The organism is Cedecea colo, from assembly GCF_011808225.1.
Lineage (GTDB): Bacteria > Pseudomonadota > Gammaproteobacteria > Enterobacterales > Enterobacteriaceae > Dryocola > Dryocola colo.
This window is the reverse complement of record NZ_SOYS01000008.1, coordinates 57672-171393: the sequence shown is the minus strand read 5'-3', so window position 1 is coordinate 171393 and position 113722 is coordinate 57672. Positions and strand designations below refer to the sequence as shown.

Annotated in this window: 110 protein-coding genes, 5 tRNA genes, 1 other RNA gene and 1 pseudogene (2 of these 117 only partly in view); 53 read left to right on the top strand and 64 right to left on the bottom strand. The window is 53.9% G+C overall.

Annotation, left to right across the window (positions count from 1 at the left end; translation table 11 throughout):
• Both mgrA and E2L00_RS16560 read left to right on the top strand, forming a co-directional pair.
• A protein-coding gene (gene mgrA, locus E2L00_RS16565; RefSeq protein ID WP_167613577.1) for an L-glyceraldehyde 3-phosphate reductase crosses the window boundary here: on the top strand, positions 1 to 142 show its final stretch. Its footprint begins 848 nt before the window's first position; 142 of the gene's 990 nt are visible here — the last part of the coding sequence; the start codon falls outside the window, past its left edge; its stop codon occupies positions 140 to 142.
• A gap of 152 nt (positions 143 to 294) precedes the next feature.
• Positions 295 to 603 carry a DUF2502 domain-containing protein gene (locus tag E2L00_RS16560; RefSeq protein ID WP_167613575.1) on the top strand — a complete coding sequence of 103 codons (309 nt, stop codon included), beginning with the start codon at positions 295 to 297 and terminating at the stop codon, positions 601 to 603.
• Positions 604 to 640: 37 nt separating this feature from the next.
• Here E2L00_RS16560 and E2L00_RS16555 read toward each other — a convergent pair whose 3' ends face one another.
• A complete protein-coding gene (locus tag E2L00_RS16555) occupies positions 641 to 1879 on the bottom strand; it encodes an Nramp family divalent metal transporter (protein WP_167613574.1) in 1239 nt (412 codons plus the stop codon).
• A 355-nt stretch (positions 1880 to 2234) separates the two neighbouring features.
• Between E2L00_RS16555 and E2L00_RS16550 the strand changes: the two genes are divergently transcribed.
• Complete coding sequence (locus E2L00_RS16550; RefSeq protein WP_167613572.1) at positions 2235 to 3422, top strand: NupC/NupG family nucleoside CNT transporter; 1188 nt, start codon at positions 2235 to 2237, stop codon at positions 3420 to 3422.
• Between the two features lie 46 nt (positions 3423 to 3468).
• Here the strand turns inward: E2L00_RS16550 and E2L00_RS16545 are convergent, their stop codons facing one another.
• The 4 genes from E2L00_RS16545 to E2L00_RS16530 form a co-directional block, all read right to left on the bottom strand.
• Positions 3469 to 5088: a diguanylate cyclase gene (locus E2L00_RS16545; protein WP_167613570.1), complete on the bottom strand. Its 1620-nt coding sequence runs from the start codon at positions 5086 to 5088 to the stop codon at positions 3469 to 3471.
• A gap of 21 nt (positions 5089 to 5109) precedes the next feature.
• On the bottom strand, positions 5110 to 7305 hold the full coding sequence (locus E2L00_RS16540) for an EAL domain-containing protein (protein ID WP_167613564.1): 2196 nt from the start codon (positions 7303 to 7305) through the stop codon (positions 5110 to 5112).
• Between the two features lie 280 nt (positions 7306 to 7585).
• Positions 7586 to 7661 (bottom strand) — tRNA-Ala (locus E2L00_RS16535).
• Positions 7662 to 7708: 47 nt separating this feature from the next.
• Positions 7709 to 7784: transfer RNA gene (locus E2L00_RS16530), tRNA-Ala, on the bottom strand.
• 223 nt (positions 7785 to 8007) lie between these two features.
• Between E2L00_RS16530 and E2L00_RS16525 the strand changes: the two genes are divergently transcribed.
• Positions 8008 to 8358: a YfeC-like transcriptional regulator gene (locus E2L00_RS16525; RefSeq protein ID WP_167613562.1), complete on the top strand. Its 351-nt coding sequence runs from the start codon at positions 8008 to 8010 to the stop codon at positions 8356 to 8358.
• A 52-nt stretch (positions 8359 to 8410) separates the two neighbouring features.
• On the opposite strand, the gene gltX is transcribed toward E2L00_RS16525, so the two are convergent.
• Complete coding sequence (gene gltX / locus E2L00_RS16520; RefSeq protein ID WP_167613560.1) at positions 8411 to 9823, bottom strand: glutamate--tRNA ligase; 1413 nt, start codon at positions 9821 to 9823, stop codon at positions 8411 to 8413.
• Positions 9824 to 10083: 260 nt separating this feature from the next.
• Between gltX and E2L00_RS16515 the strand changes: the two genes are divergently transcribed.
• The 5 genes from E2L00_RS16515 to E2L00_RS16495 all read left to right on the top strand — a co-directional run bounded on the left by E2L00_RS16515 (position 10084) and on the right by E2L00_RS16495 (position 11052).
• Positions 10084 to 10159: transfer RNA gene (locus E2L00_RS16515), tRNA-Val, on the top strand.
• Between the two features lie 46 nt (positions 10160 to 10205).
• Positions 10206 to 10281, top strand: a tRNA-Val gene (locus tag E2L00_RS16510).
• A 3-nt stretch (positions 10282 to 10284) separates the two neighbouring features.
• Positions 10285 to 10360 (top strand) — tRNA-Lys (locus E2L00_RS16505).
• Between the two features lie 31 nt (positions 10361 to 10391).
• Positions 10392 to 10507, top strand: a non-coding RNA gene (locus tag E2L00_RS16500) — RtT sRNA.
• 191 nt (positions 10508 to 10698) lie between these two features.
• On the top strand, positions 10699 to 11052 hold the full coding sequence (locus E2L00_RS16495) for a FlxA-like family protein (RefSeq protein WP_167613558.1): 354 nt from the start codon (positions 10699 to 10701) through the stop codon (positions 11050 to 11052).
• A gap of 101 nt (positions 11053 to 11153) precedes the next feature.
• Here E2L00_RS16495 and E2L00_RS16490 read toward each other — a convergent pair whose 3' ends face one another.
• From E2L00_RS16490 to zipA, 3 genes are all read right to left on the bottom strand, one after another.
• Complete coding sequence (locus E2L00_RS16490) at positions 11154 to 11369, bottom strand: putative quorum-sensing-regulated virulence factor (protein ID WP_167613556.1); 216 nt, start codon at positions 11367 to 11369, stop codon at positions 11154 to 11156.
• Position 11370: 1 nt separating this feature from the next.
• Complete coding sequence (gene ligA / locus E2L00_RS16485) at positions 11371 to 13389, bottom strand: NAD-dependent DNA ligase LigA (RefSeq protein ID WP_167613554.1); 2019 nt, start codon at positions 13387 to 13389, stop codon at positions 11371 to 11373.
• A gap of 65 nt (positions 13390 to 13454) precedes the next feature.
• On the bottom strand, positions 13455 to 14423 hold the full coding sequence (gene zipA, locus E2L00_RS16480) for a cell division protein ZipA (RefSeq protein ID WP_201279458.1): 969 nt from the start codon (positions 14421 to 14423) through the stop codon (positions 13455 to 13457).
• A gap of 230 nt (positions 14424 to 14653) precedes the next feature.
• On the opposite strand from zipA, the gene cysZ reads away from it, so the two are divergent.
• From cysZ to crr, 5 genes are all read left to right on the top strand, one after another.
• The gene (cysZ, locus tag E2L00_RS16475; protein WP_167613550.1) at positions 14654 to 15415 is read left to right on the top strand and encodes a sulfate transporter CysZ; all 762 of its coding nucleotides are present in this window, start codon (positions 14654 to 14656) and stop codon (positions 15413 to 15415) included.
• Positions 15416 to 15566: 151 nt separating this feature from the next.
• The gene (gene cysK, locus E2L00_RS16470; protein WP_167613548.1) at positions 15567 to 16538 is read left to right on the top strand and encodes a cysteine synthase A; all 972 of its coding nucleotides are present in this window, start codon (positions 15567 to 15569) and stop codon (positions 16536 to 16538) included.
• Positions 16539 to 16925: 387 nt separating this feature from the next.
• Positions 16926 to 17183 carry a phosphocarrier protein Hpr gene (ptsH, locus tag E2L00_RS16465; RefSeq protein ID WP_167613546.1) on the top strand — a complete coding sequence of 86 codons (258 nt, stop codon included), beginning with the start codon at positions 16926 to 16928 and terminating at the stop codon, positions 17181 to 17183.
• 44 nt (positions 17184 to 17227) lie between these two features.
• Positions 17228 to 18955 carry a phosphoenolpyruvate-protein phosphotransferase PtsI gene (ptsI, locus tag E2L00_RS16460; RefSeq protein ID WP_167613544.1) on the top strand — a complete coding sequence of 576 codons (1728 nt, stop codon included), beginning with the start codon at positions 17228 to 17230 and terminating at the stop codon, positions 18953 to 18955.
• 40 nt (positions 18956 to 18995) lie between these two features.
• Positions 18996 to 19505, top strand: coding sequence for a PTS glucose transporter subunit IIA (gene crr, locus E2L00_RS16455; protein WP_121266075.1), 510 nt, complete (start codon positions 18996 to 18998; stop codon positions 19503 to 19505).
• A 66-nt stretch (positions 19506 to 19571) separates the two neighbouring features.
• Here crr and cysM read toward each other — a convergent pair whose 3' ends face one another.
• The 9 genes from cysM to E2L00_RS16410 form a co-directional block, all read right to left on the bottom strand.
• A complete protein-coding gene (cysM, locus tag E2L00_RS16450; RefSeq protein ID WP_167613542.1) occupies positions 19572 to 20483 on the bottom strand; it encodes a cysteine synthase CysM in 912 nt (303 codons plus the stop codon).
• A 207-nt stretch (positions 20484 to 20690) separates the two neighbouring features.
• The gene (gene cysA, locus E2L00_RS16445; protein ID WP_167613540.1) at positions 20691 to 21776 is read right to left on the bottom strand and encodes a sulfate/thiosulfate ABC transporter ATP-binding protein CysA; all 1086 of its coding nucleotides are present in this window, start codon (positions 21774 to 21776) and stop codon (positions 20691 to 20693) included.
• Positions 21766 to 22641 carry a sulfate/thiosulfate ABC transporter permease CysW gene (gene cysW, locus E2L00_RS16440; protein WP_167613538.1) on the bottom strand — a complete coding sequence of 292 codons (876 nt, stop codon included), beginning with the start codon at positions 22639 to 22641 and terminating at the stop codon, positions 21766 to 21768. The genes cysA and cysW overlap by 11 nt, the downstream gene beginning before the upstream one ends.
• Complete coding sequence (gene cysT / locus E2L00_RS16435; protein ID WP_167613536.1) at positions 22641 to 23474, bottom strand: sulfate/thiosulfate ABC transporter permease CysT; 834 nt, start codon at positions 23472 to 23474, stop codon at positions 22641 to 22643. Before cysT ends, cysW begins: the two co-directional genes overlap by 1 nt.
• Entirely contained in the window at positions 23474 to 24490 is a 1017-nt protein-coding gene (locus E2L00_RS16430; RefSeq protein ID WP_167613534.1) for a sulfate ABC transporter substrate-binding protein, read from the bottom strand. Before E2L00_RS16430 ends, cysT begins: the two co-directional genes overlap by 1 nt.
• 216 nt (positions 24491 to 24706) lie before the next feature.
• A complete protein-coding gene (locus E2L00_RS16425; RefSeq protein ID WP_167613532.1) occupies positions 24707 to 25606 on the bottom strand; it encodes a Dyp-type peroxidase in 900 nt (299 codons plus the stop codon).
• Positions 25607 to 25710: 104 nt separating this feature from the next.
• Positions 25711 to 26286 carry an RpoE-regulated lipoprotein gene (locus E2L00_RS16420; RefSeq protein WP_167613530.1) on the bottom strand — a complete coding sequence of 192 codons (576 nt, stop codon included), beginning with the start codon at positions 26284 to 26286 and terminating at the stop codon, positions 25711 to 25713.
• Positions 26287 to 26350: 64 nt separating this feature from the next.
• Positions 26351 to 26797 carry a DUF2919 domain-containing protein gene (locus E2L00_RS16415; protein ID WP_167613528.1) on the bottom strand — a complete coding sequence of 149 codons (447 nt, stop codon included), beginning with the start codon at positions 26795 to 26797 and terminating at the stop codon, positions 26351 to 26353.
• Positions 26797 to 27222 carry a GNAT family acetyltransferase gene (locus E2L00_RS16410; protein ID WP_167613526.1) on the bottom strand — a complete coding sequence of 142 codons (426 nt, stop codon included), beginning with the start codon at positions 27220 to 27222 and terminating at the stop codon, positions 26797 to 26799. Before E2L00_RS16410 ends, E2L00_RS16415 begins: the two co-directional genes overlap by 1 nt.
• Before the next feature lie 215 nt (positions 27223 to 27437).
• Here E2L00_RS16410 and amiA point away from each other — a divergent pair, with 215 nt between their 5' ends.
• The 18 genes from amiA to E2L00_RS16320 all read left to right on the top strand — a co-directional run bounded on the left by amiA (position 27438) and on the right by E2L00_RS16320 (position 42513).
• The gene (amiA, locus tag E2L00_RS16405; protein ID WP_167613524.1) at positions 27438 to 28310 is read left to right on the top strand and encodes an N-acetylmuramoyl-L-alanine amidase AmiA; all 873 of its coding nucleotides are present in this window, start codon (positions 27438 to 27440) and stop codon (positions 28308 to 28310) included.
• Positions 28311 to 28314: 4 nt separating this feature from the next.
• The gene (hemF, locus tag E2L00_RS16400) at positions 28315 to 29220 is read left to right on the top strand and encodes an oxygen-dependent coproporphyrinogen oxidase (RefSeq protein ID WP_167613522.1); all 906 of its coding nucleotides are present in this window, start codon (positions 28315 to 28317) and stop codon (positions 29218 to 29220) included.
• 123 nt (positions 29221 to 29343) lie between these two features.
• Positions 29344 to 29910, top strand: a complete 567-nt coding sequence (locus tag E2L00_RS16395; RefSeq protein ID WP_167613520.1) for a TetR/AcrR family transcriptional regulator — start codon at positions 29344 to 29346, stop codon at positions 29908 to 29910.
• 33 nt (positions 29911 to 29943) lie between these two features.
• A complete protein-coding gene (locus tag E2L00_RS16390) occupies positions 29944 to 30735 on the top strand; it encodes a winged helix-turn-helix domain-containing protein (RefSeq protein ID WP_167613518.1) in 792 nt (263 codons plus the stop codon).
• Positions 30732 to 31250, top strand: a complete 519-nt coding sequence (locus E2L00_RS16385; protein ID WP_167613516.1) for a FidL-like protein — start codon at positions 30732 to 30734, stop codon at positions 31248 to 31250. The genes E2L00_RS16390 and E2L00_RS16385 overlap by 4 nt, the downstream gene beginning before the upstream one ends.
• Positions 31251 to 31639: 389 nt before the next feature.
• Positions 31640 to 31918 carry a BMC domain-containing protein gene (locus E2L00_RS16380; RefSeq protein WP_167613514.1) on the top strand — a complete coding sequence of 93 codons (279 nt, stop codon included), beginning with the start codon at positions 31640 to 31642 and terminating at the stop codon, positions 31916 to 31918.
• A gap of 16 nt (positions 31919 to 31934) precedes the next feature.
• A complete protein-coding gene (locus E2L00_RS16375) occupies positions 31935 to 32219 on the top strand; it encodes a BMC domain-containing protein (RefSeq protein WP_167613512.1) in 285 nt (94 codons plus the stop codon).
• An 11-nt stretch (positions 32220 to 32230) separates the two neighbouring features.
• Positions 32231 to 32509, top strand: coding sequence for a BMC domain-containing protein (locus E2L00_RS16370; RefSeq protein WP_006821085.1), 279 nt, complete (start codon positions 32231 to 32233; stop codon positions 32507 to 32509).
• Between the two features lie 53 nt (positions 32510 to 32562).
• Positions 32563 to 34143 carry an acetaldehyde dehydrogenase (acetylating) gene (locus E2L00_RS16365; RefSeq protein WP_167613510.1) on the top strand — a complete coding sequence of 527 codons (1581 nt, stop codon included), beginning with the start codon at positions 32563 to 32565 and terminating at the stop codon, positions 34141 to 34143.
• A 26-nt stretch (positions 34144 to 34169) separates the two neighbouring features.
• The gene (locus E2L00_RS16360) at positions 34170 to 34427 is read left to right on the top strand and encodes a EutN/CcmL family microcompartment protein (protein WP_167613508.1); all 258 of its coding nucleotides are present in this window, start codon (positions 34170 to 34172) and stop codon (positions 34425 to 34427) included.
• A gap of 15 nt (positions 34428 to 34442) precedes the next feature.
• A complete protein-coding gene (locus E2L00_RS16355) occupies positions 34443 to 35606 on the top strand; it encodes a 1-propanol dehydrogenase PduQ (protein WP_167613506.1) in 1164 nt (387 codons plus the stop codon).
• Between the two features lie 21 nt (positions 35607 to 35627).
• Positions 35628 to 39017 (top strand): choline trimethylamine-lyase, encoded by a 3390-nt coding sequence (gene cutC, locus E2L00_RS16350; RefSeq protein WP_167613504.1) that lies wholly within the window; start codon positions 35628 to 35630, stop codon positions 39015 to 39017.
• A 57-nt stretch (positions 39018 to 39074) separates the two neighbouring features.
• Entirely contained in the window at positions 39075 to 40019 is a 945-nt protein-coding gene (gene cutD / locus E2L00_RS16345) for a choline TMA-lyase-activating enzyme (protein ID WP_201279467.1), read from the top strand.
• A 12-nt stretch (positions 40020 to 40031) separates the two neighbouring features.
• Positions 40032 to 40439 carry a BMC domain-containing protein gene (locus E2L00_RS16340; protein ID WP_167613500.1) on the top strand — a complete coding sequence of 136 codons (408 nt, stop codon included), beginning with the start codon at positions 40032 to 40034 and terminating at the stop codon, positions 40437 to 40439.
• Positions 40436 to 41056, top strand: a complete 621-nt coding sequence (locus tag E2L00_RS16335) for a phosphate propanoyltransferase (RefSeq protein WP_167613498.1) — start codon at positions 40436 to 40438, stop codon at positions 41054 to 41056. The genes E2L00_RS16340 and E2L00_RS16335 overlap by 4 nt, the downstream gene beginning before the upstream one ends.
• Positions 41057 to 41068: 12 nt before the next feature.
• Positions 41069 to 41737, top strand: a complete 669-nt coding sequence (locus E2L00_RS16330) for a hypothetical protein (RefSeq protein ID WP_167613496.1) — start codon at positions 41069 to 41071, stop codon at positions 41735 to 41737.
• An 18-nt stretch (positions 41738 to 41755) separates the two neighbouring features.
• Complete coding sequence (locus tag E2L00_RS16325; RefSeq protein WP_167613494.1) at positions 41756 to 42166, top strand: DMT family transporter; 411 nt, start codon at positions 41756 to 41758, stop codon at positions 42164 to 42166.
• A gap of 17 nt (positions 42167 to 42183) precedes the next feature.
• A complete protein-coding gene (locus E2L00_RS16320; RefSeq protein ID WP_167613492.1) occupies positions 42184 to 42513 on the top strand; it encodes a DMT family transporter in 330 nt (109 codons plus the stop codon).
• Positions 42514 to 42724: 211 nt separating this feature from the next.
• Here E2L00_RS16320 and maeB read toward each other — a convergent pair whose 3' ends face one another.
• Positions 42725 to 45004: an NADP-dependent oxaloacetate-decarboxylating malate dehydrogenase gene (gene maeB, locus E2L00_RS16315; RefSeq protein ID WP_167613490.1), complete on the bottom strand. Its 2280-nt coding sequence runs from the start codon at positions 45002 to 45004 to the stop codon at positions 42725 to 42727.
• 261 nt (positions 45005 to 45265) lie between these two features.
• Here maeB and tal point away from each other — a divergent pair, with 261 nt between their 5' ends.
• Positions 45266 to 46216 (top strand): transaldolase, encoded by a 951-nt coding sequence (tal, locus tag E2L00_RS16310; RefSeq protein ID WP_167613488.1) that lies wholly within the window; start codon positions 45266 to 45268, stop codon positions 46214 to 46216.
• A gap of 19 nt (positions 46217 to 46235) precedes the next feature.
• On the top strand, positions 46236 to 48239 hold the full coding sequence (gene tkt, locus E2L00_RS16305; protein WP_167613486.1) for a transketolase: 2004 nt from the start codon (positions 46236 to 46238) through the stop codon (positions 48237 to 48239).
• A 96-nt stretch (positions 48240 to 48335) separates the two neighbouring features.
• Here tkt and E2L00_RS16300 read toward each other — a convergent pair whose 3' ends face one another.
• The 9 genes from E2L00_RS16300 to napF all read right to left on the bottom strand — a co-directional run bounded on the left by E2L00_RS16300 (position 48336) and on the right by napF (position 56049).
• Entirely contained in the window at positions 48336 to 49379 is a 1044-nt protein-coding gene (locus E2L00_RS16300; RefSeq protein ID WP_167613484.1) for a DUF1176 domain-containing protein, read from the bottom strand.
• Positions 49380 to 49526: 147 nt separating this feature from the next.
• The gene (nudK, locus tag E2L00_RS16295; protein WP_167613482.1) at positions 49527 to 50102 is read right to left on the bottom strand and encodes a GDP-mannose pyrophosphatase NudK; all 576 of its coding nucleotides are present in this window, start codon (positions 50100 to 50102) and stop codon (positions 49527 to 49529) included.
• 112 nt (positions 50103 to 50214) lie between these two features.
• Positions 50215 to 50817, bottom strand: coding sequence for a cytochrome c-type protein NapC (gene napC / locus E2L00_RS16290; RefSeq protein WP_167613480.1), 603 nt, complete (start codon positions 50815 to 50817; stop codon positions 50215 to 50217).
• 8 nt (positions 50818 to 50825) lie between these two features.
• Positions 50826 to 51275 (bottom strand): nitrate reductase cytochrome c-type subunit, encoded by a 450-nt coding sequence (gene napB / locus E2L00_RS16285; RefSeq protein WP_167613478.1) that lies wholly within the window; start codon positions 51273 to 51275, stop codon positions 50826 to 50828.
• Positions 51272 to 52135 (bottom strand): quinol dehydrogenase ferredoxin subunit NapH, encoded by an 864-nt coding sequence (gene napH, locus E2L00_RS16280; RefSeq protein WP_167613476.1) that lies wholly within the window; start codon positions 52133 to 52135, stop codon positions 51272 to 51274. Before napH ends, napB begins: the two co-directional genes overlap by 4 nt.
• On the bottom strand, positions 52122 to 52817 hold the full coding sequence (gene napG / locus E2L00_RS16275) for a ferredoxin-type protein NapG (RefSeq protein ID WP_167613474.1): 696 nt from the start codon (positions 52815 to 52817) through the stop codon (positions 52122 to 52124). Before napG ends, napH begins: the two co-directional genes overlap by 14 nt.
• A 4-nt stretch (positions 52818 to 52821) precedes the next feature.
• On the bottom strand, positions 52822 to 55308 hold the full coding sequence (gene napA / locus E2L00_RS16270) for a nitrate reductase catalytic subunit NapA (protein ID WP_167613472.1): 2487 nt from the start codon (positions 55306 to 55308) through the stop codon (positions 52822 to 52824).
• Entirely contained in the window at positions 55305 to 55571 is a 267-nt protein-coding gene (napD, locus tag E2L00_RS16265; RefSeq protein WP_420808861.1) for a chaperone NapD, read from the bottom strand. Before napD ends, napA begins: the two co-directional genes overlap by 4 nt.
• Positions 55558 to 56049, bottom strand: a complete 492-nt coding sequence (napF, locus tag E2L00_RS16260) for a ferredoxin-type protein NapF (protein WP_167613468.1) — start codon at positions 56047 to 56049, stop codon at positions 55558 to 55560. The genes napD and napF overlap by 14 nt, the downstream gene beginning before the upstream one ends.
• A 386-nt stretch (positions 56050 to 56435) precedes the next feature.
• On the opposite strand from napF, the gene narQ reads away from it, so the two are divergent.
• The 3 genes from narQ (at position 56436) to acrD (ending at position 62059) form a co-directional block, all read left to right on the top strand.
• Positions 56436 to 58157 carry a nitrate/nitrite two-component system sensor histidine kinase NarQ gene (gene narQ / locus E2L00_RS16255; RefSeq protein WP_167613466.1) on the top strand — a complete coding sequence of 574 codons (1722 nt, stop codon included), beginning with the start codon at positions 56436 to 56438 and terminating at the stop codon, positions 58155 to 58157.
• On the top strand, positions 58150 to 58794 hold the full coding sequence (narP, locus tag E2L00_RS16250) for a nitrate/nitrite response regulator protein NarP (protein ID WP_167613464.1): 645 nt from the start codon (positions 58150 to 58152) through the stop codon (positions 58792 to 58794). Before narQ ends, narP begins: the two co-directional genes overlap by 8 nt.
• Positions 58795 to 58942: 148 nt before the next feature.
• Positions 58943 to 62059: a multidrug efflux RND transporter permease AcrD gene (gene acrD, locus E2L00_RS16245; protein WP_167613462.1), complete on the top strand. Its 3117-nt coding sequence runs from the start codon at positions 58943 to 58945 to the stop codon at positions 62057 to 62059.
• Between the two features lie 106 nt (positions 62060 to 62165).
• On the opposite strand, the gene ypfM is transcribed toward acrD, so the two are convergent.
• The gene (ypfM, locus tag E2L00_RS16240) at positions 62166 to 62225 is read right to left on the bottom strand and encodes a protein YpfM (protein ID WP_087867655.1); all 60 of its coding nucleotides are present in this window, start codon (positions 62223 to 62225) and stop codon (positions 62166 to 62168) included.
• 526 nt (positions 62226 to 62751) lie between these two features.
• Between ypfM and E2L00_RS16235 the strand changes: the two genes are divergently transcribed.
• The 3 genes from E2L00_RS16235 to E2L00_RS16225 all read left to right on the top strand — a co-directional run bounded on the left by E2L00_RS16235 (position 62752) and on the right by E2L00_RS16225 (position 64565).
• The gene (locus E2L00_RS16235; protein ID WP_167613460.1) at positions 62752 to 63108 is read left to right on the top strand and encodes an ArsC family reductase; all 357 of its coding nucleotides are present in this window, start codon (positions 62752 to 62754) and stop codon (positions 63106 to 63108) included.
• 4 nt (positions 63109 to 63112) lie between these two features.
• Positions 63113 to 64240 (top strand): succinyl-diaminopimelate desuccinylase, encoded by a 1128-nt coding sequence (gene dapE / locus E2L00_RS16230; RefSeq protein ID WP_167613458.1) that lies wholly within the window; start codon positions 63113 to 63115, stop codon positions 64238 to 64240.
• 133 nt (positions 64241 to 64373) lie between these two features.
• Positions 64374 to 64565 (top strand): YpfN family protein, encoded by a 192-nt coding sequence (locus E2L00_RS16225; protein WP_167613456.1) that lies wholly within the window; start codon positions 64374 to 64376, stop codon positions 64563 to 64565.
• A gap of 39 nt (positions 64566 to 64604) precedes the next feature.
• On the opposite strand, the gene ypfH is transcribed toward E2L00_RS16225, so the two are convergent.
• The 6 genes from ypfH to dapA all read right to left on the bottom strand — a co-directional run bounded on the left by ypfH (position 64605) and on the right by dapA (position 71244).
• On the bottom strand, positions 64605 to 65303 hold the full coding sequence (gene ypfH / locus E2L00_RS16220) for an esterase (RefSeq protein ID WP_167613454.1): 699 nt from the start codon (positions 65301 to 65303) through the stop codon (positions 64605 to 64607).
• 9 nt (positions 65304 to 65312) lie between these two features.
• Entirely contained in the window at positions 65313 to 67325 is a 2013-nt protein-coding gene (locus E2L00_RS16215; RefSeq protein ID WP_167613452.1) for a tRNA(Met) cytidine acetyltransferase TmcA, read from the bottom strand.
• A 37-nt stretch (positions 67326 to 67362) separates the two neighbouring features.
• Positions 67363 to 68232: a KPN_02809 family neutral zinc metallopeptidase gene (gene ypfJ / locus E2L00_RS16210; protein WP_167613450.1), complete on the bottom strand. Its 870-nt coding sequence runs from the start codon at positions 68230 to 68232 to the stop codon at positions 67363 to 67365.
• Between the two features lie 263 nt (positions 68233 to 68495).
• Positions 68496 to 69209, bottom strand: a complete 714-nt coding sequence (gene purC / locus E2L00_RS16205) for a phosphoribosylaminoimidazolesuccinocarboxamide synthase (RefSeq protein WP_167613448.1) — start codon at positions 69207 to 69209, stop codon at positions 68496 to 68498.
• Positions 69210 to 69314: 105 nt separating this feature from the next.
• Complete coding sequence (bamC, locus tag E2L00_RS16200; RefSeq protein WP_167613446.1) at positions 69315 to 70349, bottom strand: outer membrane protein assembly factor BamC; 1035 nt, start codon at positions 70347 to 70349, stop codon at positions 69315 to 69317.
• Between the two features lie 16 nt (positions 70350 to 70365).
• Positions 70366 to 71244 carry a 4-hydroxy-tetrahydrodipicolinate synthase gene (dapA, locus tag E2L00_RS16195; RefSeq protein WP_167613444.1) on the bottom strand — a complete coding sequence of 293 codons (879 nt, stop codon included), beginning with the start codon at positions 71242 to 71244 and terminating at the stop codon, positions 70366 to 70368.
• A gap of 145 nt (positions 71245 to 71389) precedes the next feature.
• On the opposite strand from dapA, the gene E2L00_RS16190 reads away from it, so the two are divergent.
• Together E2L00_RS16190 and bcp are read left to right on the top strand one after the other, a co-directional pair.
• On the top strand, positions 71390 to 71944 hold the full coding sequence (locus E2L00_RS16190) for a glycine cleavage system transcriptional repressor (protein WP_201279457.1): 555 nt from the start codon (positions 71390 to 71392) through the stop codon (positions 71942 to 71944).
• 15 nt (positions 71945 to 71959) lie between these two features.
• Positions 71960 to 72430, top strand: a complete 471-nt coding sequence (gene bcp, locus E2L00_RS16185; protein ID WP_167613440.1) for a thioredoxin-dependent thiol peroxidase — start codon at positions 71960 to 71962, stop codon at positions 72428 to 72430.
• Between the two features lie 99 nt (positions 72431 to 72529).
• On the opposite strand, the gene E2L00_RS16180 is transcribed toward bcp, so the two are convergent.
• Positions 72530 to 73600 (bottom strand): AI-2E family transporter, encoded by a 1071-nt coding sequence (locus E2L00_RS16180; RefSeq protein ID WP_167613438.1) that lies wholly within the window; start codon positions 73598 to 73600, stop codon positions 72530 to 72532.
• Positions 73601 to 73822: 222 nt separating this feature from the next.
• On the opposite strand from E2L00_RS16180, the gene bepA reads away from it, so the two are divergent.
• On the top strand, positions 73823 to 75286 hold the full coding sequence (gene bepA, locus E2L00_RS16175; RefSeq protein ID WP_167613436.1) for a beta-barrel assembly-enhancing protease: 1464 nt from the start codon (positions 73823 to 73825) through the stop codon (positions 75284 to 75286).
• Positions 75287 to 75297: 11 nt separating this feature from the next.
• Positions 75298 to 75654, top strand: a complete 357-nt coding sequence (gene arsC, locus E2L00_RS16170; protein ID WP_167613434.1) for an arsenate reductase (glutaredoxin) — start codon at positions 75298 to 75300, stop codon at positions 75652 to 75654.
• A gap of 90 nt (positions 75655 to 75744) precedes the next feature.
• Here the strand turns inward: arsC and E2L00_RS16165 are convergent, their stop codons facing one another.
• From E2L00_RS16165 to upp, 3 genes are all read right to left on the bottom strand, one after another.
• On the bottom strand, positions 75745 to 76446 hold the full coding sequence (locus tag E2L00_RS16165) for a DnaA inactivator Hda (protein ID WP_236127769.1): 702 nt from the start codon (positions 76444 to 76446) through the stop codon (positions 75745 to 75747).
• A gap of 99 nt (positions 76447 to 76545) precedes the next feature.
• Positions 76546 to 77832, bottom strand: a complete 1287-nt coding sequence (gene uraA / locus E2L00_RS16160) for a uracil permease (protein WP_167613431.1) — start codon at positions 77830 to 77832, stop codon at positions 76546 to 76548.
• 83 nt (positions 77833 to 77915) lie between these two features.
• Complete coding sequence (upp, locus tag E2L00_RS16155) at positions 77916 to 78542, bottom strand: uracil phosphoribosyltransferase (RefSeq protein WP_167613429.1); 627 nt, start codon at positions 78540 to 78542, stop codon at positions 77916 to 77918.
• Positions 78543 to 78914: 372 nt separating this feature from the next.
• Between upp and purM the strand changes: the two genes are divergently transcribed.
• The 4 genes from purM (at position 78915) to ppx (ending at position 84319) form a co-directional block, all read left to right on the top strand.
• Positions 78915 to 79952: a phosphoribosylformylglycinamidine cyclo-ligase gene (gene purM, locus E2L00_RS16150; RefSeq protein ID WP_167613427.1), complete on the top strand. Its 1038-nt coding sequence runs from the start codon at positions 78915 to 78917 to the stop codon at positions 79950 to 79952.
• On the top strand, positions 79952 to 80593 hold the full coding sequence (purN, locus tag E2L00_RS16145) for a phosphoribosylglycinamide formyltransferase (protein WP_167613648.1): 642 nt from the start codon (positions 79952 to 79954) through the stop codon (positions 80591 to 80593). Before purM ends, purN begins: the two co-directional genes overlap by 1 nt.
• Before the next feature lie 119 nt (positions 80594 to 80712).
• Positions 80713 to 82773: a polyphosphate kinase 1 gene (gene ppk1, locus E2L00_RS16140; RefSeq protein ID WP_167613425.1), complete on the top strand. Its 2061-nt coding sequence runs from the start codon at positions 80713 to 80715 to the stop codon at positions 82771 to 82773.
• Positions 82774 to 82777: 4 nt separating this feature from the next.
• Positions 82778 to 84319 carry an exopolyphosphatase gene (gene ppx, locus E2L00_RS16135; protein WP_167613423.1) on the top strand — a complete coding sequence of 514 codons (1542 nt, stop codon included), beginning with the start codon at positions 82778 to 82780 and terminating at the stop codon, positions 84317 to 84319.
• Between the two features lie 38 nt (positions 84320 to 84357).
• On the opposite strand, the gene E2L00_RS16130 is transcribed toward ppx, so the two are convergent.
• Positions 84358 to 86592: a sensor domain-containing phosphodiesterase gene (locus E2L00_RS16130; protein WP_167613421.1), complete on the bottom strand. Its 2235-nt coding sequence runs from the start codon at positions 86590 to 86592 to the stop codon at positions 84358 to 84360.
• 351 nt (positions 86593 to 86943) lie between these two features.
• Here E2L00_RS16130 and E2L00_RS16125 point away from each other — a divergent pair, with 351 nt between their 5' ends.
• Positions 86944 to 87135 carry a DUF2633 family protein gene (locus E2L00_RS16125; protein WP_167613419.1) on the top strand — a complete coding sequence of 64 codons (192 nt, stop codon included), beginning with the start codon at positions 86944 to 86946 and terminating at the stop codon, positions 87133 to 87135.
• Between the two features lie 131 nt (positions 87136 to 87266).
• On the opposite strand, the gene guaA is transcribed toward E2L00_RS16125, so the two are convergent.
• On the bottom strand, positions 87267 to 88844 hold the full coding sequence (gene guaA / locus E2L00_RS16120) for a glutamine-hydrolyzing GMP synthase (RefSeq protein WP_167613417.1): 1578 nt from the start codon (positions 88842 to 88844) through the stop codon (positions 87267 to 87269).
• Between the two features lie 66 nt (positions 88845 to 88910).
• On the bottom strand, positions 88911 to 90377 hold the full coding sequence (gene guaB / locus E2L00_RS16115) for an IMP dehydrogenase (RefSeq protein ID WP_167613415.1): 1467 nt from the start codon (positions 90375 to 90377) through the stop codon (positions 88911 to 88913).
• Between the two features lie 169 nt (positions 90378 to 90546).
• On the opposite strand from guaB, the gene xseA reads away from it, so the two are divergent.
• Positions 90547 to 91929: an exodeoxyribonuclease VII large subunit gene (xseA, locus tag E2L00_RS16110; RefSeq protein ID WP_167613413.1), complete on the top strand. Its 1383-nt coding sequence runs from the start codon at positions 90547 to 90549 to the stop codon at positions 91927 to 91929.
• A gap of 3 nt (positions 91930 to 91932) precedes the next feature.
• Here xseA and E2L00_RS16105 read toward each other — a convergent pair whose 3' ends face one another.
• From E2L00_RS16105 to E2L00_RS16060, 10 genes are all read right to left on the bottom strand, one after another.
• Positions 91933 to 92154 (bottom strand): zinc ribbon domain-containing protein, encoded by a 222-nt coding sequence (locus E2L00_RS16105; protein WP_167613411.1) that lies wholly within the window; start codon positions 92152 to 92154, stop codon positions 91933 to 91935.
• 385 nt (positions 92155 to 92539) lie between these two features.
• The gene (gene der / locus E2L00_RS16100; protein WP_167613409.1) at positions 92540 to 94042 is read right to left on the bottom strand and encodes a ribosome biogenesis GTPase Der; all 1503 of its coding nucleotides are present in this window, start codon (positions 94040 to 94042) and stop codon (positions 92540 to 92542) included.
• Positions 94043 to 94164: 122 nt separating this feature from the next.
• Complete coding sequence (gene bamB / locus E2L00_RS16095; RefSeq protein ID WP_167613407.1) at positions 94165 to 95346, bottom strand: outer membrane protein assembly factor BamB; 1182 nt, start codon at positions 95344 to 95346, stop codon at positions 94165 to 94167.
• A gap of 10 nt (positions 95347 to 95356) precedes the next feature.
• Positions 95357 to 95977, bottom strand: coding sequence for a tetratricopeptide repeat protein (locus tag E2L00_RS16090; RefSeq protein ID WP_167613405.1), 621 nt, complete (start codon positions 95975 to 95977; stop codon positions 95357 to 95359).
• Between the two features lie 35 nt (positions 95978 to 96012).
• A complete protein-coding gene (hisS, locus tag E2L00_RS16085; RefSeq protein ID WP_167613403.1) occupies positions 96013 to 97287 on the bottom strand; it encodes a histidine--tRNA ligase in 1275 nt (424 codons plus the stop codon).
• Positions 97288 to 97404: 117 nt separating this feature from the next.
• Positions 97405 to 98526 (bottom strand): flavodoxin-dependent (E)-4-hydroxy-3-methylbut-2-enyl-diphosphate synthase, encoded by a 1122-nt coding sequence (gene ispG, locus E2L00_RS16080; RefSeq protein WP_167613401.1) that lies wholly within the window; start codon positions 98524 to 98526, stop codon positions 97405 to 97407.
• Between the two features lie 37 nt (positions 98527 to 98563).
• The gene (gene rodZ, locus E2L00_RS16075) at positions 98564 to 99547 is read right to left on the bottom strand and encodes a cytoskeleton protein RodZ (protein ID WP_167613399.1); all 984 of its coding nucleotides are present in this window, start codon (positions 99545 to 99547) and stop codon (positions 98564 to 98566) included.
• Between the two features lie 435 nt (positions 99548 to 99982).
• Positions 99983 to 101149 (bottom strand): dual-specificity RNA methyltransferase RlmN, encoded by a 1167-nt coding sequence (gene rlmN / locus E2L00_RS16070; RefSeq protein ID WP_167613397.1) that lies wholly within the window; start codon positions 101147 to 101149, stop codon positions 99983 to 99985.
• A gap of 176 nt (positions 101150 to 101325) precedes the next feature.
• A complete protein-coding gene (gene ndk, locus E2L00_RS16065; RefSeq protein ID WP_167613395.1) occupies positions 101326 to 101757 on the bottom strand; it encodes a nucleoside-diphosphate kinase in 432 nt (143 codons plus the stop codon).
• 166 nt (positions 101758 to 101923) lie between these two features.
• Positions 101924 to 102178: a hypothetical protein gene (locus E2L00_RS16060; RefSeq protein ID WP_167613393.1), complete on the bottom strand. Its 255-nt coding sequence runs from the start codon at positions 102176 to 102178 to the stop codon at positions 101924 to 101926.
• Between the two features lie 206 nt (positions 102179 to 102384).
• Between E2L00_RS16060 and sseA the strand changes: the two genes are divergently transcribed.
• Together sseA and E2L00_RS16050 are read left to right on the top strand one after the other, a co-directional pair.
• Positions 102385 to 103233: a 3-mercaptopyruvate sulfurtransferase gene (gene sseA / locus E2L00_RS16055; protein WP_167613391.1), complete on the top strand. Its 849-nt coding sequence runs from the start codon at positions 102385 to 102387 to the stop codon at positions 103231 to 103233.
• A 127-nt stretch (positions 103234 to 103360) separates the two neighbouring features.
• A pseudogene (locus E2L00_RS16050) lies at positions 103361 to 103456 on the top strand (MurR/RpiR family transcriptional regulator); the annotation flags it as partial.
• 33 nt (positions 103457 to 103489) lie between these two features.
• Here E2L00_RS16050 and sseB read toward each other — a convergent pair.
• From sseB to trmJ, 11 genes are all read right to left on the bottom strand, one after another.
• Entirely contained in the window at positions 103490 to 104266 is a 777-nt protein-coding gene (sseB, locus tag E2L00_RS16045; protein WP_167613389.1) for an enhanced serine sensitivity protein SseB, read from the bottom strand.
• A gap of 62 nt (positions 104267 to 104328) precedes the next feature.
• Complete coding sequence (gene pepB / locus E2L00_RS16040; RefSeq protein ID WP_167613387.1) at positions 104329 to 105615, bottom strand: aminopeptidase PepB; 1287 nt, start codon at positions 105613 to 105615, stop codon at positions 104329 to 104331.
• Positions 105616 to 105688: 73 nt separating this feature from the next.
• Positions 105689 to 105889 (bottom strand): Fe-S cluster assembly protein IscX, encoded by a 201-nt coding sequence (iscX, locus tag E2L00_RS16035; RefSeq protein WP_167613385.1) that lies wholly within the window; start codon positions 105887 to 105889, stop codon positions 105689 to 105691.
• Between the two features lie 12 nt (positions 105890 to 105901).
• The gene (fdx, locus tag E2L00_RS16030; RefSeq protein WP_034459208.1) at positions 105902 to 106237 is read right to left on the bottom strand and encodes an ISC system 2Fe-2S type ferredoxin; all 336 of its coding nucleotides are present in this window, start codon (positions 106235 to 106237) and stop codon (positions 105902 to 105904) included.
• A 1-nt stretch (position 106238) separates the two neighbouring features.
• Complete coding sequence (gene hscA / locus E2L00_RS16025) at positions 106239 to 108089, bottom strand: Fe-S protein assembly chaperone HscA (RefSeq protein WP_167613383.1); 1851 nt, start codon at positions 108087 to 108089, stop codon at positions 106239 to 106241.
• A 13-nt stretch (positions 108090 to 108102) separates the two neighbouring features.
• Positions 108103 to 108618, bottom strand: a complete 516-nt coding sequence (gene hscB / locus E2L00_RS16020) for a co-chaperone HscB (protein WP_167613381.1) — start codon at positions 108616 to 108618, stop codon at positions 108103 to 108105.
• 62 nt (positions 108619 to 108680) lie between these two features.
• A complete protein-coding gene (iscA, locus tag E2L00_RS16015) occupies positions 108681 to 109004 on the bottom strand; it encodes an iron-sulfur cluster assembly protein IscA (RefSeq protein WP_121265959.1) in 324 nt (107 codons plus the stop codon).
• Between the two features lie 20 nt (positions 109005 to 109024).
• Positions 109025 to 109411 carry a Fe-S cluster assembly scaffold IscU gene (iscU, locus tag E2L00_RS16010; protein ID WP_167613379.1) on the bottom strand — a complete coding sequence of 129 codons (387 nt, stop codon included), beginning with the start codon at positions 109409 to 109411 and terminating at the stop codon, positions 109025 to 109027.
• Between the two features lie 30 nt (positions 109412 to 109441).
• Positions 109442 to 110656: a cysteine desulfurase gene (gene iscS, locus E2L00_RS16005; RefSeq protein ID WP_167613377.1), complete on the bottom strand. Its 1215-nt coding sequence runs from the start codon at positions 110654 to 110656 to the stop codon at positions 109442 to 109444.
• A gap of 118 nt (positions 110657 to 110774) precedes the next feature.
• Positions 110775 to 111263: a Fe-S cluster assembly transcriptional regulator IscR gene (iscR, locus tag E2L00_RS16000; protein WP_167613375.1), complete on the bottom strand. Its 489-nt coding sequence runs from the start codon at positions 111261 to 111263 to the stop codon at positions 110775 to 110777.
• Between the two features lie 130 nt (positions 111264 to 111393).
• Entirely contained in the window at positions 111394 to 112128 is a 735-nt protein-coding gene (trmJ, locus tag E2L00_RS15995) for a tRNA (cytosine(32)/uridine(32)-2'-O)-methyltransferase TrmJ (protein WP_167613373.1), read from the bottom strand.
• A gap of 120 nt (positions 112129 to 112248) precedes the next feature.
• Here trmJ and suhB point away from each other — a divergent pair, with 120 nt between their 5' ends.
• Positions 112249 to 113052, top strand: coding sequence for an inositol-1-monophosphatase (gene suhB, locus E2L00_RS15990; RefSeq protein ID WP_167613371.1), 804 nt, complete (start codon positions 112249 to 112251; stop codon positions 113050 to 113052).
• A gap of 34 nt (positions 113053 to 113086) precedes the next feature.
• On the opposite strand, the gene E2L00_RS15985 is transcribed toward suhB, so the two are convergent.
• Positions 113087 to 113722, bottom strand: the 3' portion of a protein-coding gene (locus E2L00_RS15985; protein WP_167613369.1) for a nickel/cobalt transporter. It continues 348 nt past the right edge of the window; 636 of the gene's 984 nt are visible here — the last part of the coding sequence; its start codon lies off the right edge, out of view; its stop codon occupies positions 113087 to 113089.

The window sequence follows — 113722 nt, the reverse complement described above, 5'->3', positions numbered from 1 at the left end:
CTGGGTACTTCGCGACGACAAGATCACTTCAGTGCTCATTGGCGCAAGCAAAATCAGCCAGATAGACGATGCGGTGGGCATGCTGGCAAACCGTCGCTTCAGCGCTGCTGAACAGGCGGAGATAGAGGCCGTTTTAGCGTAACCGCTTAACCCGAACATGGTTATTAGCGGCTAATTTGGCAAAACGTGCTCTCGCCAACGGTTTAAGAGTTATGCCAATGAAACACTTGCTTACCAACGCTTAATATTGCGTTAACAGGCCGCCATGCGGCTACCGTGGGTTAAGGAGAGAGTATGTTCAGGTCACTGATTCTTGCGATTGCATTACTGGCGTCTGTCCCGCTGGTCGCGAATGCGGGCGAAATCACCCTGTTACCGTCGGTAAAGCTAAGTATTGGCGATCGGGATTATCGCGGTAACTACTGGGACGGGCGCGGCTGGCGCGACCGTGGCTACTGGCATCGGAATTATGAATGGCGTGACCGCGGCTGGCACCGTCATCGTGGCTGGGACCGCGGACGCAGCAGCTACGAAAAGGGCTATCGCGAAGGCTGGAACGATCGCGACGACCATCGCGGCCGTGGTCACCGACATCACCACTAAGCAAATTTCTGACCTCTCCCGCCCGGGAGAGGTTTTTTTACAGTCCCGCTACCGTGCCAAAGATCAGCCACAGATTCAGCCCCACCACCAGCGCCACAATCGCCCAGCCAAGCTGCCTGACCAGTCTGGTATTCACCAGCTCGCCCATAAGTTTTTTATCGCTGGTGAAAATCAGCAGCGGCACCAGCGCCAGCGCAATACCAAAGCTGAGCAATACCTGACTCATTACCAGAATGCGGGTTGGGTCGAGCCCCATCAGGATCACAATAAAAGAGGGGGCCATGGTGATTGAGCGGCGCACCCAGAGCGGAATGTAGAAGCGCACGAAACCCTGCATCACCACCTGTCCGGCCAGCGTGCCGACAACGGTGGATGAAAGACCGGCCGCGACCAGGCTCAGCCCGAATATCGTGGCCGCCGCATGGCTAAGCAAAGGCTCAAGGGTTAGATATGCCTGGTCCAGATCGGCAACGCCGGTGTTTCCTGAGAAATGGAACGCCGCGGCGGCGGTCGCCATCATCGCCAGGTTGACAAACCCTGCAATGGTCATGGCAATGGACACATCCCATTTTGTGGCGGAATAACGCTCCGCGCGGTTGCCGTCGTGCATATTCTGGGTCAGCGATGAATGCAAATAGATGACATGCGGCATAATGGTCGCGCCGAGCACCCCAGCGGCGAGAAAAACGGCTTCGCTGGTTGGCAGAGCCGGGATCAGCATCCCTTTCCCTAACTCAACAAAATCGGGCTGCGAGAAAAATAGTTCAACGATATAGGCTGCGGCCACGAACAGTAAAAGCCCGCCGATCGCTTTCTCAAGCGGTTTTTGACCGCGGCGTTGCAGCATGAGAATCAGGAAGGTGGCGATACCCGTGAGCACCGCTCCCTGTAGCAGAGAAACTCCCAGGATCAGCTTAAAACCGATAGCCGCACCGATAAACTCGGCGAGATCCGTCGCCATCGCGATGATTTCCGCCTGTATCCAGTACAGCCAGACGACCGGGCGTGAATAGCGGTCGCGAATATGTTCGGCAAGATTTTTGCCCGTGGCGATACCCAGTTTTGCGGAGAGTATCTGAATCAACATCGCCATCAGGTTCGCCCAGACGACCACCCACAGCAGCTTATAGCCGAAACTGGCTCCGGCCTGGATATTGGTGGCGAAGTTGCCCGGATCGATGTAGCCAATGGCGGCGATAAACGCCGGCCCCATTAGCGCCAGCCGCAACTTTCGTGCCGTTCGTCCACTGCGATTATCAACACGACTGTTTGTCATCGTCTGCCTCTGAAGTATAGCCTTTGCTATGTTTCATGTTAGCAAAATGAGAATGATTATCAAGATCGTTAATGAAACTTATCTGGATTTCTCTGATAGCTGAAAACAATAGCGGGAAGGCGAATGCCTGGCTGCTCGTTAACGAAACGGGCAACGGCAATCCTGGATGTTATGAATTATGTGCGCTGACGCAACTTTTAGCTTCTTTACTTAACATAGCAGAATTGTATGGTTGATCACTAATTTTGCTATCCGTCACATGTCATCACAATAGTGTGCGATTGCTCTCGTTTTCTTATTGCTTGTTTCATAGAATGTGCAACGAAATTAAACCTGCCTCATATTTGGAGCAAATATGTCCCGCGTTCTGCACTTTGTTTTAGCGCTTGCAGTGGTTGCGCTGCTTGCTTTGCTGGTGAGTCCTAACCGCAAGCAAATCCGTATTCGCTTTGTTATTCAATTATTGATAATTGAGATGTTGCTTGCATGGTTCTTCCTGAACTCTGAGATTGGCCTCGGCTTCGTGCGCGGTTTCTCAGAAATGTTCGAAAAGCTGCTGGCATTCGCTAATGAAGGGACAAACTTTGTATTCGGTAAGATGAATGACGAAGGACTCGCCTTCTTCTTCCTGAAAGTTCTCTGCCCTATTGTCTTTATCTCTGCTCTGATTGGCATTTTGCAGCACATCCGCGTGCTGCCGATCGTCATCCGCTTTATCGGTACCCTGCTGTCGAAAGTGAACGGTATGGGCAAGCTGGAATCCTTTAACGCCGTAAGCTCGCTGATTCTGGGACAGTCAGAAAACTTTATCGCCTATAAAGATATTCTCGGCAAGATGTCGCGCAACCGCATGTACACCATGGCTGCAACGGCTATGTCTACCGTGTCCATGTCGATTGTCGGTGCTTACATGACCATGCTCGATCCGAAATATGTTGTGGCGGCGCTGGTACTGAACATGTTCAGCACCTTTATCGTGCTGTCGCTGATTAACCCGTATCGCGTTGATGAAAGCGAAGAAAATCTGCAAATGTCTAATTTGCACGAAGGTCAGAGCTTCTTCGAAATGCTGGGTGAATACATTCTGGCAGGCTTTAAAGTTGCGATTATCGTCGCAGCGATGCTGATTGGTTTCATTGCCTTGATTTCTGCACTGAACGCCCTGTTCGCGGCGGTGTTCGGTATCTCCTTCCAGGGCATTCTGGGCTATATCTTCTATCCGATAGCATGGGTGATGGGCGTGCCCGCTCACGAAGCGCTGCAGGTTGGCAGTATTATGGCAACCAAGCTGGTATCTAACGAGTTCGTGGCGATGATGGATCTGCAGAAGCTTGCGCACAGCATGTCTCCGCGTGCTGAAGGCATCCTTTCCGTGTTCCTGGTGTCCTTTGCTAACTTCTCTTCTATCGGGATTATTGCCGGGGCGATTAAGGGCCTGAATGAAGAACAGGGTAACGTGGTTTCTCGCTTCGGCCTGAAACTGGTTTACGGCTCTACGCTTGTGAGCATCCTGTCTGCGTCTATCGCAGCGCTGTTCCTGTAAAAGTTACTCTTCAGGGAAAAACCGGCGCCTGTATGCGCCGGTTTTTTTATGCCTGCGTTTCTTCGCCGTCCGCGCAAACCTGGTTTCGCCCGCGCAACTTCGCCCGATACAGCCTCTCGTCAGCTAACGACTGGATTTGTTCCAGCGAGTAATGTGGATGTTCGCTGTGCGCTGCCACCCCGAGGGATGCGGTAATAGTTAATACGCTGCCATTGCTTAAGGCCAGCGGCGAGAACTCAAGCTGCTTTTTAATGCGGACAGCAACGGCAATGCCAGCTTCAAGGTGCGTATCCGGTAAATAAACGCAAAACTCTTCGCCACCCAGACGGCCCAGCACATCTTTGCTGCGAATCGCCTGCTGAATATATTGCGTGGCGTGAACCAGCACGCTGTCGCCTGCCTGGTGCCCGAAGCTATCGTTGACTTTTTTAAAGCGGTCGAGGTCGATTTGTATCAGCGTGTAGTCTTTGTAGCGCGGGCTGAGCTGGGCCGTTTTTTCAAAAAAACCACGACGGTTCCGGGCGCTGGTAAGCGGATCGTGATAAGCATGCCAGTGCATTTCACGCTGTAGCGTCCCCATATTACGCACCAGACGACAGATCATCCGGTGTGAAGCCCAAAGTAAAAGCACGAAGATTACCCACATCATCACCAGCAAGGCGCTGAAGTGGCCAAAATCCTCATGCAGGCCCTGGCGCAAAGTCTGGGTAGAGATCAATACGCTTTGTGTACCCGGGATCATGCCAAACGTGACATAAACGTGCCAGAAACGCAGCGTGCCTTGCGCTGAAGCTGCAAGCTTTTTGCTAATCAACGCCAACTGGGCCGCCGTAAGCTTGACGTGATTTAATTCACCCGCTGCGGCCGTTAACGGATGCAACCGGCCATCAAAAAGCTGGTAGGCGCTTTGCGTCTGGCCCGACAGGGAGTCGTTAAGCAGCGTTGTTATGTTCTCGCCGGTGATGGCTATTCCCAATAGCCCAATCCACTCTCCGTGAAAATCTATCGGCACCGCGCTATTTATCAACGTATGCTGAGCGCGGGCGATATTCTGGCGAGTCCAGAACGGCTGGCGCTGCGGGTTCAGCAAAGGCGAAGCCAGAATAAAAATGCCCTCTTTGCTGCGTGGATGGTAACTGCGAACCAGTAGCGAATTGATTTCAGGTGAGAGAGAAGCAATATATTTCCCCTGACGGGAAATATAGTAGATATCCGCAGGCAGGTTCTTTGCGTCACCGGCTAGCGGAAAAAAATCCTGGATTTTGCGCAGCGCGTGCAGCTCATATTTGGCTGGCGAGGCTATATTGGGGCTAAATCCGGCTTTAAGAGGCAAAGGCAGTTCACTGCCCCATAAAGGCGCAGAGCCTTGTTGATCGATAATCTCCGAAAACGCCCTTACGCTGCCGGGAAAAAGCGGGTCGTCCATCGCGTCGATAAAAATACGCTGCAGATAGCGCAGGCTATCCATTGTATATTTTGCTCTGCTTTCCAGGCGAGCCACGACGCTTTCAAGGTGGCTTAACTGGCTGGTGCGATAACCCTGATTAAATAATTTCCCCTGCTGCCAGAACAGAAAAGTGGTCAGCAGAAAAACAAAAATAAAGCATAAATGAATAACGCGAAGCGTTTTTTCCAGCGGTAAATGAAAGCGATTCGCTAATGCCATGTTAGTAGCGCCGTCTTACGGTTATACAGGGAAATGACGGGCTGTCAGCGGCTCGGGTTCGCCGGTCAGATAACCCTGCACATACTGCACGCCCAGCTTGAGCAGAAGGACCCGCTGTTCTTCGGTTTCCACAAACTCGGCCACCACGGCTAGCTGCTTAGCACAGGCTAAATCGCAAATAGACTTCACGATTAAGGCATCAAGAGAATCAGAAGCGATGCCCCTGACAAAACAACCGTCGATTTTAATGATATCGGCCTGAAGACGTTTCAGACGCTCGTAGTTAGCATAGCCTGTACCGAAATCATCAATCGCAATTTTGAAGCCGTATTCACGCAGCAGGTTAATATTCTGCATGGATATTTCTGAATTCGAAAATGCCTGCTCCTCCGTGACTTCAATAATAACTGCGCTGGCTGGCACCTGTTTATTGTTAAACAACGTTACGATCTGCTGGGCTATCTCTTTTTGCATCAGGGTGAAGGGCATCAGGTTGACAGAGAACAGCGGCTGCTGCTGTTCGCCGCCCTGCTCGTGCAGGAAAGCCACCAGCTTGCTCATCACTAACATATCGAAACGCACGTTCAGGTTAAATTCAGCAATAATCGGAATGAATTTGTCGGGCGTTATCATTTCTCCGTGAAAAAATAACCTGCTCAAAATTTCGCGGTAGCCTTCTCCATTTTTATCCACGATCGGCTGGGCGAAGAGCTGCAGCGATGCATCATCATTCAGGGCGTGTTTTACCTTCTGTAACAGCAACACCCGCTCGGTGGTTTGATCCGCTACGGCTTCAAGCCGGGCGTTAAGGCTCAGCACCCGGTGAACAGAACAGGCCTGCTCGGCAAGATAGCTCAGCTGCCCCAGCGTGCGATAAAGCTCATGGGAGTTCCCGTCCATCACGCTATAAGAAGCGCCTGGCTCTATCTCCAGCTTGCTGTTATGCCATACGATCTTTTTGCTATTGAGCAAATCGACAATATGCTTCAGGCGCGCTTCGGTTTCCGGCCCCCGGAGGAAAATAAGCAGCTCGCAGCCGGGAAGCTGGAATATTTGTTCTCCTTCATCTAACCACGGTTTTAGCAGTCGGGTGATTTCACGCTTGCAGTGTACCCGCATCATCAGGCCGTAGTGGCGGCTCAGAAACTCCAGATTAGCCAGGCGTAAACAGCATAGCGAACCGGAAGGAAAGCGCCTTACCTGTTGTTCCAGCGCGCGTAAGTTTGGCAGCTGTGTCAGCGGGTCGGTCATAGCCTGCTGGCGCCAGAGACGTTTCATCCATTCATTTTTATGAAAGATAATGGACATATACAGCATGCAGACAGTAAATGAGATAAATACCGAAAGGATAAACGACAGGGCAAATTCGCTATTTATCCCCTGCATAAAACCCTCGTTGTAGGTCAGCAACAGCCAAGTCGAAGCGCCCCACAGCAAAGCGATTAATCTCGGACCGATATGGCGAATCCCCAGGGTAAACAGCACGAAGATAACGGGCACCAGATAACCGGCGATCGGCGTCGATTTGTATGAACAACACAGCAGTACCAGAAAAGCGACCCATACGCTGCCCCAGCTAAGCGTATACAAATAGCGCTCCGTCGACAGATAGCGCATCACGCAGCGGCGCCAGAAAGCACGCGCGAAATACGGATTCAGGACCATGCGTATTGGGTAGTAAAACAGTATGGTAAAGATTAGCGAGGCGGCTATCAGACTTTGCAGATCGACCACCAGATACATTAGCGAACTTTCACCGAAGAAAGGCGCCAGCGTCGGGGGATAACTAATGTATCGACCCGCAAGCAACATAAGCAATTTAATGCCAAATGGCGTAAAGAATCCTAACCAGAATATCCTCACGCCGATGCCGTTATTTGACAAATCAAAGCGCCAGCGTGAACCCAGATAATAATGCGTGATAACACAGGATAATAACAAGGGGAACAACAGACAGAATATAAACACGGCTAAAGGCAGCACGGGCAAATCAATGCTTATCCAAAAGACAATTGATATACCAGCAATTAAGGGTAAAGCCGCCGCCCTGCCAAATAGTAAAAGCAGTGAAATCATCAGGCTAAGCGGCAAATATGCCAAATAAATTTTGCTGTTATCCAGGAGCGTTGTTGGGGAAATATAGCGGGCGAATGGCGTAAGCAATAAACATAACACCAATGCAGTAATAGATTTCTTAACCAATTTGTGAAAACTCATAAGCACAGGTGTTAATATTATGTATTTGCGGCCCTAATTAAGGCAGCCAGAATACGTTTATTCAGAGCGCAAATCAAGTTTATATGCTTTGAGGAAATTAGCCTGCACGAATTAATACATTTTAATAAATATACATTTCTTTATATATTCAGTTTGAAAAAGAGCGTTATTTATTTGCTGCAAATTTGCACAGTATCAGCAGGCTTACGCCGCTGTATTGCTGGTTTTTGGGGAACCGGAATGCAAAAAACCCCCGCCAACAGGCGAGGGTTTTGTATTTTGGTGGAGCTAAGCGGGATCGAACCGCTGACCTCTTGCATGCCATGCAAGCGCTCTCCCAGCTGAGCTATAGCCCCACGACCGGGCTTTTGGTTCTACGATGCAAATCTTGCTGGAGAAGATTTGGTGGAGCTAAGCGGGATCGAACCGCTGACCTCTTGCATGCCATGCAAGCGCTCTCCCAGCTGAGCTATAGCCCCGAACCGTAGAAACCTTGTCGTGTTGACGGGCGGCATCATATGAAACCCGCCAGATTGTGTCAACGGCAAATTCTTTTTCTGCGGTCGATCGCCGAAAAAGCAAACAACTCATACAGATCCTGATTGCATCTCGTCCTGCTGTAGTTAATTCTGTCACAGTTTCATGTAAAACGATCGCATAAAATGAACCCCTAATAACTTCTTTTGTATTAAGGAAACCACCGTGCTCAAGGAACGAATGACGCCTGAAGAACTGGCGACGCTTACCGGGTATAGTCGGCAAACCATCAACAAATGGGTGCGCAAAGAGAACTGGACAACGACACAGAAACCCGGCGTGCAGGGCGGAAAAGCCAGGTTAATTCATATCGATGAACGCGTTCAGGAATTCATCAACAGCGCGAAGCGAGCCGCTGACAAACCATCCAACTATTCGGCGAACGTTTCTACACTGGAAGCTTTGCTGCTCCATTCGTTAAAGCAGATGTCGGAAAGTGAACAGCAAAAAATGTCGGCGCTGATTTTACGGGAAGGCATTGCGGGAGTGCTAAAACGTCTGGGTATTCGCGATTAGAGCATAAAAAAACCGGCGACGATGCACCGGTTTTGTAGCGTACTTAACTTGATTACTGGCTTTCGCGTTCAGCGATAAAACCTAAAGCTTTATTAATCCTTGCCACAGAACGCTGTTTGCCAATCGCATGAACCGTCACATCCAGCGCGGGTGACTGCCCGGCTCCTGTTACAGCAACGCGTAATGGCATGCCTACTTTCCCCATTCCGACTTCCAGCTCATCCGCCGTTGCCTGAATAGCCTGATGCACATTTTCCGCGGACCAGTCTTGCAGGGCTGCAAGCTTATCGCGCACCACTTCCAGCGGCTGGCGGGCAACCGGACGCAGATGTTTCTTCGCGGCGTCCGCATCGAACTCGCTGAAATCTTCATAGAAGTAGCGGCAGGTTTCCGCCATCTCTTTCAGCGTTTTACAGCGCTCGCCCAGCAGTTTCACCAGATCGGCCAGCTGCGGGCCATTGCGGGTATCAATGTTCTGCTGCTCAATGTGCCATTGCAGCTGCGTCGCAACGTATTCCGGCGCCAGATGGTTAATATAGTGATGGTTCAGCCACTGCAGTTTTTCCGTATTAAACGCGCTGGCAGATTTACTGACGGTATTTAAAGAGAACAGCTTGATCATCTCTTCACGGGTGAAGATCTCCTGATCGCCATGCGCCCAGCCCAGACGCACCAGATAGTTCAGCAGCGCTTCCGGCAGATAACCATCATCACGATACTGCATTACGCTTACCGCGCCGTGGCGTTTGGATAATTTTTTGCCGTCATCGCCGTTGATCATCGATACGTGTGCGTACACCGGCACGGGCGCGTTCAGCGCTTTCAGGATATTAATCTGGCGCGGGGTATTGTTGATATGGTCTTCCCCGCGAATAACATGGGTGATTTCCATATCCCAGTCGTCCACCACCACGCAGAAGTTATAGGTTGGCGAACCATCGGTACGACGAATAATCAGGTCATCGAGTTCCTGGTTGCTGAATTCGATTGGGCCGCGGATCTGGTCGTCAAAAATGACTGAGCCTTCCTGCGGGTTAGCAAAACGGACAACGCATGGCTCATCGGCTGCGTGATGTTCGTGACCGTGACGGCAGCGGCCGTCGTAACGCGGCTTCTCGCCCTTCTCCATTTGTTCTTCACGCAGCGCATCAAGACGCTCTTTGGAGCAGTAGCATTTATACGCCGTGCCCGCTTCCAGCATCTCATCAATCACGCTGTTATAGCGGTCAAAGCGTTTGGTCTGATAGTACGGGCCTTCATCCCACGCCAGGCTCAGCCAGTTCATCCCGTCCATAATGGCTTCGATGGCTTCCGGGGTTGAGCGTTCGAGATCGGTATCTTCAATACGCAGCACGAACTCGCCGCCTTGGTTACGGGCAAAAAGCCAGGAATAGAGAGCAGTACGAGCGCCACCGACGTGCAGATAGCCTGTTGGGCTTGGCGCAAAGCGAGTTTTGATTTTCATTGAACGGCCTTAATTACGCAAAAGTACCGGGAAATCGGTAAATGCCAGGGAAGATAAAGTGGGCAACATTCTACCACTGTGGGCTGATTCCTCAATGTTGATGCTTTTACTTCACCGCAAACCGCTTATTTCGGTGATAAATCAAGCGCCAATGAACAAATCACGATCGCATTGACTAATTTTAAGACGAACAAACAAAATCTTTAGAAAAGGCGTTGACTCATTTTCAACTCTCCCTATAATGCGACTCCACACAGCGGGGGTGATTAGCTCAGTTGGTAGAGCATCTCCTTTACACGGAGGGGGTCGGCGGTTCGAGCCCGTCATCACCCACCATTCATTAGTGAGTGTGCTCCGCAGTGTAGCAAGAGAATATAGCGTTGGGTGATTAGCTCAGTTGGTAGAGCACCTCCTTTACACGGAGGGGGTCGGCGGTTCGAGCCCGTCATCACCCACCATTCGGGTCGTTAGCTCAGTTGGTAGAGCAGTTGACTTTTAATCAATTGGTCGCAGGTTCGAATCCTGCACGACCCACCAATGTAGAAAGGCGCCCTAAAGGCGCCTTTTTGCTATGTCCGATTCGGGCTGGATTTGAACCTGCCGCAGGTTCGAGTCAAGACAGCGTCGTCTGCGACGACCCGTAAGGGTGAGGCCAGTGGCCGAATAATCCTGCACGACCCACCAAATTCAGACAAAAGCGCCTAACGGGCGCTTTTGTCGTTTTTGCAGCGCAATATCAAATCGTGGCACAACTCACCCGTATTGCAGAAAGGCGCCCTGAGGGCGCCTTTCTGCTGTGTCCGATTCTATCCTCTCCCTAACATTTATCCTGAGCGTGCCGATAACCTCTTAACCATTCCCATCAAGGCGTTACCATGACCTCCATTAACAGCACAGCTTTGCAGGGCGGCGCCCTTGCAACCACCGTCACAGGCAATACTTCCAGCGGTTCAGATAACAGTACGGCATCGCAAATCAACCTTATCCTGCAACAGATAACCAAATTGACCGGACAGCTCAAAGACATCGCCAGTAGCGGCGGATCAGCCGAGGAAAAGCAAAAGCAGCAGGAACTCATCCAGGCGCAAATCACTATGCTACAGGCGCAAATAGCCCAGCTACAGCATAAGCAGGCTGAAGATGCACAGCAAAAGCAGGAACAAAACCAGATAAAAGCTGAAGGTGTGAATTACCCTTCAGAGAGTAATCAGATTGATATTCTTATTTAACGGTCATGCATTGAACCGGCAGACAGAACGTTGCCCCGGCTTTTCTTCTTCCGTAACTGACCGGCATGGAGAAAGCGGCAATGTGCCGCCACGGTTAAATGTCAGGCTCTTTTGAGGGGCTTTACCAGCCCCTCCAGCCCTTCGGTTTTAATCAATAAAGTGAGCTTCATCAGCTCGCCAAGATGGCCCTGGGGAAACTCATCTTTTCGCGCAAACCACAGGAAATACTCCTCCGGCACGTCAATGAGCACGCGTCCTTTATACTTGCCAAAAGGCATTTCCGTATTGGCTATCTCGATAAGCTGCTCTTTATCCACATTACTCACCCAGTAAGCGAATCATCTCCGCTTCATCAATGACGTCAATCCCCAACTCCTGCGCTTTAGCAAGCTTGGAGCCTGCGGCCTCACCGGCAATGACCAGATCCGTTTTCTTCGACACGCTGCCTGCAACTTTAGCACCCAAAGCGACCAGCCGTGCTTTGGCATCGTCTCGCGATAAAACGCTAAGCGAACCGGTCAACACAACGGTTTTTCCCGCGAACGGGCTGTCGATCTCTTCGGCTTTGATAATCACCGGTGCAGGCCAGTGCACGCCCACTTCCTCGGTAAGCTGGCGAATAACTTCGCGGTTGCTCTCTTCTTCGAAGAAATTGAAGACGTGCGTCGCCACGACAATGCCGACGTCCGGCACTTTTTGCAGCTCATCGATAGAAGCGGCAGACAGGGCGTCCAGCGTTCCAAAATAAGCGGCTAAGCCAGCGGCGGTTGCTTCCCCTACTTCGCGGATCCCTAATGCATACAGGAAGCGTGCAAAGGTCGTTTCTTTAGACTTCGCAAGCGCATCGACAACGTTTTGCGCAGACTTCGGCCCCATGCGATCCAGGCCGGTGAGCTTGCCCGCAGTCAGGCGGAACAGGTCAGCCGGAGTATGGACATACTCCTTCTCGACCAGCTGGTCGATAATCTTATCGCCCATGCCGTCTACATCCAGCGCCCGACGAGAGACAAAGTGCTTCAGGGATTCTTTACGCTGGGCACCGCAAATCAGGCCGCCGGTGCAACGAGCCACCGCCTCGCCTTCTACACGCTCAACGTCCGACCCACAAACCGGACAGTGTGTCGGGAAAATAACTTCTTTCGATTCAGCCGGTCGTTCAGACTCCACCACGCTGACAACCTGCGGAATTACGTCGCCGGCACGGCGGATCACCACGCGGTCGCCGATTCTCAGGCCCAAACGTTCAATTTCATCGGCGTTATGCAACGTGGCGTTGCTGACCAGAACACCCGCCACCTGCACGGGCTCAAGACGCGCCACCGGCGTAATGGCGCCGGTACGTCCCACCTGAAACTCAACGTCGCGAACAAAGGTCATTTGCTCCTGAGCCGGGAATTTAAATGCCACGGCCCAACGTGGGGCACGGGCCACAAATCCTAACGTTTCCTGTAAGGTAAGAGAATCCACCTTGATGACAACGCCGTCGATATCAAACCCAAGCGCGGGGCGGTCGGCTTCAACCTGATGGTAAAACGCCAGCACTTCCTCCGGCGTACTGCACAGGCGGATACGGTCGCTTACCGGCAATCCCCAGGCTTTAAACAGTTGCAGACGTGCCATATGGCTGGCTGGCAGTTCACCGCCTTCCAGCAGGCCCACGCCGTAGCAGAAGAAGGTCAGCGGACGTTTTGCCGTGATGCGCGGATCAAGCTGGCGCAGCGATCCTGCGGCCGCGTTACGCGGATTGGCGAAAATTTTGCCGCCCGTGCGACGAGCTTCTTCGTTAATTTTCTCGAAGCCCGCCTGCGGCAGAAATACTTCGCCACGTATTTCAACGCGACGTGGAATATGCTCCCCGTGCAGCTTCAGCGGAATAGCGCGAATGGTGCGCACGTTAGCCGAGATATTTTCACCCGTAGTGCCGTCGCCGCGCGTTGCAGCGCGAGTCAGCACGCCGTCTTCATACAGCAGGCTTACGGCAAGGCCGTCGAGTTTCAGTTCGCAGCAAAAAGTCAGCGCGTCGGTGTTCTTTAGTCTGTCCTGCACGCGTTTATTAAAGGCGAGGTAGCTCGCTTCATCAAAAACGTTATCCAGCGAAAGCATCGGCACTTCATGACGTACCTGAGTAAACGCGCTCAGCGGAGCCGCACCTACGCGCTGCGTCGGAGAATCTGGCGTGATTAATTCAGGGTGAGCTTCTTCTAAGGCGCGCAGTTCACGCATCAGGCGATCGTATTCAGCATCCGGAATTTCTGGGTTATCAAGCACATGATAAAGGTATTCATGATGGCGAAGCGTGGTTCGCAGTTCAGTGAGTTGTTGTTCGATTGAGTCCATATTGCACCATCAATAGAAAAAACCCCCGGCATGCGGGGGTTTAGGGAAGAGTGTCCGGCAGGTTATCAGGCGTTTGCCTCAACGACCTCGCGGATCCGATCCTGATACTCGCGCATCTTCTGCGGCGTCATCATGCGGCGCTGGTCATCAAGCACCACGCCGCCGACTTCATCGGCAATATGCTGAGCGGATTGTAGCATCAGCTTGAAGTTTTGATGCGGATCGCCATACGAAGGTACCTGCATGAAGATTGTCACGCCGGGCGTGGCAAAGTTCCCCATGGTTTCCGGATCGAACGAACCGGGCTTAACCATATTCGCAAGGCTAAAGAGCACGGGACCGCTGCCGTCAGGGCTGAGATGGCGATGGAAAATATTCATCTCGCCAAAGATAAAACCAGCCTGTTGAATGCTGTTGAGCAGCACGTCGCCGTTAATCATGCTGCCGGCATGCGCAGAAACGTTCATTACGATGACCGTTTCTTTTAGCGCGTGTGGAGCAGGAGCGGGCGCAGGCTCTTCCACCCTATTTTCTTCCACAACGGGCTCAGGCGCTGGCTCATAAGCTGGCTGCACCATTGCCGGTTCAGGCTCCGGCTGCCTTACCGGTGCTGGCTGGTGAACTGGCTCCATCGGCTGCGCAAAAGCAGGCTGTACCGGCACTTCCTGACGCGGCGCTTCCGGCACTGCTGGCTTCAGCGGCGGCACGGGGCGACGCGGCTCGGCCGAGGCGTAAGGCGGTTCATATTGATGCTGAGGCGCTTGCGGCTGACGAGGCGTTTCCGGCTCGCGAGTCACAGGTTCCTGCGCAGGCGTTACCCTACGCACGCGCACTTCACCTACCCCTTCATCTTCCTCATCGTCGGCTTCTTCTTCTGGTTCGTAGTCGTCACGCTTTGACTTCATGCGTTTCAACGGACGATCGCGGAAAACGGAAGAACGCTCCTTACGGCTGGTCCAGAGGCCGTGAACCAGTAAGGCGATTATGGCGATCGCGCCAACAATGATTAATATCAGACGCAAATCCTGCATCATTATATTCTCTGTTGTTCTAACACCTTGCCAACGCGGCAAACATTTACTCACTAAGAGTATTTGCCCATCCGCTCAAGTGCAAGTACGCACACGGTTTTCTCAGCATAAAGATGTTACGAAATAGACTTTCCGCTGTTTTTTCGACCATTTCTTAACGAGTTTTTCTTCTGGGCCTCGGTTATGATAAGCGCGCCTGTCATTGCACTGACGTAAAAGGAGTCTTCCAGGCTATGGCCTCATCTTCAGCATGTGCCTCTAAAAGCGGCATTTACTATTTTTCTCAGGGCTGGAAACTGGTGCGTGAGCCAGGTATCAAGCGCTATGTCATTTTACCTTTGCTGGTCAATATTCTGTTGATGGGCGGCGCGTTCTGGTGGCTATTTACCCGCCTTGATAGCTGGATCCCAACAATGCTTTCCCACGTGCCGGACTGGTTACAGTGGCTGAGCTATCTGATTTGGCCGCTGGCCGTTATCTCTTTGCTGCTGGTCTTCGGTTATTTCTTCTCGACCTTTGCCAACTGGATTGCCGCGCCGTTTAACGGGCTGCTGGCTGAACAGCTTGAGGCCCGGCTGACGGGAGCCACTCCGCCAGATACCGGTGTGTTGGGCGTCCTGAAAGACGTGCCGCGTATCATGAAGAGAGAATGGCAAAAATTCGCCTGGTATTTGCCGCGCGCGATTGTGCTGTTGATTTTGTACTTTATCCCCGGCATCGGCCAGACGGTTGCTCCGGTATTGTGGTTCCTGTTTAGCGCCTGGATGTTGGCTATTCAGTACTGCGATTACCCGTTTGATAACCATAAAGTGCCGTTTCGCGAGATGCGCATCGCGCTGCGGGAAAAGAAAGCGATCAACATGCAGTTCGGCTCACTGGTCAGCCTTTTTACCCTCATCCCCTTCCTGAATCTTTTTATCATGCCGGTCGCAGTCTGCGGTGCAACGGCGATGTGGGTTGACTGCTACCGCCCTAAGCACGCCGTGTGGAAGTAGCTTTCGGGAGCGGCTTATGTCGCTCCTTATTCCTTCTTGCTTTTCCTTATTTCCCTTCTACATATAGATATACGATTTCTTTACTTCCCCATAACTCACGAGCAGGTATGCTGGTGAGGTTTCCCAAATTTCATACAGTTAAGGACGGGCTATGAGCAAGATCTATGAAGACAATTCTCTGACAATCGGTCATACGCCGCTGGTTCGACTGAACCGCATCGGTAACGGACGCATCCTGGCGAAGGTCGAGTCCCGCAACCCAAGCTTCAGCGTTAAATGCCGTATCGGTGCCAATATGATTTGGGATGCCGAAAAACGTGGCGTGCTGAAACCTGGCATTGAGCTGGTTGAACCGACCAGCGGTAACACCGGTATCGCACTGGCCTACGTTGCCGCAGCGCGCGGCTACAAGCTAACGCTGACCATGCCTGAAACCATGAGCATCGAACGCCGTAAATTGCTTAAGGCGCTCGGCGCTAATCTGGTGCTGACCGAAGGCGCTAAAGGCATGAAGGGCTCCATTCAGAAAGCGGAAGAAATCGTCGCCAGCGATCCGGCGAAATATCTGCTGCTGCAACAGTTCAGCAACCCGGCCAACCCTGAAATTCATGAAAAAACCACCGGCCCGGAAATCTGGGAAGACACCGATGGTGAAGTTGATGTGTTTATCTCAGGCGTGGGTACCGGCGGTACGCTGACCGGCGTTAGCCGTTACATTAAAAATACCAAGGGTAAAACCGACCTGATTACCGTGGCGGTTGAACCTACGGATTCTCCGGTCATCGCTCAGGCGCTGGCGGGTGAAGAACTCAAGCCAGGCCCGCATAAAATTCAGGGTATCGGCGCCGGCTTTATTCCCGGCAACCTCGATCTGAAGCTTATCGACAAGGTTGTTGCCATCACTAATGACGAAGCGATCTCGACCGCCCGCCGTCTGATGGAAGAAGAAGGTATTTTAGCCGGTATTTCTTCAGGCGCCGCCGTTGCCGCTGCGTTAAAGCTTCAGGAAGATGAAGCCTTTACCAATAAAAATATTGTGGTTATCCTTCCCTCTTCCGGTGAACGTTATCTCAGTACGGCGTTGTTTACGGAGCTCTTTACAGAAAAAGAACTGCAACAGTGATGCCAGGTTGCTAAAACTGATGAAAAAAGCGCCCAAACGGGTGCTTTTTTGTGGTCTCCGTCAAAGTTTTGCCCACTTCAGCATTGCTTCACCCTGTCAGGTCTGGTATTTAACCAACACATTATTTTGATGCGCGAAATTAATCACCGTGCGACTCTGGCAAGCTGAATCGATTTTACGATTTGGTTTAAGCCAGCACTTCACGGCATAATGGTTAAAGCCGAGCGAAACGCGAATTGCCGGGCAAACGCTGCGGCGTCTTTCGTGCTTCTTAAAGCATTCTGTGTCGCATACAGTTAACGCCGACGCTAACTATACAGGCTAAAGTTAAGTCACCAGGCTAGACTTTAGTTCCACAACACTAAACCTATAAGTTGGGGAAATACAATGTTCCAGCAAGAAGTTACCATTACCGCTCCGAACGGTCTGCACACCCGCCCTGCTGCTCAGTTTGTTAAAGAAGCAAAAAGCTTTGTCTCTGAGATCACTGTGACTTCCAACGGCAAAAGCGCCAGCGCAAAAAGCCTGTTTAAACTGCAAACTCTGGGCCTGACCCAGGGCACCGTTGTAACCATCTCCGCTGAAGGCGAAGACGATCAGAAAGCGGTTGAGCATTTAGTAAAACTGATGGCTGAACTCGAATAAGTTCTGGGTTCTTCGTAAATATCAGTCACAAGTAAGGTAGGGTTATGATTTCAGGCATTTTAGCATCCCCGGGTATCGCTTTCGGCAAAGCACTTTTGCTGAAGGAAGATGAAGTTGTCATCGACCGGAAGAAAATTTCTGCCGACAAAGTTGAGCAGGAAGTTGAACGTTTCTTGTGCGGCCGCGCCAAAGCGTCTGCGCAATTAGAAACGATCAAAATTAAAGCTGGCGAGACCTTCGGTGAAGAAAAAGAAGCTATCTTCGAAGGCCACATTATGCTGCTGGAAGACGAAGAGCTGGAGCAGGAAATCATAGCCCTCATCAAAGATAAGTTAGTCACTGCGGACGCGGCGGCTCACGAAATCATTGAAGGCCAGGCCACCGCCCTGGAAGAGCTCGACGATGAATACCTGAAAGAACGTGCGGCTGACGTACGTGATATCGGTAAACGTCTGCTGCGCAACATTCTCGGTCTGGCGATTATCGACCTGAGCGCGATTCAGGATGAAGTTATCCTGGTAGCCAAGGATCTGACGCCATCTGAAACTGCACAACTTAACCTGCAAAAGGTTCTGGGTTTCATCACCGATATCGGCGGCCGCACCTCCCACACCTCTATCATGGCGCGTTCTCTGGAACTGCCAGCGATTGTGGGCACCGGTAGCGTAACGGCCGAAGTAAAAAATGACGACTACCTGATCCTTGATGCGGTTAACAACAAAGTTTACGTTAACCCGACTAACGAAGAGATCGAAGCCCTGCGCGCCGTACAGCAGCAGGTTGCCTCTGAGAAAGCTGAACTGGCAAAACTGAAAGACCTGCCGGCAATCACTCTCGACGGCCATCAGGTAGAAGTATGTGCCAACATCGGTACCGTACGTGATATCGACGGCGCAGAGCGCAACGGCGCTGAAGGTGTGGGCCTGTACCGTACCGAATTCCTGTTCATGGATCGCGATTCTCTGCCAACGGAAGAAGAGCAGTTCGCCGCGTACAAAGCCGTTGCTGAAGCCTGCGGCTCGCAAGCGGTTATCGTACGTACCATGGACATTGGCGGCGACAAAGAGCTGCCATACATGAACTTCCCGAAAGAAGATAACCCGTTCCTGGGCTGGCGTGCGGTGCGAATCGCTATGGATCGTAAAGAGATCCTGCACGACCAGGTGCGCGCTATTCTGCGTGCTTCTGCATTCGGTAAATTACGTATCATGTTCCCGATGATTATCTCTGTTGAAGAGGTTCGCGCTCTGAAGAAAGAGATCGAAATCATGAAGGCGCAGCTACGTGAAGAAGGCAAAGCGTTTGACGAAACTATCGAAATCGGCGTGATGGTTGAAACCCCCGCTGCGGCCACGATTGCTCACCATCTGGCCAAAGAAGTTGATTTCTTTAGTATCGGTACCAATGATTTAACGCAGTATACGCTGGCGGTTGACCGCGGTAATGATATGATTTCACATCTTTACCAGCCAATGTCGCCGTCCGTACTGACTCTGATTAAGCAAGTTATTGATGCTTCTCATGCAGAAGGCAAGTGGACCGGTATGTGTGGTGAGCTTGCAGGCGATGAACGTGCTACACTTCTGTTGCTGGGGATGGGTCTGGATGAATTCAGTATGAGTGCCATCTCTATCCCGCGCATTAAGAAGATTATCCGTAACACTAACTTCGAAGATGCGAAGGTGTTAGCAGAGCAGGCTCTTGCTCAACCGACAACGGACGAGTTAATGACGCTGGTTAACAAGTTCATTGAAGAAAAAACAATCTGCTAATCCACCGGATGCGGCCCAATTTACTGCTTAGGAGAAGATCATGGGTTTGTTTGATAAACTGAAATCTCTGGTTTCTGATGATAAAAAAGACACCGGAACCATTGAGATTGTTGCCCCGCTTTCTGGCGAAATCGTCAACATTGAAGATGTTCCGGACGTAGTGTTTGCAGAGAAGATCGTAGGCGATGGCATCGCTATTAAACCTACCGGTAACAAAATGGTTGCTCCGGTTGATGGCACCATCGGTAAAATCTTCGAAACTAACCATGCCTTCTCTATCGAATCTGATAGCGGCATTGAGCTGTTCGTTCACTTCGGTATTGATACCGTTGAACTGAAAGGCGAAGGTTTTAAACGCATCGCAGAAGAAGGCCAGCGCGTTAAGAAAGGCGACGTGGTTATCGAGTTTGATCTGCCGCTGCTGGAAGAGAAAGCCAAGTCTACCCTGACGCCGGTTGTTATCTCGAACATGGATGAGATCAAAGAGCTGATCAAGCTGTCTGGTAGCGTGACCGTGGGCGAAACCCCGGTGATCCGCATCAAGAAGTAAGTTGACCGCATACAAAATTAAGAACGGCACCTTCAGGGTGCCGTTCTTGTTGCTATAAAGCCTGTTCTAAATACCCGCGCCCTGCGAATAACTTTCTTCGCCGAATACGCCTGTCGATAAATAGCGGTCACCACGATCGCAAATAATCGCCACCACGACGCTTCCCGGATTGGCTTGCGCCACGCGTAGCGCACCGGCTACCGCACCGCCCGAGCTTACGCCACAGAATATCCCTTCGGCTACTGCCAGACGGCGCATGGTTTGCTCAGCTTCGGGCTGAGACATATCGATAACCTCATCGACAAGCTGCGGATTAAAAATCTTTGGCAACCACGCTTCCGGCCAGCGGCGAATGCCTGGAATACTGCTGCCCTCTTCCGGCTGCAGACCAACGATAGTGACCTTTTTTTCCAGCTCGCGCATAAAGCGGCTCACGCCGGTAATAGTGCCGGTGGTGCCCATGCTGGAAACGAAGTGGGTGATACGCCCTTGCGTCTGCTGCCAGATTTCCGGCCCGGTAGTGGTGTAATGCGCGTAAGGGTTATCGGGATTGTTGAACTGATCCAGCACCTTGCCTTCACCGCGCTCCCCCATTAAGCGCGCCAGCTCACGAGCCCCTTCCATGCCCTGCTCTTTGGTGACCAGAATCAGCTCCGCGCCATACGCCTGCATGGCGGCTTTGCGCTCCAGGCTCATGTTATCCGGCATCAGCAATTTCATGCGATACCCTTTCAGGGCGGCAATCATGGCCAGCGCAATACCGGTATTACCGCTGGTAGCCTCGATAAGCGTATCGCCCGGCGTGATTTCGCCGCGTTTTTCAGCCTGTACGATCATCGACAGCGCAGCGCGGTCCTTGACCGATCCCGCCGGGTTATTGCCTTCCAGCTTGACCCAGATCTCGCTGCCGTTTGTCAGGCCCGTGCGCTGTAATTTTACCAGAGGCGTATTGCCGATTGTGCTTTCTAAGGTTGTCACAGAATATCCAGAAGATAAAAAAAGCGGCCACAGGGGCCGCCAGACATAATCCTTCGTGATGTAAGCGATGATATCAACACTTATAAAAACAAAGAATAATGTCTTGTGATTTACTCCAAACAGAAAAAACCACGTTTTTTGCTGTTTGCCATCAAACTAAGCGGCCACAGGGGCCGCTATTGCGTTTCGTGTAATGGCATAAACTTATCAGGCAGATTGCGCCAGGTCTACACCCTGAATTCGGTTGTTCCCTTCATACAAACGGGCATGTTGCAGACCAACGAACAGGCGCTCACCGCGTACCGGGACGTAGTCTTCACGTAATACCACGGTTAGCGGCTCGTCATACCATCCCAGAGGCTGCACAACCAGCTGCATATAGTGACCGCGCGGACTGGCCTCCAGCACCTGTACCGGCAATGGCGAGTCCAGATTCGTGCGTCGGCTTACGTCCACTTCCCACGGGCGCAGAAACAGATCCACCGCGCCCTGATAAGCAGGCGTAAAGCCCAGCGGCCAGCGGTGAGCGCCAACGTGGAACTGGCTCCCGCGCACGTTGCCTTTCAGACGGTTTACTTCACCGAGGAACTCAAGCACAAAGCGCGTTGCCGGTTCGCGCCATACTGCCTCAGGCGTATCAACCTGTTCGATGTTCCCCTGGCTCATTACCACGACCCGATCGGCGACTTCCATCGCTTCTTCCTGATCGTGGGTGACGAACACGCTGGTGAACTTCAGCTCTTCATGCAGCTGACGCAGCCAGCGGCGTAATTCTTTACGCACCTGCGCATCCAGCGCGCCAAACGGCTCGTCAAGCAGCAGGATTTGCGGTTCAACGGCCAGCGCACGCGCCAGCGCAACGCGTTGTTTCTGTCCACCGGAAAGCTGCGCCGGGAACCGGTCAGCCAGATGGGATAGCTGTACCATCTCCAACAGACGGGTGACTTTCTGCTTAATCACCGCCGCAGAGGGACGTTCGCGACGCGGCAGCACCGTCAGGCCAAAGGCGATATTGTCGAAAACCGTCATATGACGGAACAGCGCATAATGCTGGAAAACAAACCCGACTTTACGATCGCGAGCGTGAATGCGGCTCACGTCCGTGCCGTGGAAGCTGATGCGTCCGCTATTCTGATGCTCAAGGCCCGCGATAATACGCAGCAGCGTGGTTTTACCCGAGCCAGAAGGCCCCAGCAGCGCGACCATCTGGCCGGAAGGGATATCCAGAGAGATATCGTTCAGCACCTGGGTGCGACCAAAAGATTTCTTAATATTGGTAATATCAATGCTCATGATTTCCCTCCTGCTGCAGGCGTTTTTCCTGATTATTCAGACGCCACTGCAATGCACTCTTTAAAAACAGGGTAACAATTGCCATCAGAGTTAACAGCGCGGCGGCGGTAAACGAACCGACGGTGTTGTAATCCTGCTGGAGTAATTCGACCTGTAACGGCAGCGAGAATGTCTCGCCACGTATGGAACCGGAAACAACGGAGACTGCGCCAAATTCGCCGATCGCGCGGGCGTTAGTCAGCACCACGCCGTACAGCAGCGCCCAGCGGATATTCGGCAGCGTAACGCGCTTAAACATCTGCCAGCCGGAAGCGCCAAGCAAAATAGCCGCCTCATCTTCCTGGCTGCCCTGGCTTAACATCACCGGCACCAGTTCGCGCACCACAAACGGGCAGGTCACGAAAATTGTCACCAGCACCATGCCCGGCCAGGCGAACATAATCTGAATGTTATAGTCGTCCATAAAACCGGCTAACGGGCCGTTGGAGCCGTAGAACAGCAGATAAACCAGGCCAGCAACAACCGGTGAAACGGCAAAGGGAATATCCAGCAGCGTCAGCAGTAGCTGGCGGCCCGGAAAGTTAAAACGCGTCACCAGCCAGGCGAGCAGAATACCGAACACCAGGTTCACCGGCACGGTAATCAGAGCGATCATTACCGTCAGCCAGATGGCGTGCAGCATGTCCGGGTCAGCAATATTTTGCAGCGCTGGCATTAGCCCCTTTGAGAAGGCCTCGGCAAAAATCGACGCTACCGGCACCACCAGCAGCAGGAACGAAATCAGCACGCCAAGCCCAATCAGCGCCCATTTACCCCAGTTAAAACCGGAGCGGCGATAGCTTTTCAATTCGGTTACGTCCGTCATCAGTGACCTACCACTCGTCGACCAAAGCGACTTTGCAACGTATTTATGGTGAACAGCAACAGCAGGGATGCGGCCAGAATCACCGAAGCAATGGCGCTTGCAGCGGGATAATCAAACTCCTGCAAACGCACGAAAATCATCAGCGACGCTACTTCCGTTTTCCAGGCGATGTTCCCGGCGATAAAGATAACCGCGCCAAACTCTCCCAGGCTGCGTGTAAAGGAGAGCGCTACGCCCGCCATTAACGCAGGCGAAAGCTCAGGCAAAATAACGCGGCGGAAGCTCTGCCAGCGCGTTGCGCCCAGCGTTTCGGCCGCTTCTTCATATTCCGGGCCAAGCTCTTCAAGCACGGGCTGAACGGTGCGCACCACAAACGGAATGCTGGTAAAAGCCATCGCCACCGCAATACCAAGCCAGGTATAAGTCACCTTAATGCCAAACTGCGCCAGCCACTCGCCGTACCAGCCGTTAACCGAAAACAGACCGGCTAACGTCAGGCCCGCCACCGCCGTTGGCAGCGCGAAGGGCAAATCCATTAACGCATCCAGCAGGCTGCGGCCGGGAAACTGATAGCGTGTTAAAATCCATGCCATCAGCATGCCGAACAGGCCGTTAAACAGGGAAGCTACGCCCGCAGACAGCAGCGTAACTTTATAAGCCGCTACCACCTGCGGGTTGGAGATCACTTCCCAGTACTGCGCGAGCGTCATCTCGGACAACTGCATAACCAGCGCGCTTAACGGCAGCAATAAAATCAGGCACACGAACAGCAAACTGGTGCCGAGGCTTAAGGTAAAGCCCGGCAGCACGCGTTTGGTAGATACAGCAAACATTAGTTATGCCCTGCCGCTACCAGCTTGTCGAACTCCGCACCGCTTGCGAAATGCGTTTTCATGGCTGCCGGCCAGCCGCCGAACACATCTTCCACGGTGAACAATTCAGTCTGAGGGAATTTATCTTTCAGCTTGTCCATCGTTTCCGGGCTGTTCACGCGATAGTAATAGTCGGTGATGATTTTCTGCGCCGTCGGGCTATACAGGAAGTTCAGGTAATCCTTAGCTGCCTTTTCCGTACCGTTAGCCTTCACGTTCTTATCAACCCAGGCTACCGGGAATTCGGCCAGAATGTTCACTTTCGGCACCACAACCTCGTAGCCGTCTTTCGCGTACTGATTGCGGATATTGTTTACTTCGGATTCGAAACTAATCAGCACGTCGCCAAGGCCGCGTTCAACGAACGTAGTTGTCGCCCCGCGACCACCGGTATCGAACACTTCAACGTTCTTCAGGAACTGGGTCATAAACTGCTCGGTTTTGGCTTTATCGCCACCGTCAGCTTTGTTTGCAGCACCCCACGCGCCCAGATAGGTGTAGCGCGCGTTACCGGAAGTTTTTGGATTGGGGAAGATAAGCTTCACGTCCGGACGCACCAGATCGTTCCAGTCATGAATGTTCTTTGGGTTGCCCTTACGCACCAGAAAAGCCATGGTGGAGTAGAAAGGCGAGCTATTGTTCGGTAACCGGCTCTGCCAGTCCGCCGGGATCAGCTTGCCTTTGTCATGCAGGATCTGTACGTCTGTCACCTGGTTATAAGTTACAACGTCAGCTTTTAAGCCCTGTAATATTGCCAGCGCCTGTTTTGATGACCCGGCATGAGATTGTTTTATCGTCAGCTTATCCCCGTTATTTTCCTGCGCCCATTTTTGTTCAAAAGCTGGATTTAACGCGGCAAACAGTTCGCGAGACACATCATAAGAGCTGTTGAGAAGCTCCGTTGCATGGGCAGATCCTGCCAGCAACGCGGAGACAACGAGCGCGTTCCATACTTTTTTAACTGACGTGTTTGCCATTGGGCACCCTTATTTTGCGATAACGATCGTGCTTAACATGCCCTCAGTTTATTTATAACGAGAGCTAAAGCTGTAACGCTTTTATATACCGTTTGGTGATTTGCAATAAGAAAGGGATATAAGACTTGAGAAGGATTTTTTGTCGGGCGGCGCGAAAGCCAACCCGATCTGCGCCTTGTAGGATGGATAAGCATGGGCGCCATCCATCGTTCGTTTCTACAGGCTTAATAACTTATCTAAAGAAGGGGCAAAGTAATAGCCGCCGGTCACCGGTTTGGTGAAGCGCAGCATGCCGTCGCGCCTGCCGTCGGTTTCGCCAAACATGCTCAATAGCTGCTGCTCAATGTTGTGCAGGCGTGCGCAGTAGGCAATGAAGTAAAGGCCATGTTTACCGCTGGCGGTGCCGTATGGCAGACTTTGCCGCACAATTTTCAGCCCCTTGCCGTTTTCTTTCAGATCGACACGGCTAAGGTGAGACGTTGCCGGGCGCTCGTCGCCATCAATCTCTTCGTTGGCTTCTTTGGTGCGTCCCATGATCCTCTCCTGGTCGCCAACGCTCATGCGGTTAAACTGCCTGAGGTTGTGTTCCCAGCGCTGTACGAACACATAGCTGCCGCCAGCGTCAACGCCTTCGTTGATTACCGCTACTTCACGACGAGACTCTTCGCCCTGCGGGTTTTCGGTGCCGTCAACAAAACCGCTCAGATCGCGTTCTTCCACCCAGCGGAAACCGTGAACTTCTTCTTCGATGGAAAGCGCGTCGCCGAAAGCGGCCAGCGCCGCCTGCGCAACGGAAAAGTTTACGTCATGGCGCAGGGATAAAATATGGATCATCACATCGCGCTGGGTTGCCGGCGCAAGCCCTTTGCCCAGCGGAGCAAAGTTTTTCAACTCTTCCGCGCCCACGCCGCCGCTCAAATCACGCCACAGGTCATGACCAAATGCCACTACCGCGCCCAGATTCGCTTGCGGAAATTTTTCCTGCAACGCGTTCAGCGATTGAGTAAAGGTTTTGCAGCCCTGACGAACGGCATCGAAATCACCCTGAATACTCGCTTCCAGCCAGACGGCGGCGCGACAATGCTCCGGCAAAATGCCGGTTTGAACCCGAGACATGCATCCTCCTGAAAAAAACGAATGCCACGCAATGTGGCATTTATCGGCATATCATACTCGATTACGGCTGCGCCTTCTTGAGGAGACGCAAACCGGGCGCTGATTTATTTACGCCAGATAATTTTGCTGAGGGTCCATTTTTTTAGCGTGTCGTCGGCTGGCATCAGGCCTTCCGGCCCGCGCCATTCACCGCTAAATAAGTAGCTGATGTGCTGGCTGCCCGGTGCCTTACACTCAACGCCCCCGGCATCGTCGCCCGTCCCTTTTGCGCACGCGCCGTAGGCTTTTTCATAAAGATCGCTAAACGGCGTGCCAATCTCAACGCCGCTTTCGGTTTTAATCTCTTTATCCATTACGTCCACGCGGCTCACCGTGCCGTTATCGCCGTTCACGATAACCATCAGCGTCTTGTCATCCATCGCTTCAAAGTAACGAACCACGGTGCCGTTATCGGTTTTCATGCCGCTGCGCAGACGGTAATTATCGTTAAGCCCTGCGCTGACGGCTTCTTCATTCATTGGCGTGCCGGCGTTTAAGCCGCCGACGCCCTGCTCGCTCACTTCAGGCGAGGAACCAAACCAGCTCATCGGCGAGAGGCTTGACCAGTGTATGTTAGAAATCGTCGAACAGCCGCTCAGTACCAGCGGCGCGGCTAACATCATCAGGCGCAAAGACTTCATCAATAATTCCTTTATTTTGGAGTGATAACGGGCATTGGAGTACAAACTTGCTTAAAAGTGCCCTTCATTCACGCTGTGGCGCAAAGTAGTCACGCAAACGGCGGCTGGTGCACAGCCACCACAGGGCAAAAACATCGCCGATCAGCAGCGCCAGCGTTATGCCGGTCAGCTCTTCTCCCTGCCCTATTAACACAATTTGCCAGACCAGAACGGCCACCTGCGCGGCAGTTAAAACCCAGCGCCATGCCGACCACAGGCGCGGCCATAAATGACGGCGGCCGCTAATCGCAAAGGCTAACGCCGCCGGAACGCCGGGCAGCAGGCCCAGCCAGAAGCTGTCGCGATCGGGGTAGAACAGACCGAGCAGGGCATCGCCCTGCTGGCGGGATGCGCCCGCCAGCACCAGCAAAAACCAGGTCCGCGCCTGAAAAAGAAGAATGCACCAGAACAGAAAAGGCGTTTTCAGATTGCCGTGAACGTCATAATCCGAAGGTGGATAGTTAAAAAGCATCAATACTCTTGATCTTCAATCAGGCGCTTGCCGAGCATTACTACATCCTGCTGTTCGTATTCCAGCCGCTCGTACATACCGATCACCAGATCGTTCTCTTCGCGCACCATGATGTGGATCTTTGGACAGCCGCGCGCAATAAGCTTTTTCTCAAGGCGACTGAGTAACGCATTGGCAATGCCGCGCCCGCGAAATTCAGGGTGCACGCCAAGGTAGTACGCAGAGCCACGGTGGCCGTCGTAACCGCCCATTAATGAGCCGACAACTTCCCCGCCCACTTCCGCAACCAGGAACAGATCCGCATCATGCTGCAGCTTACGTTCGATATCCATTTCAGGATCGTTCCACGAGCGCAGAAGATCGCAGCGCTCCCAAAGGGTGATGACCTCTTCGAAATCTTCGTGGCGAAAAACGCGTATTTCCATGGTATTAGCCGCTTATAGTCTTAAAAACCTGATTATGGCGTGTCCTTCCCGTTAAGCCAATATCTGCCGCAAAAGCCGGTAAAAAATGGCATACTTATCGTCCATACACGGATTGAAATGAAAAGATAAACATTTCGGCCAAACGTCTGTCGTTAACGCCCTGACGATACGATATAAATGCTAATCAAGAATTCATAAGATAAATAATCAGCCGTATGAGTAAAATTAAATCACTGACGCAACTTACCACCCGCCGCCAGTTGCTGCTTACTGGTTTGGCTGCCCTGACCTTATCCAGCGCAAGTAAGGCTCTGGCCCGTCAGGAGAGCAAATCGCTTAAAACCACGACTAGCCACAGTAAACCGGCAAAGAAGTCCGGCGGCCGCCGCATTGTGATGTTAGATCCCGGTCACGGCGGCATTGATACCGGTGCCATCGGGCATAATGGTTCGAAAGAGAAACACGTGGTGCTGGCGATTGCCAAAAACGTGCGCAGCATTCTGCGCAGCAAGGGGATCGAGGCCAGGCTGACACGCACCAGCGACGAATTTATTCCCTTATACGACCGCGTTGAGATTGCCCACCAGCACGGCGCAGACCTGTTTATGTCTATTCACGCCGACGGCTTTACCAGCCCGACGGCAGCAGGCGCGTCCGTTTTCGCCCTCTCCAATCGCGGCGCCAGTAGCGCCATGGCAAAATACCTTTCTGATAAAGAGAACGCCGCCGACGATGTGGCGGGCAGCAAGGTGAAAAACAAAGACCATTATCTGCAACAGGTGCTGTTTGACCTGGTGCAAACGGACACCATCAAAAACAGCCTGACGCTTGGGTCACATATCCTTAAGCAAATCAAACCGGTGCATAAGCTTCACAGCCGCAACACCGAACAGGCCGCTTTCGTAGTGCTAAAATCACCGTCGATTCCCTCGGTGCTGGTGGAAACCTCATTTATTACCAATCCCGGCGAAGAAAAGCTGCTCGGTACGACGGCGTTTCGTCAGAAAATTGCGACTGCCATTGCCAATGGCATCATCAGTTATTTCAACTGGTTCGATAATCACAAAGCCCACGGTAGAAAACGTTAATCCTATGAATACGCCCGATATCCACGCCGTAAAACAGTACCTGCTGCAGCTGCAGGACACCATTTGTCAGCAGCTTGCCGCCATTGATGGCGCTACCTTTGAAGAAGACAGCTGGCAAAGAAAAGGCGGCGGCGGCGGGCGCAGCCGGGTATTACGCGGCGGAAACGTTTTTGAGCAGGCGGGCGTTAACTTTTCGCATGTCCACGGCGACGCCATGCCCGCATCCGCAACCGCGCACCGCCCGGAGCTTGCCGGACGTAGTTTCGAAGCCATGGGCGTATCGCTGGTTGTTCATCCGCTCAATCCTTATGTTCCCACCAGCCACGCCAACGTACGCTTTTTCATCGCTGAAAAGCCCGGCAGTGACCCGGTATGGTGGTTCGGCGGCGGCTTTGATTTAACGCCGTTCTACGGTTTTGCAGAAGATGCCGTTCACTGGCACAACACGGCCCGGGATTTGTGCCAGCCGTTTGGCGAAGAGGTTTTCCCGCGTTACAAAAAATGGTGTGACGATTACTTCTTTATTAAACACCGCAACGAGCAGCGCGGCATTGGCGGGCTGTTCTTTGACGATCTGAATAGGCCAGATTTCAACCACTGCTTTAGTTTTATGCAGGCCGTCGGGAACGGTTATCTGGACGCGTATCTGCCGATTGTTGAACGCCGCAAAGCTCTGCCATGGGGCGAGCGCGAACGCGACTTCCAGCTTTATCGCCGTGGGCGCTACGTAGAGTTTAATCTGGTGTGGGACCGCGGAACGCTATTCGGTTTACAAACCGGAGGGCGCACGGAGTCGATATTAATGTCGATGCCGCCGCTGGTGCGCTGGGAATATAACTATCAGCCGGAAGAAGGCAGCCCGGAGGCCGCCTTGTATCGTGATTTCTTACCTGTTAAGGACTGGGTTTAAGCTATCGCCCTTCCTGAACAAAACGTGAAATAAGACACAGCCTTAGATAAATATTGGCGGGCGCTCCCCCCTCGTTGATCGCGATCAAAAAGAATCATGCCGTCTGGTCGGTATGATTCGAGCATGAACACGCAAACGCTTCATCGGAAGAAAGCTCCCACGCGCCTCCAACGGCAACTGCTTGAATTAGCAGCGATGATTGCAGGCCGGGATGGCATTGCTTCCCTATCACTTAATGCCCTTGCTCACGAGGCTGGCGTCAGCAAGGGTGGCTTAATACATCAGTTTCCCTATAAGCAGTCGCCGATCTTTGCGCTGTTCGCCCGCCTGCTGGCGGTTATGGATAACGCTATCTTTGCGCTAATGAGCGGCAATCCATTGTCCTGCGGCCGCTTTACGCGAGCCTATCTCAATTACTTTTCCGCTCTGACGGATAACGACGAAAGCCGCCAACTAATGGTTCTTTCGCTGGCTATGCCCGATGAGCCCGTGCTGCGCCGGTGCTGGCGCGACTGGATGCTGGCGCATCTGGCAAAAGGCGACGCTCTGAACAACGATCGCAGAAAGATGCAGGTACGCTACGCGGCAGATGGCATCTGGCTGTTCACGATGACGAAAGGACCAATAATAAGCGCAGAGCATCGCCAGGCATTGATTAGCGGCCTGTTAGCCGTGACGTTGTCGGCGTGAATGGACGCCAGAAACAGACAGAGAGAGCCGCCTATGCGCTACAATCTCAACGCCGGTCTGATTTACAATGCCGAAGAAGGATCGTTAACCTTAGCGGGTAACGACGAGCCGGATACCCAGCTTTCCATTACCGCCAATGCTCTGCTGTCATTCTTTCTGCACAATCAGAGCGTAGTCAGCCGTAATGAAGTCCTTAAAAAGGTCTGGGACGATAACGGCTTTACCTCATCTAATGCCAATCTTAATCAGTACCTGAGTATGCTGCGTAAAACGTTCCGGCACTATGGTATTGAGAACGTTATCATCACCATTTCTCGCGGTTATCTACAGCTCAATCCCGCTATTTTGGTAGAAGCGCTCGACGATGTCCCACCGCCAACGGATGCAATGCCGACTGCCCCTTCCCTGACAATCAACGACCCGGTACGCCCACAGCCCACCGGGCATCAGCAGGGTATGTGCTGGTATATGGCCAGCGTGGCTTTATTACTGATATCTATTTTATTGCTGATACCCGCGCTGTTCGGCGGAGAGAAATCTCGCCCGATTGTGCTGACTTCTATGGCTAACAGCCCGTGTGAGCTGCTGGCGAGCGACGATATGCTAAGTTCCGTCACCGAAACCGTCTACGATAAAAACTTTGATGCCGTGCGCCAGCGCCTGGCGCTCCCCTGCAGACCCGATGAACGATTCATTTTTTTCTACGGCGACAAGCTACAAACCAATGGCCTGGGACGCGTTTTCATGGCGCATTGTGCAATGCATGAAAACAATGCGTTCAGCTATTGCGACAACTATTTCTACTATTCCTGGAACCCGCAATGAAGCTCATCCCCCGTACCACATTTCTGCTTTCTGGCGCGGTATTTATCGCGGCAGCTGGCTTTAGCCTCTGGCGCCTGTTCCCCAAAGAGAACGCCGGAAATATGTCCTGTTCCACGAAAGTGATAATGCGTTTTGAAAATATGGAAAAAGAGAACGTTAACGGGAATATTCATTTCAACTTCGCCGCGAAAGGAGCGGGCTCCATTGTTGTGGAAGGCTATACCGATTCCGAGGCGGGCTGGCTCTACCTTCAGCGCTACGTCAAATTCAGCTATACCAGCAAGCGGATATCCCCTCTGGAACGCCACTATCGAATCAGCAGATGGGAGGCCAGCGCCTCCTCAATCGACCAGTCGCCCGATGTGATTTTTGATTACTTTATGCGTGAGATGTCCGACAGCCACGACGGCCTGTTTCTTAACATGCAGCGATTGAACAACAGCTCTATTTTACTCAGCTCCCTTAACTCCCCTCTCTTTATCTGCACGCTGAAGTCCGGCAGCACCTTTGACTGACTTCACATTTCTCGCTTTTCACCGCCGGCGGCCTTTTTAGCTCCTCTTACCAATAGCGATTAATAGTGACTTTAAGCACGTTTTTTATATGGCATTAAACGCTGACGCATCACTACGTTAGCAATTCCATAACAACATTAAACCCGCCGCAATTTTGCGTCTCCCTCGCCTGCGTCATTGCCAAATCAAGCCGCATAAACAGCACAAAGAAATAAATAAAGCGCAAAATATCAGAATAAAAAACCAAAAATAAAACGTTTAAGGATTTAAATTCCATTCAATCTCTTCGTATCTATAGTGAACCTGGAACGCCGATGCGGCCCGGCTGAGCCGACGCACAGACGGTTGTTCGTACTCACGGGACCCTGTTTGAGGAGGAGAAAATCACAATGGGTGATGCATTAGGTCTGATAGAAACCAAGGGCCTGGTAGCCTGCATTGAAGCAGCGGATGCGATGTGTAAAGCCGCTAACGTCGAACTGATTGGTTATGAAAACGTCGGCTCCGGCCTGGTCACTGCGATGGTGAAAGGTGACGTCGGCGCGGTGAAAGCCGCCGTAGATTCAGGCGTTGAAGCGGCAAAACGCATTGGCGAAGTCGTCACCTCGCTGGTGATTGCCCGACCGCACAACGACATCAACAAAATCGTCATTAAGCACAAGGCATAAAGCCGGAGGAATACAAATGGGTGATGCATTAGGTCTGATCGAAACCAAAGGGCTGGTGGCCTGTATTGAAGCTGCCGACGCGATGTGTAAAGCCGCTAACGTTGAACTGATTGGTTACGAAAACGTCGGCTCCGGCCTGGTCACCGCGATGGTGAAAGGCGACGTCGGCGCGGTGAAAGCCGCCGTGGACTCCGGCGTGGAATCCGCACAGCGCATCGGTGAAGTCGTGACCTCGCTGGTCATTGCTCGTCCGCATAACGACATTAACAAAATCGTTGCTCAGTACAAAGTTGCTGGCTAACAGGAGAGAACATGAAAGAAGCACTTGGTCTAATCGAAACCAAAGGGCTGGTGGCCTGCATCGAAGCCGCCGATGCGATGTGTAAAGCTGCGAATGTCGAACTGATTGGCTACGAGAACGTCGGTTCCGGCCTGGTCACCGCGATGGTGAAAGGTGACGTCGGCGCCGTAAATGCCGCCGTTGACTCCGGGGTAGAAGCAGCAAAACGAGTAGGGGAAGTCATTACTTCACGCGTCATTGCCCGTCCGCATAACGATATTGAGAAAATTGCGGCGCAGCACAAAGCCTGACGTAACAAAGCACGCCCCGTCTCCACTCTTTTAGTCTGATGAAGGATAGATTCATGATTGAACTGGATAATGATTTGCAATCACGGCAGCACGCCCGGGAGCTGGTTCGCAGCGCTAAACAGGCGCACGCGATTCTGGCCAGCTTCTCGCAGCAGCAAATCGACGCCATCGTCAAAAATGTGGCTCAGGAAGCAGCACACCACGCCGAATCGCTGGCAAAAATGGCCTGCGAAGAAACCGGTTTTGGCAACTGGCAGGATAAGGTTTTGAAGAACCGTTTTGCTTCGCTGCACGTTTATGAGGCCATTAAAGAGATGAAAACCGTCGGTATCATCCATGACGATCCGATAAAAAAAGTGATGGACGTGGGCGTGCCGCTGGGGGTTATCTGCGCGCTGGTGCCCTCAACAAACCCAACCTCAACCATTTTTTATAAAGCGCTCATTGCGCTGAAAGCTGGTAACGCCATTATTTTTTCTCCCCACCCGGGCGCAAAAATGTGCAGCTGGAAAGCGATCGACATAGTTAAACGCGCAGCACAAGCCGCAGGTGCTCCGGCCGGAAGTGTCAGCGGTCTGACCGAGCTGACTCTCGAAGCCACCTCAGAACTTATGCACAGCAAAGAGGTATCGCTGATTCTGGCGACTGGTGGAGAAGGAATGGTACGTGCGGCTTATGCCTCCGGTACGCCAACAATCAGCGGTGGCCCGGGCAATGGCCCTGCTTTTATTGAGCGCAGCGCCAATATACCCCGTGCGGTAAAAGACATTATCGCCAGCAAAACCTTCGATAACGGCGTCATTTGCGCTTCCGAACAGTCGGTCATCGTCGAACGCTGTATTTATGATGAAGTACACCGTGAACTGGAAGCTCAGGGCGTGTATTTCATGCAGGAAGATGAAGCCGCCAAAATAGCCGCTCTTTTAATGCGCCCCAACGGTACGATCAATCCCAAAACCGTAGGTAAAAGCGCGCTCTATCTCAGCCAGGTTGCCGGTTTTCGCGTCCCCGCCAACACGCGAGTGCTAATTGCCGAACAGACCACAGTTTCACACCAGAATCCTTATTCACGAGAAAAACTGTGTCCGGTACTGGGGCTGTATGTGGAAGAGGACTGGAAAGCAGCCTGCAACCGCGTCATGGAACTGCTCACCAACGAAGGATTGGGGCATACGCTGGTGATCCACACCCAAAATCAGGATGTGATCCGCCAGTTCAGCCTCGAAAAGCCCGTCAATCGCATCCTGATCAACACGCCTGCGGCGCTGGGCGGAATTGGCGCTACCACTAATCTCTCTCCTGCCCTGACGCTCGGCTGCGGCGCGGTCGGTGGCGGCTCCAGCTCCGACAATGTCGGCCCCATGAACCTGTTAAACATCCGCAGGGTAGGCTACGGCGTGCGCTCTATAGAAGAACTCCGCACGCCGGGCAGCCAGGCGATTCCTCAGCTCAGGCCTGAACCCGTTGCTTCACCGCAGATCAGCATTCTTGATGACGCGCGCTTTACCTCCGGTGTGACACGGCACTCGGATGACCGGTTCTCACTCACCCCTTCCGCCCCATGCGAAAACGAGATTAACGAGCAAAACGTAGAACGCGTGATACGTCAGGTGCTGGAGCGTCTGGATAAGTAATGCATTGAGAAAAGGCGATAAAAATCATGATTCTCGCAAAGGTAATCGGCCACGTTGTCGCCACGCAAAAATGCGATGAGCTGCGCGGCAGCAATCTGCTGCTGATCGCCGCCCTTGACGATGAACAGCAGCTCATCAAGGACAAAACCTGGGTCGCTGTCGATAGCGTAGGCGCTGGCCTGCACGACATCGTCCTGGTGGAGGTGCGGTTCGCGCTCGGCAAAGGTCTCTATAAAGCCATGTCGGTGGTGGCCATTGTCGAGAACGTGTTTCGGGATCGCTAAGGAGTTAATGACACGATGAGTGAATTTCAGCTACAACCCCGGATCCATTTTGGCCCACAGGCGCTGAATACGCTGTACGACCTGCCCACCAGCAGCGCCCTGCTGGTAACGGACAAAGCGATGGTCAAATTAGGTCTTGCAGCCCGCATCACGCAATCCTGGCAGCAGCGAGGAATCGCGTTTCAGGTTTGGGACGATGTGGTAGCCGATCCGGATATCGCCACCGTTGTCTGCGGCATGAAAATAATGGATGAGCAGCAGCCCGATCTGGTGGTCGCCCTGGGAGGCGGGTCGGTTATCGATGCAGCGAAGGCCGTTATTTACACCCTGGCGCAGGCCAGGCCTGAGCCGATGGCATCCCGCTCTCGCTTTGTCGCAATTCCAACAACCAGCGGTACGGGTTCGGAAGTGACCGCCTTTTCGGTAGTGAAATCCCGCGCCGAAAAGCTGGTCCTGGTAGATCCACTCATGCTGCCAGATATCGCCATTCTGGATCCCTCGCTGGTCACCTCCGTGCCGGCGTCCATCACGGCGGATACCGGAATGGATGTCCTCTGCCACGCTCTGGAAGCATATGTTTCCCTGCGGGCGAGCGACTTTACCGACGCACTGGCGGAAAAAGTCGTCCAGCAGGTTTTCAACTACCTGCCAACCTGCTGGCGCCAGGGAAGCGACCTGCAGGCAAGGGAAAAGATGCACAGCGCATCCTGCATGGCGGGAATGGCGTTCACTAACGCCTCGCTGGGTATCACCCACAGCCTGGCCCACGCGCTGGGCGGCGTCTTTCGCATTCCACACGGCCGGGCGAATGCGCTGCTGATGGCCGACGTCGTGGCATGGAATGCCGACTACTCAGGGCAATGCGATACCCGAGCGGCACGTAAATACGCCCATCTGGCACATCTGCTCACTCTCCCCGCACGGACAACCCGCGAAGGGGTCACCAGCCTGCTGGTTTCCATTCAGACATTAAAAGCGGAAATGGAAATGCCGGTCGGCATTCGTGAATGCGGTATAGACGCCGCTGATTTCGCCAGTAAAACGGCGGAGATGGTCGGCCAGGCGCTTCGCGACAGCTGCACCCCAACGAATCCAGAACAGCCCGACGCTCAGGCGATGGCGAATATCTATCGCCAGGCCTGGGCCGGCCAACGCTACGGTTGCGGGCAGGATCATTAATAAGAACATCAGGAGAACCTCATGGCACACTACAGCCTAACGCCACGCGTCAACGTGCTGGCGGAACGTTTACAGTCGCAAAAAAGTACGTTATGCACAGAGCATGCCGCAGCTTACAGCGCCCTCGATAGCGATATCGCGGGCATTCCAGCCGCCGTCAAACCCGCCCGTCGATATTACGAACTGATGCGCCAGCTTTCTGTCGGCATTTCACTGGACGAGCTGATTGTTGGCAACCAGACAAGCCAGGCTCACGGTGTGATTTTCCACGACGACAACGCTGGCCGGCAGCCGTCGGTGTTCCAGTTTCTGAATCTCAGCGCCGAGCTGGCTTCGCCGAACTATCTGCTCATCGTCGATAAAGGCGCTCTGGCGATAAAAAAACAGCTGGAAGAGAAAATGCGCACGCCTGGCAGCGCCTTGAGCCGCAGCAGAATGGATGAGGTTAACGCCTGTCGCGCCGCCATCTACGCCTGTGACGCTCTGCTGATGCTGGCACAAAAAATGGCCGATCGCCTTGAGACGTTGGCCTCCGAAGAAAGCAATCCCTACCGGCAGGCGGAACTGCGCGACAGCGCAGCTATCCTGCATCACATTCCGGCGCTGCCCGCGAGGAATTTTAAAGAAGCCTGCCAGGCATTTTACCTGTTTCAGCTAGCCCTGCTGCTGGATAATGGCGACTATGCCGTGAATCCCTGTGGGGCGGATAAAGCGCTGCTATCCTGGTATCAGCGTGACATCGATAGTGGGCATTTAACCCCGGATCAAGCCTACGAAATCGTCGAATGCCTGTGGCTGAAGCTGGCGGAGTTAAGTGAAGTTCGCGCGCCGCGTTCACTGCACGGCTACCCGATGTTTGATGCCCTGTTCCACGGTGCCGACCTGAACGACGCCAGCCTTGAAATCAACGCCCTGTCCGGCCTGTTTCTCAACGCCAGACGTAACCTGAGCACGCTGAACCTTTCCGTCTCTCTGTTTCAGGGCGCGCAGCATACCGCTCCGGCAGCGCAAATTGCAGAAGATACGGCGGTGATGCAAGGCTTAACCCCCCGCCTGCAACGTCTGCGCAATCGCTATCTACAGGCGCGCCCGAGCGTAACCATTTACCGGGCGCTGGCGTTCACCGAAGTGGTGAAAAACAACCCGGGATTGCCGACTATTTTACTGCGCGCCAAAGCGTTCCGCCACGCCTGTGAAACCGCACCAATCCTCATCCAGGATGAAGAATTGATCGTCGGCCATCCCTGCGGTAAACCGCGGGCAGGAGCTTTCTCACCGGATATCGCCTGGCGCTGGGTTCGCGATGAGCTGGATACCATGAGCACCCGGCCGCAGGATCCTTTTGTTATCAGCGAAGAAGATAAAAAAACCATTCGCGAAGAGATCGTGCCCTTCTGGGAAGGCCGCTCGCTGGATGAAATTTGCGAAGCGCAGTATCGCGAAGCTGGCGTCTGGTCATTCAGCGGCGAAACCTTCGTTAGCGACCTCTCTTATCATCAGATAAACGGCGGGGGTGACACCTGTCCGGGTTACGATGTGCTGCTGTTTACCAAAGGCATGAACGGTATTAAAGCCGACGCGCAGGCCAACCTTGCCGCGCTAAGCATGGAAAACCCGGACGACATCGATCGTATCTATTTTTACAAGGCGGCGATCGAAACCTGCGAAGGCGTGGTCGGCTATGCGCGCCGTATAGCCGCTCACGCTCGTGAACTGGCGGCAGCAGAAGCTAACGCTGAACGCCGAGCCGAGCTGCTGACCATTGCGGAGGTCAATGAAAACGTCCCGGCCAATCCACCGAAAACGCTGCAGGAAGCCTTACAAAGCGTCTGGACCCTGGAGTCCCTGTTTGAAGTTGAAGAAAACCAGACCGGCCTGTCGCTGGGCCGACTCGACCAGTACTGCTACCCGATGTTCGAAGCCGACATCCGCGAAGGCCGCCTGACGCGCGACGACGCTCTGGAACTTATGCAGGCATTTATTATCAAGTGCGCAGAGCTAATGTGGATGTCCAGCGAGGCGGGAGCGAAATACTTCGCCGGCTATCAGCCTTTTATCAACCTGACCGTCGGGGGCCAAAAGCGCAGCGGCGGCGATGCCTGTAACGATCTGACTTACCTGATTATGGACGCCGTTCGCTTTGTGAAAGTGTATCAGCCGTCTCTGGCCTGCCGCATTCATAACCAGTCTCCTCAGCCGTATATGGAGAAGATTGTTGACGTTGTAAAAGCGGGCATGGGGTTCCCGGCCTGCCATTTCGACGACTCACATATCAAGATGATGCTGCGCAAAGGATTCGATTTTGAGGATGCGCGCGACTATTGCCTGATGGGCTGCGTGGAACCGCAAAAATCCGGACGCATCTACCAATGGACATCAACGGGCTATACACAATGGCCGATCGCCATCGAATTTGTCCTTAATCGCGGCCGGATGGTGCTGTTTGACAGCCACCAGGGAATCGACACCGGCGATCTGCGCGAATTACATACGTTCGACGATTTCGATGCTGCCGTAAAACAGCAGGTTGCCCATATTGTCCGCCTGTCGGCAATTGGCACCGTTATCAGCCAGCGCGTTCACCGCGATGTCGCGCCTAAGCCGCTGATGTCTCTACTGATTGAAGGCTGTATGGCGAGCGGGAAAGATGTCGCCGCGGGCGGTGCGGTAGTCAATCACGGGCCGGGGCTAATCTTCTCAGGCCTTGCGACCTACGTAGATTCGATGGCCGCCATCCGCAGGCTGGTTTATGAAGAGAAGAAATACACGCTTGAGCAGGTTCGCGACGCGATGCTAGCAAATTTCGAGGGATACGATGCCCTGCGCCGCGACTGTCTGAATGCGCCAAAATACGGCAACGATGACAACTCTGTCGATTGTTATGCGCTGGATATCACCGAGTGGACGGAGAAAGAGTGTCGCAAATATAAGATGCTCTACTCCACCCTCAGCCACGGGACGCTGTCCATCTCTAACAATACGCCAATTGGTGAGCTAACAAACGCCACGCCAAACGGTCGGCTGGCGTGGATGCCGCTCTCCGATGGTATCAGCCCAACTCAGGGAGCGGATAAACAAGGCCCAACGGCGATTATCAAATCGGTCAGTAAAATGAACGTTGAAACCATGAACATTGGTATGGTGCACAACTTCAAATTCCTTAAAGGGCTGCTGGATACGCCGGAAGGCCGCCACGGTCTGATTACCCTACTGCGCACGGCATCCATTCTTGGCAATGGTCAAATGCAGTTCAGCTACGTCGACAACGAAGTGCTGAAAAAAGCGCAGCTGGAGCCAGAAAAATATCGCGACCTGATCGTTCGCGTCGCCGGATATAGCGCCTATTTCGTCGAGCTGTGTAAAGAGGTCCAGGATGAAATAATCAGCCGCACGATAATTGAAAAATTCTGATTTCAATAAGGATAAAGAAGAACAAGGACGTTCAACGTTATTCAGGAGGCAAGCTTGATGACGACGCAGGCGTTAAAAGGAAGAATATTTAATATTCAAAAATATTCTATATATGACGGCGACGGCATTCGCACGCTGATCTTTTTCAAAGGCTGCAATATACGTTGTCCATGGTGTGCCAATCCTGAAGGGCTAATGAGCCAGTTTCAGGTCATGTTTTCACATGATAAATGCATCGACTGCGGCGAGTGCGTCAGCGTCTGTCCGACGGGCATCCACGTTATGCGCGAAGAAAATGGCACCCAAAAGCATAGCGTCGATCGCCAAAAAGACTGTATCGGCTGCCGCAGGTGCGAAAACATCTGCACCAGAAACGCCCTGCATATAATGGGGAAAGACGTCACGGTCAGCGAGCTGATGGACATCGTGATGCAGGATTATGACTTCTATATTGCTTCCGGTGGCGGGGTCACTATCGGTGGTGGAGAGATGAGTCTACAAACGGATTTTGCCGTCGCGCTATTCCGCGAATGCAAAAAAATGATGATTAATACCGCGGTTGAAACCCAGGGAACCACTTCGCTTGAAAATTATCAAAAACTCGCCCCGGTTACAGACACTTTTTTGTTTGATATTAAACAAATTAATAGTGAAAGCCATCGTTCGCTATTCGGGATCGGGAATGAGGGTATTCGCCGCAATCTGGAATGGCTGGTGGATTCCGGTGCCAGCGTGATTATCAGAATGCCGTTGGTTCGTGAATATAACGATTCATGGGATGCCATTACCGGTGCCATTGAATATATACAGAAACTGGCGAAGCGCGGAAATATTTCCCGCATCGATATGCTGCCCTACCACCAGTTAGGAAAAAATAAATATCAGCAACTCGACATGCCGTATCCGATGACCACGGATCCGTCTTACAACAACGAGGAATTAGATCGTCTGGAGACCTTTTTCTCGCAATTCGATTTCGATATTCGCTTAGTTCGCCATTAACAGGAGACGACAATGAAAAGTTTGGGCGTCATTGAAACCTACGGCCTCGTCGCCGCTATCCAGGCAGTAGATGCAGCCTGCAAAGCCGCAGACGTGACCTGTACAGGCTATCGCAAGGTAGGAGGCGGACGCGTCAGCGTGTGCTTTGAAGGAGAAATCAGCGCCATCAAAACCGCCATTGAAAGGGGCACAAAAGTAGCTGGCGACGAGCACTCGCTTAGTTCAGTCGTTATTGCCCGCCCGGAACGGAGCGCCGTGGAAAAGCTAACGACATTAAAGGGCCGTTCCACACGGCTGGCGCCAATCGCTGCGCCCGCGCGGGAAGTCGAGACGGAAACGTCTTCCCCCCAGCTGTCCCGGTCGCCCGTTCTGACGGAAGAGGACGATAAGGAAGCGATAAAGAAAGGGAAGAAAAAATGATGGATATTATCCTCCGCGAAAAAGTTGTCGAACAGCTCGGCTTTGCGACAGCGGATATTCCGGTCGGGGTTTCAAACCGTCATGTTCATCTTTCACAGCCCGACGTCGAAGCGCTCTTTGGCGCGGGTTATGCCCTGACGCCGCTTAAGCCACTGCTCCAGCCAGGTCAGTTTGCCGCCGAGGAGTGCGTGACGGTCGTTGGCCCTAAAGGCTCGCTGTCACGCGTGCGGGTTTTGGGACCGACAAGGCTCGTCACTCAGTTAGAAGTGTCCCGCGCCGACTGTTTCACTCTGGGAATCAAAGCTCCCCTGCGGGAATCCGGCGCGCTGGATAATACCGGGGATGCCCTGCTCATCGGGCCTGCGGGCCATGTTGAGCTACGGTCGCAGGTTATTTGTGCCTGGCGGCATATTCATATGTCGCCGCAGGACGCGCGGCGCTATGCGGTAAGCAACGGTCAGAGAGTCCGCGTCAGCTGTAACGGTGAGCGGCGGGTAATTTTTGATGCGGTCATCGTCCGCGTGCGTGACGATTTCGCACTCGAATTTCACATTGATACGGAAGAGGCCAACGCCGCAGGGCTGAGAAATGGTGCTCTGGTGACCCTGCTGCGCTAACGGGAGCTGGCGATGAACGAATATGACATTGAGCGCCTGGTTTTACGGGTATTGCAGCGCCTGCGCAAGCCCATTCTGCTGATCGTTACGCCGCCGCTCGCTTACCAGAAGGAGGTCTTTGCGCGGCTAAGCGCCTGCGGTCAGTATTTTCATATCCTGATTGCCGAGGACGTAGCGGAACGCGAACGCTGGCTCTCGTTGGGAGAACCGCTGTCCGCAGCAGGCGATCTGACGGCTTACGGGGCCGTAGTCGTTCCCTTTTTTGATTATCCACTGGCCGCAGGGTTGATGAACGGCGCGTTACAAAACACCGTTATACAACGGCTTCACGATGCGTTACTTGCCCGGATCCCCACGCTGGCGCTGCGCTACTATAGCGATCCGAGAAGCGAGCTGAATCAAATTCGCGGCTACAACCGTAATCCAGCCTATAGCGCTCATATGCAGTCAACTTTTAATCAGATGAAGGCCTTCGGCGTAACCTTGTGTACCCTCGACGAACTAACTGAACAGCTGGCGAATGGCGTTACGGCGGCTCCCGTTTCAGACAGCGTTCGTCAACGCTATATCACCCTTGAAGAGATCTCTTGCGACCCAACGCTGGCTTGTGCACCCGGCGTGAGGCTAACCGATGCCGCCTGTGATTTTTTAAGAAACCGAAAAAATAACCTTACTTTATGACCTAATCAGGAGTTAATTATGTCTTCAAAAGCAAAATGTTGGCTGTGGATGCTGTTGGTCATCCTGTCGGAAACCTCAGCCACGTCAACGCTAAAAATGTTCGATAACAGCCAGGGGCTAACCAAAACTCTGCTGCTGGTGTTGCTCATCGTCCTCTACTGCGTCTGCTACTACTCGCTATCCCGTGCCGTCAAGGATATCCCCGTCGGACTGGCTTACGCGACGTGGTCCGGCACCGGCATTTTGATGGTTTCCACGCTCGGCATGGTTTTCTACGGACAGCACCCGGATACTGCCGCCATCATTGGTATGGCGATCATCGCCAGCGGCATCGTCATTATGAATTTGTTTTCTAAAATGGGCAGTGAAGAGCCGGAAGAGGCGCTGTCGGCCAGGACATCCACGCTGGATAATAAACCCGCCCAATAACGTTAAAGGAATAACGCATGTTTAATTTCGGATTTTTATGGCTGGCGCTGTCAATTGGTTCGGAAATTACCGGCACGTCGATGATTAAGAAAACCCATGGCTTTAGCAAATTAGGCCCTTCTGTACTGGTTATCTGTGCCTACGCGCTTTGCTATTTCGCTCTGACTCGCGCCATGAGCACCATTCCGGTAGGCGTAGCTTATTCGCTGTGGTGCGGTTTTGGCATTGTTGGCGTGACCCTCAGCTCAATGGTGCTGTATAAGCAGAAACCTGATTTTCCGGCAATTTTCTCAATGCTGCTGATCATTTCCGGCGGGATTGTGATGAACACTTTCTCCGCAATGTAAAAAGCGCGGGGTTTTAACCCCGCGCTCAGACTGATGACAAACTCTCAACCAACGCAGGTTGAACGTATACCACCGAATAAAAAATAAGGAAAATCAAGACGTTGATTTTCGGCTGATAACCACAAAGAAGGAAAAACCACGCTTTTTCCTTCTTTGTCAGCAATCTAAAGCGCGGGCTTTTAAGCCCGCGCTTTATTTTACGTCAGAAGCATTACAACGGAGTAGTCTGCGCCTCAACAACCGCCAGCGCCACCATATTGACGATGCGGCGAACGGAAGCGATCGGCGTTAAGACATGCACCGGTTTCGCAACGCCCATCAGCACCGGCCCAACGGTTACCCCTTCAGAACTGGAGACGCGCAGCAGGTTATAGCTGATGCGCGCGGCTTCCACGTTTGGCATGATCAGGATATTCGCCGAACCTTTCAGCGGGCTGTCCGGCATACGTTCGCTACGGATGCTTTCCACCAGCGCTGCATCGCCGTGCATTTCCCCGTCGATCTCAAGCTCAGGCGCACGCTCGCGGACCATCTCAAGCGTAGCGCGCATTTTGCAAGCGGCTTTTGAGTTGGAGGAACCGTAGTTTGAGTGCGACAGCAGCGCCACTTTCGGCTCAATACCAAAACGACGCACCGTTTCCGCAGCCAGCAGGGTGATTTCCGTCAGCTCTTCCGGGGTTGGATCGTCATTCACATAGGTATCGGCAATAAAGGTGTTACCGCTCGGCAGCAGCAGCGCGTTCATTGCGCCGGCTGCTTTCACCCCGTCACGATAGCCAAACAGCTTTTCTACCACTTCGAAGTGCTCGTGATATTCACCGATGGTGCCGCAAATCATGGCGTCCGCTTCGCCGCGATGCACCATAATCGCGCCAATCACGGTGGTGTTGCTGATAACCGCACGCTGCGCCTGTTCCTGCGTAATGCCGCGGCGCTTCATAATGTTGTAGTACTCGTTCCAGTACTCTTTAAAGCGCGGATCGGATTCGTTGTTGACGATTTCGAAGTCCGTGCCCGCACGCATTTGCAGGCCGAGCTTTTTCAGGCGCATTTCGATAACGGAAGGACGACCAATCAGGATCGGTTTCGCCAGACCCAGGGTGATCAGTTCCTGCGTTGCATGCAACACGCGGGCCTCTTCACCTTCCGCCAGCACAACGCGTTTTGGTTCTTTACGCGCCTGAGAGAAGATAGGCTTCATAAACAGGTTAGTTTTGTAGACGAATTCGGCGAGCTTCTCTTTATAGGCTTCGAAATCCTCAATCGGACGCCTTGCCACGCCGGTATCCATCGCCGCCTTCGCAACCGCTGGCGCAATCTGTACGATCAGGCGCGGGTCGAACGGCTTAGGTATCAGGTATTCCGGGCCAAAAGTCAGCTCCTCTTCACCATAGGCGGAAGCCACCACGTCGCTTTGTTCAGCATGCGCCAGCTCGGCGATAGCGTGAACCGCGGCCAGCTTCATCTCTTCGTTGATTGCCGTCGCCCCTACGTCCAGCGCGCCACGGAAGATGAACGGGAAGCACAGCACGTTGTTTACCTGATTTGGGAAATCAGAACGACCGGTACAGATAATCGCATCCGGGCGCACCTCTTTTGCCAGCGGCGGCAGGATTTCCGGCTCCGGGTTAGCCAGCGCCATAATCAGCGGCGCGCGCGCCATTTTTTTGACCATGTCCTGCGTCAGGACTTTAGGGCCGGAGCAGCCGAGGAAAATATCGGCGCCTTCAATGACATCATCCAGCGTACGTTTGCCGTTATCGTCAACGGCATAGGCAGCTTTGGTTTCCGCCATATTTTCTTCGCGGCCTTTATAGATGACGCCCTTGGAATCGCAAACCACGATGTTGTGTTTCTGCATCCCCAGCGCGACCAGCAGGTTCATACAGGCAATACTTGCCGCACCCGCGCCGGACACCACTAAACGAATATCGGAAATATTTTTCTCAATAACGCGCAGGCCGTTAAGTACCGCAGCGGTACAGATAATCGCGGTGCCGTGCTGGTCATCGTGGAACACGGGAATGTTCATGCGCTCGCGCAGCGTTTTTTCAATGTAGAAGCATTCCGGCGCTTTAATATCTTCCAGGTTGATGCCGCCAAAAGTAGGTTCGAGTGCGGCGATGACGTTAATCAGTTTGTCCGGGTCCTGCTCGTCGATTTCAATGTCAAACACGTCGATACCGGCAAATTTCTTGAACAATACGCCCTTTCCTTCCATGACCGGCTTGCCGGCCAGCGCGCCGATATTACCAAGCCCCAGCACGGCTGTACCGTTAGAAACTACGCCGACCAGGTTGCCGCGCGCGGTGTACTTATAGGCCGCCAGCGGATCTTTTTCGATTTCAAGACAAGGTGCCGCAACGCCCGGCGAATAGGCCAGTGCCAAATCACGCTGGGTGGCGAGCGGTTTGGTTGGCGAAACCTGAATTTTTCCGGGGATGGGGAATTCGTGAAAATCGAGGGCACTTTGCTTCAGTTGTTCATCCATTTCTTCGTTCCTTTCTTACTCATTATCAACGGGTAGCTAAGGTTACGTAGTATCACGCCTGTGAGCTCACTAAACTTTGAACGTAACCATACTATCAACATCCGACGGCAATTTTGTTAGAGAGTTATAGTAACTATGTTATTCGTCATTAACAGCAACCCGCAGGCCGTCTGCTATGCTTTTTAGTTATACATTTAATGGATTTCCCTCGTGAGCGACATGGAACGCTCCATAAAGACATTGTATTTCAAGGAGATAGTTATGAACCAGCTAGAAGGCATGAAACAATTCACCACCGTGGTTGCCGACAGTGGCGACATTGAGTCAATCCGCCACTACCAGCCGATGGATGCCACCACCAATCCATCCTTGTTACTGAAAGCCGCAGGATTAGAACATTATCAAGCACTTATAAAGGATGCGCTGGCCTATGGCAAAAAGCGCGGCGGTACTCAGGAAGCACAGGTTGCCGAAGCCTGCGATAAACTGGCCGTTAATTTCGGTGCAGAAATTCTGAAAAGCATACCCGGCCGCGTCTCGACAGAAGTAGACGCCCGCCTCTCTTTCGATAAAGAAAAAAGCATCGCCAAAGCGCGCCGTCTGGTTGAACTTTATACCGAACAGGGCATTGATAAGTCGCGCATTCTGATCAAACTGGCTTCCACCTGGGAAGGCATCCGCGCTGCGGAAGAACTGCAAAAAGAGGGCATCGACTGCAACCTGACGCTGCTGTTCTCCTTCGCCCAGGCTCGCGCCTGCGCCGAAGCGGGCGTGTACCTCATTTCACCGTTCGTTGGGCGAATTTATGACTGGTATCAGGCCCGCAAGCCGATGGATCCGTACGTGGTAGATGAAGATCCGGGCGTTAAATCCGTGCGCAATATCTATGATTACTTTAAGCAGCACAATTACAGCACCGTGGTGATGGGAGCGAGTTTCCGTCGTACCGAGCAGATCCTGGCCCTTGCGGGCTGCGACCGTTTGACCATTGCGCCAAATCTCCTGCAGCAACTGCAGGAAAGTGAAGAGCCGGTGATGCGTAAGCTGGTGCCAACTTCGCAGGGTTTCCGTCGGCCTGAGCCTTTGAGCGAAGCGGAATTCCGTTGGGAACATAACCAGGATCCGATGGCCGTTGAAAAGCTGGCCGACGGTATTCGCCAGTTCGCCGTCGATCAACGCCAGCTGGAAAATTTACTCGCAGCCAAACTTTAACAACACACTGGAGTGAAACATGTCATCTCGTAAAGAGCTTGCCAATGCCATTCGTGCCCTGAGCATGGACGCGGTACAAAAAGCAAATTCGGGCCACCCCGGCGCGCCAATGGGAATGGCAGATATCGCTGAAGTGTTATGGAACGACTTTTTTAAGCACAATCCCACCAACCCAGCCTGGGCTGACCGGGATCGCTTTATCCTGTCAAACGGACACGCCTCAATGCTGCTGTACAGCTTGCTGCATCTGAGCGGATATGACCTGCCAATGGAAGAGTTAAAAAACTTCCGCCAGCTCCATTCCAAAACGCCTGGCCACCCGGAACTGGGCTACACGCCGGGCGTGGAAACCACCACCGGGCCGCTTGGCCAGGGTTTAGCTAACGCGGTAGGGCTTGCCATTGCCGAACGCACGCTGGGCGCGCAGTTCAACCGCCCGGACCATAACATTGTCGATCACTACACCTACGTGTTTATGGGCGACGGCTGCCTGATGGAGGGCATCTCCCACGAAGTCTGTTCGCTGGCGGGTACGTTAGGCCTCGGCAAACTCATCGGCTTTTACGATCACAACGGCATTTCTATTGACGGTGAAACCGAAGGCTGGTTTACCGACGACACGGCAAAACGTTTTGAGGCATACCACTGGCACGTGGTGCATGAGATAGATGGCCACGACCCGGAAGCGCTGAAAAAAGCGATTCAGGAAGCGCAAAGCGTAAAAGACAAACCGTCGCTGATTATCTGCCGCACCGTCATTGGTTTTGGCTCGCCGAATAAAGCGGGCAAAGAAGAGGCGCACGGCGCGGCGCTTGGTGAAGAAGAAGTAGCGCTGGCGCGTAAACAGCTCGGCTGGAAATATCCCGCCTTTGAGATCCCAAAAGAGATTTATCAGGCCTGGGATGCCAAAGACGAAGGTGAAAAAGCCGAAGCGGCCTGGAAAGATAAGTTCTCCGCCTATGCGAAAGCCCATCCTGAACTGGCGGCAGAGTTTAATCGCCGTATGCATGGCGAAATGCCAGAAAACTGGCAGGAAACCACGCAAAAGCTGATTGAAGAGTTGCAGGCCAACCCGGCAAAAATCGCCACGCGTAAGGCTTCACAAAATACGCTTAACCGCATCGGGCCAATATTGCCTGAATTGCTTGGCGGTTCGGCTGACCTTGCGCCAAGCAACCTGACAATCTGGTCTGGTTCCAGACCCATCAAGGAAGACCTTGCCGGCAACTACATTCACTACGGCGTGCGTGAGTTCGGCATGACGGCAATCGCCAACGGCATCGCGCACCACGGCGGATTTGTGCCTTATACCGCAACGTTCCTGATGTTCGTGGAGTACGCCCGTAACGCGGCACGAATGGCGGCCTTGATGAAAGCCCGGCAGATCATGGTCTACACCCATGATTCAATCGGGCTGGGCGAAGACGGACCGACGCACCAGGCGGTTGAGCAGCTTGCCAGCCTGCGCCTGACGCCAAACTTCAGCACCTGGCGCCCCTGCGATCAGGTGGAAGCTGCGGTGGCATGGAAAGCGGCTATCGAGCGCCACACCGGCCCGACGGCGCTTATCCTGTCTCGTCAAAACCTGGCGCAAATGGAGCGTAGCCCGGAACAGCTTAAAGCGATAAGCCGCGGAGGATACATTCTGAAGCAGTGCGATGGCACGCCGGATATCATCCTGATTGCCACCGGTTCAGAGATGGAAATTACCGTACAGGCCGCGGATAAGCTCACCTCTGAAGGCCACAAGGTGCGGGTCGTTTCTCTGCCATCTACTGATGTGTTCGATGCCCAGGATGAAGCGTACCGGGAAGCCGTATTGCCTTCTGATATCGCCGCACGCGTGGCGGTGGAAGCGGGTATTGCGGATTACTGGTACAAATACGTCGGCCTGAAAGGCGCTATCGTCGGCATGACCGGCTACGGCGAGTCCGCTCCGGCCGATAAGCTGTTCCCGTACTTTGGTTTCACCGCTAAAAATGTGGTGGAGAAGGCAAAGAAAGTGTTGGGTAAAAAAGCCTGACAACAGCGGCGGATGGCGCCTGCGCTTATCCGCCCTACTTTTCATGGTCTTTGTGGGCCGGATAAGCGCAAACGCTAGCCAACATATTTCAAAAAGCTACTTAGTCACCCATAAAGTCGGCCAGGCACCGCTGCCGTGCCAGCCGTCGCAGGTTGGTTCTTCGGCATAGCGCACCAGACGAAAGCGCTGGCCGTCGAAGCGCCAGCGGCTGGAAACGCCGCAATCCCCCAGACCGCGCCCTTTGGCAAGGGTCGTCAGCTCTTTATTCGTTTCGTCATAGCCTGCGTTCATCAATTCTAAATCAGTGTTGCCGCTGGCTGGCGTAAACGGCAGTCTCAGGCGAATTTGCCGGGAAGCGAACGGCTTGCGGCGAGAGACGAGCCAGGCAAGATCTACGACGTTGTAAGCACCGGCCTCGCAGCTCACCAGCATCAGGGCCTTATCATCGCTGACAGCAAAAATGCGCACTTCGCGGCGCATCGGATCGAGCGAACACTGGCTGTTGTTCATTCGCCAGCTACCGTAATCCAGCAAAGCGTTAAGTTCATCCTGAGCGAAGGGCGTTGGGGTGGGATTGGTGATCGCAATTTCTTTAAGGGCGGGGGCTGGCGGCACGCTGAGCGGCGGATCGTCCCCTTTTTTAATCCACGCCGTTTCGCTGCCCACGCGTTTTTGCTGGCTATCAATAAACAGCAGGGCCGCTTTTAAGCCGATAAGCGAAATGGTTCCCTGCCCGTCCGCTAGCGTAATAGCCGTGGCGTTACCGATTTTATCCAGCAGGGTATTAATGGCGTTAGCATCGCCGGTAATCAGATGGTGCGGCGTCTCCCGCCACTTTTTTTTATCCAGTTCCAGCGGTTCGCCATCAAACTGCAATCGCGGGGCAATGGGCGGCGCCTTGGTTTCCACCGTCTCCAGATTACCCAAATCGATGCGCAGATTGACATCCGTATGCGCTCCTGCGCTGCGGGTAAGCGTCATTACCAGCCCCTGATGTAAGCCGGTATTACGCGTGGAGCAGAAGTTCTGGTTGTTGCAGGTAACCTGCCAGTCTGAAAAGGATTCTTGTGCCGGGGCAGCGATTGCCGTGCTCGCCAGAAGCAGACTTAAAAGAAAAAGCGATTTCATCCGGTAATACATTAGCGGCACATATCCTGAGAAGACGAAGAGAAAAAAACGTACTGATTTTGGCGATATCTTCGGCTTCTCAGTGTCCGTGCTCAATCGGATTTATCGGATAGAGTTGTACAAAAAATACATCAAATAAGTCGTTGAAATAAAAAATATTTATTCCATTATTTTGCGTAACTGTAGCTGTTGCAACAAAATAACCGTTTTACCGTCACGAATTTCACCGCTGTTTACCATCTCCAGCGCCTGGGCAAAGGGCAGCTCCAGCACGTCAATATCTTCGTCATCGATGCCACCGCCGGCGAATTCGCGCTGGGCGTCGGTATATGCGGCAAGATAAAAATAGATAAGCTCCGTTACGCCGCCTGGCGACATATAAAGCTCGAATAGCTTCTCGACTTCACCAACCAGATAGCCCGTTTCTTCCATCGCTTCTTTACGCGCGCAGACTTCCGGCTCGTCGGCGTCCAGCAGCCCTGCACAGGCTTCGATCAGCATGCCGTCCGCGTTGCCGTTAACCCAGGTCGCCACGCGGAACTGGCGAGTCAGCACAACGGTTTTCTTTTCACGGTTGTACAGCAAGATGGTCGCACCGTTACCGCGATCGTACACCTCGCGTTTATGGCGAATGGCTTCGGCTTCGTTGCGGGACAAATCGTAGGTGATGTTACGCAGGATGAAATAGTTATCTGAGAGGATCTTATCTTTGATGACTTCAATTTTTAACGACATGGGCTCTCCGCAGCGAGTCAGGGGAGCCGGATATCATAGGCGGTAATATGAGCTTTGTCGCGTAGGGTTTTTCCGGTTTCCCCTCTCCCCCGGAAGGGAAAGGGGAAAAATATCAAAAACCGTTTTTAACCCCGCTCATATCAGGAAGCTTATGCGCGATTCCCTTATGGCAGTCAATACAGGTTTGGCCGTCTTTAATTGCCTGGTCGTGCATCTTTGCCGCCACGGTTTTCTGTGCCGTGAGATCCATATAGTCAAAGTTATGGCAGTTACGGCACTCCTGCGAATTATTGTTCTTCATCCTTCGCCATTCGTTTTGCGCCATCGCCAGACGGTGGGTGTCGAACTTCTGCGGCGTGTCTATCAGGCCGAAAGCTTTTGCATACAGCTCCTTGCTGGCCTGAATTTTGCGAATCATCTTCGGCACCCATTCATGGGGCACGTGGCAATCCGGGCAGGTGGCCCGCACGCCGCTGCGGTTGTTGTAGTGCACCGTTTCCATGTACTCCTGGTAAACGTTGGCGCGCATTTCATGGCAGCCGATACAAAATTCTTCGCGGTTGCTCATTTCCATGCCGGTGTTAAATCCGCCCCAGAAAATGATGCCCGCAGCAAAACCAATCAGCAGCAACGTACCCAGCGCCAGACGGCTCGGACGACGCCACCACTGCCAGATACGACGAATGACGCCCGGCTTACGGTTTGATTTATCCATATTGGCCTCTAGTTCCCAAAACCTTTAGACGGCGAAAAAGTATTCTCGACGATAGGTGCGGCATCGGTTTGCGGCACATGGCATTGCAGGCAGAAATAACGGCGCGGGGCGACGTTAGAAAGGACTTTTCCATCGGCGTCCATAAAGTGCGTTGGGCTGATACGCGGCGCGCCCGTCGTGCGGTAATGCTCAACGCCGTGACATTGCAGACAGCGGTTAATATTGGTTGTGACCTGGTAGCCATCCACGCTGTGCGGGATCATCGGCGGCTGATTCACATAGTTCAGCGCCATACGTTCCTGCTGTTTTGGCATGCGTACCGAGCCTTCCGGCGTCCCCGACACTTCCGGCGACTGATTAAGATCCACGCCGTTCGCCGCCCATACCGCGCCGCTCACCACCAGGGCTAGCGCCGTCATCCATTGAAACAACGCCTTTGTCAGGACATGGCTTTTCATGATTTTGCTCCCGAACTCCATCGTATTGTTATTTTGAAAACGTCCTCGGGGCAGATGTCGATACAGCGACCGCAGTTCAGGCAGTCGCGGCTCGTCACTCGCGCCGGGCTGTGTTTATCCAGTACCGGGGCGCGCAGAACGTGCGGCTCCGGACAAACGTGAAAACAATCCATACAGCGGGTGCAGCGCTCGCGCCCGCAGGTTTTCACCTCAAGTACGCCTTTGCTGCCGATAGCGCCATAAAGCGCACCGAGCGGGCAGAGATGACCGCACCAGCCGTGTTCAACCACTGCTAAATCGAAGGTAAAAAGTGCCACCAGTAGCCAGATCCCCGTCCCGAAACCGAACACCAGGCCGCGTCCCATCAACGAAACCGGGTTGATCCATTCCCAGAGCAGCGTGCCGGTCAACGCGCTGCCCGCTAACACCAGCGCCAGCAGCAAATAGCGCAGCCAGCGAGGCAGCGTAGCCGAGGCGTTAAAGCCCGTTTTACGCCGCAGCCAGGCGGCAAGATCGGTGAGTGGATTAACCGGACAAACCCATCCGCAAAAGATTCTTTTGCCCAGCAGCGCATAGCCGCCTGCCACGATGCCCGCCCCGCTTAGCGCAAGCACGGCAGGAAGATGGCCGCTAAGCAGGCTTTGCAGCACCATCAACGGATCGCTTAACGGAACCGTATCCAGCAACAGGCTGCCGCTGTAATTACCATGCAGGATCCACACGCCCAACAACGGGCCACTGAGAAACAGCATCAGCACCACAAGCTGCGTGAAGCGACGCAGCAATAACCACTTATGGCTAAGCAGCCAGCCCTTTTTCGCAACGGCGTCGCGCCCGGCGTCCTGCTTATGGTTTGCCATCTTTTTCCTCCAGCCAGCCAAAGCGGTAATGGCGACCCACCTCCCCTTTTGCCATTGCGAGCGGCAGTACTTTTATCGCCGCCTGCTCCAGCACGCATGCCTGTTCGCACTTGCCGCAGCCGGTACAGGCATCGCTGTGTACGGTCGGCAAAAAACGCGCATGTTTACCGGTACGCGCGTTGCGTTCCGACTCAAGCGTGATGGCTTTGTCGATGGACGGACAGACGCGGTAGCAAACGTCGCAGCGCAGGCCCTGATAGTTCAGGCAGCTTTCGTGATCCAGCAGTACCGCAAGCCCCATGCGCGCATCGTCAATCGAGGCAATGTCGCTATCCAGCGCGCCGCTTGGGCAGGCTTTGGCGCAGGGAATGTCCTCGCACATTTCACAGGGGATATCCCGCGCCACGAAATAAGGCGTGCCCGCCGATAACCCGGAAGCCAGCGTGGCCAGCTTCAGCGTGTCGTAAGGGCAGGCCTGTACGCACTGGCCGCAGCGTATGCAGGCGCGGGAAAATGCTTCCTCACCCGGCGCGCCCGGCGGGCGCAGCCTTACACCCTGTGCCTTAGCGGTCTGCTGTTGCAGCCCCAGCACCACGGTGATGGCAGCAAGCCCGCCCGCTGCCCGCGCAACATCACGCAGAAAGCGGCGGCGTGCCGGTTGCGAAAGATCTGCCCGCAGCATCGCGTCACACCTTCGCCAGCTTCACGGCGCACTTCTTGAAATCCGTCTCTTTAGAGAGCGGGTCCGTCGCATCGAGCGTCAGGTTATTAACCAACTGCGCGGCGTCGAAGAACGGCATGTAAACCAGCCCCTGCGGCGGCTTATTGCGCCCGCGCGTTTCGACAATGGAAATAACTTCACCGCGACGGGAAACCACCTTCACTTTGTCGCCGCGCTTAAGTTCGCGCGCTTTCGCATCCAGAGGATGGATAAACAACACGGCTTCCGGGAAGGCGCGGTGCAATTCCGGCACGCGGCGCGTCATGCTGCCGGTGTGCCAGTGCTCCAGCACGCGACCGGTAGACAGCCACAGGTCATATTCTTTATTCGGCTCTTCTGCCGCAGGTTCAAACGGCAGCGCGAAGATCACCGCTTTGCCGTCCGGCTTGCCGTAGAATTTGAAGCCTTCTCCGGCTTTTACGTAGGGATCGTTACCTTCGCTGTAGCGCCACTGGGTTTCTTTACCGTCAACGACCGGCCAGCGCAGACCGCGCGCCTTGTGGTAGTCGTCGAAAGGCGCCAGGTCGTGACCGTGGCCGCGTCCGAATGCGGCATACTCCTCAAACAGCCCTTTTTGTAGATAGAAGCCCAGCTCGCGGGATTCATCGTTAAGCCGATCTTCTGCCAGTTCGCTTAGCGGGAACTTGCTCACCGCCTCGTTGGCGAACAGCACGTCGAACAGCGTTTTTCCACGGTATTCTGGTTTTTTATCGACCAGCTCCGCAGGCCACACTTCTTCAACCTTAAAGCGCTTAGCAAACTGCACCAGCTGCCAGAGATCCGACTTCGCCTCGCCGGGCGCCGGAACCTGCTGACGCCAGAACTGCGTGCGGCGCTCGGCGTTGCCGTAAGCCCCTTCTTTTTCCACCCACATGGCGGTAGGCAGGATCAGATCCGCCGCCAGCGCGCTAACGGTGGGATAGGGATCGGAGACGATGATGAAGTTGCGCGGATCGCGCCAGCCCGGCATACGCTCTTCATTAATGTTCGGCCCGGCCTGCATGTTGTTGTTACACATCACCCAGTAGACGTTCAGCTTGCCGTCTTTCAGCGCGCGGTCCTGCGCTACGGCATGCAGCCCCACTTTCGCCGGAATGGTGCCGGCAGGCAGCTTCCACATTTTTTCGGCGATGTCGCGATGCTTGTCGTTTGTTACCACCATATCCGCAGGCAGACGGTGCGAGAACGTCCCCACTTCGCGGGCGGTGCCGCAGGCGGAAGGCTGGCCCGTAAGCGAGAACGGGCCGCAGCCCGGCTGGGAGATTTTGCCGGTCAGCAGGTGCAGGTTATAAACGAGGTTGTTCGCCCAGACGCCACGCGTGTGCTGGTTAAAACCCATCGTCCAGTAAGAGATAACTTTCTTGTGCGGATCGGCGTACAGCTTCGCCAACGCTTCCAGCTGATCCTTCGGCACGCCGCTCATCTCAGCGGTTTTTTCCAGCGTGTACTCGGCAACAAAGGCTTTGTATTCGTCAAAGCTCATCGGCTCGGATGCATCGGAGCCCGGATTCTTCGCCGCTTTTTCCAGCGGGTGCGTTGGCCGCAGGCCGTAGCCGATATCCGTCACGCCTTTACGCAGATTCACGTGCTGCCTGAAGAACGACTCGTTTATCGCATCGTTCTGGATGATGTAATTGGCGATATAGTTAAGGATCGCCAGATCGCTTTGCGGCGTGAATACCATGCCGTTGTCCGCCAGCTCAAAGCTGCGGTGCTGGAAGGTGGAAAGCACGGCGACGTTGACGTTTTCATCGGACAGGCGGCGGTTGGTGATGCGCGACCATAATATCGGGTGCATCTCCGCCATGTTGGCGCCCCAGAGCACGAAGGCGTCGGCCTGCTCGATATCGTCATAGCAGCCCATCGGCTCATCCATACCAAAGGTGCGCATGAAGCCGACCACCGCAGAAGCCATGCAGTGGCGCGCGTTAGGGTCGAGGTTATTTGAACGGAAACCGGCTTTAAACAGCTTCGCCGCCGCATAGCCTTCCCAGACGGTCCACTGGCCGGAGCCAAACATGCCGATGGCCTCCGGCCCTTTGGCTTTCAGGCTGGTTTTAAATTTCTCTGCCATGATGTCGAAGGCCTGCTCCCAGCTAACGGGAGCGAATTCACCTTCTTTATCGTAACGGCCCTCTTTCATGCGCAGCAGCGGCTGGGTCAGACGATCTTTTCCGTACATGATTTTTGGCAGGAAATAGCCTTTAATGCAGTTCAGTCCCCGGTTAACCGGGGCATCAGGATCGCCCTGGCTTGCCACGACACGGCCATTCTGCGTCCCCACCAGCACGCCGCAGCCCGTCCCGCAGAAGCGGCATGGCGCTTTATCCCACCTGATAGCATCCTGTTTTCCGACAACCGCGCGTGCCGCGCCCGGCACGCTCAGGCCTGCCGCCGCTGCGGCTGCCGCGACGGCGTTCGCTTTCATAAAACTACGACGACTGAGTTTCATGGTGTTTCCTCACCTTCCTCATCCTGCTGGTGATAAACCAGCGATACCGCCAGCACGTTTGCAACGTTGCGTGCCGACTCAATTTGCCTGAGCAGCGCATCGCTACACGCTGCCTCCATCACCACTACCAGCTTGCCGTGTTCAGCATCGCTGGCGGTGACCTCGCTACCGGAAAGCTCGCTCAGGGCGGCGCTAACGGCAGGAATATGTTGGGGATGCGCCTGTACGACCAGGCCACAGACGTGCCAGCTAGTTTGCATCAGCGTGCCTCATCGTCAGCGCGGATACCGGACATCCGGCGATACAGCCACCGCACGCGTTGCATGCGGAGCGGTTAAGTTGGGGTAACGAGATCCCCTGTGCCGAAGGGAAAAAAGCGATGGCCTGCATTTCGCAAGCGTCCTGACAGCTGCGGCATTCCACCCCGGCCCGAGCCAGGCAGGCGTCGCTGATAGAAAGAGTGTGTTCCCATGGTGCAGCTTCGCGGTGCTGGAAAAGCCGCTGCGGGCAAGCGTCTGCGCAGGCAGAGCAGAACGTGCATTCACCTTTGCTGAAGTCGATTTCAGGGTATCCGCCTCTTCCGCGCCGCAAAATACGGGTTTCGCAAACCGGCAGGCAGGCATCACAGCGAAGACATTCCGTCAGAAAATGTTGCTCGTCCCCGCTCCATGGGGGACGAAAAGCCGTCGCGTTACCGCGCCATTTACCGGTCAATAATCCACGTCGGGAAAGTTCAGCCATTGGGTACATCCTTGCGTCACAAACGCCGCCCTACGAGTAGAAGGCCAGCAAAAACATCGTTGTTATTTCCGTAGTTTTCTACGGGTTTTTATCGGGGATTACGTTATGTGACAAAGGGGTGGTAGAGGCATCCCTCTAAAGGGGTAAATGCCGTTGTGGGATCAAAAAGGAATGCGGTTTGGGGAACGTAAAGCCGCCCGCCTCTTAGCACAACGGCTTTATAGAGGTGGAATGTAACTCCAATGAGAAGATTCTGATCGCTGAGCGTTAACCGTAACGTTCAGTTTTGGAACATGGGCCGAAATAATCACAACAAGCGTTTGAGCAAGCGTGCCTTTCTGATACGTTTCGCCCACCGTGGATTTTAAGAGGTTATTCGTCCTGTGATGGCGCAACGCTCGGTCCGGGCAAGCCTTGCCCGCGCATTCCTTTATATCGTCCTGCTGTCGTTGCTCTCAACGGGCATTGCAATCCTGACGCTTGCCAGCAGCTTACGGGATGCAGAGGCGATCAACGTGGCGGGTTCGCTGCGCATGCAAAGCTATCGACTTGGCTACGATTTACAGGGCGATCGCGCGCACCTGGACGAACATCTTGCGCAATACAATCGGTCGTTGCGCGCCGAAGCTCTGCTCAACCCAGGCCGTTTTTGGGTGCCGGAAGAAGTGCGTGAGCGATACAACGCCATTAGCGACGCCTGGCGCAATATGGAACATCATGTCCGCCTGGGTGACACAAACTGGTATCACGCTAATATCGCAAGCTACGTGGCGCAAATCGATCCGTTTGTGCTGGCGCTTCAGCATTACGCCGAGCGAAAAATGATGCAGGTCGTTGCCACGTCGGTAGTGGGATTCATCGCCATTTTTACGCTGGTCTTTTTTACGCTTCGCCGCTTCCGCCGCCAGGTTGTCGCCCCGCTCAAAAAGCTGATGCTCGCCAGCGAATCTGTCGAACGTGGCGAGTTCGATCATCCTCCTCTTGATACCAGCCTGCCTAATGAAATTGGCCTGCTTGCACACACCTTCACACGCATGGCGGACGAACTGCGACGACTTTACCGTTCCCTTGAAGATAAGGTGCAGCAAAAAACGCTGAGCCTGCAGGAAGCAAATCGTACGCTTGAAGTCCTCTATTCCTGCTCGCAGGCGCTGAACGTCAGCACTATCGACAGGCATTGTTTTATGCAGATCCTTCAGCTTGTTCGCCAGCAGGAAAAGGTGGATTACCTTGAGATGCAGGTGGGGGAAAACTGGTTATTATGCGAAGGCACACCGCAGGAGTCTGTTCCCTGGCAATCGGTAGCCATCGAGCAACAGGACGGTGAGTCAGGTCAGCTCCGCTGGCAGGCTTCTGCCAGCTCGCCACCCATGCCGCTGATGCAAAGCGTGGCGACCATGCTCGGGCGAGGCCTTTATTTCAACCAGGCGCAAAAACATTATCAGCAGCTGTTGCTGATGCAGGAACGAGCGACTATCGCCCGCGAGCTTCACGATTCCCTCGCACAGGTGCTCTCTTATTTGCGAATACAGCTCACGCTGCTTAAGCGTGCGGTGCCCGAAGAAAATGCACGCGCGCAAAGGATAATCGGCGATTTTTCACAGGCGCTAAACGATGCCTACCGGCAATTACGGGAATTGCTGACAACGTTCCGTCTGACGTTACAACAGGCCGATCTGCCCGCGGCGCTGCAGGAGATGATGGCCCCGCTTCGCCAACAAACGGATGCAACGATTCGCCTCGACTGTAGAATGCCCACTCAGGCGCTGGATGCGCAGCAGCAGGTGCATCTGCTGCAAATTATTCGTGAAGCCGTGCTAAACGCTATTAAACATGCGGATGCGCAAGAGATATCAATCACCTGCACCACCTCTTCTACCGGCGAACACGCTGCGGTTATTCTGGATAATGGCAAGGGAATTGCGAGCCTGAGCGAGCCGGAAGGTCATTATGGCCTGAATATAATGCACGAGCGCGCCGCCCAGCTGGGTGGTCAATTAACCATTTCCCGCCCCGCACAGGGTGGAACGCTGATTACGGTGACCTTTCGTTCGTCAGCGTCAGATAATAACGATAATGATAAAAATAGCAGGAGCAGCGATGAGTAAGAGAAACGTCTTTGAGGTATTGATAGTTGACGATCATCCGTTGATGCGGCGGGGCATACGCCAGCTGCTGGAGATGGACGACGGTTTCGTCGTGGTCGGTGAAGCATGCAGCGGCACCGAAGCCATTAGTCTGGCAAACCGGCTGGACCCCGATCTCATCCTGCTGGATTTGAATATGAAAGGACTGAGCGGACTGGATACGCTCAATGCCCTGCGTCGGGAAGGCGTCAGCGCCCGCATTATCGTCCTGACGGTTTCTGACTCTCGCAGCGATGTCTTCGCCTTGATTGATGCCGGTGCCGATGGCTACTTGCTCAAAGATAGCGAGCCGGAAATGTTACTGGATGATATACGCCGTGGAGCAGAAGGCGGCGAAGCTTTTAGCGCACAGGTCGCCGAGCATTTGCGCACCCGGGGAATACACAAACGCAGCGGCGCACCTTTCGCCACGCTGACCGAACGCGAGCTGGACGTTTTGCAGGAAGTGGCAAGAGGCCTGTCTAACAAGCAGATCGCAGCCGGTCTGCATATTTCCGAGGAGACGGTAAAAGTCCACGTACGTAATTTATTACGTAAACTTCAGGTGCATTCACGCGTGGCGGCGACGGTGTTATTTCTGGAAAGCCGAGGCGTTTAACGCCTTGAATGTGGCAGCCTGCATCAATAGCGCGCTAAGATAATTTACACTATCTTCTCAATTTCTCCACGTTTGGTCCTGAGGTTAAGGCTACAGTGACCGCAGCCCCCATAATAACAATCTGAAGCGCTTACGAGGTTCCATCCAGATGGCGAATTTTTTTATCAGCCGCCCCATTTTTGCCTGGGTGCTGGCCATTATTTTGTGCCTCACCGGCGTGCTTGCTATTTTCTCTCTTCCCGTTGAGCAATATCCCGACCTCGCGCCGCCAAACGTGCGCATTACCGCCAACTATCCGGGGGCTTCCGCCCAAACCCTGGAAAACACCGTTACCCAGGTCATCGAACAAAATCTGACCGGCATCGACAACCTGATGTATATGTCGTCGCAAAGCAGCAACACCGGGCAAGCCACGATCATGCTGAACTTTAAAGCCGGCACCGATCCGAATGAAGCCGTACAGCAGGTACAAAATCAGCTACAGTCTGCGCTGCGTAAACTGCCGCAGGCCGTACAGACTCAGGGAGTCACGGTAAGGAAAACCGGAGATACCAATATCCTGATGGTGGCCTTCGTTTCCACCGATGGCAGCATGGATAAACAGGATATCGCCGACTACGTGGCGAGTAATATCCAGGATCCTCTCAGCCGTATTAACGGCGTCGGAGACGTGGATGCTTACGGCTCCCAGTATTCTATGCGTATCTGGCTCAACCCAACCAAACTCACCGGTTTACAGCTAACCACGCAGGATGTGGTCGATGCGATTAACGCGCAGAACGCGCAGGTCGCCGTTGGGCAACTGGGTGGAACGCCGTCCGTTGACCTTCAGGCCTTAAACGCGACCATTAATTCCCAGTCTTTGCTGCAAACGCCACAGCAATTTAAGGACATCACGCTGCGTGTGAATCAGGACGGTTCGCTGGTGACGCTGGGCGATGTGGCTGAGGTGGAGCTGGGCGCAGAGAAATATGATTACCTGAGCCGCTACAACGGCCAGGCGGCTTCTGGCCTTGGCATTAAACTCGCCTCGGGCGCGAATGAGATGGAGACGGATAAACTCGCCCGCGCCAAAATTGAAGAGCTGTCTCAGTTTTTCCCGCGCGGGCTGGAAGCGAAAATTGCCTATGAAACTACGCCGTTCGTAAAGGCCTCTATCAAAGACGTGGTAAAAACGCTGCTGGAAGCCATCCTGCTGGTGTTCCTCGTCATGTACCTGTTTTTGCAAAACTTCCGCGCAACGCTCATTCCTACTATCGCCGTGCCCGTGGTGCTGCTGGGCACCTTCTCGGTGCTCTACGCCTTCGGCTACAGCGTTAATACGCTCACGATGTTCGCCATGGTGCTGGCCATTGGGCTACTGGTGGATGACGCCATCGTGGTGGTGGAGAACGTTGAACGCATCATGAGCGAAGAAGGTCTGTCGCCCATAGAGGCAACCCGCAAGTCGATGGGCCAGATACAGGGTGCGCTGGTGGGAATCGCGATGGTGCTTTCCGCCGTATTCGTGCCGATGGCTTTCTTCGGCGGCACCACGGGCGCTATTTATCGTCAGTTCTCGATCACCATAGTTTCGGCCATGGTGCTCTCTGTGCTGGTGGCGATGATCCTTACGCCTGCGCTTTGCGCCACGTTACTTAAGCCCTTAAATAAAGGCGAGCATCACGGCCAGAAAGGCTTTTTCGGCTGGTTTAACCGCATGTTCAACCGTAATGCCGCGCGATACGAAAACAAAGTAGGTAAAATCCTGGCACGCAGCGCACGGTGGATGCTGATTTACGTGCTGCTGCTGGGCGGAATGGTATTTCTGTTCCTTCGGTTGCCAACCTCATTCCTGCCGTTAGAAGACCGCGGGGTGTTCACCACTTCCGTTCAGCTCCCGAGCGGTGCAACGCAGCAGCAGACGCTGAAGGTCGTTGCGGATATCGAACAGTATTACCTGACTAAAGAAAAAGATAACGTGCTATCGGTCTTCTCCACCGTGGGCGCCGGACCCGGCGGGAACGGGCAGAACGTGGCGCGAATGTTTGTGCGCCTGAAAGACTGGGAAGAGCGCGATACGGACACGGGCAGCTCTTTCGCCATTATCGAGCGGGCCACTAAGGCCTTCCGTAACATCAAAGAAGCACGCGTTATCGCCAGCAGCCCACCGGCCATCAGCGGTCTGGGCAACGCAGCCGGTTTTGATATGGAGCTGCAGGATCACGGCGGCGCCGGGCACGATGCGCTTATGAACGCGCGCGATCGGCTGCTCAACCTGGCCGACAATGAACCGGGGTTGACCCGCGTTCGTCATAATGGCCTGGACGATAGCCCGCAGATGCAGATAGATATCGATCAGCGTAAAGCGCAGGCGCTGGGCGTTTCGATCGACGATATCAACGACACCCTGCAAACGGCCTGGGGTTCCAGCTATGTGAACGACTTTATGGATCGCGGCCGCGTGAAAAAAGTCTATGTGCAGGCCGCCGCTAAATATCGCATGCTGCCGGAAGATGTAAACCAGTGGTATGTGCGTAACAAAGACGGCGGCATGGTGCCTTTCTCCGCCTTCTCTTCTTCCCGGTGGACAACGGGTTCGCCTCGTCTGGAACGCTACAACGGTTATTCTGCCGTAGAGATCGTGGGCGAGGCCGCAGCTGGCGTGAGTACCGGTACGGCTATGCAGATAATGGAAGGCCTGGTGAATAAGCTGCCAAATGGGTTCGGGCTTGAATGGACGGGCATGTCTTATCAGGAGCGGCTTTCGGGCGCGCAGGCGCCAGCGTTATATGCGGTATCGCTACTGGTGGTCTTCTTATGTCTTGCCGCACTCTATGAAAGCTGGTCGGTGCCGTTCTCCGTTATGCTCGTCGTACCGCTAGGCGTAATCGGCGCCCTGCTCGCCACCTGGATGCGGGGGCTTGAGAATGACGTCTACTTCCAGGTTGGGTTACTTACCGTTATTGGCCTGTCGGCGAAGAATGCGATATTGATCGTTGAGTTTGCCAATGACCTGAACGCCCAGGGGCGGGATCTGATCGCTGCCACCCTCGATGCCTGCCGCCAGCGTTTACGGCCGATTCTGATGACGTCGCTGGCCTTTATCTTCGGCGTGCTGCCAATGGCAACCAGCAGCGGCGCAGGCTCCGGCAGCCAGCATGCGGTGGGCACGGGTGTGATGGGCGGCATGATTTCAGCGACGGTGCTGGCAATATTCTTTGTGCCGCTGTTCTTTGTGCTGGTGCGTCGCCGCTTCCCGCTTAAAGAGCCGCACGAAGGCTGAAGTCAAAGAGACAACAAAAAAGGCGGCCTATTCGGTCGCCTTTTTCAGCTGTGCTCACAGTAATATTCAAATAAGCACAATGCGCTCTTGCAGTTTTCTGGTCAGATCATTTACGAAGCATATCTTCAATGAAATCTTTCCAGTTCCCCAGTTCATGTTCAATCATAACAGCCTCTCTTATAATTGCTTTAATTATACGCAAACTAACCCGTGGAGTGAAGCTATACTAGCCTGCTCTTTTTGCGTTCATTCCCACATATATATTGCTGTTGCGTAGGGTTTAATTTTAACGCGTGCGTTGTTTATTAATGTGACGGAGCACCTGGAACAAAAGGTTTCTTCTGTTTTAAGAAATTTCGCGGATAAGGCAGCGCAGGCGCGCCAGCAGCCATGCTGACGGCATTAACCGGAGATAACGGGTAAAATAACGGCGTCGAAAATATTATTAAAGATAATTTACTCTTCAATTTCAGATAAGGGAACATTCTGTCAGCACGATGAACTGTAACTTTCATTTGAAATGAGGCTGCGTATCTGATGAATTTTTATTCGAAAGAGGTCATAATGATTATATTCTGTGACGATAAAAGTAGCATTTAGATTATATTTTTCCCTCGTACTTTATTATCGTTTAGCATCATTCTAATTATCTGATTAAAAAATCAGAGTCTCGACAAAAGGACTGAAAGCACGTGATTATTCTTTACGGCATTAAAAACTGCGACACCATTAAGAAAGCGCGCCGCTGGCTGGAAACTCAAGGCGTTGAATATCAGTTTCATGACTACCGTGCAGACGGCCTGGACGCCGATTTACTTAACGGCTTTATCACAGAGCTGGGATGGGAAGCGCTGCTGAACACGCGCGGCACCACCTGGCGTAAGCTGGATGAAGCACGTCGCGAATCCATTAAAGACGCGCAGTCGGCGGCCATATTAATGTCCGAAATGCCCGCAATCATCAAACGCCCATTGCTCTGCGTGCCCGGGCAGCCTATGCTGCTGGGTTTCAATGAGTCGAACTATCAGCAGTTTATCAACGAGGTATAGTCTTATGTCCTGCCCGGTTATTGAGCTGACGCAACAGCTTATCCGCCGCCCTTCCCTGAGCCCCGACGATGCAGGTTGTCAGACGCTGCTCATTGAGCGGCTACGCGCTATCGGTTTTACCGTTGAGCATATGGATTTTGGCGACACGCAAAACTTCTGGGCATGGAAAGGACAGGGCGAAACGCTGGCGTTTGCGGGTCATACCGACGTCGTGCCGTCCGGCGATGCGGACCGCTGGATAAACCCACCTTTCGAGCCAACCATTCGCGACGGCATGCTGTTTGGCCGGGGCGCTGCGGATATGAAAGGGTCGCTTGCGGCGATGGTGGTGGCAGCCGAACGTTTTGTGGCCCAGCACCCGAACCATAAAGGCCGCCTGGCGTTTCTTATCACTTCCGATGAAGAAGCCAGCGCCAAAAACGGCACCGTAAAAGTGGTAGAAGCGCTGATGGAGCGCCGCGAGCGTCTCGATTATTGCCTGGTGGGCGAACCTTCCAGTACCGAGGTTGTAGGCGACGTGGTGAAAAACGGTCGTCGCGGGTCGCTGACCTGCAACCTGACGCTTCATGGCGTACAGGGACACGTTGCCTATCCGCATCTGGCGGATAATCCGGTTCACCGCGCAGCGCCGATGCTAAGCGAGCTGGTGGCTATTGAGTGGGACAAAGGTAACGAGTTTTTCCCGGCGACCAGCATGCAGATTGCCAACATACAGGCCGGCACCGGCAGCAACAACGTCATTCCAGGCGATATGTTTGTGCAGTTTAACTTCCGCTTCAGCACCGAGCTGACCGATGCGGCCATTAAACAACGCGTGATAGCCCTGCTTGAAAAATACCAGCTGCGCTACACGCTGGACTGGTGGCTTTCCGGCCAGCCGTTCCTTACCTCACGCGGCAAGCTTGTCGATGCGGTGGTGAACGCCGTTGAGCACTATAATGAAATAAGACCGCAGCTTTTAACCACCGGCGGCACGTCCGATGGACGTTTTATCGCACGTATGGGCGCACAGGTGGTGGAGCTTGGGCCGGTGAACGCGACCATTCATAAGATTAATGAGTGCGTTAACGCCGCCGACCTGCAGCTGCTTGCCCGCATGTACCAACGTATTATGGAACAGCTTGTCGCCTGACGGGCGCCATTTAAATTAATCTCGCCAAAGTAACTGGCGTTGTAGCAAGAGAGTCCGGGAGCTTATCCCGCTAAAGTAACTTGGGCTAACGCCGCAACGACGCCAGCCAAGAAGGCGAAAGAGAGGTAGTAGCATGGAATGGCTATCGCATTACTGGTGGGTTATCGTACTGGTGCTGTTGCTGGGCATCTTCCTTAATGTCATTAAGGATCTGAAACGTATCGACCCGAAAAAATACATGGCGAACAAACCCGATCTGCCTCCGCATCGTGATTTTAACGACAAGTGGGATGACGAGGACGACTGGCCGAAGAAAAAGCCTTAAGTTCAATAATCACGTCGGGTGGCGCTGCGCTTGCCCGGCTTACATAAATTCAACGATATCGTCGTCTTTCGGTTTGCCAGCGCTTAGCGCCTCGTCAAAGTAGTGCTTCGGCACCGTATAACGCAGGTGGTTAAGCGCAACCTGAATGCTGCGCTCATCAATGGCGTGGCCCAAATCCTCGATCACGTCCAGCGTGAAATCCCCGCCGACACGTTCGAGCGCCTCCGATGCCTCAAATGCGTGCTTCACATTAATCACATTGTCTTCATCGCCGTGAATCAGATGGAAGGTTGTGGCCGCCGACACCCGCTGTGGAAGTTCTGCATAGCGCCCGTTAAAGGCCACTACGCGAGCGGCGAGTTCCGGTTCGGCTTTACTTCCTTCAAGCGCCATTGTTGCCCCCTGCGAGAAGCCTATCAGCGCCGTAGCGCTGGCGGGAACACCACTTTGTTTCTGCCAGTAGCGCACTACTTCAATAAACGTCGGCATGACGGCATCAATACGGCCCTGACGGTTTTCTTCCGTCACGCCAGTCGTTGAAAACCATTCACGTCCCTGATGCGGACCGCTCGGCGTCGGGCCGCCAATGCTCACGACTAAAGCGTCAGGAAACTGGGGCGCAAACCAGCTGCCGATTTCACCCATAGCGACGGGGTTATCGCCCACGCCGTGAAACAGCAACAGTAATTGTTTTGCCGCTGCGGAGGGACTCTGAACAACAACATGCTCGTGTTTCATGGTATCTCCTTAGGTTTCTGAAGCTATTAATTGTAGTTGCAAAAGAAAATCTTTGAGCGCAACGCACTGTGGCGCATCAAGTTTTTCAAACGCCTGCTGAACCTCCTGCCGCATCGCTGCCAGTAACGCTTTACGCCCGGAAAGGTGAAGATCCTTGCACAGCGCCTCCACCCCAAGCCTGTGCTGAACCCTGCCACGTAAAGCCTTCAACGGCAGATCGCAGGCGGTCAGCAGACGATTGAGTGACCCCCGGCAGGCTTCCAGCGGACGGTGCGCAAACGCAAATCCAGCCAGTTCAAGCCAGTCATCACCGTTTAGCGTAGTCGCTGGCCGAGATGTGATGGGTAAAGGCCTGGCGATCCACGGCTGCTGGTAAATGAAATCTCGCTGCAGGCGCAGATGTTCGTGCCGGGTGAGCGCGACGCCGGCATCGCTCAGCGGTAACAGCGCCATCGCCGTGTAGCAACCGCTGCTGGCTTCACGATGGCTCCCGACGCGTACCAGCACAAACCCACAGCTTTCCCAGAAGCGCCACAGCTCGTCGGTAAAGCCAAAACTTACCGACAGATAATCAACGTCCGGCTGCGCACCCGCTTTCGCCATCGCCATCATCTGCTGCCCTAACTGTTGCCGCTGACGTAACGGATGCACGGCAATACGGCTTACGCGCAGCCCCTTTAAAGTCGCGGCCAGCGGGCTGCCGCCGTGGGCAGAAAGTGATTGCGCGACAAGGTTCCCACGCGGCCGACGGAAACCAGCCCATACCGCCCGACTGAGATTTTCATCCAGCCCGCCTTCTTCCACCAGCCAGGCTGCACCAACGGTTTCTCCGCCACAGCTAGCGGCAATGAAATGTTGTCCCCGGGCATCGAGCATACGCCGCCAGTCCAGCGGCGAGGTGCGGTAGTGGGCACCAGAAAGCAAACGATACATCTGCTGAAGCTGGTCGACCTCGCATTGTGCAACTGAGTTCAGCGTGGCCGCTCCCTGGGCAACATGATTTAAGTCTGCTTCCTCAAACAGCAAAATACTGTCGATTAACGACTCCAGAGGATCGCGCTGTGCCCAACGAATGGGGGCTGAAAGAGAGTAACGAGTAAGAGAATCGATGCCCGCGCAGAACTTCAGTAAGAATCCCCTCCCGGTACCTTCGTATCCCTGAACCGTGGTGGTAAGCAGCGTGCGCGGGAAACGGGCAACCAGCTGGCGCAGCTGCGGCGCCGGTAACGCAGCGGCCTCATCAATAATTAACCACTGCGCATCCTGCTCTTCCGGCTGGGCCAGTAGCGCATCAGGGGCGATAAAATTGAATTTTTCGCCCGCGTGTAATGCCAGCACGTCTGTCGCTGCCCGCGTCGGTGCCGTCACCAGCGCTTTGCCAGAAAGGCTTCTCAGCAGCATACCTGCAAGCGCAGACTTTCCTCTGCCGCGCGGGGCTGTAACCACGGCTACGCCTGGCGGCATGGATTGCAGTGCGGAAAGAATGTCGGCCTGCTCTCGTTCAGGCGCACCGTTTGCGGGATGCCAGGGCACGCGCGGCCGAAACTCAGGTAAGCGAAACGGTTGATGCTGGCGCCAGAGATAAGATTCGCTATCGGCAAGCACGCAGCGCTGGAGATGCGCGATAAAATTCGGCGTGGCAATGGGCTGGGGGCAATCGCTCCAGCGGCAGGAGTCCGCATCGGGAAGTCCCGGCCAGCGGAGCCAGTCGGGCGCCAGCATAACCAGCCAGCTACCGGCTTTTAGCGTTCCGGCAAGGGCCGCGAGCGCTTCCGCGTCCAGCCCGCAGCGGGCGTCAAAAACCGCATGGAGAAACTCCCGGCCAAGCAGCGTGCGCATGGCCGATGGCGCGCAGTTCAGCGGAAGCTCAGGCGCCGCGCCAACCCATAGCCAGTCGCCGGAAAGCTGACCGGTCAGCAAGCTTATCTGCTGGCTGCTCCACGCGGCTTCGCCCGCAACAATAAGCAGACGTCGAATACCGGTGCTGGCCATATCGGCCGTGGCAAGTCGAAGCTGTTCCATGCCTGCAATCCTTATTGCCGTTTATAGCCGGGCGCTATTAACGGACATTGTTACCGAAGGTATTACACTGCGCAGGATCGCCGCTGTCAAAGCCGCGTTTAAACCAGGTGTAACGCTGTTCAGACGTGCCGTGAGTAAAGCTGTCCGGCACGACGCGCCCCTGCCCTTTCTGTTGCAGGCGATCGTCGCCGATGGCCTCAGCGGCATTCAGTGCTTCCTGTAAATCACCGACATCCAGCACTTCCTGCTTTTGCATGCTGTTGCCCCAGATACCCGCGAAGCAGTCGGCCTGTAGCTCCATTTTCACCGACAGTTTATTGCCTTCTACCTGAGAAGCGCCCTGCTGAAGCTGACGAACTTTTGGCTCAATGCCTAATAGTTTCTGTACGTGATGACCGACTTCATGGGCGATGACATAACCCTGGGCAAAATCGCCGTCGGCCCCCAGCTTGTTTTTCATCTCGTCATAAAAGGAAAGGTCGATATAAACGGTGCTGTCTGCCGGGCAGTAAAACGGCCCCATCACCGACTGGCCCGTGCCGCAACCAGTACGCGTGGCGCCGCGGTACATCACCAGTTTCGGCTGCTGATAGGTGCGACCCATTTGCTGGAAAATCTGTCCCCAGGTATCTTCGGTGGTGGCCAGAATAACCGAGGTGAATTTAGCCGCTTCATCATCATTTGGGCTGATGGAGCGCTGAGTGGTTTGTTGGGTTACCGGCTGCCCGCCGGAGAGAAGTGCGGTGAGGTCAACGCCATAATAGCCTGCCACGACGACGATAATCAGCAGGACGATCCCGCCTTTGCCTCCCGGCAAACGAAACCCGCCGCCGCCGAAACCCGGGCCGGAAGAATTATTACGCCTGTCTTCTACGTTGTCGCTTTCACGACGACCTTGCCAACGCATAACCTACCTCGTTATTCACAGCTTGTAATAGTAGATCGTAGGCGGTTAATCTCAGGATTACCATAAGAAACAGGAGGTGGAAAAACCGGGTGCGCAAAACACACCCGATCGGATTGATGGCAAACAGCCGAAAAGCGTCGTTTCCGGCTATTTGGGTTAAGTCTGAAAACGTAACCCTTTGCTTTTGTTAGGGCGTATTAACGTACTTTTAAAAACGATACCCTTTGTCAACGGTCTCTTCTGAAGAGAGGATCTTCAGGCAATCAGTCTAATTTAACGCCAAGACGATGGGCCACTTCTTCGTACGCTTCAATCAGGCCACCCAGGCTCTGGCGGAAACGGTCTTTGTCCATCTTGTCGAGGGTTTCTTTGTCCCACAGGCGGCTGCCGTCCGGGGAAAACTCATCGCCGAGCACCACTTCGCCGTTGAACAAGCCAAACTCCAGCTTGAAGTCCACCAGGATAAGACCGGCGTCATCAAATAATTTGCTCAGTACGTCGTTAGCTTTGTAGCTCAACTCACGCATGCGGGCGAGATGCGCTTTGCTTACCCAGCCAAAGGTTTCGCAGTAAGACTCGTTAACCATCGGGTCATGCATCGCATCGTTCTTCAGGAACAGATCAAACAGCGGCGGGTTAAGCTCAATGCCTTCTTCAATGCCCAGACGCTTCACCAGCGATCCGGCGGCACGGTTGCGGATAACACACTCAACCGGCACCATATCGAGTTTTTTCACCAGCACTTCGTTATCGGAAAGCAGCCGCTCCATTTGCGTAGGAATACCCGCCTCTTCCAGCTTAGCCATAATGAAATGGTTAAACTTATTGTTTACCATGCCCTTACGATCAAACTGTTCAATGCGCGCGCCGTCTCCTGCTGACGTATCATTGCGGAATTCGAGCACCAACAGATCCGGATTTTCGGTGCTGTATACGGTCTTCGCTTTACCACGATACAACTCAGCTTGCTTTTGCATCTTTCTTACTCCAGGTGTGATTTAACTAAAAATTCCGCTATCTGTGGCTACGCACACGTTTGCGTAGCCAGCCAGAAAAAAGGCCGGATCGCTCCGGCCCTAAAGTTACTTGCTGAATGCCGCCTGGAATACGGCGACCAGCGCGTCGTTCTGGGACTGCGTCAGCGTATGCCCTTTCGGATCGATAAACTGCAGGCTGCTGCGGTTATCAAGGTCGCCAACCTGTAGCTTGTAGTCACCGCTGACAAGTTCCGGGTCTTTCGCCCCTAAATCCTGCCATCCGCTATTCGATAACGGTTTATAGGTGACGGCCATGCTGCCGGTAGAGCGCGTGGAATCCGTGACTTTCATACCGGCTTTTTCAAGCGTTGCCGGCAAGCGGCTCCAGACCACGTTGAAAGGACCACGAACCACCAGCATTGGTAAGCCGGTATCATCCGCGGCGCTTTGGACATCAAGATGGGCAGAAGAACGGTTATCCTTCGCGTTCTGCAAATCGGTTTGTGCTTTATCCAGGCCTGCGCTGATGACGTTAAGCATTTGCGCGCTGTAACGCTGCATGGAGGCGGCGTCCGATACCGGCTTGCCAGCCTGCTCCAGGTTCAGCAGCTTCACGACCACCGCCTGCTGATAGCCCTGCGGCTTCACGGCAATTTGATAGCGGCCACGGTACTGCTCGTCTTCATCGGCACGGTTCCACTGTACCCAATCGGTTGTTAGCGTCTGGCTTGCATCATCACGCTTGTCGATGGTGTAGTTGTTAGCCTGAATCACGCTAACCACCTGCGGCCACAGCGTCGTTCCGCGAGCGCTTTCAACCATTAACGAAGCGGTATCGCCGGTAAACTGGGTACGCGCGCCGCTAACCAGCGCCAGCGGCTGCGCCGGCGGACGGATATCCAGCTGTTTGCCTACTGCGCCGCTGCCGTTGGTAACCGGAACAGTATACTGACCGTTCTCCACGGGCAGGATCATGCCTGCCGGCGCGTGGATTTCCGCCAGTGGCGCTGCATCCAGATAGGATTCGTCGCCGCTAACCTGGCGCTTATAACGCTGGTCGCTGCTGCATGCCGCCAGCAGCATCGCAAGCGTAACCACTGCAACTTTCGCCACCGTCGACTTCTGTACTGAGTAAGCCATCAAATCTCCCTAAACTTTACAGCAAACCCGCATGCTTAAGCGCGCTGATAATCACCGGACGACTTTCGTCAGTCAGCGGCGTCATTGGCAGGCGTAAGGTATCGGTCGCCACAAGTCCCAATTCTCTACAGGCCCATTTCACCGGGATAGGATTGGGTTCAACAAATAATTTGTTATGCAACGGCATCAGGCGCTGATTAATCTCACGCGCCTGTGCGAATTGCCCGTTGGCCGCCAGTTTACACATTTCCGCCATTTCACGCGCGGCTACGTTTGCCGTCACGGAAATCACGCCGTGGCCGCCGAGCTGCATGAAGTCCAGCGAGCTGGCATCGTCACCGCTCACCAGGATGAAGTCGTCTGCAACCAGCTCTTTGATCTGATTAACACGCGTTAAGTTCCCGGTCGCTTCTTTGATACCAACAATATTTTTTACTTTCGAAAGGCGAGCAACGGTTTCTGGCAGCATGTCGCACCCGGTACGGGACGGCACATTGTACAGCATCTGCGGCAGATCGGTGCTTTGGGCGATAGCGTTGAAGTGCTGGAACAACCCTTCCTGAGTCGGACGGTTGTAATAAGGCGTGACGGTCAGGCAGCCAACGATACCGCTGTTATGAAAGCGCTTCGTCAGAGAGATAGCTTCGGAAGTGGCGTTCGCACCGGTACCGGCAATTACCGGAATGCGCCCGTCCGCTAGCTCAAGCGTTAACATGACCACATCGCCGTGCTCGTCGTGGCTTAAGGTAGCAGACTCTCCGGTCGTGCCTACAGAGACAATCGCCGATGTTCCGCTGGCGACGTGGTAATCAATCAATTTTTTCAGGCTTGACCGGCAGACATTACCTTTCTCATCCATCGGTGTTACAAGCGCGACAATACTTCCCGTGAACATTGGCCATCCTCTGTGCAAACAAGTGTCTCAATGGTACGTTTGGTGCAGGATCAAAAGCAAGCAGCCAGGCGACTCTACACGGTTGTATGCAGGATTTTTTTATGCTTTCCTTATGATATCTCACCGATTCACAGGAAGAATGCGCTTGACTCCTTCACCACACCATTATCTGGTTATCACAGCCCTTGGGGCGGACAGGCCAGGTATTGTTAATACCATCACCCGCCATGTCAGCAGTTGCGGCTGTAATATCGAAGATAGTCGCCTCGCAATGCTCGGTGAAGAATTTACGTTTATTATGCTGCTGTCCGGCAGCTGGAACGCGATAACCCTGATTGAATCAACGCTGCCGCTGAAAGGCGCCGAGCTGGATCTGCTGATTGTCATGAAGCGCACCGCCGCACAGGACAGGCCGGCAATGCCTGCCACCGTCTGGGTGCAGGTAGAAGTTACTGATTCGCCGCATCTGATCGAACGCTTTACCGATTTGTTTGATACGCACCATATGAACATTGCCGAGCTGGTGTCCCGCACGCAGCCCGCACAGGATAATGTGCCGCCGCAGTTGTATATTCAGATAACCGCCCACAGTCCTGCGTCAGAAGATGCGGTAATTATTGAACAGGCCTTTAAAGCCCTATGTACAGAACTGAACGCGCAAGGCACTATTAGCGTGGTGAACCCACAGCAAGATGATTAAAGACGGAGAGTAGTGATGAACCCACTGAAAGCCGGTGATAGCGCACCGAAATTTAGCCTGCCCGATCAAGACGGCGAGCAAGTAAATTTGACCGACTTCCAGGGACAGCGCGTTCTGGTTTACTTTTATCCCAAAGCGATGACGCCCGGCTGTACCGTTCAGGCATGCGGCCTGCGCGATAACATGGATGAGTTGAAAAAAGCGGGTGTGGAAGTGCTGGGCATCAGCACCGACAAGCCAGAGAAGCTCTCGCGTTTTGCCGAGAAAGAGTTGCTTAACTTCACCCTGCTGTCCGATGAAGATCATCAGGTTTGCGAGCAGTTCGGGGTGTGGGGCGAGAAATCCTTTATGGGCAAAACCTACGACGGCATTCACCGCATCAGCTTCCTGTTAGACGGCGAAGGCAAAGTCGAGAAAGTGTTTGATGACTTCAAAACCAGCAACCATCACGACATCGTGATGAACTGGCTGAAAGAGAACGCCTGATCCCAGCAGATATTGAAAAAGCCGACTTCGTGAAGTGAACCCCTAATCGTTGGATGTCCAACTTTCGGGGTTCACTTCATTCGCGTCGGCTTTTTGTTTTTAAGGCCGATCGTCGTCGATGACCAGCCCATCAGGCCAGGCGTGCACGACGGCTTTAATCAGCGTGGCGAGCGGAATGGCGAAGAAGACGCCCCAGAACCCCCACAGCCCGCCGAAGATCACCACCGAGAGAATAATCACCAGCGGGTGTAAATTAACCGCCTCGGAAAACAGCACCGGCACCAGCAGATTACCATCAAGCGCCTGAATAATCAGGTACACCGCAAACAGCGTCCAGAACTCCGTGCCCAGGCCAAACTGGAACAGCGCAACGCAGACGACCGGGATGGTCACCACGAAAGCGCCGATATAAGGAATCAGCACCGAGAAGCCAACCAGCACCGCCAGCAGCAGCGAATAATTTAGCCCAAAGACGATAAAGCCAATGTAGGTTGCGATGCCCACCACTATCATCTCCAGCACCTTTCCACGGATGTAATTGGTGATTTGCTGGTTCATCTCAAGCCATACCTGCCCCGCCAGCCCGCGATTACGCGGCAGCACTCGCCGCACGGCATTGAGCATCTGATCTTTATCTTTGACGAGGAAAAAGACCATCAGCGGCACCAGCACCAGATAAATAGCCAGCGCCAAAAGCCCCACTAAGGAAGCCAGGGAGTATTTCACCACCTGATCGCCCATGCCCGACAGGCGGCCGCGCATATTTTCCGCCATCGCATCAATAATACCCGCGTCCACCAGCGCCGGATAACGTTTTGGCAATGCCGCAGCGAAGTCAGACAGTTTATTCAGCATGCCCGGCATATCGCGAATCAGATAGATGCCTTGCTGCCACGCGACCGGCGCGACCACCAGCACCATAACCATTAAGATGCCGACAAACAGCACCAGGACAATGGTTGCCGCCCAGGTGCGGGAGCACCCTATACGTTCAAGGCGCGCCGTTGGCCATTCCAGCAGATAGGCCAGCACCATGGCGACCAGCAACGGAGCCAAAAGCCCGTGGAAGAAAAAGAGGATAAGAAACCCGACCACCAGGATGACCAGTAAGGCGATGGCTTCCGGGTCGCTAAACCGTCGACGGTACCACTGCAACAACATCTCGAGCATATATTCCTTCCCTGACAGCTTTAGGCGAACCGGGATTGTATCTAAATGTCACGGTAAAGACTTCGCTTTTTACGCCCGGAAAGCTCCTGGTTGAGGTACGCTGACAGTTTCGGTGGTAAGATTTTCTTCGTTCGTTACGCACACGACAGAACGCCGCAAAAGTACGAACAAATCAGCCCGTAACGTGTCAAATTTTGACCCCGATTAAACAGGATAGCGGTTATGTTCAAGCAGTTGAAAAAAACGCTGGTTGCAACGCTGATGACAACCTTACTCGTAGCTCAAACGACGCCAGCCTTCGCGGATGTGGCCGATCAACTGCCTGATATGGGAACATCGGCCGGGAGCACGCTGTCAATTGGCCAGGAAATGCAGATGGGCGATTTTTATGTTCGCCAGCTTCGCGGCAGCGCTCCCCTGATTAACGACCCCTTATTGGTTCAGTATATTAATGGCCTGGGCATGCGCCTGGTTAGCCATGCAAATTCGGTCAAGACGCCGTTCCATTTCTTTCTCATCAATAATGATGAAATAAACGCCTTTGCCTTCTTTGGCGGCAACGTCGTGCTGCACTCCGCGCTGTTCCGCTACGCCGATAACGAAAGCCAGCTCGCCTCGGTTATGGCGCACGAAATCTCGCACGTGACCCAGCGCCATCTCGCCCGGGCGATGGAAGACCAGAAAAGGAACGCGCCCCTGACATGGGTGGGTGCGCTGGGTTCTATCCTGCTGGCGATGGCAAGCCCGCAGGCAGGAATGGCGGCCCTGACGGGCACGCTGGCAGGCACACAGCAGGGGATGATCAGCTTTACGCAACAAAACGAACAGGAGGCCGATCGCATCGGCATTCAGGTGCTGCAGCGCGCCGGTTTCGATCCGCAGGCGATGCCGACCTTCCTGGAAAAACTGCTCGATCAAGCCCGCTATTCCACGCGTCCGCCTGAAATCCTTCTGACGCACCCCCTGCCGGAAAGCCGTCTGGCAGATGCCCGCAACCGTGCCAACCAGATGCGGCCAATAGTGGTGCAGTCCTCAGAAGATTTTTACATGGCAAAAGTGCGCACGCTTGGCATGTATAATTCCGGGCGTAACCAACTCACCGGCGATTTGCTTGATGCCTTGTCAAAAGGCAATGTCCGCGAGCAGCACGCGGCGATTTATGGTCGCGCGCTCCAGGCGATGGAAGCCAAAAACTGGATTGAAGCCCGCAAACAGCTTCAGCCTTTGCTCACCGCGCAGCCAACGAATCCGTGGTATCTCGACCTTTCTACGGATATCGATTTAGGGCAAAACAAAACCGCTGACGCCATTAATCGGCTGAAGAACGCGCCGGGTCTGAATCTCAATCCGGTATTGCAGCTTAACCTTGCTAACGCCTACGTTCAGGCCGGGCAGCACGCGCAGGCGGCTACCGTTCTTAACCGCTACACCTTCGCCCATCCGGACGACGGTAACGGCTGGGATTTACTGGCACAGGCCGAAGCCGCGCTGGGCAATCGCGATCAGGAGCTGGCCGCGCGCGCCGAAGTGATGGCGCTGAGCGGACGCCTGGACCAGGCCATTTCGCTGCTCAGCAGCGCCAGCGCGCAGGTGAAACTTGGCAGCCTTCAGCAGGCCCGCTACGATGCGCGTATCGATCAGTTCCGCGAACTGCAAAAACGTTTCCTTCAATATCAGAAAATGTAACGGGAGTTAATATGTCCGCAGGCGTCACTATTTATCACAATCCGCGCTGCTCGAAGAGCCGCGAAACGTTAAGCCTGCTCAGGGCAAACGGCGCGGAACCTGAGGTTGTGTTGTATCTGGAAACGCCTCCGGATGCGGATACCCTTAAAGCTCTGCTGAGCAAATTAGGCTTTGCGAGCGCACGCGATCTGATGCGCCAGAAAGAGGATCTCTATAAAGAGCTGAAGCTTGCGCAAGCGGGGTTAAGCGAAGAACAGCTGATCCAGGCGATGATTAAACATCCGAAGCTGATTGAGCGTCCGATCGTGGTGGCAAATGGCCTGGCGCGTATTGGCCGCCCGCCGGAGAGCGTGCTGGAGATTTTGTAGCGCTGAATTAATGACGGATGGCGCTTCGTTTATCCGCCTTACGAACTGGTATCGGGCGGATAAACGAAGCGCCATCCGCCCTTTTAAGCTTTATAAGCCCAAAATCTCTTTCACAAACGGAATCGTTAGCTTGCGTTGCGCGGTAATAGAAGCGCGATCGAGCTGATCCAGCGTCATAAACAGCGTACGCATTTCGCGATCTAAACGCTTAAGCAGAAAACGCCCCACGTCTTCCGGCAGCTCAAAGCCACGCAGGCGCGCGCGTAATTGCAGGGCCTGAAGTTTGTCATCATCCGACAGCGGTTGCAGCCGGTAGATTTGCCCCCAGTCAAGGCGCGAAGCCAGGTCCGGCAAATGCAGATTGAGCTGGCGCGGTGGCCTGTCGCCGGCGATCAAAAGACGGGTTTTTCCCGATTCCAGAATGCGGTTATAGAGGTTAAAAAGCGCCATTTCCCACGGCTCATCCCCGGCGACACATTCGATGTTATCGATGCACACCAGCGAAAGCTGTTCCATACCGTCCAGGACTTCCGGCACAAACCAGGTGCGTTTATCCAGCGGAACGTAACCCACCGCCTCGCCTCTTTGCGACAGTTCCGCACAAGCGGCGTGCAGCAAATGGCTGCGCCCGCCCCCTTCTCGCGACCAAAAATAGATATACCCACTGTGATCCTGACGGAGCACGGCCTGCAGGGCGGCGAGTAAAGAAGGGTTATCACCCGGCCAGAAACTGGCAAACGTTTCATCGTCAGGCAAATAGAGTGGCAGTGAAAGCTGTGCCGGCGTATTCAGAAGTACCTCAACCATAACAGGCAGAAAAACGCTGAGAGTCTATCACAGAATTAGGGTGCTGTAGAACCGGGCGGGAACGCCGCCCGGCTGGCTGCAAAACTACGATTTTACTTCGCTGTCTTTCGCGTCCAGCACCACTTCTTCCGGGCGCAGTACGTTGATAACTTTGAAAATGAGGCTCAGACCGACGCCGACGATCGTCGCCAGCGCCATGCCTTTCAGCTCGGCTGCGCCAATGTGTACCTTCGCGCCGCTAACGCCGATTATCAGGATGACGGAAGTCAGGATCAGGTTTTGCGCCTTGCTGTAATCGACTTTAGATTCGATCAGCACGCGAATACCGGAGGCCCCGATCACCCCGTACAGCAGCAGGGAGACGCCGCCCATCACAGGAACCGGGATGATCTGAATGGCCGCCGCCAGCTTACCGACGCAGGAAAGCAGAATCGCGAGGATGGCCGCGCCGCCGATAACCCAGGTTGAGTAAACGCGGGTTATCGCCATCACGCCGATATTCTCGCCGTAGGTGGTATTCGGCGTGGAGCCGAAGAAACCGGAGAAAATCGTCGAAACGCCGTTGGCAAACATTGAACGATGCAGGCCCGGATCGCGAATCAGGTCTTTCTTGACGATATTCGCCGTCACCACCAGGTGACCGACGTGCTCCGCGATAACCACCAGCGCAGCAGGCAGAATAGTGAAGATAGCGAACCATTCGAAACGCGGCGTGTAGAAGGTTGGCAGCGCGAACCAGTGCGCTTCGCGGATCGGCGTAACGTCTACCACGCCCATCACGAAGGAGAGCGCGTAGCCTGCCAGCACGCCGATAAGAATCGGGATAATCGCCAGGAACCCGCGAAACAGCACGGAGCCAAAGACCGTTACCGCAAGCGTTACCAGGGAAATAATAATAGTGGTGCTATCCGGGGAAGCGCCTTCCGCAGGCAGTAGCCCCGCCATGTTTGCCGCAACGCCCGCCAGCTCAAGGCCGATTACCGCAACAATCGCCCCCATCGCCGCCGGTGGGAACATCACGTCCAGCCAGCCGGTGCCCGCCTTTTTCACAATCAGCGCCACGATACAAAACAGCACGCCGCACATGATAAAGCCGCCCAGCGCCACTTCGTAACCCAGCGGCAGAAGCAGCAGCACAGGCGAAATAAACGCAAAGCTCGACCCCAGATACGCCGGGATCTTCCCTTTACAAATAAAGAGATACAGCAGCGTCCCGATACCGTTGAACAACAGGACGGTCGCCGGGTTGATGTGGAACAGGATAGGCACCAGAACGGTTGCGCCAAACATGGCAAACAGATGCTGCAAACTTAACGGAATCGTTTGCAATAACGGTGGTCTTTCACTTACCCCGATAGCGCGGCGGGTCATGTTGTTTTCCTCTGAGTATTGTTTTAACGAACGACGAGTTTTAAAAACCAAAAAAAAGCCGACTTTCGAAGTCGGCTACTTTTTTATTTCGTACCAAATATCTTGTCGCCAGCGTCGCCGAGGCCAGGAATAATGTATCCGTGCTCGTTAAGACATTGATCGATGGAAGCGGTATAAAGTTCGACATCCGGATGTGCTTTTTCCAGCGCGGCGATACCTTCAGGCGCGGCCACCAGAACCAGCACCTTAATGCTGGTACAGCCCGCATTTTTCAGCAGGTCGATAGTAGCAATCATAGAACCGCCGGTTGCCAGCATCGGGTCAACCACCAGCGCCATACGTTCTTCGATGTTGGAAACCAGCTTCTGGAAATAAGGCACCGGCTCTAACGTTTCTTCGTTACGATAAACGCCAACCACGCTGATACGCGCGCTTGGTACGTTTTCCAGTACGCCTTCCATCATGCCCAGACCGGCACGCAGAATTGGCACAACGGTAATTTTCTTGCCTTTGATCTGGTCGATTTCTACCGGGCCGTTCCAGCCTTCGATAGTAACCTTTTCGATTTCCAGATCCGCAGTGGCTTCGTAAGTCAGCAGGCTGCCAACTTCTGAGGCGAGTTCACGAAAGCGTTTAGTACTGATGTCCTGCTCACGCATCAGGCCCAGCTTGTGTTTGACGAGTGGGTGTTTCACTTCCACGATCTTCATTACTCTTTCTCCCCGAGAATGTTGGCGACCACAAAAAAAATCGCCGGATTATACCGCTTTTTTGCACTGACGCCATCGGTATTGAGGTTGATCGGGATCAACCAAACCCGAATGAGTATACGTCAACAATCTTTCTTACCGCGTCACAAGAGGCTCGCAAACGTTTGCCTGCGCTGTTAGAATTGCCGCGATTTTTATTCCAGCCCACGCTATCAGGCTGATGACAAACCTTATGCCGTGACGAAAAAGCAAGGTGTTGTCAGACAGATAAACCAGGAAAATCAATTTATTGATTTTCGGCTGATAACCACAAAGAGGGAAAACCGCGCTTTTTCGCTCTTTGTCAGCAATCTTACCGATGGAACTTGAACCATGACCGACAAAACCTCTCTTAGCTACAAAGATGCCGGTGTTGATATTGATGCTGGTAACGCTCTGGTCGACAGAATTAAAGGCGTAGTGAAAAAGACCCGCCGCCCGGAAGTGATGGGTGGCCTGGGTGGTTTCGGTGCGCTGTGTGCGTTGCCTCAGAAATATCGTGAGCCCGTGCTGGTTTCCGGTACCGACGGCGTGGGCACCAAGCTGCGTCTGGCCATGGATTTAAAACGTCACAATACCATCGGTATCGATCTGGTCGCGATGTGCGTAAACGATCTGGTGGTTCAGGGCGCAGAGCCGCTGTTCTTCCTCGACTACTACGCTACCGGCAAACTTGATGTGGATACCGCATCCAGCGTCATTACCGGGATCGCGGAAGGCTGTTTGCAGTCTGGCTGTGCGCTGGTTGGCGGCGAAACCGCTGAGATGCCGGGCATGTACCACGGTGAAGATTACGATGTGGCAGGCTTCTGCGTGGGCGTAGTTGAGAAGTCTGAAATCATTGACGGTTCCAAAGTTGCCGACGGCGACGTGCTGATTGCGCTGGCCTCAAGCGGCCCACACTCTAACGGCTATTCTCTGGTACGTAAGGTGCTGGAAGTGAGCGGCGCCGATCCGCTGACCACGGAACTTGAAGGTAAGCCTTTGGCCGATCATCTGCTGGAGCCCACCCGTATCTACGTTAAAAACCTGCTTGAGCTGATCGCTGAGGTTGACGTGCACGCCATCGCCCACCTGACCGGCGGCGGCTTCTGGGAAAATATCCCGCGCGTGCTACCGGATAATACGCAGGCCGTCATCGACGAATCCTCATGGCAGTGGCCGCCGGTGTTCAACTGGCTGCAAAAAGCCGGCAATATCAGCAACCACGAAATGTACCGCACCTTTAACTGCGGCGTGGGCATGCTTATCGCCCTGCCGGCCGCCGAGGCGGATAAAGCCATTGCGTCGCTGAAAGCCAAAGGTGAAAACGCCTGGCAAATCGGTATTATCAAAGCGACTGATTCCAGCGAGCGCGTGGTTATTGAGTGATGAAACACATTGTGGTGCTGGTTTCCGGCAACGGAAGCAATCTTCAGGCGATTATTGATGCCTGCAAGCAAAAAAAGATTAACGGCACCCTTGCGGCGGTGTTCAGCAATAAGGCCGACGCGTTTGGCCTTGAACGCGCGCGCACGGCAGGCATCCCGGCCCACGCGCTCACCGCCAGCCAGTTTGCCGACCGCGTGGCTTTCGATCGGGAATTAATGCAGGAAATCGACGCCTACGCGCCGGATCTGGTCGTGCTTGCCGGCTATATGCGCATTCTCAGCCCGGCGTTTGTGGCGCATTATTCCGGCCGCCTCATTAACATTCACCCTTCTCTGCTGCCGAAATATCCGGGTCTGCATACCCATCGGCAGGTGCTGGATAACGGCGATGAAGATCACGGTACCTCGGTTCATTTCGTCACCGACGAGCTGGACGGCGGTCCGGTCATTTTACAGGCCAAAATCCCCGTATTTGCAAATGATGACGAAGACGACATCACCGCACGCGTGCAGCATCAAGAACACGCCATTTATCCGCTGGTGGTTAGCTGGTTTATGGAGGGCCGCCTTGAGATGCGTAATAACGCAGCCTGGCTTGATGGGAAGGAACTCCCCCCGCAGGGTCACGCGGCAGAAGAATAAACGTTCAGGGGCTACGGCCCCTTTTTTATGCCTGCGTCGTTGGACATTCTCCGTCAAAGCTCGCCATAATGACTGGCGTGACGGCATTTTAACGTCCACGAAAACGGAAGTGAGGGCTAATGGGTCAGGATAAGCTGTATATCGAAAAAGAACTGAGCTGGTTGTCTTTTAATGAACGCGTGCTCCAGGAAGCGGCGGATAAAATCAATCCGCTGATCGAGAGAATGCGTTTCCTCGGCATCTATTCGAATAACCTTGATGAGTTTTACAAGGTTCGTTTCGCCGAGCTGAAACGGCGCATTCTGATCAGCGAAGAACAAGGCACCGCGCCTAACTCGCGTCACTTACTGAATAAGATCCAGGCCCGCGTGCTGAAGGCCGATCAGGAGTTTGACGGGCTGTATAACGATCTATTGCTGGAGATGGCCCGTAACCAGATTTTCCTGATTAACGAACGCCAGCTTTCGGAGAATCAGCAAAAATGGCTGCGCCACTATTTCAAACACTATCTGCGCCAGCATATTACGCCAATCCTTATTAACCGCGACACCGATCTGGTGCAGTTCCTTAAAGACGATTACACCTATCTGGCGGTTGAGATCGTCCGTGGCGCAGACACGCGCTATGCCCTGCTGGAGATCCCATCCGATAAAGTACCGCGTTTTGTGAATCTGCCGCCGGAAGCACCTCGTCGTCGCAAGCCAATGATCCTGCTGGACAATATTCTGCGTTACTGCCTGGATGAAATTTTCAAGGGCTTTTTCGATTACGATTCGCTGAATGCTTATTCGATGAAAATGACCCGCGATGCGGAATACGATCTGGTGACCGAAATGGAATCCAGCCTGCTCGAACTGATGTCATCAAGCCTGAAGCAGCGTCTTACCGCCGAGCCGGTGCGCTTCGTTTACCAGCGCGATATGCCCGATGCCATGGTCGAAATGCTGCGCAACAAGCTGACCATCACCAACTACGACTCCATTATTCCGGGCGGTCGTTATCATAATTTTAAAGACTTCATCAACTTCCCAAACGTTGGCAAGGCCAACCTGGTTAACAAACCGCTGCCGCGCCTGCGCCATATCTGGTTTGATAACTTCCGCAACGGCTTTGACGCCATTCGCAACCGCGACGTACTGCTTTACTATCCTTACCACACCTTTGAGCACGTGCTGGAGCTGCTGCGCCAGGCCTCGTTCGACCCGAGCGTGCTGGCCATTAAAATCAATATTTATCGCGTGGCAAAAGACTCGCGCATTATCGAATCGATGATTCACGCGGCGCACAACGGCAAAAAAGTGACCGTGGTTGTGGAACTGCAGGCGCGCTTCGACGAAGAGGCCAACATCCACTGGGCGAAGCGCCTGACGGAAGCGGGCGTGCACGTTATCTTCTCGGCGCCGGGCCTGAAAATTCACGCCAAGCTGTTCCTGATTTCCCGTAAAGAAGGCGACGAAGTAGTGCGTTACGCGCACATCGGCACCGGCAACTTTAATGAGAAAACGGCGCGTCTCTACACCGACTATTCGTTGCTGACCGCCGATGCACGCATCACCAATGAAGTGCGCCGGGTATTCAATTTTATTGAAAACCCTTATCGTCCGGTGACCTTCGAATATCTGATGGTATCGCCGCAAAACTCGCGTCGCCTGCTCTACGATCTGGTGGATCGCGAAATTGCCAATGCACAAAACGGCCTGCCTTCAGGCATTACGCTAAAACTTAATAATCTGGTTGATAAAGGGCTGGTTGACAGGTTATATGCTGCCTCCAGCTCCGGCGTTAAGGTTAATCTGCTGGTGCGAGGCATGTGCTCCCTGATCCCTAATCTTGACGGAATCAGCGATAACATTCGCGTGATCGGTATCGTCGACCGTTATCTGGAGCACGACCGCGTTTACGTGTTTGAAAACGGTGGCGACAAAAAAGTCTATCTTTCCTCCGCTGACTGGATGACGCGCAACATTGATTACCGTATTGAAGTCGCCGTCGCCGTGCTCGACCCGCGTCTGAAGCAGCGGGTGCTGGATATTATCGACATTCTGTTTAGTGATACCGTGAAGGCGCGCTATCTCGATAAAGAACTGAGCAATCGCTATGTGCCGCGTGGTAACCGTCGTAAGGTCCGCTCGCAGCTTGCGATCTACGATTACATTAAATCTCTGGAACAACCTGACTAACGCTATGCCGATAAAAAAACATGCTCCCAGGCCGCAGGAATTTGCTGCGGTCGATCTGGGCTCGAACAGTTTCCACATGGTGATTGCCCGTGTGGTTGACGGCGCGATGCAAATCATCGGGCGCTTAAAGCAACGCGTTCATCTCGCTGATGGACTCAATGCCCAGAACGAGCTAAGTGAAGAGGCGATGGAGCGCGGCCTTTCCTGCCTTGCGCTGTTTGCCGAACGCCTGCAGGGCTTTGCGGCGGCGAACGTCTGTATTGTCGGCACGCACAGCCTGCGCGAAGCGGTGAACGCCGAGGTGTTTCTTAAGCGCGCCGAAGAGGTTATCCCCTACCCGATCGAAATTATTCCCGGTAACGAAGAAGCACGCCTGATTTTTATGGGCGTTGAACACACCCAGCCAGAAAAAGGCCGCAAGCTGGTTATCGATATCGGCGGTGGTTCCACCGAACTGGTGATCGGTGAAGATTTTGAGCCTATGCTGGTTGAAAGCCGCCGCATGGGTTGCGTAAGCTTTGGGCAAAACTTTTTCCCGCAAGGCGTAATTACTCCTGAAAACTTCAGGCGGGCGCGCCTGGCGGCGGTACAAAAGCTGGAAAACCTTTCCTGGCAGTACCGCCTGCAGGGCTGGAACGTGGCGATGGGGGCTTCCGGCACCATCAAGGCCGCACATGAAGTGCTCGTCAATATGGGCGAAAAGAACGGTATCATTACCCCTGAACGGCTGGAAATGCTGCGCGATGAAGTGCTGAAATTTAAAAACTTCAGCTCGATGAGCCTGCCGGGTTTATCCGAAGAGCGAAAAGCGGTATTTGTACCCGGTCTTGCCATTCTCTGCGGCGTATGCGATTCACTGGCTATCCGCGAGCTTCGTCTGTCCGACGGAGCGCTGCGCGAAGGGGTGTTATACGAAATGGAAGGCCGTTTCCGTCATCAGGATATCCGCATCCGCACCGCGCAGAGCCTGGCGGATCAGTACCATATCGACAGCGATCAGGCCAGGCGGGTGCTGGCCACAACCGAGCATATTTATCAGCAATGGGAAACGCAGAACCCAAAGCTTGCCAACCCGCAAATGGCTGCGCTGCTAAAATGGTCCGCCATGCTGCATGAGGTGGGGCTGAATATTAATCACAGCGGTTTACACCGCCACTCGGCCTATATTTTACAGCACAGTAACCTGCCCGGTTTTAATCAGGAGCAGCAGATGCTTATCGCTTCGCTGGTGCGTTATCACCGCAAGGGCATTAAAATTGACGATCTGCCACGTTTTACGCTGTTTAAGAAAAAGCATTTTCTGCCGCTGATACAGATTTTGCGCCTGGCCGTGCTGCTCAACAATCAACGACAGGCCACCACCACTCCGCCTACGCTGGTGCTGGAAACCGAAGAGAATCACTGGACGCTGCGTTTTCCGCACGGCTGGTTTAGTCAGAACACGCTGGTGCTGCTCGATCTGGAGCGCGAACAGCAATACTGGGACAACACGCCCGGCTGGAAGCTAAAGATTGAAGAAGAGACCAGCCCGACGATTGCGGCTTAGGTTACCTGCGGCGGATGGCGTTAACGCTTTTCCGTCGTTCAGATCTCACTTTCAGCCGTCTGCAATAGCGATTCCAGCGGCTGCGGATAACCAATTAAATATCCCTGCATATAATCAATACCGAGGCGTTGCACCGCATCCTTCAGCGCCTCGCTTTCCACATACTCAGCCACGACCTGCATTTTTTTCATTCGTGCCAGCTTGCAGATAGATTCGACAATCTGATAATCCAGACTGCTGGTAAGTAGGTTGCGAATAAAGCTGCCATCAATTTTTAGTATATCTGCGCTGATATTTTTCAGACGCGCATAGCTGGCATAGCCCGTACCAAAGTCATCAATAGCCACGCGGCACCCCATGCGCTGTAGCGCGGTGAGCGTTACGTTGGCCTGGTCTATATTGGTCAGCGAGTTGCTTTCCGTAACTTCGAAAATCAATTGCCACGGCTCGATATTGTATTTTTCGAGCAGGCACTTAACCTCTGACGGGAACTGCATACGGCTAACGGAAGCGGGTGTCAGATTGACGGCAAATCGGCAACCCGGAAGCTGTTCACGACTTTTGTCCATAAACCGCAGGGTGGCTTCGAATACCCAATGGTCAATCCTCGACGACAGGCCAAACTCATGCGCTACCGGTAAAAAACTGTCCGGGGAAAATAACGCGCCGTTCTCACCCTGCATGCGAAGCAGTATTTCATGATACGAATCGCCACGCATGCCTTCGATACGCTGTGCCATCAGGGTAAAGTTGCCACGATCGAGGGCGATTTGTAGTCGATTCATCATCGCAACCTTGCTTTTAACCGTGTTCTGAACCCGATTTGAATCTTGTTGCTGTAGGTTTTCAGGACGATAAGTCGTTAGCGAAAGCTCAGCCATGGTGCTGAGCTCACCCAGCAGGAGGTACAGATGGGATACCGGATGCTTTACGTAGCAGTAGCTAATGCCAACCTGCGGCTGAAGCGGCATTCCATCCCATATAAAGCGGAACTGCTTCACGCGCCGATCGATGGCTTCAATTCGCTCTTCGTGCGACTCGTAGTTTAATCGCACGGCCAAATCATAGCCGGAAAGATGGTAAACCTTTTCATCCGCAATAAGGCTCTGACGCAAATATTCGGCTAGCTGCTGTTTGTACTGAATGCGTAAAAACACGCCGTAGTTCCGCCCCAGCAGTTCAAGCTCAGGAATACTCAGAAAAGCGAGCGCGGACCAGCAATGACGGCCAATATCACGGTTAAGCGCACGCAGGTTAGGCATCTGGTTAATGGGATCGGTGAAGGCGGCCCGGCGGGTTTTGGCGTGCAGAAAACGCTGACGCGTCGTCACTGCCGCCATCATATAAATCGTAATGGAAAATGTTGCATAACAGGAAGAAGCGATGGCCAGGTGAAGCTGGAAACCCATATCCGGCGGCAGGTAGTGATAAAATCCGCTACACAGAATAATAAGAATGATTGTCCAGATATTGGTAATAAACAGGAAACTAAATCGCATTGCTCCCCATAACATCACTGGCAAAATAAGCGTTAGCGTATAGTCCGTTCTGAAAATAGAAGTGGAATCGCCCAGCGGCAGTATGAGCAAATTCACCAGCAGCGCCATCAGCCCGCACCAGAGCCACATTTCGGTTTTCGTCACGCCACGCTGCGCCTGCCTGCGCATTCGGGACCGGAAAGAGAAAACAAAATGCGGGTTTCTTATCATCCTGATTATGAAGTAGAAAAACGGCATACCGGTTAAGGTACCCACCAGCACCGCCTGGAAATTTATCAGCGTACGTGGATGAAGCGGGCTTTCCGAAACCAGGCTCAAAAAAGGGTCGTACCATCCAAAAAAAAGACCGATTTGATAGATAAAAAGGAAAAGCGCGGAATTAAACAAAACCAGCCAGAACATGCGCTGCAGGGTGAGTGAAATGACCCCAAAGGTTACAGCATGGCGGCGCGGCACAAAGGTCCGGTAAGCGGCAAAACTGAGCGAAAGGGGTAAAAGAAAGTGGACAATCGCAAGCATTGTCACGAGCTCCCCTTTCAGCGGGATATAACGAATAGCTAACGCAAGAACAATGCCCGGTAAGGCGGCCCAGCCGAATACCATAACGAAAGCCGTTAACAGCCCAAGCGGCATATAAATTAAAAAAACGCGTCCGCCTTCCATGATCGTATTCGCATTAAACCATACGGCCAGAGGAAGCATTAATGCAGGCAGTATCAGGGGCAAAGCCCACCAGTTATTCTTATGTTGGTTGTACCAGGTCGCAAAGTACATAGATGGTCGCCTGAAACCCTGTCAATCCTGCTCGGGTAATGTTCAGAAAGGGCTCCAGCCTGACTGATAGAAACCATATCGCTATGGTGTGAAGTGCAAATTTTAGTTAGGGATTCCATTGAGGAATTGATACAAATCAATTTACACGTAAAGTTATTGCCGGGTGGGTGAAAAATCCCTTTTTAACCAGCATTGTTAACTCCCTATAAACAGAAAGGAAATTTTATATAAGCTGGCCCAGCGTTTATATTGACGCTTTTTTACATAATGGAGAATTGACCCTGACGTACCGCTATGCCTAAATACTTCTTGTCGCCCGCGGTTGACGGGCAAACCCTAAGGGCTTTTTGCGTGACACAGGTTACGAGTATGCGAAGACGACACCGATTTAACCATCGAATGACCCGCATTATTCTACTCATCAGTTTTCTTTTCCTTTTTGGCCGTTTTGTCTATTCCTCTATCGGCGCCTGGTATTATCATCAGGACCAAAAAGCACAGCTACAGCAAAGCAGCCTGTCAGTGGATAGCACTAACCGGTAAACCAATCTCTTAGGCACAATAACTTTCACTGCCGACTGCCAGTGCGCTTTGTCACGTCTGTTGTTGATATATGACAGATAAAAAAACAGGCGACACATGGCCGCCTGTTTCGATTTATCTAAGACGTGGAATCATTCCCACTCGATAGTTGCCGGCGGCTTGCCGGAAATATCGTAAACCACGCGGGAAATGCCGTTAACTTCGTTGATGATGCGGTTGGATACGCGGCCAAGGAAATCATACGGCAGATGCGCCCAGTGCGCGGTCATAAAGTCGATGGTTTCAACCGCGCGCAGGGAGACAACCCAGTCGTATTTACGGCCATCGCCCATCACGCCTACGGAGCGTACCGGCAGGAACACGGTGAACGCCTGGCTGACTTTATTGTAGAGATCCGCTTTGTGCAGCTCTTCGATAAAGATGGCATCCGCACGACGCAGCAGGTCGCAGTACTCTTTCTTCACTTCGCCCAGCACGCGTACGCCAAGGCCAGGCCCCGGGAACGGATGGCGGTAAAGCATATCGTACGGCAGGCCCAGCTCCAGGCCAATTTTACGCACTTCGTCTTTGAACAGCTCTTTAAGCGGCTCAACCAGACCCATCTTCATCTCTTTCGGCAGGCCGCCCACGTTGTGGTGAGATTTGATGACGTGCGCTTTGCCGGTTGCTGAAGCCGCGGATTCGATAACGTCCGGATAGATGGTGCCCTGCGCCAGCCATTTCACGTCTTCCAGACGCAGCGCTTCTTCGTCGAACACTTCTACAAAGACGCGGCCAATGGTTTTACGCTTGGCTTCCGGCTCGTCAATGCCTGCTAGCTGGGACAGGAAACGCTCTTCCGCCGGCACGTGAACAATATTCAGGCCAAAGTGATCGCCGAACATTTCCATTACCTGCGTCGCTTCGTTAAGACGCAGCAGACCATTGTCCACAAATACACAGGTCAGACGATCGCCGATGGCGCGATGCAGCAGCATGGCGGTAACGGAAGAATCCACGCCGCCGGACAGGCCAAGAATAACTTTGTCATTACCGACCTGCTCACGAATACGCTCGATGGCATCTTCGATAATTTTTGCCGGCGTCCACAGCGCTTCACAGCCGCAGATGTCCAGAACGAAACGCTCCAGCAGACGCTGGCCCTGACGGGTGTGCGTCACTTCCGGGTGGAACTGCACGCCGTAGAAGCGTTTTTCTTCGTTGGCCATAATGGCAAACGGGCAGGTTTCGGTGCTGGCAACGGTGACGAAATCAGCAGGAATTGCCGTGACTTTATCACCATGGCTCATCCAGACGTCCAGCAGTGGTTTACCCGCAGCGCTAAGAGAATCTTCGATGCCGCGTACCAGCGCGCTGTCGGTTTTAACTTCAACCTGCGCGTAGCCAAACTCGCGCTCGTTAGAGCCTTCAACGTGGCCGCCAAGCTGCATCGCCATGGTTTGCATGCCGTAGCACACGCCAAATACCGGCACGCCTGCTTCAAACACATACTCAGGAGCACGCGGGCTGTCCAGCTCGGTGGTGCTTTCCGGGCCGCCGGAGAGAATGATACCGCCTGGATTGAATTCACGAATCTGTGCTTCAGTGACATCCCATGCCCACAGCTCGCAGTAAACGCCCAGCTCGCGCACGCGGCGCGCGACCAGTTGGGTATACTGAGAACCGAAATCCAGGATAAGTATGCGATGTTTATGGATATTTTCCGTCATTGACGCTAATTCCGAGGCAAGTGAAACAAAATAAAAACACCCGGCATAAAGCCGGGCGCAGAAATTTTAAGAACCCATACGATAATTCGGGGACTCTTTCGTGATAGTCACGTCATGCACGTGGCTTTCCTGAATACCCGCACCGCTGATACGTACGAATTCCGCTTTGGTGCGCAGCGCGTCGATAGTACCACAGCCGGTCAGTCCCATGCAGGAACGCAGGCCGCCCATTTGCTGGTGAACAATCTCTTTCAGGTGGCCTTTGTAGGCCACGCGGCCTTCGATACCTTCCGGGACCAGTTTGTCCGCCGCGTTATCGGTCTGGAAGTAACGGTCGGAAGAACCTTTCGACATCGCGCCTAAAGAGCCCATACCGCGGTAGGATTTGAAAGAACGGCCCTGATAGAGTTCGATTTCACCCGGCGATTCTTCCGTGCCAGCCAGCATACCGCCAACCATCACGGCAGATGCGCCTGCGGCGATAGCTTTTGCAATATCGCCGGAGAAACGGATACCACCATCGGCGATAACCGGAATGCCTGTGCCTTCAAGCGCTTCAACCGCATCCGCTACGGCGGTGATTTGTGGAACGCCCACGCCGGTAACGATACGAGTGGTACAAATAGAGCCAGGACCGATGCCGACTTTCACCGCGCTCACGCCTGCTTCAGCCAGCGCGCGTGCGCCCGCAGCGGTTGCCACGTTGCCACCGATGATTTGCAGGTCAGGATATTTTGCGCGAGTTTCACGAATACGTTGCAGAACGCCTTCGGAATGACCGTGCGAGGAATCAATCAGCAGAATGTCCACGCCAGCGGCTACCAGCGCATCGATACGCTCTTCATTGCCCGCGCCTGCCCCAACGGCAGCCCCAACGCGCAGACGGCCCTGGTCATCTTTACAGGCGTTTGGTTTACGCTCTGCTTTCTGGAAGTCTTTTACGGTGATCATGCCGCGCAGATGGAAGCTGCTGTCGACAACCAGCGCCTTCTCCACGCGTTTTTCGTGCATTTTAGCCAGCACAACGTCGCGTGCCTCGCCTTCTTTCACGGTAACCAGACGCTCTTTCGGCGTCATGTACACGCTGACGGGCTGGCTCAGGTCGGTAACGAAGCGTACGTCGCGGCCGGTAATAATGCCTACCAGCTCGTACGCTTCGGTAACAACGGGATAGCCTGCGAAGCCGTTACGCTCGGTCAGCTCTTTCACTTCACGCAAGGTTGTGGTTGGCAGCACGGTTTGCGGGTCGGTGACCACGCCACTTTCGTGTTTTTTTACGCGTTTGACTTCTTCAGCCTGGCGTTCAATCGACATATTTTTGTGGATGAAACCAAGACCACCTTCCTGAGCCAGCGCAATTGCCAGGCGTGCTTCGGTCACGGTATCCATCGCTGCGGAGAGCATAGGGATATTGAGACGAATAGTTTTGGTCAGTTGGGTGCTGAGATCCGCCGTATTAGGCAGAACGGTGGAGTGGGCTGGAACAAGGAGAACGTCATCAAACGTCAGTGCTTCTTTGGCGATTCGTAGCATGGCAATATCTCAACCTGGGGTGAATGAGAACAGATAAAATATTGCCGCGGCATTATACAGAGCGGAATCGATTGCAGCCACACTTTTTTGCGAAAACTCCTTGCCACTCACGCCCGGGCAGGTACTATGGACCGAATAACCCGCTGATTTAAAATTTGATCCAGCTCACATGCCTAACGCAAACTCTTCCTCAATTTTTACCGTTACTCGTCTGAATCAGGCGGTCCGTATGCTGCTGGAGCAGGAAATGGGGCAGGTCTGGATCAGCGGCGAAATTTCCAACTTCAGCCAGCCCTCTTCCGGCCACTGGTATTTCACGCTCAAAGACGATACCGCTCAGGTGCGCTGCGCGATGTTCCGCAACAGTAACCGCCGTGTGACTTTCCGGCCGCAGCACGGGCAACAGATCCTTGTGCGCGCCAACATCACGCTTTACGAGCCGCGTGGCGATTACCAGATCATCGTCGAAAGCATGCAACCGGCGGGCGAAGGTCTTCTGCAACAGCAGTATGAGCAGCTTAAGCAGCGTCTGACAGCGGAAGGGCTATTCGAGCAGCAGTACAAAAAACCGCTGCCGAGCCCGGCGCGCCAGGTCGGCGTTATTACCTCAAAAACCGGTGCGGCACTGCATGATATTTTGCATGTGTTGAAACGCCGCGACCCTTCGCTTCCCGTTATTATTTACCCAACGGCCGTTCAGGGCGCAGACGCTCCGGCACAAATCGTTCGCGCGATTGAGCTTGCGAATTTGCGGGATGAGTGCGACGTGCTGATAGTCGGCCGCGGCGGCGGTTCGCTGGAAGATTTATGGAGCTTTAACGACGAACGTGTCGCACGCGCTATTTTCGCCAGCAAAATTCCCGTCGTTAGCGCCGTAGGGCATGAAACTGACCTCACGATCGCCGATTTTGTCGGCGATGTTCGTGCGCCTACTCCTTCTGCCGCTGCGGAAATCGTCAGCCGTAATCAGGTAGAATTATTGCGCCAGATCCAGTCGCAGCAAACACGTATGGAAATGGCGATGGATTACTATCTCTCGCAGCGTACGCAACGCTTTACTCGCCTGCAGCATCGTTTGCAGCAACAGCATCCGCAGCTGCGTCTGGCACGCCAGCAGACCACGCTGGAACGTTTGCAGCAACGTCTGACCGTTACCGTGGATGCCAGGCTACGCCGAAGCGCCCAGCAGCAGCAACGTCTGACGCAGCGTCTGCATCACCAGCAGCCGCAGGCGCGTATTCATCGCGCGCAAACGCGTATTCAACAGCTTGAGTACCGGCTTTCCCAGGTAGTAACTGCGCGCCTGAATACCACCCGCCAGCGTTTTGGTACAGCTCTGGCACAGCTTGAAGCCGTCAGCCCTTTAGCAACGCTTGCCCGTGGCTACAGCGTCACAACGCAGCCTGACGGCAAAGTATTGAAAAAGACCAGGCAGGTGAAATCCGGGGATACGCTAACAACGCGTCTGGAAGATGGTTGGGTGGAAAGCCAGGTCACCGGCGTCACGCCGGTGAAACCAGCCCGCAGGCGTAAACCCGTGGCGAAAAGCTAGAACTTAACGGGTAACTGGTACAAATTCGACGCGTTTGCTCGAAATTAAACCATGGCCGTTTTGACAAAAATAATCCACGGCTCCGCAGGCTTTTAACACCTCCAGCGGCTTATGGCATTCCGGGCAGCGGGCTTCCAGCGTAAAGTCCTGGTGGCAGTTTTCGCAATGCGCTCCGCTTTCCGTCGCGGCAAGTGGTTTACCACAATCCGGGCACTTGAGTTCCATCGTTTCTCTCCTCAAAAAACAAAACGGGAGCCTGGCGCTCCCGCGAGGCTGCTGACAAGATTCTCAGAAGTTAAAAGTTGCTTTTGCCGGTACTGTTAAAAACAAAGGATTCTGTCTTCTGGTTTATCCCAAACACCCGAAAACCACGCTTTTCGGGTGTTTGTCATCAAGCTGACGGGAGCCTGTCGCTCCCGTGAGGCTGCTGACAAGATTCTCAGAAGTTAAAAGTTGCTTTTGCCGGTACTGTTAAAAACAAAGGATTCTGTCTTCTGGTTTATCCCAAACACCCGAAAACCACGCTTTTCGGGTGTTTGTCATCAAGCTGACGGGAGCCTGTCGCTCCCGCGAGACTACAGGCTGACGGCGTGACAGGCTCCCGCCTTAATTATTTGCTTTTCTTGATATGCTTGATCAGGCGTTTACGCTTACGCATCTGGTTCGGCGTAAGGGTATTACGTTTGTTGGCAAACGGGTTATCCCCTTCTTTGAACTGGATACGGATTGGCGTGCCCATTACATCCAGCGATTTGCGGAAGTAGTTCATCAGATAACGCTTGTAAGAATCCGGCAGGTCTTTCACCTGGTTGCCGTGGATAACGACAATCGGCGGGTTATAACCACCGGCGTGCGCATATTTCAGCTTCACACGGCGACCGCGCACCAGCGGCGGCTGATGGTCTTCTGCCGCCATGTTCATAATACGAGTCAGCAGCGCGGTGCTAACTCGACGGGTGGAGCTGTCGTATGCTTCGCGAACGGATTCAAACAGGTTGCCAACGCCGCTGCCGTGAAGCGCAGAAATAAAGTGCACGCGGGCAAAGTCGATAAAGCCAAGACGGTAATCCAGCGTCTCTTTCACCTGCTCCCTGACTTCATTACTCAGGCCATCCCACTTGTTGACCACAATCACCAGTGAGCGCCCGCTATTGAGGATAAAGCCGAGCAGCGAGAGATCCTGATCGGAGATGCCTTCACGGGCGTCAATAACCAGCAGCACCACGTTCGCGTCTTCAATTGCCTGCAACGTTTTGATAACGGAGAATTTTTCCACGGTTTCCGTGATCTTGCCGCGCTTGCGCACGCCAGCGGTATCGATCAGCACGTACTCACGTTCGTCACGTTCCATTGGAATGTAGATGCTGTCGCGAGTGGTGCCCGGCATGTCGTAAACCACAACGCGGTCTTCACCCAGAATACGGTTGGTAAGCGTTGACTTACCTACGTTCGGGCGGCCAACGATAGCCAGTTTAATCGGCAGGTCCTGAGGATTAAAGGCTTCCTCTTCTTCCTCTTCGATTTCTTCATCGTCAGAAACGATGCCGTGTTTGGCGTTGAACGCGGCCCAGTAAGCGGCATCTTCATCAATTTCTTCTTCCGCTTCGCGCGGATTCACTTCGTCGATAAACGGCATCAGCGCGTGTTCCAGCAGGCTGGTTACGCCACGGCCATGAGAAGCGGCAATCGGATGGATTTCGCCTAAACCAAGCGAGTAGAAGTCCACGACCGCCTGATCCGGATCCATGCCGTCTGTTTTGTTCGCCACGAGAAACGTTGGCTTCTGGCGTGAACGCAGGTGTTTGGCGATAGCTTCATCGGCAGGCATCAAACCCGCACGCGCATCCACCATAAACAGCACAACGTCGGCTTCTTCAATCGCCAGCAGGGACTGTTCAGCCATACGTGTTTCAACGCCGTCTTCCGTGCCGTCAATACCGCCGGTATCGATAGCAATAAATTCACGGCCTTCCACTTCAGCACGACCATACTTGCGGTCGCGAGTCAGCCCCGGGAAATCCGCGACCAGCGCATCTCGGGTACGCGTCAAGCGGTTAAACAACGTGGATTTTCCAACATTAGGGCGCCCGACCAGCGCAACCACAGGTACCATTATAAAAGCCTCATTACTCAAAATTCATTGTCAAACGACGCCAGAGGGCGCCGCTCTTAAAAACAGGAAACGGCTCCCGGATAGCAGGAACCGTTTCATACTTACCGCTTACTCAGGAAAGTTTAGCGTTTGATCGAGTACAGCGTACCGTCTTTCGCCTGAATCAGCAGCTTATCACTGGCGACCACCGGCTCGCTCTGGAAGCCGGAGCTGTCCATTTTTTGCTGAGCAACAAAGCGGCCATCGTCGGTGTTGATCCAGTGCATGTAACCTTCGCTATCGCCAACCACCAGATAGCCGTTGTACAGCACAGGAGAAGTCAGGTTACGGTGCAGCAGCTCGCTCTGCGTCCACAGCGTCACGCCACCTTCTGCATTCAACGCTACAACGCGGTCATTTTGATCGACCAGGAAAATACGGTTGGCGTCAACGATAAAGTCGTTCACCGAACCCAGTTCGCGTTTCCACATTATCTGACCAGAACGCAGATCCAGCGCCGTCAGGTTGCCGTTATAGGCCAGCGCGTAAACCACGCCGTTAACGATAACCGGGGTAGTATCCACATCGCTCAGACGATCGATTTCTGTCGCGCCCGTTGCCTGGGAGATGCGTTGCTGCCAGATAAGCTGGCCCTGCTTCATCAGTACTGCGCTGACACGCCCGTTATCGCCGCCGACAATTGCGGCGCCAAAAGCGGTTGCCGGCGCTGATTCGCCACGCAGAGAAAGCGACGGAATATCAAGGTTAACCGTCCAGGCTACTGCGCCGTCGGCCTCGTTCATCGCCTGCAGCTGACCGTTACTGGTATGAACCAGCACTAAACCGTCGCTGACTACCGGGCGAGAAAGCACCTCGCCCGCGGCCTTGCTTTGCCATGCAATACTACCATCGGAAGTATTAAGCGCGAAGACCTGCGCTTTTTCACTGCCGACATAAACATGCGCACCAGCAACCGTTACGCCACCTGACAGTAGCGCCGGGCGGTTTCTGGAGAAGAAGCCGGTTTTCTCAGAGAGATCGACAGACCAAATTTCTTTACCGTCATCCGCATTAACCGCTTTCACGGTGCCTTGACGATCGGCCGCATAAACGTTGCTGTCCTGCCAGGCAGGATGAAGGTTGGAATAAAAATCGCCAATTCCGCTACCGACCGAAGTGTCCCACACTTTTTCAGGTTCGAACTGGTTTTCAACCGTTGGCAGCGGAGACATCTTAACAACGTCTTCTTCGCCGCTGAACAATGAACAGCCGCTGAGCAGCGTCAGAGAAATCAGCCCTGGCACAAGTAATTTACGCAATTGCATCGGGTCCCTCTTAGCTGGACAAGTTATTGATTTTCATCTGCATCATTTCACGCAGCGCAGGAGAAGCATCTGTCTGAGCACCTTTGCTCCAGGCATCACGAGCGCCTTGCTTATCTCCTTTGCTGAGCAGCGCTTCACCGCGCAAATCAGCCACTATCGCAACCCAACCTTCGCCCTTGATGCCATCAAGGGTTTTCAGCGCGGTATCGGCCTGTTTTTGTTGAATCTGGACACGCGCCAGACGAACGTTAATCAGGGCCTGAAGGTTTGCATCGCTGGTATTGCTCAGGCCTTGCTGCAGCTGCGCGGCAGCTTTTGCAAGGTCGTTGTTATCAACGTACTTTTGCGCCAGTTCCAGGGAAGCCAGCGCACCGTAGGTGTTTTTAGTCTCAGCGGCAAATTTCTCTGCGGCGCTGAGCGTAGCTGGTTGACCGGCATTAACCGCGCTGGTGACCTGTTGATAGGCCAGCGATGACGCCATCGCAGAGTCAGCCTGATGACTGTTCCAGTAACGCCAGCCGACCAGCGCACCAATCCCCAGCACGACACCAACCACCAGCGCTTTGCCGTTTTCGGCAAAGAAGCGTTTTACCGCTTCCATCTGATCGTTTTCGTTCTCGTAAACTTCCACGCAGCCCTTCTCCTTAACGATTAATCACCGGGAAATTAACCCAGCAGCGCCTGCAGATGTGAAGCCGTATGCTGTTGCTCTACGGTTTGCTGTTCACCTGTGCGCAGATCCTTTACAACGACCTGACCTTTAGCCACTTCGTCTTCACCCAGCACTAATGCAAAGCTCGCGCCCCATTTATCTGCCCGGGTGAATTGTTTCTTGAAGTTGCCGCCGCCGTAGTTGGTCATAAGCTTCAATGCCGGGACGCGATCGCGTAACCGCTCGGCCAACAGCATAGCTGCCGCCTGCGTTCCCTGACCCGACGATATCAGATAGATATCGACAACGGATTCTGCTTTAAATTCAGGGTTAATCGCCTGAACCAGTAAAACAAGACGCTCAAGCCCCATGGCAAAGCCAACGGCCGGTGCCGCACGGCCACCGAGCTGTTCAACCAGGCCATCGTAACGACCGCCAGCACACACGGTTCCTTGGGAGCCAAGGCTGCTGGTCACCCATTCAAACACGGTGCGGTTATAGTAATCGAGACCACGAACCAGTCGCTGATTAACGGTGTAAGCAATACCGGCGGCGTCCAGATACTGACACAGGCCAGCAAAGTGTTCACGGGACTCGTCGTCCAGATAATCGCCCAGCGCTGGCGCATCATCCAGCAGCGCCTGAACGTCAGGATTTTTGGAATCCAGCACGCGCAGCGGGTTGCTGTACATACGGCGCTGGCTGTCTTCATCCAGCTTATCTTTAAATTGTTCCAGGTACGCCACCAGCGCTTCGCGATAGTTTGCACGCGCCTCAAGGGAACCGATAGAGTTCAGCTCCAGGCTGACATGTTTATCGATACCCAGCGCGCGCCACCAGCGTGCGGTCAGCATGATTAACTCAGCGTCGATATCCGGCCCCTGCAGGCCAAACACTTCAACGCCTAACTGATTAAACTGACGGTAACGCCCTTTCTGCGGACGTTCGTGGCGGAACATCGGCCCCATGTACCACAAGCGCTGTTCCTGATTGTACAGAAGACCATGTTCGATACCGGCACGCACGCAGCCCGCGGTGCCTTCAGGTCGCAGGGTCAGGCTGTCGCCGTTGCGGTCCTCAAAGGTATACATCTCTTTTTCAACCACGTCGGTGACTTCGCCGATAGCGCGTTTGAATAACGGGGTCTGCTCTACAATCGGCAAACGGATTTCGCTATAACCGTAGCTGCCGAGCACCTGTTTCAGAATGCCTTCAATGCGCTGCCAGATGGCGGTTTCGCCCGGCAGATAATCGTTCATGCCGCGAATGGCTTGAATGTTTTTTGCCACGTTTGTTCTCTGTCGTTTTATACAAAAAATGAACCCAAAATCAGGTTTTTCACTGCTGTAAAAAGCCCGGCGGGTTCAATCATACACGCAGAAGCCCGGTGCTTCCCATGTTTCGCATTATTTTTCCAACTGCTGGATGCTGATACGCTGCTTCTCATCGAGCATGTTGGCCTTCGCACGGATACGCGCTTCAAGCTGAGCAATCATGTTGTCGTTGTCCATGCGCTCTTTCTGACGTACGCCGTCTTCGTAGAAGCCGCTTTTCTTGTTGCCTCCGGTCACGCCAAGCGTGGAAACCAGCGCTTCACCCGGCCCGTTCACTACGCAGCCGATAATGGAAACATCCATCGGCGTGATGATATCTTCAAGGCGTTGTTCCAGCGCGTTAACGGTGCCGATGACGTCGAACTCCTGACGCGAGCACGTTGGGCAAGCGATAAAGTTGATCCCTCGAGAACGAATACGCAGTGATTTCAGGATATCGAAACCGACTTTGATCTCTTCAACCGGATCGGCTGCAAGCGAAACACGCAGGGTATCGCCGATGCCTTCAGAGAGCAGCAAACCAAGGCCGATGGCCGATTTAACCGAACCGCTGCGCAACCCGCCCGCTTCGGTGATCCCCAGGTGCAACGGCTGATCTATCTGTTTTGCCAGCAGGCGATAGGACTCCACCGCAAGAAAAACGTCGGAGGCTTTTACGCTTACCTTAAATTGATCGAAGTTCAGACGATCCAGATGATCGACGTGCCGCATAGCCGATTCAAGCAGCGCCTGCGGCGTAGGTTCGCCGTATTTTTCCTGAAGATCTTTTTCAAGCGATCCCGCGTTAACGCCGATACGGATCGGGATATTTTTATCACGGGCACAGTCGACAACCATGCGGATACGTTCTTCACTGCCGATATTGCCCGGATTGATGCGCAGGCAATCAACGCCGTATTCGGCAACTTTCAGCGCGATGCGATAGTCAAAATGGATATCTGCGACCAGCGGGACATTAACCTGCTGTTTGATAAGCTTGAATGCTTCTGCTGCGTCCATAGTTGGCACCGAGACGCGAACGATATCGGCACCCACTTTTTCTAACGCTTTAATCTGATTGACCGTGGCTTCAACATCCGTGGTACGGGTGTTGGTCATGGACTGGACGGCGATGGGAGCCCCATCGCCGACAGGCACATTCCCGACATAGATGCGTTTAGATTTTCTACGCTGAATCGGGGTTTCGTTATGCATTACAAATCTCCACAAGTACACGTCTCGCCGGAAGCGATTATTCCGCGCTTACGGTCAGACGGGCAACCTGGTTAGTTCTGATAAAGCGACTCAGATCGACAGGTTTGCCCTGGAACTGAATCTGTACTGCTGCCGGAGCGCCGATTTTAAGCTTGTACGGCGCCTGGCCGGCTAAATTCAAATTACCGTCTTTACGCTGCATGCCGCTGAAGAGTTTCTTGCCTGTGGCATCCGTCACTTCCAGCCAGCAGTCAGCATTGAAATTCATCACCAGCGCGTTAGTGTCTGCGGCAGGCGGCGTCACCTGAGCCTGCCCGGTAGGCAAAGATGCCGCGGCACCCGGTGACGGCGTGGCCGCGTTATCAACCGGAGCCTGGCTCGGCGAGACGACCGCAGAATTGTCTGCGGGCGCACTTTGCGGGGCGGTAGCTTGTGCAGTGGTATCGGCTGGTGCCGGCTGAGGTTCCTGCCCAGGGGCAGGCTGAGTCATGGCGTCCTCTGCTGGCGTGGTATCAGCGCCGGTATTCAACGGCACCGACTGCGCGTTACTGCCCGCAGAAAGCTCCGCAGAGGATTGATCCGCCATGGTGGAGATCTCTTCCTGCTGCGCTTTGTGGTTTTGCCACCACCATGCGCCGGTCAGACCCACCACAACGAACAGAATCAGCCAGGTGAAACTCATTAACCAGCCGTCACGTTTTTTGCGACGCTTGCCCAATGAAAAACTCTGCATCGGCGCCACTTTTGCCGCCCTGACCGGAGCTTGCTTCTCCATCATAGGCAACAGCTCTTCTTCAGGGATATGCACCAGACGCGCATACGAGCGGATGTAACCACGCAGAAAAGTCGACGCCAGCTCAGCGGGCGCCTTGTCGTCTTCGATATCCCGAACGGTAGAAACCTTCAGACATAAACGCTCTGCCACGGCCTGTTGGCTTAGGCCGAGTTGTTCACGCGCAGTGCGCAGACGAACGCCTGTGGTTTGTGCTGCATTTGTTTCTTGAGTGGCTTCAGTATTCATTAGCTACAACTGCTGGTGCTGTTCAATTGAGGAATAGACACGAGCTGTGTATCGCAACATTTCCGCTACGCCACGTTCACCCGTACCGCGAAACTAATCTGGCAACTGAAGGCTGGCCTTCAGCAAAAATACCCGGCGTAGATTACGCAAATCACGCACATGCACCGTACTACAGGGCAGTGGTTTCAGCCAGTTAAGTTAACCATAGACTGCATTTTACATGCTGTCGGTTAACCTTGCGTTATGCTTGCCCGCCTGCCTGCAGATAAACTATTGTTGTGCGGCTACATACTGCCTTAAAGCGCAAAGAAACGCACCGTAATTATTAACCGCAATAACGTATAAGGTGCCAAATTTACAGTTAGTTATACTTTAGCGCCTTTTTGCGCTAAACAGAGCGGTCTCCCGCCCGGTTTAGCCGCACAAAACTGTTTATCAGACTGCTTTTACAGCGATAGGTTCACCCTGCATACGTTTACGCATTGTACGCTTGGTGCGGTCGATCACTTCACCCGCAAGCTGGCCGCAGGCGGCATCGATATCATCACCACGGGTTTTACGCACGATGGTAGTAAAGCCGTAACTCATTAAAACTTTAGAGAAACGGTCGATACGGCTATTGGAGCTGCGGCCATATGGCGCACCCGGGAACGGGTTCCATGGGATCAGGTTAATTTTGCAGGGCGTATCTTTCAGACATTCGGCCAGCTGGTGAGCATGCTCGGTACCGTCGTTGACGTGATCCAGCAGCACATACTCCACCGTTACGCGTCCCTGATTAGCGTTGGACTTCTCCAGATAACGACGCACGGCGGCCAGGAAGGTTTCGATGTTGTATTTCTTGTTAATCGGCATGATCTGGTCGCGAATGTCGTCAGTCGGAGCATGCAGCGAAATCGCCAGCGCCACGTCAATCATATCCCCCAGCTTATCCAGCGCCGGAACCACGCCGGAAGTGGACAGCGTAACGCGACGTTTAGACAGGCCGAAACCAAAGTCGTCGAGCATGATTTCCATCGCCGGAACCACGTTGTTGAGGTTCAGCAGCGGCTCGCCCATCCCCATCATCACCACGTTGGTGATAGGACGTACGCCCGTTTTCTTCTGCGCGCCGATAATTTTCGCGGCACGCCAGACCTGACCGATAATTTCCGACACGCGCAGGTTGCGGTTAAAGCCCTGCTGCGCCGTTGAGCAGAACTTACACTCCAGCGCACAGCCAACCTGGGATGAGACGCACAGCGTGGCGCGATCTTCTTCCGGGATATACACGGTTTCCACCAGCTGATCGGCAATCTTGATGGCCCATTTAATGGTGCCGTCGGCAGAACGTTGCTCTTCGGCAACTTCCGGCGCGCGAATCTCAGCGACTTCTTTCAGCTTGTTGCGCAGCACCTTGTTGATGTCGGTCATCTCATCGAAGTCATCACTGCAATAGTGATACATCCACTTCATGACCTGATCGGCACGAAACGGTTTTTCGCCCATTTCAGCGAAGAACTCGCGTAGTTGCTGACGGTTGAGATCCAACAGGTTAATTTTTTCAGATTTAGCGGAAACGACAGTGACTGGCGTCTCGGCAGTGACAATTTGCTCAGACATAATTTTTTTCCGGCCTCGTTGTTACACGTTACGGCCCCAGGAGGGTTAAAAAGATGCGCCCCGGAGAGTTAGCTCATCCGGGGCGCAACATTGTACAAATTCTATGGCAGGTATGCCATGGCTGAAAGCGACCTGACCTGAATAAAATGTAAAGGTCGCTTAACAGCTAACGCTGATTAACGAGTACGCGGGCACACTTCGCCTTCTGCGAAGAAGTAGGCGATTTCGCGCGCTGCGGATTCTACAGAGTCGGAACCGTGGGTGCCGTTCTCGGTGAAGCTGTCAGCGTAATCTGCGCGCAGAGTGCCTGCCAGCGCGTTATCCGGGTTAGTGGCACCCAGCAGATCGCGATGACGCTGTACTGCGTTTTCGCCTTCCAGCACGCTCACCACGATCGGGCCGGAGGTCATGAATTCAACCAGACCGTCAAAGAAAGGGCGACCTTCGTGCTCAGCATAGAAACCCTGCGCCTGCTCTTTAGTCAGATGCAGCATTTTTGCGCCAACGATTTTAAACCCTGCTGATTCAAAACGAGCATAAATATTACCAATAACGTTTTTTGCCACCGCGTTTGGTTTGATGATGGAAAAAGTACGTTCAATAGCCATGATTACCTCTGTGTTTGTTCTGTTTGTACCGGCTAGCCGATTATGAATTGGCGCCGATTATAATGAGCAAGTCTCGCGTTGCCTATGGACGGATATAACATTTTTTTAAAATAAGAGTAATACCAGCAACATTTTTATCGCAGCACCACGAAAAATACGCTTTATCTTACTGAACGGTGAAATTCGCGGCGGCAACCAGCTGCGCCTCAGACGCATCCAGCAGCTTTAATGGCTTACCCGCTGTCTGCTGCGCCAGCTTTTTTAATTGCCCCGCATCGGGTTTTGCTGTGGGAGCCGAGGGCAGATCCTGTGCCGCAGAAGCAGAAGCGACGGCCTGCGTCTTATCGTTATTATCGCATCCCACCAGCGCCAGAGTCGCAATTAGCGCTGCCGTCAGGCCAACTAAACGTACCGATTTCATATTTTTATCCCTGGTCGCCGTGGCCCGCTAGCCGAAAGCGTAGTGGAAATATTATGCGCAATAGCCGGAAAAGCGAAAGCAGGAAAGCAAGCCCTGCAAAATTAATTGCATAAATTCGAGGCGCCTCGCGCCCCTGGAGATGGTCGCTTGTCGGTTTAGTAAAAAACGTCGACAATCCGATAGTGAATAACGATTCGGAGGCAACCATGTCCACCTCTTTCTTTGTCGCGGGCGACTGGCTCGCAGAGCATATTTTTGACGCGGATATCCAGATTCTGGATGCTCGTATGGCGCCTGCGGGCCAGGAGCATCTGCGCGATATGTCGGCTGAATATCTCGCCGGGCATTTACCCGGTGCCGTTTATTTCGATATAGAAGCCCTGTCCGATCATACCAGTCCCCTGCCCCATATGATGCCGCGAACTGAAGCATTCGCCGTTGCCATGCGTGAGCTGGGCATAAGCAGCGATAAACATCTGATTATTTATGATGAAGGCAATCTCTTCTCTGCCCCGCGCGCCTGGTGGATGTTGCGTAGTTTTGGCGTCGAAAATGTCTCTATTCTCGCCGGCGGTCTGGCCGACTGGCAGCGTGAAGAGTTGCCGCTGCAACAGGGCGAGATCGAGCTGCCGGAGGGCGAATTTGAAGCCAATTTCGATCCGGAATCGATCAAACGTCTGACGGACGTGTTGCTTGCCAGTCATGAAGGCACCGCACAGATCGTGGATGCCCGCCCTGCCGCACGTTTTAATGCCGAAGCGGATGAGCCTCGCCCGGGCCTGAGGCGCGGACATATTCCCGGCGCGTTGAACGTGCCATGGGGCGATCTGGTGGAGAACGGTCAGTTGAAAACCACCGATGAGTTAAGCGAAATTTTTGCCCGTCAGGGTGTTAGTTTCGATAAGCCCGTGATTGCGAGCTGCGGCTCAGGCGTCACCGCCGCCGTAGTGGTGCTCGCTCTGGCAACGCTTGGGGTAAATAGCGTTTCGCTGTACGACGGCTCCTGGAGTGAATGGGGGGCGCGTTCAGATTTACCCATCGAACCGGCGCAGTAATGGATAACCGGCTGGCAGGGCTGCTGGAGCGCGGGGAACCTCTAACCCGCGCGGAATATCGGGTGCTTTCGCATCTTTCCGCCCGTCCGCCGCCAGTCGGTAATATTCCTTTTCTTTCGACACCGGGGCAATCCACTTTGCGGCGAAAGCCGCCGGGGTCACCTCGTTTGAGTCAAACCTGGTTATGTTGATAGATTTGCTGTTGTTGCAGGCAACGGCTTAGCCGTTGCCCTTTCCCTCTCAGGGAGAGGAGGAATCAGATTATACGGTTGGTTTTAAAATCGCGCAGGAAACTGCCCCAGCGGCGTTCATAGAACGGCGTGATGTGCGCCAGCATAAAGTGGCTGATGCCCTTCTCTCCTTCGGCTACCAGACAAATATCTACCGGCTCATCGCCCGGTAAGGTGTCGGTTGCCACGCTTCCTGCCTGACGAATAATCGCCTCGATATCGCCGTCGGCTTCAATACCAATCAGCAGGTTTGGCTGTTCGTCCGCCTGTTCTTTGATAGAGCATAAAAAGGCGCGTTTAACGGTTTTCAGACTTTTAAACAGGGTGGTCAGCGATTCCACCATTTGCGCTGGCGGCTCGGCAACCTCAGAAAGCAGTAAAGAGGTGCCGCCTTCCAGCACTTCCTGCTGGCTGAGCGGATCGCTTTCAGTACTTATCAGGTGGCTGATTTCACGCGGGGCGAACTCTTTACCGGTTGGCAGCTTAGCGTTCAGGAACAGACTTTCGCCGAGCGTCATTTCAAAAAGTGTGCGTACCGGCATCGCCACAAAAGCCTGCTCGTGACTGATTGCCTGCTGCAACGCCTCTACCGAGGTGAAGAAAGGGATCACGGACGTGCCGTCATCTTTTTCCCAGTGCTCCAGCTCCACCGCGCTGTCCGCATCAATGGCCTCGCCTTCTGCCGCTTTGCCTGGCACCCAAACGGTGGATTCCAGCAGCACGCGGAAGAATGCCGGACGGTGGGCAGGCTCGGTCGCCGCCTGCTCCAGCAGGGCTTCTAGTTCGTTTTTTGGTTCTGACATTGTGATTCCAGAAGAATACAAAAAGTGTTTTAACCCTCTCCCCGCAAGGGAGAGGGTTGGTTTTATTTACCGGTCAACAGATTAGCAATGGCACGCACGCCTAAACCTGTCGCACCCGCAGACCACTGCTCTACGGCACCTTTACGGTAGGTGGCCGAGCAGTCAATGTGCAGCCAGCCTTCGTGATAGTTTTCCACGAAGTGAGACAGGAAGCCCGCCGCCGTGCTCGCGCCCGCCGGGAAAGAGGCGTTGGAGGTGTTGTTTAGCTCCGCGAAGTTAGACGGCAACTGGCTGCGGTGGAACTCAGCCAGCGGTAAACGCCAGAACGGCTCATTCTCTTGTGCCGCACTTTCCAGCAGGCGATTTACCAGCGCATCGTCGAAGCTGAATAGCGCGTGATAGTCGTTGCCCAGCGCGGTTTTCGCCGCACCGGTTAAGGTTGCGCAGTCGATAATCAGCTCTGGTTTTTGCGCGCTGGCATCAATCAGGCCATCGGCCAGCACCAGGCGGCCTTCCGCATCGGTATTCATTACTTCAACGGTTTTGCCGTTGCGATATTTGATGATGTCGCCAAGTTTGAAAGCGTTGCCGCTGACCATATTGTCCGCGCAGCACAGGTAGAGCTTCACGCGTTTATCCAGCCCGCGGGTGATGGCGAAGGCCAGCGCGCCGGTAATGGTTGCGGCGCCGCCCATATCAGATTTCATGGAATCCATAAAGGCGCTTTGTTTCATGCTGTAGCCGCCGGAATCGAAGGTGATACCTTTGCCAACCAGGGCCGCGTATACCGGCGCATCCGGGTTGCCGGTTGGGTTGTAATCCAGCGCCAGCAGGACCGGCGGGCGTTCAGATCCACGGCCTACGGTATGAATGCCCATATAGTTTTGCTCACGCAGGTCTTCGCCTTTGGTGATGCGATAGGAGACGCGATCGCAGGCTACGTCGTTCAGCAGATCGATGGCGCGGGAAGCCAGTTGTTCCGGGCCGAGCTCTTCAGCCGGAGTGTTGATGGTGTGGCGCACCCAGTCGATGATTTTCAGGCGGTTATCGAGTTCTTTTTGCTGCGCTTCATCAAGCGGCGCCCAGTCGACTTTGCGTGTGCCTTTTGGTGCACGGTAGCCCTGCCAGAATGCCCAGCTTTTCTCCACGTCCCAGCCTTCGCCCGCCAGCTGTACATGCTTCAGGCCCTGGCCATCGATTTTACGTGCGGCACGCTGAATTAAGCCCAGGTCGTCTTTGCCGGTCAGATGCAGAATGATGCCTTCGTCGTTGATGCTCCAGGCGGCTTTTTCGCCCCAGCGCGCATCGGCAGGCGCGGTGGAAAGCGTAATTTTCATGGCTTCTGACATTTTGTTTTCCTTATATTTTTTCAGCACATGCTAGATATGAAACGGGCCGCCTGAGGCAGCCCGCTTGGTTTAACTATTCTGCTTCATCTAACCAGACTAACAGAATCGCTTCCAGAATTTTTTCATTGGATGCGTTTGGATCGTCATCAAACTCTTCCAGATCGCAGATCCATTGATGAAGGTCGGTAAAACGCACCGTTTTCGGATCGAGATCCGGACGGCTATCGTACAACGCTTCGCCGATTTCGCGGCTATCGGTCCATTTCAGTCCCATTAGCGTCTCCTGTTAGTGCTCGCGCGCATGGTTGATGGTATAGCGCGGCATCTCAACGACCAGATCTTCGTCGGTAACGCGCGCCTGACAGCTAAGACGGCTTTCAGGCTCCAGGCCCCAGGCTTTATCGAGCATGTCATCTTCGTCTTCCGTGCTCTCGGCAAGGGAGTCGAAGCCTTCACGCACGACGCAGTGGCAGGTGGTGCAGGCGCAGGATTTTTCACAGGCGTGCTCAATCTCGATACCGTTGCGCAGGGCAACATCGAGAATGGTTTCACCGACATTCGCTTCCAAAACTGCGCCATCCGGACACAGGTCCTGATGAGGCAGAAAAACAATCTTTGGCATGTTAAACCTCGTCCACGGAGTGGCCTTTCAGCGCCTTACGGATTGATTCATCCATACGACGTGCGGCGAAATCCTGGGTTTGTTTGTCTACGTTTTTAATGGCTTGTTCAATCGCATCGGTGTCGTCACCCGCGGCGGCGGCGCTGAGCGCTGCCATCGCGGTGTCGATATCCGCGCGTTCGGCGGCGCTTAACAGCGCGGCATCCGAGTTCAACGCACCCTGCAGGCTTTCCAGCACGCGGGCTGCATCAACTTTTTGCTCTGCAAGCATGCGCGCTTTCACGTCATGCTCGGCAAAGCTCATAGAATCCTGAATCATGGTGGCGATTTCTCCATCGCTCAGGCCATAAGACGGTTTCACCTGAATAGAAGCTTCCACGCCGGTGGATTTCTCCATGGCGGTGACGCTCAGCAGGCCATCGGCATCGACCTGGAAGGTAACGCGAATATGCGCCCCACCGGCGGGCATGGCCGGAATGCCGCGCAGCGTAAAGCGTGCGAGAGAGCGGCAATCCTGCACCAGTTCACGTTCGCCCTGTAAAACCTGAATCGCCATCGCAGTCTGACCATCTTTAAAGGTGGTGAAGTCCTGCGCCCGCGCTACCGGAATGGTGGTATTACGCGGAATGACTTTTTCGACCAGGCCGCCCATGGTTTCAAGGCCGAGCGACAGCGGGATAACATCCAGCAGCAGCATTTCGCTGTCCGGCTTGTTGCCTACCAGTATGTCAGCCTGAATGGCCGCGCCGACAGCAACGACTTTATCCGGATCGATAGAGGTAAGCGGCGTGCGGCCAAAGAATTCACCTACGCGCGCGCGTACTAACGGCACGCGGGTCGAACCGCCAACCATCACCACTTCCAGAACGTCCGCGGCTTCTACCGCTGCGTCTTTCAGCGCACGGCGGCAGGCCAGAAGCGTCCTTTTTACTAATGCGGCAATCAGTTCGTTGAACTGCTCACGAGTGACCGTGCCCTGCCAGCCAGCCACTTCAACGGTGGTGCTTTCGGCATCGCTGAGCGCAATTTTAGCGGCGATAGCCGCATCCAGTAGCTGGCGCTGGACGCGGTCGTCACGGCGATCGGCGACGCCTGCCTGCTCACGCAGCCAGTCAGCCAGCAGATGATCGAAGTCATCGCCACCCAGCGCGGAATCGCCGCCGGTTGCCAGCACTTCAAACACGCCGCGGCTTAAGCGCAGAATAGAAATGTCAAAAGTGCCGCCGCCCAGGTCATAAACGGCGATAACGCCTTCTTTGCCGGAGTCCAGTCCGTAAGCGATAGCCGCCGCGGTCGGTTCATTCAGCAGGCGCAGCACATGCAGGCCAGCCAGACGCGCCGCGTCTTTGGTGCCCTGACGCTGCGCATCGTCGAAATAGGCGGGAACGGTAATCACCACGCCATCAAGTTCACCTTCCAGCGCTTCGGTAGCACGCGCGGAAAGCGCCTTGAGGATGTCGGCGGAAATGCGCACGGGGTTAAGCAATCCCGCAGGCGTTTCGATCATCGGCAGGCCGTTTTCGCTGGCCCTGAGATAATAAGGAAGGTGGGGATAGCGCGCCTGAATGTCGGCCAGAGAACGGCCCATCAGACGTTTTACGGAGCTGACCGTGTTCGCCGGGTCAAGCGCTGCCTGAGCACGCGCGTCCCAGCCCACGTTCAGGCCGTCTTGCTGGTAGTGTACGACTGAAGGTAACAGATGGCGCCCTTCGCGGTCAGCCAGAGTTTCGGCTTGACCACTGCGCACGGTTGCCACCAGAGAGTTGGTGGTACCTAAGTCGATGCCCGCAGCCAGTTTACGCTGGTGCGGTGCGGCGCTCAGGCCGGGCTCACTGATTTGTAATAACGCCATTTTGAGCTTCCAGTTAAAAATCGAGCAGCTTTTCTTCGAGTTGTTCTATTTGGCTGCGCAGTTTATCGAGAAAACGCAGTTTACGCACGGTATCCGCCGCCTGCATCCAGTCCTGGTTATCCAGCTGCTGCACCATCTGCGCGCTGCGCGTTTTCACCATCGCATCAACGCCTTTTGCGAAGCTTTCAAGGCGCCCGGCATCTTTCGCCTGCTCGATGTTATCAAGCTCTTCGCGCAGTTCGAGCTGCTCCATCAAAAACGCGGTATCGCGCACGGTATGCTGCTCGTTTGCGAGATCAAAACCGTGAAGGGAGAGAATATACTCGGCGCGCAGCAGAGGGTGACGCAGCGTTTGCCAGGCCTGATTGATGGTCGCAGATTGTTGCACCGCCAACAGTTGCTCCGCCTGAGGGCGGCTGGCGTATTTATCCGGATGGAACTGACGTTGCAGCTCCTGGTAACGGGTAGCCAGCAGCTCGGTGTTGACGGTGAAGCCGACCGGTAACCCAAAGAGGGTAAAGTAATCCATAACAGACTCGGGGTTAACGTGGTAAAGCGTCATACCCCACGCTGGTGGGGTATGAGCTGAAATCAGACGTGGAAGCTTTCGCCGCAGCCGCACTCATCTTTAACGTTCGGGTTGGTAAACTTAAACCCTTCGTTAAGGCCTTCTTTGACGAAATCGAGTACGGTGCCGTCTAAAAATTGCAGGCTTTTACCATCGACGACCACTTTTACGCCTTTGTCTTCGAACACGGTGTCTTCTGCCATCGGTTCATCAACAAATTCCAGAACATAAGCCATGCCGGAGCAGCCAGAAGTCCGCACGCCTAACCGCAGGCCAAAGCCTTTACCACGGTTGGCTAAAAAGGCATTCACACGAGCGGCAGCACTGTCGCTAAGGGTAATCGACATACAACAACCTCAATCAGATATTATTTCGCTTCACGCTTGCTTTTGTAATCCGCGATGGCCGCTTTGATAGCGTCTTCCGCAAGGATTGAGCAGTGAATCTTCACCGGCGGCAGTTCGAGTTCGTCTGCGATATCGGTGTTTTTGATCGCCTGCGCTTCGTCCAGGGATTTGCCCTTAACCCACTCGGTGACCAGCGAGCTTGAAGCAATCGCCGAACCGCAGCCGTAAGTTTTGAAGCGAGCGTCTTCAATAATACCGTCATTGTTGACTTTGATCTGCAACTTCATTACGTCGCCACAGGCTGGCGCGCCGACCATGCCGGAACCTACGCTGTCATCGCCGTTGTCAAAAGAACCCACGTTGCGTGGATTTTCGTAGTGATCAATTACTTTTTCGCTGTAAGCCATTTTTACTTCTCCTGAATCCGAAACCGATAATTAGTGGTGAGCCCATTCGATGGAATTAATATCCACGCCCTGTTTGAACATTTCCCACAGCGGAGAAAGGTCGCGCAGACGGCCGATGGATTTACGTACCAGCTCGATGGTGTAGTCGATCTCTTCTTCAGTGGTGAAACGACCCAAAGAGAAACGGATGGAGCTGTGAGCAAGTTCGTCACTCATACCCAGCGCACGCAGCACATAAGATGGCTCAAGGCTTGCTGAGGTACAGGCGGAGCCTGAAGAAACCGCAAGGTCTTTCAGCGCCATGATCAGAGACTCGCCTTCAACGTAGTTAAAGCTCACGTTAAGGATATTCGGTGCACCGTGCTCCAGATCGCCGTTCAGGTACACTTCTTCCATATCTTTCACGCCGTTCCACAGACGGTTACGCAAAGTACGCAGACGGGCCATTTCGGACTCCATCTCAACTTTCGCGATACGGTAAGCTTCGCCCATGCCGACGATTTGGTGAACAGGCAGGGTGCCTGAGCGCATGCCGCGCTCGTGGCCGCCACCGTGAACCTGCGCTTCGATACGAATACGCGGCTTGCGACGAACGTACAGTGCGCCAATGCCTTTAGGACCGTAAATTTTGTGGCCGGAGAAGGACATCAAATCAACTTTCAGCGTGCTGAGATCGATAGGCAGCTTACCCACGCTCTGGGTCGCATCCACATGGTAGATGATGCCGCGCGCACGGCACATTTCGCCGATTGCCGCGATATCCTGCACCACGCCGATTTCGTTGTTTACGTGCATAACGGAAACCAGAATGGTGTCGTCACGCATTGCCGCTTCAAGCGCTTGCAGAGAAACGATGCCGTTGCTCTCAGGTGCCAGGTAAGTCACCTCAAAACCTTCGCGCTCAAGCTGGCGACAGGTATCCAGCACGGCTTTATGTTCGGTTTTTACGGTAATGATGTGCTTGCCTTTCTTCTGATAGAAGTTGGCGGCACCTTTAATAGCGAGGTTATCAGATTCAGTTGCGCCTGATGTGAAGACGATCTCACGCGGGTCAGCGCCCACCAGGTCTGCGATTTGGTTACGAGCGATATCGACCGCTTCTTCCGCCTGCCACCCAAAACGGTGCGAGCGGGACGCCGGGTTACCGAAGGTTCCGTCCATCGTCAAAAACTGCATCATTTTCTCGGCAACACGCGGATCGACAGGCGTCGTTGCGGAGTAATCTAAATAAATCGGTAATTTCATTGCTCTTAAGCTCCGTACATCACTTCAATACGAAGAATCAGGCAGAAAAAGTCCAGCCGGGTGCGCGGCACCCGAGCCTGATTCTAAAAATTTTTTCTAACTACTTAACCGATGCTGCTTATGCGCGCAGTTTAACGTCGATGGCGTCCTGAGAACGCGTGGTGCGATGGCTTTCATGCTGCTGACGGTCAGACACATCCAGTACTTCCTGGTTATTCACCAGTTCACCTAAGGTTATATTATTCAAAAAGCCGGTCAGACGGTCGCTCAGATCGCGCCACAGCGCGTGGGTCAGACACTTATCGCCGCCCTGGCATCCGCCTTTGCCCTGACAACGGGTCGCGTCAACGGATTCATCAACGGCGCTGATTACTTCACCCACCGCGATGCTGCCTGCATCTTTACCCAGCAGATAACCGCCGCCAGGACCGCGCACGCTGGCAACCAGGCCATTTTTACGCAGACGGGAGAACAGCTGCTCCAGATAGGAGAGTGAAATACCCTGACGTTCGGAAATATCAGCCAACGGAACCGGGCCCGATTCGGAGTTCAACGCAACGTCGAGCATTGCGGTCACAGCGTAGCGCCCTTTTGATGTCAGTCTCATGTCTTGCTTAACCTCAAATAGCCCCTCGAGCCGGGGGTTTCTAAAAATGTGATTGTCCACATAGCAGGCCGCAAGTCTGACATTCCTGAGTAAATTGGTCAACTATTTACCCTGGTAATTTACTCAAGTATTATTTGCCCGATTTCTTGTCGCTTTCGATAGAGGAAAGCATGCCGCGCAGGATGCTAAGTTCTTGACTTTCCGGGCGCGCGCGCGTGAACAGACGACGAATCCTGCTCATCACCTGGCCTGGATGGCTGGCGCGAATAAAGCCGGAATGCAGCATGACTCGCTCAAGGTGATCGTAGAAACGCTCTAAATCATCGACCAGCGGATAAGGCGTTTCTTCTTCTATTACCTCAGCCCCTTCTTGCTGGGTAGCAAGCCAGGCAATGCGCACTTCATAAGCAAGAATTTGCACGGCCATCGCGAGGTTCAGCGAGCTGTATTCCGGGTTAGCCTGGATGGCAACATGATAATGGCACTTTTGCAGCTCTTCATTCGTAAGGCCTACGCGTTCACGACCAAACACAATCGCCACCGGCGCATGTTTAGCTTCTGAAATGCTTTTCAGGCCGCACTCACGCGGGTCCAGCATTGGCCAGGGCAGCGTACGGGAACGCGCGCTGGTGCCGACAACAAGGCTGCAACCCGCAAGGGCTTCGTCCAGCGTATCGACGATTTTCGCATCGCCAATCACATCGCTGGCGCCCGCAGCGAGCGCGATTGCCTGAGAATCTGGCTTCACCAGCGGATTGACCAGCCACAGGTTCGTTAATCCCATCGTTTTCATTGCACGGGCTACCGAGCCCATGTTGCCGGTGTGGGAAGTCTCAACCAGCACAATACGTACGTTATCCAGCATGCTTAATTCATAACCTTAAAAGAATATCGCAATATCTTATCATAACCCTGGGACATAATCCGAACGCTCTGCTATACTCCGCCGCGTTTTCCGTTCTTTAACATCCAGTGAGAGAGACCGATGCATCCGATGCTCAACATCGCCGTGCGCGCTGCGCGCAAGGCGGGTAATTTAATTGCCAAAAACTACGAAACCCCGGACGCTGTTGAAGCGAGCCAGAAAGGCAGCAACGATTTTGTGACTAACGTTGATAAAGACGCCGAGCGTCTGATTATCGAAGTTATTCATAAATCTTATCCGCAACACACCATCATCGCCGAAGAATCAGGCGAGTTAGCGGGTACCGAACAGGATGTGCAATGGGTTATCGATCCGCTGGATGGCACTACCAACTTCATCAAACGCTTGCCGCACTTCGCGGTCTCAATCGCTGTGCGTGTTAAAGGCCGTACCGAAGTCGCCGTGGTTTATGACCCGATGCGCAACGAACTGTTCACCGCCGTTCGCGGTCAGGGCGCACAGTTAAACGGCTATCGTCTGCGCGGCAGCATTGCCCGCGATCTCGACGGCACTATTCTGGCGACAGGTTTCCCGTTCAAAGCTAAACAGCACGCGACGCCTTATATGAATATCGTGACCAAACTGTTCACCCAGTGTGCGGACTTCCGTCGCACCGGCTCTGCTGCGCTGGATCTGGCCTACGTTGCCGCTGGCCGCGTTGATGGTTTCTTCGAGATTGGTCTGAAGCCGTGGGATTTTGCCGCAGGTGAACTGATTGCGCGTGAAGCTGGCAGCCTGGTGTGTGATTTCACCGGCGGCCATAACCATCTGATGACCGGCAACCTCGTTGCGGGTAATCCACGCGTAGTGAAAGCGATGCTGGCTACGATGCGTGATGAGCTGAGCGAAGCGCTGAAGCGTTAATGTAACGAGATGCCTTCCTCGCCCGAGGAAGGCATTAAAAAGGCCGTATCCCGCGTATTACCGGTTGCGCACTCAACCACATCACCACCGCCGCAAGAATCAAAGTCACGCTTCCCGCCAGCGCAAGCGTTGCCCAGCCGATTTGCCGCCACAGCACCGGAGCTTTATTACCGCTCAGGCGAAGCGCAAAAGTACGAAAACTGTGTACCAGCAGCGCAAGGCCGGAAATGGTTACCGACGTACCTGCCGCCATCGCCAGCGCGGACAGCATTCCCCAGCTAAATACGCCGATCGCCTTACTGAACAGCAGTACCATAATCGCACCGGAACATGGGCGCATCCCCATCGATAAAACGATCGTCGCGCGGACACGCCAGTCCTCGCCTGCTGCCAGCTGTTCTTTTGTCGGCAGATGCTGATGCCCACAGCCGCAATGAGCGTCATGAACATGATGCGCGGTGAAGGCCGTAAACTTTTTCGGCTTACGCAGCGCCTGCCGCAGTTTACGAAGCGCGCGCGCACCAAGCATTACGCCCAACATGCCGACTAAAATATAGCTGCTCTTCTCCAGCCAGAAGCTGCTCATATGAAGCTGGCGCGAAGGCAGATGCAGAACGCCGAGCACGACGACCACCAGCGCTATCGCCACCAGCCCCTGTAACAGCGAGGC

What these genes read in the sequence shown, in the direction of transcription:
- napH (WP_167613476.1), bottom strand. Translation starts at nt 52,135, where the DNA reads ATGGCAAACCATAAGCAGGACGCCGGGCGCGACGCCGTTGCGAAAAAG.
- guaB (WP_167613415.1), bottom strand. Translation starts at nt 90,377, where the DNA reads ATGCTACGAATCGCCAAAGAAGCACTGACGTTTGATGACGTTCTCCTT.
- ypfJ (WP_167613450.1), bottom strand. Translation starts at nt 68,232, where the DNA reads ATGCGTTGGCAAGGTCGTCGTGAAAGCGACAACGTAGAAGACAGGCGT.
- E2L00_RS16375 (WP_167613512.1), top strand. Translation starts at nt 31,935, where the DNA reads ATGGGTGATGCATTAGGTCTGATCGAAACCAAAGGGCTGGTGGCCTGT.
- cysZ (WP_167613550.1), top strand. Translation starts at nt 14,654, where the DNA reads ATGGCCTCATCTTCAGCATGTGCCTCTAAAAGCGGCATTTACTATTTT.
- napC (WP_167613480.1), bottom strand. Translation starts at nt 50,817, where the DNA reads ATGGATAAATCAAACCGTAAGCCGGGCGTCATTCGTCGTATCTGGCAG.
- iscS (WP_167613377.1), bottom strand. Translation starts at nt 110,656, where the DNA reads ATGAAATTACCGATTTATTTAGATTACTCCGCAACGACGCCTGTCGAT.
- amiA (WP_167613524.1), top strand. Translation starts at nt 27,438, where the DNA reads ATGAGTAAAATTAAATCACTGACGCAACTTACCACCCGCCGCCAGTTG.
- E2L00_RS16215 (WP_167613452.1), bottom strand. Translation starts at nt 67,325, where the DNA reads ATGGAACAGCTTCGACTTGCCACGGCCGATATGGCCAGCACCGGTATT.
- upp (WP_167613429.1), bottom strand. Translation starts at nt 78,542, where the DNA reads ATGAAGATCGTGGAAGTGAAACACCCACTCGTCAAACACAAGCTGGGC.
- E2L00_RS16410 (WP_167613526.1), bottom strand. Translation starts at nt 27,222, where the DNA reads ATGGAAATACGCGTTTTTCGCCACGAAGATTTCGAAGAGGTCATCACC.
- sseA (WP_167613391.1), top strand. Translation starts at nt 102,385, where the DNA reads ATGTCCACCTCTTTCTTTGTCGCGGGCGACTGGCTCGCAGAGCATATT.
- cysW (WP_167613538.1), bottom strand. Translation starts at nt 22,641, where the DNA reads ATGACGGACGTAACCGAATTGAAAAGCTATCGCCGCTCCGGTTTTAAC.
- sseB (WP_167613389.1), bottom strand. Translation starts at nt 104,266, where the DNA reads ATGTCAGAACCAAAAAACGAACTAGAAGCCCTGCTGGAGCAGGCGGCG.
- E2L00_RS16105 (WP_167613411.1), bottom strand. Translation starts at nt 92,154, where the DNA reads ATGGAACTCAAGTGCCCGGATTGTGGTAAACCACTTGCCGCGACGGAA.
- rlmN (WP_167613397.1), bottom strand. Translation starts at nt 101,149, where the DNA reads ATGTCTGAGCAAATTGTCACTGCCGAGACGCCAGTCACTGTCGTTTCC.
- arsC (WP_167613434.1), top strand. Translation starts at nt 75,298, where the DNA reads ATGTCCGCAGGCGTCACTATTTATCACAATCCGCGCTGCTCGAAGAGC.
- purM (WP_167613427.1), top strand. Translation starts at nt 78,915, where the DNA reads ATGACCGACAAAACCTCTCTTAGCTACAAAGATGCCGGTGTTGATATT.
- napF (WP_167613468.1), bottom strand. Translation starts at nt 56,049, where the DNA reads ATGGCTGAACTTTCCCGACGTGGATTATTGACCGGTAAATGGCGCGGT.
- tal (WP_167613488.1), top strand. Translation starts at nt 45,266, where the DNA reads ATGAACCAGCTAGAAGGCATGAAACAATTCACCACCGTGGTTGCCGAC.
- acrD (WP_167613462.1), top strand. Translation starts at nt 58,943, where the DNA reads ATGGCGAATTTTTTTATCAGCCGCCCCATTTTTGCCTGGGTGCTGGCC.
- zipA (WP_201279458.1), bottom strand. Translation starts at nt 14,423, where the DNA reads ATGATGCAGGATTTGCGTCTGATATTAATCATTGTTGGCGCGATCGCC.
- narP (WP_167613464.1), top strand. Translation starts at nt 58,150, where the DNA reads ATGAGTAAGAGAAACGTCTTTGAGGTATTGATAGTTGACGATCATCCG.
- bamB (WP_167613407.1), bottom strand. Translation starts at nt 95,346, where the DNA reads ATGCAATTGCGTAAATTACTTGTGCCAGGGCTGATTTCTCTGACGCTG.
- E2L00_RS16300 (WP_167613484.1), bottom strand. Translation starts at nt 49,379, where the DNA reads ATGTATTACCGGATGAAATCGCTTTTTCTTTTAAGTCTGCTTCTGGCG.
- E2L00_RS16360 (WP_167613508.1), top strand. Translation starts at nt 34,170, where the DNA reads ATGATTCTCGCAAAGGTAATCGGCCACGTTGTCGCCACGCAAAAATGC.
- ptsI (WP_167613544.1), top strand. Translation starts at nt 17,228, where the DNA reads ATGATTTCAGGCATTTTAGCATCCCCGGGTATCGCTTTCGGCAAAGCA.
- napB (WP_167613478.1), bottom strand. Translation starts at nt 51,275, where the DNA reads ATGAAAAGCCATGTCCTGACAAAGGCGTTGTTTCAATGGATGACGGCG.
- E2L00_RS16060 (WP_167613393.1), bottom strand. Translation starts at nt 102,178, where the DNA reads ATGAAATCGGTACGTTTAGTTGGCCTGACGGCAGCGCTAATTGCGACT.
- E2L00_RS16365 (WP_167613510.1), top strand. Translation starts at nt 32,563, where the DNA reads ATGATTGAACTGGATAATGATTTGCAATCACGGCAGCACGCCCGGGAG.
- pepB (WP_167613387.1), bottom strand. Translation starts at nt 105,615, where the DNA reads ATGTCAGAAGCCATGAAAATTACGCTTTCCACCGCGCCTGCCGATGCG.
- E2L00_RS16370 (WP_006821085.1), top strand. Translation starts at nt 32,231, where the DNA reads ATGAAAGAAGCACTTGGTCTAATCGAAACCAAAGGGCTGGTGGCCTGC.
- E2L00_RS16420 (WP_167613530.1), bottom strand. Translation starts at nt 26,286, where the DNA reads ATGAAGTCTTTGCGCCTGATGATGTTAGCCGCGCCGCTGGTACTGAGC.
- hscA (WP_167613383.1), bottom strand. Translation starts at nt 108,089, where the DNA reads ATGGCGTTATTACAAATCAGTGAGCCCGGCCTGAGCGCCGCACCGCAC.
- purC (WP_167613448.1), bottom strand. Translation starts at nt 69,209, where the DNA reads ATGCAAAAGCAAGCTGAGTTGTATCGTGGTAAAGCGAAGACCGTATAC.
- hscB (WP_167613381.1), bottom strand. Translation starts at nt 108,618, where the DNA reads ATGGATTACTTTACCCTCTTTGGGTTACCGGTCGGCTTCACCGTCAAC.
- E2L00_RS16550 (WP_167613572.1), top strand. Translation starts at nt 2,235, where the DNA reads ATGTCCCGCGTTCTGCACTTTGTTTTAGCGCTTGCAGTGGTTGCGCTG.
- maeB (WP_167613490.1), bottom strand. Translation starts at nt 45,004, where the DNA reads ATGGATGAACAACTGAAGCAAAGTGCCCTCGATTTTCACGAATTCCCC.
- tkt (WP_167613486.1), top strand. Translation starts at nt 46,236, where the DNA reads ATGTCATCTCGTAAAGAGCTTGCCAATGCCATTCGTGCCCTGAGCATG.
- E2L00_RS16130 (WP_167613421.1), bottom strand. Translation starts at nt 86,592, where the DNA reads ATGTACTTTGCGACCTGGTACAACCAACATAAGAATAACTGGTGGGCT.
- ndk (WP_167613395.1), bottom strand. Translation starts at nt 101,757, where the DNA reads ATGGCTATTGAACGTACTTTTTCCATCATCAAACCAAACGCGGTGGCA.
- cysK (WP_167613548.1), top strand. Translation starts at nt 15,567, where the DNA reads ATGAGCAAGATCTATGAAGACAATTCTCTGACAATCGGTCATACGCCG.
- cysT (WP_167613536.1), bottom strand. Translation starts at nt 23,474, where the DNA reads ATGTTTGCTGTATCTACCAAACGCGTGCTGCCGGGCTTTACCTTAAGC.
- E2L00_RS16425 (WP_167613532.1), bottom strand. Translation starts at nt 25,606, where the DNA reads ATGTCTCGGGTTCAAACCGGCATTTTGCCGGAGCATTGTCGCGCCGCC.
- napG (WP_167613474.1), bottom strand. Translation starts at nt 52,817, where the DNA reads ATGCTGCGGGCAGATCTTTCGCAACCGGCACGCCGCCGCTTTCTGCGT.
- dapA (WP_167613444.1), bottom strand. Translation starts at nt 71,244, where the DNA reads ATGTTCACGGGAAGTATTGTCGCGCTTGTAACACCGATGGATGAGAAA.
- E2L00_RS16540 (WP_167613564.1), bottom strand. Translation starts at nt 7,305, where the DNA reads ATGAGTTTTCACAAATTGGTTAAGAAATCTATTACTGCATTGGTGTTA.
- trmJ (WP_167613373.1), bottom strand. Translation starts at nt 112,128, where the DNA reads ATGCTGGATAACGTACGTATTGTGCTGGTTGAGACTTCCCACACCGGC.
- bcp (WP_167613440.1), top strand. Translation starts at nt 71,960, where the DNA reads ATGAACCCACTGAAAGCCGGTGATAGCGCACCGAAATTTAGCCTGCCC.
- napA (WP_167613472.1), bottom strand. Translation starts at nt 55,308, where the DNA reads ATGAAACTCAGTCGTCGTAGTTTTATGAAAGCGAACGCCGTCGCGGCA.
- E2L00_RS16320 (WP_167613492.1), top strand. Translation starts at nt 42,184, where the DNA reads ATGTTTAATTTCGGATTTTTATGGCTGGCGCTGTCAATTGGTTCGGAA.
- crr (WP_121266075.1), top strand. Translation starts at nt 18,996, where the DNA reads ATGGGTTTGTTTGATAAACTGAAATCTCTGGTTTCTGATGATAAAAAA.
- narQ (WP_167613466.1), top strand. Translation starts at nt 56,436, where the DNA reads ATGGCGCAACGCTCGGTCCGGGCAAGCCTTGCCCGCGCATTCCTTTAT.
- cutC (WP_167613504.1), top strand. Translation starts at nt 35,628, where the DNA reads ATGGCACACTACAGCCTAACGCCACGCGTCAACGTGCTGGCGGAACGT.
- ispG (WP_167613401.1), bottom strand. Translation starts at nt 98,526, where the DNA reads ATGCATAACGAAACCCCGATTCAGCGTAGAAAATCTAAACGCATCTAT.
- E2L00_RS16560 (WP_167613575.1), top strand. Translation starts at nt 295, where the DNA reads ATGTTCAGGTCACTGATTCTTGCGATTGCATTACTGGCGTCTGTCCCG.
- ptsH (WP_167613546.1), top strand. Translation starts at nt 16,926, where the DNA reads ATGTTCCAGCAAGAAGTTACCATTACCGCTCCGAACGGTCTGCACACC.
- E2L00_RS16340 (WP_167613500.1), top strand. Translation starts at nt 40,032, where the DNA reads ATGAAAAGTTTGGGCGTCATTGAAACCTACGGCCTCGTCGCCGCTATC.
- iscR (WP_167613375.1), bottom strand. Translation starts at nt 111,263, where the DNA reads ATGAGACTGACATCAAAAGGGCGCTACGCTGTGACCGCAATGCTCGAC.
- E2L00_RS16395 (WP_167613520.1), top strand. Translation starts at nt 29,344, where the DNA reads ATGAACACGCAAACGCTTCATCGGAAGAAAGCTCCCACGCGCCTCCAA.
- gltX (WP_167613560.1), bottom strand. Translation starts at nt 9,823, where the DNA reads ATGAAAATCAAAACTCGCTTTGCGCCAAGCCCAACAGGCTATCTGCAC.
- E2L00_RS16390 (WP_167613518.1), top strand. Translation starts at nt 29,944, where the DNA reads ATGCGCTACAATCTCAACGCCGGTCTGATTTACAATGCCGAAGAAGGA.
- E2L00_RS16325 (WP_167613494.1), top strand. Translation starts at nt 41,756, where the DNA reads ATGTCTTCAAAAGCAAAATGTTGGCTGTGGATGCTGTTGGTCATCCTG.
- ppk1 (WP_167613425.1), top strand. Translation starts at nt 80,713, where the DNA reads ATGGGTCAGGATAAGCTGTATATCGAAAAAGAACTGAGCTGGTTGTCT.
- purN (WP_167613648.1), top strand. Translation starts at nt 79,952, where the DNA reads ATGAAACACATTGTGGTGCTGGTTTCCGGCAACGGAAGCAATCTTCAG.
- E2L00_RS16545 (WP_167613570.1), bottom strand. Translation starts at nt 5,088, where the DNA reads ATGGCATTAGCGAATCGCTTTCATTTACCGCTGGAAAAAACGCTTCGC.
- bamC (WP_167613446.1), bottom strand. Translation starts at nt 70,349, where the DNA reads ATGGCTTACTCAGTACAGAAGTCGACGGTGGCGAAAGTTGCAGTGGTT.
- uraA (WP_167613431.1), bottom strand. Translation starts at nt 77,832, where the DNA reads ATGACCCGCCGCGCTATCGGGGTAAGTGAAAGACCACCGTTATTGCAA.
- E2L00_RS16180 (WP_167613438.1), bottom strand. Translation starts at nt 73,600, where the DNA reads ATGCTCGAGATGTTGTTGCAGTGGTACCGTCGACGGTTTAGCGACCCG.
- iscX (WP_167613385.1), bottom strand. Translation starts at nt 105,889, where the DNA reads ATGGGACTGAAATGGACCGATAGCCGCGAAATCGGCGAAGCGTTGTAC.
- E2L00_RS16225 (WP_167613456.1), top strand. Translation starts at nt 64,374, where the DNA reads ATGGAATGGCTATCGCATTACTGGTGGGTTATCGTACTGGTGCTGTTG.
- E2L00_RS16355 (WP_167613506.1), top strand. Translation starts at nt 34,443, where the DNA reads ATGAGTGAATTTCAGCTACAACCCCGGATCCATTTTGGCCCACAGGCG.
- E2L00_RS16495 (WP_167613558.1), top strand. Translation starts at nt 10,699, where the DNA reads ATGACCTCCATTAACAGCACAGCTTTGCAGGGCGGCGCCCTTGCAACC.
- E2L00_RS16335 (WP_167613498.1), top strand. Translation starts at nt 40,436, where the DNA reads ATGATGGATATTATCCTCCGCGAAAAAGTTGTCGAACAGCTCGGCTTT.
- bepA (WP_167613436.1), top strand. Translation starts at nt 73,823, where the DNA reads ATGTTCAAGCAGTTGAAAAAAACGCTGGTTGCAACGCTGATGACAACC.
- ypfH (WP_167613454.1), bottom strand. Translation starts at nt 65,303, where the DNA reads ATGAAACACGAGCATGTTGTTGTTCAGAGTCCCTCCGCAGCGGCAAAA.
- fdx (WP_034459208.1), bottom strand. Translation starts at nt 106,237, where the DNA reads ATGCCAAAGATTGTTTTTCTGCCTCATCAGGACCTGTGTCCGGATGGC.
- E2L00_RS16330 (WP_167613496.1), top strand. Translation starts at nt 41,069, where the DNA reads ATGAACGAATATGACATTGAGCGCCTGGTTTTACGGGTATTGCAGCGC.
- guaA (WP_167613417.1), bottom strand. Translation starts at nt 88,844, where the DNA reads ATGACGGAAAATATCCATAAACATCGCATACTTATCCTGGATTTCGGT.
- cutD (WP_201279467.1), top strand. Translation starts at nt 39,075, where the DNA reads ATGACGACGCAGGCGTTAAAAGGAAGAATATTTAATATTCAAAAATAT.
- xseA (WP_167613413.1), top strand. Translation starts at nt 90,547, where the DNA reads ATGCCTAACGCAAACTCTTCCTCAATTTTTACCGTTACTCGTCTGAAT.
- iscA (WP_121265959.1), bottom strand. Translation starts at nt 109,004, where the DNA reads ATGTCGATTACCCTTAGCGACAGTGCTGCCGCTCGTGTGAATGCCTTT.
- rodZ (WP_167613399.1), bottom strand. Translation starts at nt 99,547, where the DNA reads ATGAATACTGAAGCCACTCAAGAAACAAATGCAGCACAAACCACAGGC.
- suhB (WP_167613371.1), top strand. Translation starts at nt 112,249, where the DNA reads ATGCATCCGATGCTCAACATCGCCGTGCGCGCTGCGCGCAAGGCGGGT.
- ligA (WP_167613554.1), bottom strand. Translation starts at nt 13,389, where the DNA reads ATGGACTCAATCGAACAACAACTCACTGAACTGCGAACCACGCTTCGC.
- cysA (WP_167613540.1), bottom strand. Translation starts at nt 21,776, where the DNA reads ATGAGCATTGATATTACCAATATTAAGAAATCTTTTGGTCGCACCCAG.
- E2L00_RS16380 (WP_167613514.1), top strand. Translation starts at nt 31,640, where the DNA reads ATGGGTGATGCATTAGGTCTGATAGAAACCAAGGGCCTGGTAGCCTGC.
- E2L00_RS16385 (WP_167613516.1), top strand. Translation starts at nt 30,732, where the DNA reads ATGAAGCTCATCCCCCGTACCACATTTCTGCTTTCTGGCGCGGTATTT.
- E2L00_RS16415 (WP_167613528.1), bottom strand. Translation starts at nt 26,797, where the DNA reads ATGCTTTTTAACTATCCACCTTCGGATTATGACGTTCACGGCAATCTG.
- iscU (WP_167613379.1), bottom strand. Translation starts at nt 109,411, where the DNA reads ATGGCTTACAGCGAAAAAGTAATTGATCACTACGAAAATCCACGCAAC.
- hemF (WP_167613522.1), top strand. Translation starts at nt 28,315, where the DNA reads ATGAATACGCCCGATATCCACGCCGTAAAACAGTACCTGCTGCAGCTG.
- nudK (WP_167613482.1), bottom strand. Translation starts at nt 50,102, where the DNA reads ATGTCGTTAAAAATTGAAGTCATCAAAGATAAGATCCTCTCAGATAAC.
- ppx (WP_167613423.1), top strand. Translation starts at nt 82,778, where the DNA reads ATGCCGATAAAAAAACATGCTCCCAGGCCGCAGGAATTTGCTGCGGTC.
- dapE (WP_167613458.1), top strand. Translation starts at nt 63,113, where the DNA reads ATGTCCTGCCCGGTTATTGAGCTGACGCAACAGCTTATCCGCCGCCCT.
- der (WP_167613409.1), bottom strand. Translation starts at nt 94,042, where the DNA reads ATGGTACCTGTGGTTGCGCTGGTCGGGCGCCCTAATGTTGGAAAATCC.
- E2L00_RS16555 (WP_167613574.1), bottom strand. Translation starts at nt 1,879, where the DNA reads ATGACAAACAGTCGTGTTGATAATCGCAGTGGACGAACGGCACGAAAG.
- E2L00_RS16430 (WP_167613534.1), bottom strand. Translation starts at nt 24,490, where the DNA reads ATGGCAAACACGTCAGTTAAAAAAGTATGGAACGCGCTCGTTGTCTCC.